Source organism: Streptomyces sp. NPDC005722, from assembly GCF_040630935.1.
GTDB lineage: Bacteria > Actinomycetota > Actinomycetes > Streptomycetales > Streptomycetaceae > Actinacidiphila.
Genome location: NZ_JBEXYN010000020.1, coordinates 57,269 through 161,836 on the forward strand (window position 1 = coordinate 57,269; position 104,568 = coordinate 161,836).

Below are 104,568 nucleotides of genomic sequence, written 5' to 3' on the forward strand. Positions count from 1 at the left end.
GGATGATCTCGTGGGCCTGCGGTCGCAGGTCCATCGGGAAGACCTTGGCGAACAGCTCGTCGTCGGTCCCCCATCCGGCGGCGATCTGCGGGGTGAGCGAGGAGGTCGCCCAGGTGTCCATGACGTCCGGGTCGCCGGTGAAGCCGCCGGGGACGCCCCGCTGCTCCTCGCGGTAGCCGTCGGGGACGTCGGTGCCGGGGTCGACGGGCAGCGCCGGCTCGCCGGGGACCAGCGGCCTGTCGTGGACGGGCTCGCCGGCGTCGTCGAGGGGGTACCAGACGGGGACGGGGACGCCGAAGTACCGCTGGCGGCTGACCAGCCAGTCGCCGTTGAGCCCTTCGACCCAGCTGTCGTAGCGGACCCGCATGTGCCCGGGGTGCCAGCGCAGTTCACGGCCGCGCGCCAGCAGCCGCTCGCGGAGGGCCTCGTCGCGTCCGCCGTTGCGCAGGTACCACTGGCGGGTGGTGACGATCTCCAGCGGCCGGTCGCCCTTCTCGTAGAACTTGACGGCGTGGACGACCGGTTCGGGCTCGCCCTCCAGTTCGCCGCGCTCGCGCAGCATCCCCACCAGCCGTTCGCGGCCGGTGTGCGCGGTGGCGCCGGCCAGGGCCGCGTACGCCTCGCGGGCCCGCGCCGTCCGCAGGGCGGCCGGCGGCACCGGCAGGAAGCGCCCGTCGCGGCCGAGGACCGCCCGGGTGGGCAGCCGCAGTTCGCGCCACCAGGTGACGTCGGTGGTGTCGCCGAACGTGCAGACCATGGCGATGCCGGTGCCCTTGTCCGGGTCGGCCAGCCGGTGCGCGTGGACGGGGACCTCGACGCCGAGGACCGGGGTCGTGACGGTGGTGCCGATCAGCTCCCGGTAGCGCTCGTCGTCGGGGTGCGCGACCAGGGCGACGCAGGCGGGGAGGAGTTCGGGCCGGGTGGTGGCGACGACGACCCGGCCGCCGTCCGGGCGGTGGAAGGCGAGCCGGTGGTAGGCGCCGGGCCGTTCGCGGTCCTCCAGCTCCGCCTGGGCGACGGCGGTGCGGAAGGTGGTGTCCCACAGGGTGGGCGCCTCGGCCGAGTAGGCCTCGCCGCGCGCCAGGTTGCGCAGGAACGCGCGCTGGGACGCGGCGCGTGAACGGGCGCCGACCGTCCGGTAGGTGAGCGTCCAGTCGACCGACAGGCCGAGCCGGCGCCACAGTTGCTCGAAGATCTGCTCGTCCTCGGCGGTGAGGAGTTCGCACAGTTCGATGAAGTTCCGCCGGGAGACGGGTCGCCGGTGGGGGCCGCCGGGCTCGGACGGGATGAATCCGGGGTCGTACGGGAGCGAGGGGTCGCAGCTGACCCCGTAGTGGTTCTGGACCCGGCGCTCGGTGGGCAGGCCGTTGTCGTCCCAGCCCATGGGGTAGAAGACGGTCTGCCCGCGCATGCGCCGGTAGCGGGCGACGGTGTCGGTGTGGGTGTAGGAGAAGACGTGGCCGATGTGGAGCGATCCGCTGGCCGTGGGCGGCGGGGTGTCGATGGAGAAGATCTCCTCGCGCGGCCGCGACCGGTCGAAGCGGTGTACGCCCGACTCGTCCCAGCGCCGCGACCATTTCGCTTCGAGCCCGTCGAGGGAGGGCTTGCCGGGGACGTCGTCATGACGAGGCGGGGGGTTCATGCCGTCCCATGGTAGGCAGCCGGGCGTCCGCCGCCGAACGATTTGTGCACGGGATCATCCGTCTCACCGATGATCCGCCAACGGACCTTTTTGCTAGGCTCGGACCATGTCCACGGCATCCGCACCCGACTTCACCGGGCTGCTGCAGTTCGCCAGCCACGCCATGACGAACCGGCTGGCGGCCGCGCTGGCCGAGGTCGGGCTCACCCCCCGCGGGTACTGCGTGCTGCTGCACGCACTCCCCGGTGAGCTGACGCAGGCTCAACTCGCCGAGATCTCCCAGCAGGACAAGACCACGATGGTGGTCACCATGGACGAGCTGGAGCGGGCCGGCCTCGCCGAGCGGCACCCCGCCCCCACGGACCGCCGGGCCCGCGTCATCACCGTCACCGGGCCGGGCCGGGAGCTCGTCGCCCGCGGCGCGGAGATCACCGCCCGCGTCCACGGCGACCTGCTGGCGGCCCTCCCCGAGGACGAACGGGCGGTCTTCGCCTCCGCGCTGCAGCGGCTGGTGGACGGTCATCTCGCCGCGGCCGCGGATTCCCCGCGTCCGGTACGGCGCGCGCGGCAGTCGCGCAAGTAGGCTCGGAACGTGAGCGACAAGGCGGCTTTCGAGCGGGGCACCGACGGTCCCAAGGTGATCGTGGCGGGACTGGACGGATCGGAGTCGTCGTGGCGCGCCGTGGCGTACGCGGCGGGGCTGGCGCGGCGCCAGAACGCGCTGCTGGCGATCGTCTACGTGCAGCCGGTCCTGGCGGCGGGGGCGGCCTTCGGCGCCCCGGTCGCGGAGGCGACCGCCGAGATCGCCGACCAGCTGAAGGCGGAGATAGAGAAGGCCGCCGCGCGCTTCCAGTCGACGTCGAGCCTGCGCTGGGAGTTCCACACCTTCATCGGCGACCCGTTCAGCGGGCTTTCGCAGGCCTCGGACGAGCTCAAGGCCGACGCGGTCGTGGTCGGCGCGTCCGAGAAGGCCGGGCACCGGATCGTGGGCTCGGTCGCGGTGCGGCTGGTCAAGGCGGGCCGCTGGCCGGTGACGGTCGTCCCGTAGGGGCCGCACGCCGCCCCGGGCGGGACGGCGGCGCAAGGGATGTCAAGCCCCGTCGGTGACGTGGATGACGACCTTGCCGCGGCGGTGCTCGTGCTCCAGCGCCTCGTAGGCGGCGCGCGTCTCGGTGAGCGGCACCACCCGGTCGACCCGTGGCGTGAGTTTGCCGCCGTCGATGAGCCGGGAGACCGCCTCCAGGCCCGCCCGGTCCGGCTCGACGACGAAGAAGACGCCGCGGGCCCCGTGCGCGCGGGCGGCCTCCGGGTCGGGCGGGGACACGATGCTCACCAGCAGGCCGCCGGGGCGCAGCACCGACCAGGAGCGGTCCTGCGTGTCGCCGCCGACGGCGTCGAAGACCACGTCCACGTCGGCCACCTCGTCCTCGAAGCGGCTGCCGGCGTAGTCGACGACCCGCCGCGCGCCCAGCCCCGCGACGAAGCCGGCGTCGCGGGCGGCGGCGGTCGCCGTGACCTGCGCGCCGAGCGCGGCGGCGATCTGGACGGCGAAGGAGCCGACGCCGCCCGCCGCCCCGTGGACGAGGACGTGCCGGCCCGGGGTGACCCCGGCGTGCCGGGCGAGCGCCTGCCAGACGGTGAGGGCGGCGAGCGGGACCGAGGCGGCCGCGTCGTGGCCGATCCGCCGGGGCTTGGGGGCGAGGATGCCCGCGGGAAGGGTGACGTACTCGGCGGCGGCTCCGTCGCGGACGAAGGGGATCAGCGCGTAGACGGCGTCCCCGACCCGCGGGGTGATCACCCCGGGCCCCACGTCGGCGACCACGCCGGAGACCTCGTGCGAGGGGATGGTGGGGGTACGGTCGCGGCCCGAGCCGTCGGAGCTGTCGGTCCAGGTCGCCTCCCAGTCGAGCTCCCCCGGGGTCACGGAGGCGGCCCGCACGGCGACGAGGGCCTCGCCCGGGTCCGGCTCCGGGCGGGGCGCGGTCTCGTAGCGGAGCTGTTCGGGGCCGCCGCGCCGGTGGGCGCGTACGGCGTGCATCGTCGTCACCATCGGCCGCTCCCGTGGTCCCTCGCGCGCCTGCCCGGCGGGGGCGGCGGACGTCCCCGCCCCTCCAGGATCCGGCCCCGCCCGGCTCTCGGCATCCCCTTCCGCGAGGGCCGGCGGGGGACGCGCCCGGGGGCGGCGTTCGGAATAGCGCAGCGCTGCCTTCGGTTACGGTCAGTGGGTCCCGACCGACGGCACCCGGAAGCAGGTAAGGGAAGCATGAGCACTGTTGAGCTCACCAAGGACAACTTCGACGAGGTCGTCGGCAACAACGACTTCGTCCTGATCGACTTCTGGGCGTCCTGGTGCGGCCCGTGCCGGATGTTCGCCCCCGTCTACGAGTCGGCCGCGGAGAAGAACACCGACCTCGTGTTCGGCAAGGTCGACACGGAGGCGCAGCCCGAGCTGGCCGCCGCGTTCCAGATCCAGTCCATCCCGACGCTGATGATCATCCGTGACAAGGTGGCCATCTTCTCCCAGCCCGGCGCGCTGCCCGCGCCCGCGTTCGAGGACCTGATCAAGCAGGCCCGCGACCTGGACATGGACGAGGTCCGCAAGTCCATCGCCGAGCAGGGTGCCGACCAGGAGGCCCCGAAGGCCTGACACCTGACGGAGTGTCAGCTATGGTGCGGCCGTATGAGGCGCACCATGGCGGAGTTCGTCGAGGGCCAGTGGGGCGATCCGCGTCCCGGGCTGCTGTACGGGGAGCACCGGCTCAGCCGCCATGACGTGGCGGCCGCCTCCGCCGCCCGCGCGGCGCTCCTGGCCGACCTGCTGCCGCACGGCGCCGAACCGCATGTGGGGGTGCTCCTGGGCAACGTCCCGGAGTTCCCGCTGTGGCTCGGCGCCGCGGCGTGCGCGGGGGCCACCGTCGTGGGGATCAACCCCACCCGGCGCGGTGCGGAACTCGCCCGCGACATCACCCACACGGAATGCGCGCTGCTGGTCACCGAGCGCGCGCACCTGCCGGCGCTGCGCGGGCTCGCCCTCCCCCTCCCCCCGGAACGCCTCCTGGTCGTCGACGACCCGGCGTACCCGGCCCTGCTGCGCCCGTACGAGGGCGCCGCTCCGCCACGCGGCGGGCGGATACGCCCCGGCACCCGGCTCATGCTCTGCTTCACCTCCGGCTCGACGGGCGCCCCGAAGGCGGTGGTCGTGTCCCAGGGCAGGCTCGCCGACGCGGGCGCCTCCCTCAGCGGCTTCCTGGACCTCGGTCCCGACGACGTCCACTACCTGTGCATGCCCCTCTTCCACGGCAACGCCGTGATGGCGGGCTGGGCGCCCGCCCTCGCGGGCGGCGGCGCGGTGGCGCTGCGCCGGACCTTCTCCGCCTCCCGCTTCCTGCCGGACGTACGCGCCTACGGGGCCACGTACTTCACCTACGTCGGGCGCGCCGTGCAGTACCTGCTCGCCACCCCCGAAACGCCAGACGACCGCCGGCACCGGCTGCGCCGGGGTTTCGGCACCGAGGCCGGGGCCGTGGACGCGGCCCGGTTCGCGGAGCGCTTCGGCGTGACCCTCACCGAGGGCTACGGCTCCTCCGAGGGCGGGGCCGCCCTGCAGCGCTCACCGGGCACGCCGCCCGGCGCGGTCGGGCGTGCCGCGCCCGGTACGGACCTGGCCGTGGTGGACCCGGCGACCGGTGCCGAGCGGCCCCGCGCCGTCCTCGACGCGGCGGGCCGGCTGCTCAACGGCGACGAGGCGATCGGCGAGCTCGTCAACCGCGGGCCCTCCCGCTTCGAGGGCTACTGGCGCAACCCCGAGGCGGTCGCCGCCCGTACCCGTGACGGCTGGTACTGGACCGGCGACCTCTTCTTCCGCGACGCCGACGGCTGGTTCCACTTCGCGGGCCGCGCCGACGACAGGCTGCGCGTGGACGGCGAGAACCTGGCCGCCGCGGTCGTCGAGAACGTCCTGGCCCGCTTCGACGCCGCCGCGGCCGTCGCCGTGTACGCCGTGCCCGACCCCGTCTCGGGCGACCAGGTCATGGCGACCCTGGCCCTCCGCGAGGGTGCCGCCTTCGACCCCGGCGCCTTCGCGGCCTTCCTGGCCGCGCAGCCGGACCTCGGCACCAAGTCGGCGCCCCGTTTCGTGCGGATCGTGCCGCGCATGCCGGTCACCGCCACCAACAAGGTGCGGCGGGCCGCGCTGCGCCGCGAGGGCTTCCGCTGCCCCGACCCCGTGTGGTGGTCCCCGCCCGGCGAGGGGCCCTGCGGTACGGCGTACCGCCGCCTCGACGCCGTCGGCCTCGCCGCCCTGCTGGAGCGCTACCGCGCCCAGGACCGGGCGGGGCTCCTGGACCGCTGAGCCCGCGGCCCGCCGTCCCGCCCGGCCCGCAGACGGTCGTTTCGTGCGGGTCGGTCCGGGCAGACGCAGCCCATGTGCCACGACCGGTTCGGGCGACCGTACCCGCTTCATAAGGGGGCGGTCGCCGGGGCGCGCGAGCTGTTCCCGGCCCTACCGGTGCGTCGGGACCCGCGCAGGGCCCGCGCGACGGAGCACCCGGCACGCGCCGGCGACCGGCGGGGCGGGACACCGGGGCGTGCAGCGCGCCGTTCTCGGGGGAGATTCCGACATGAACCCTCTGACCTGCGCAGATACATTCTGGAGATGCGGGCCGCCGGGTCGCGGTCCACTCTTGATTCGGACCGGACGGCAGAGGCCGCCCTCGACACGGGTGTCACCTGCCGTCCCTCGGCCGTTCGTCCGGGGCGCTCTTGAGCGGCCCGGACCGAAGGGATTAGGTGGTACGGACACCGTCCGGCCCCGGCCGGGCGGACACGTAGAGCCGCCTTCGACGGGAGGTCCCGGCCATGCCCGGCACCAGTCAGCGGATGGAGACATCCGAACCGATCAGCGAGACGACAGCGGAGGACCATATCCAGGGCATCTGCTTCAAGACCGGCCCGCCGCGCCGCATAGGCGTGGAACTGGAATGGTTCCTCCACGACCCGCACGACCCGGCCCGCCCGGTGGGCCCCGCCCGGCTCGCCGCCGCCGTCGCCGGACTGCACGACCTGCACCTCCGCTCCCGGCTCACGACCGAGCCCGGCGGACAGCTGGAGCTCAGCTCGCTGCCCGCCCCCTCGCTGACCGCGTGCGTCAACGCCGCGGCAGCCGAACTCCACTCCGTACGCCACCGGCTCCGCCGGGACGGCCTCGTCCTGGCCGGCCACGGCCACGACCCCTGGCGACGGCCCCGCCGGCTGCTGGACGAGCCCCGGTACGCCGCCATGGAGGCGTACTTCGACCGGTCCGGACCCGCGGGCCGGGCCATGATGTGCTCCACGGCCTCGGTCCAGGTCTGCCTGGACTCGGGCACCGAGGAGCCGGGTCCCTTCGGCCTCGGCAGACGCTGGCTGCTGGCGCACCTGCTGGGCGCGGTCCTGGTGGCGGCGTTCGCCAACTCGCCGCTCAGCACCGGCCGCCCGACCGGCTGGCGCTCCACCCGGCAGGCGGTGTGGGCGGCGCTGGACCCCGGGCGCACCCTCGCCCCGCCCGGCGGGGGCGACCCGCGTGCGGCCTGGACGGCGTACGCCCTGGACGCCCCGGTGCTGTGCATCCGCGGCGACGAGGGACCGTGGACGGTGCCGCACGGGCTCACCTTCCGCGACTGGATCCGTGACGGCTCGCACCGCCGGCCGACCCTCGCCGACCTGGACTACCACCTGTCGACACTCTTCCCGCCGGTGCGGCCGCGCGGCTACCTGGAGCTGCGCATGATCGACGCGCAGCCGGGACGGGACGGCTGGATCGTGCCGCTGGCGGTGGCCGTGGCGCTCTTCGACGACGCCGCCGCCTCCGAGGTCGCCTACCGGGCGGTGAAGCCGCTCGCCGACGCGGCGGGCCGGGACCCGGCGCCCCGCAACCCGCTGTGGCGGCGCGCCGCCCGGCACGGTCTGGCCGACCCCGAGCTCCACGCCATCGCCGTGACCTGCTTCGCCGCGGCCCGCGAGGCCCTGCCCCGGCTCGGGGCGGACCGGGCCGTGCGGCGGGCGGTGGACGACTTCACCGAGCGCTACGTCGAACGCGGCCGCTGTCCCGCCGACGACATGCTCGACGCATTCCTACGCAAGGAGAGCCGCACGTGACCGCACCCGCGCTCGACCCCGAAGCCCTGCGCCGGCGGGCGCTGGACGCCCTGACCACCGCGCGCGAGCGCACCCGGGCGCTCACCACCTGCGTGGACGACCGTGAACTCACCGCCCAGCACTCCCCGTTGATGTCCCCCCTGGTCTGGGACCTGGCCCACATCGGCAACCAGGAGGAGCAGTGGCTGCTGCGGAACGTCGGCGGCCGTGAGGCCCTGCGCCCGGACATCGACCCGATCTACGACGCCTTCGAGCACCCGCGGTCGGAACGTCCCACGCTGCCGCTGCTGCCACCCGCGGAGGCGCACGCCTACGCGGCCGAGGTGCGCGGCAGGGTGCTGGACATCCTGGAGCGGGCACCGCTGCGCGGCACCCCGCTGACCGACGCGGCCTTCGCCTTCGGCATGATCGCCCAGCACGAACAGCAGCACGACGAGACGATGCTGATCACGCATCAGCTGCGGCGCGGCCCGGTGGCCCTCACCGCTCCCCCGCCGCCGCCCGCACCCGCGGACACGGCGCTGCTGCCGGCCGAGGTCCTGGTCCCCGGCGGTCTGTTCACCATGGGCACCTCGACCGAGCCGTGGTCCCTGGACAACGAACGTCCTTCGCACGTGCGCGAGGTGGCGCCGTTCTTCATCGACACGGTGCCGGTGAGCAACGGCGCGTACCTGGCCTTCGTCGAGGACGGCGGCTACGAGGACGAGCGCTGGTGGACCCCGGCCGGCTGGGCGCTCGTCCGCGAACACGGCCTGGCTGCCCCGCTGTTCTGGCACCGGGAGGGCGGTGCGTGGCTGCGCCGCCGCTTCGGGGTGACCGAGCCGGTGCCGCGCGAGGAGCCGGTGCTGCACGTGTCCTGGTACGAGGCCGACGCGTACGCCCGCTGGGCCGGACGCCGGCTGCCCACCGAGACGGAGTGGGAGAAGGCGGCCCGGCACGACCCGGCGACGGGGCGTTCCCGCCGCTACCCGTGGGGCGACGCCGACCCCGGTCCCGAGCACGCCAACCTCGGCCAGCGGCACCTGCAGCCGGCCCCGGTGGGCAGCTACCCGGCGGGTGCCTCGGCGCTGGGCGTACGGCAACTGGTCGGCGACGTGTGGGAGTGGACGGCGAGCGACTTCCTGCCCTACCCGGGCTTCGCGCCGTTCCCGTACAAGGAGTACTCGGAGGTCTTCTTCGGCCCCGACCACAAGGTGCTGCGGGGCGGCTCCTTCGCCGTGGACGCGGTGGCCTGCCGGGGCACGTTCCGCAACTGGGACTATCCGGTCCGGCGGCAGATCTTCGCCGGCTTCCGCACCGCCCGCGACGCCCGTCCGGAGCAGGTGTGAGGGCCCCGGGCAGACGGGGGCGCGGCTGATGTGCCGGCACCTGGCGTACGTGGGTCCGCCCGTCGCGCTCCGCGAACTCGTCATCGACCCGCCGCACTCGCTGTACCGCCAGTCGTGGGCGCCGCGCCGGCAGAAGTACGGCACGGTCAACGCCGACGGCTTCGGGCTCGGCTGGTACGCGGACGGCGACCCGCTGCCCGCGCGCTACCGGCGCGCCGGGCCGGTCTGGGACGACCCGTCCTTCGCGGACGTGTGCCGGGTGACGCGCTCCGGTGCGCTGCTCGGCGCGGTCCGCGACATCACCGAGGGCTCGGTGGCCGACGAGTCCGCCGCGGCCCCCTACACGGCGGACCGCTGGCTGTTCAGCCACAACGGGGCGCTGCGCGGCTGGCCGCACTCGGTCGCCGAGGCGGCCGCCGCGCTGCCCCCGCACGAGCTGCTGACCCTGGAGGCGCGCTGCGACTCGGCCCTGGCCTGGGCGCTGACCCTGCACCGGCTGCGGGCCGGCGCCCCGGCGGACGAGGCGCTCGCCGACACCGTCGGCCGGCTGGCCGCGCTCACCCCCGACTCACGGCTCAACTTCCTGCTGACCGACGGCCGGGCGATCGCCGGCACCGCCTGGGGCGACACGCTCTGGTACCTGGACGTGCCCGGCCGCTCCCTCGTCGTGGCCTCCGAGCCGTACGACGACAGTCCGCGCTGGACCGAGGTCCCCGACCGCCACCTGCTGTACGGCGATCCCACCGAGGTCCTGCTGATCCCGCTCAAGGAGCCGCACCTGTGAGCCCGTTCACCCTCACCCGCACCCTGCCCGCCGACGCCACCGCGGCCGCGCTGCGCGCCGACGTCGCGTACGGACTGACCCGCAGCCCCAAGCAGCTCCCGCCCAAGTGGTTCTACGACGCGCGCGGCAGCGAGCTGTTCGAGGAGATCACCCGGCTGCCCGAGTACTACCCGACCCGCGCCGAGCGGGAGATCCTGCACGCGCGTGCGCCGGAGATCGCCGCGGCGACCGGTGCCCGCACCCTGGTCGAGCTGGGTTCCGGTTCCTCGGAGAAGACCCGGCTGCTGATCGGCGCGCTGGGCGGGCCGCTGACGTACGTGCCGATCGACGTCAGCGAGTCCGCGCTCACCGGCGCGGGCGAGGCCCTGCTCGCCGACCACCGGGACCTGTCCGTGCACGCGCTCGTCGCCGACTTCCAGCACGGCCTGGCCCTGCCCGGGACGCCCGGCCCCCGGCTGGTCGCCTTCCTGGGCGGCACGATCGGCAACCTGCTGCCGCAGGAGCGGGCGCACTTCCTCTCCTCGGTCCGCGCGCTGCTCTCACCGGGCGACGCACTGCTGCTCGGCACCGACCTGGTCAAGGACGAACAGACGCTGGTGGCGGCGTACGACGACGCGCAGGGCGTCACGGCCGCCTTCAACAAGAACGTCCTGTCGGTCATCGACCGCGAGCTCGGCGCGGACTTCCACCCGGACGACTTCGACCACGTCGCCGTGTGGGACCGCGAGGAGGAGTGGATCGAGATGCGCCTGCGGGCGCGCGCCGACGTGACCGTGAAGGTACCGGCGCTCGACCTGACCGTGGACTTCGCGCGCGGGGAGACGATGCGCACCGAGGTCTCCGCGAAGTTCCGCGAGGAGGGTGTGCGGGCGGAGCTGGCGGCCGCCGGTCTCGCCCTGCGCCACTGGTGGACCGACGCCGGGGACCGCTTCGCGCTGTCGCTGGCGTTCCCGGCCTGAGCCGGGCTGACAGGACGTGGTGGCCGGTCCCGGGGACGGGGCCGGCCACCGCGTCCTTGCCGCGTCCGCAGATGTTTCACGAGTAAAACACCTGCTAAGCTTTTGGGCATGTCCGCTTTCCCCCTGCCCGTCCGCGGTGTCCTCCGGCTCCGTTCCGTGAAGGACCTCTGGCACCACCGGGCGCTCGGCGTCGTCGCCGCCGTGGGCCCGGTCGAGGTGACGCTGCTGGCCCTCGGGCGGCTGGACCTGGTGCTGTACGCCGCGGGCGGCGGGCTGTGCGCCCTGTACGCGCACGGGCTGCCCTACGCGGCCCGGGCCAGGGTGCTCGCCCTGGTCGTCCTGGGCATGGCGGCCGGGACCGGGCTGGCGCTGACCACCGCCGCGCTGACGCACTCGACGCCGCTGCGGGTGGCGGTGGCCGCCCTCCTCGCCGCCGTGCACAAGGTGGTGTGCGACGCGACGCGGATCGGGCCGCCCGGGAACGTGATCTTCACCTTCGTGGCGGCGAGCGCCGCCTTCGTCCCGCAGACACTCGGGCAGGTGCCGGCCCACACCGGGCTGACGCTGCTCGGCGGGGCCGTCGCCTGGCTGGTGTGCATGGCCCCCGCGCTCGTACGGCCGTACGCCCCCGAGCGCGCCGCCGTCGCCCGGGCCCTGGAGGCCCGGGCCCGCGCCCTGGCCGACGGGGGCACCCCCGGCAGCCGGCACGAGGCCACCGTCGCCGTGCACACCGCCTGGCACACCCTGCGCGGCGCCCGGACCACCGCCCACCTGGCGGGCCTGGAGCGGCTGCTGGCGCGCGCCGAGGCCGCGGACCCGGCCGACGGGGACCGGCTCACCGCGTGGGCCCGTGCCCTGCGCCGGACCCGCGCCCTGCCCGACCCGGGCCCCGCCGCACGCACCCCCGCCCCCTCGGTCGGCACCCGGACCGGCCGCGCGGGCCGGCGGCCGCACCGGCCCGCCCTGCGGCACCTGCTCCCGGTCGGGCTGCGCGTCCTGCTGGGCAGCGCCCTGGCGGGGTGGGGATCGACGGCGCTGGGCGTGGACCGGCCCTCCTGGGCCGTGGTGACCGCCGCGGCCGTCTTCGCGGCCAACACCACCCTGTCCTGGCACCGGGCGCTGCAGCGGGTGCTCGGCAACCTCCTGGGGGTGCTGCTGTTCACGGCGCTGGTGCCGGTCACGGCCACCGGGGCCGCGGCGCTCATCGTGACCGCCCTGGCGTGCAACGTCGCGGCCGAGGCGACGATCGCGCGCAACTACTGGATCGCCAGCGCCTTCGTGACGCCGATGGCGATGGTCATGACCGAGTTCACGGGCGCGCAGCCCGCCGGCCACCTGGTGGCCGACCGCTGGCTGGACACCCTCGTCGGCGCCGCGGCCGGGCTGCTGGCCTGCTTCGCCGTACCGAACCGCCGGGTGGGCCACCGGGTGGCGGCCGCATTGCGGCGCCTGGAGCACGAGCTCACCGCGCCCGTCGCCCGCGAGGCCCGGCTGGCGGCCGCGCTCCTGGAACTGCGCGAGGCCGCCGACACCGCCTCCGGCGAGTGGTGGGGCCGGGCCCTGCCCGAACGGCGCATCGCCGGCGCGGAGGAGCGCGGGCACCTGATGCTGGCAGGTCGGTGCCACGAAGGCCGGTCCGTCACCGTGACCTGACGACGCGTACGATCATGCGGACGCCGCCGGAGCCGCCGGCGTCCGGAGGGAGGACGACTCGCGTGGAGGACGCCGTCGCGACGGTGCTGCGCCAGTGGCAGGACGTCTACCCCGACCTGGACTTCGGTCCGGTCGCCGTGATCGGCAGGCTCAACCGCTGCGCGGCGCTGCTGCAGCAGGTCACCGAGACGCCCCTGGGCCGCGAGGGCCTGACCCGTCCGGAGTACGACATCCTCCTCGCCCTGCGCCGCGTCGGCGGCGAGCTCACACCCGGCCGGCTGGCCCGGGAGACCTTCGCCTCGGGCGCCGCGGTCACCAAGCGGATCAAGCTGCTGGAGGAGCGCGGCCTGGTGGCCCGCCGCCCGGACGGCCGCGACCGCCGGGTCTCCCACCTGCGCCTGACCGACGAGGGACTGACGCTCGTCGACCGCGTGCTGCCCGAGCAGCTCGCCTACGAGACGGGGCTGCTGTCCGGTCTGCCGGAAGGCCGCCGCGAGGATCTGGCGGGTATCCTGGGTGAACTCCTGCTGCTGCTCGAAGGCCGCTTGGGAGCGCTTTCCGGGTGAAGCGGGCGGTCCGCGGGGCCACGGCACCGGCACTTCAGCGAGCGCACATCTGCGCGCTCCGTCAAGGACACGCCAAGGCAAGGCCGCGACGGGACAGATAAGGGTGTCCCCGTCCCCCTGACCAGGGAATCGCGCCATGACCGCTTCGTACGAACTCGCACCCGTCGTCGACACCCCGACCGACCGGCCCCGCTACTCGGTGAGCCTCGCCCAGGACGAGGCGGAGGTGCGGGCCGCGCAGCGTCTGCGGCACCAGGTGTTCGCCGGGGAGATGGGGGCCGTGCTGGACACCCCCGAGCCGGGCCTGGACGTCGACGCCCTCGATGCCTACTGCGACCACCTGCTGGTGAAGGAGGACGCGACCGGTGAGGTCGTCGGCACCTACCGGCTGCTGACCCCCGCCAACGCCCGCCGCGCGGGCCGCACCTACTCCGAGTCCGAGTTCGACCTGTCCCGGCTCGCGCCGATCCAGCACGACATGGTCGAGGTCGGCCGCTCGTGCGTGCACCCCGCCCACCGGGACGGGGCCGTCGTCGCGCTGATGTGGGGCGGCATCACCCGCTACATGGCGACCACCGGTCACAACTGGCTGGCCGGCTGCTGCTCGGTGGAGCTGGCCGACGGCGGCTCGCTGGCGGCCGGCGTGTGGGACCGGGTCTCGGCCAAGAACCTGGCCCCCGAGGAGTACCGGGTCTCCCCGCTCCGCCCCTGGGACCCGACGGGCATCGCCCGCCCGGCCCGCGCCACGCTGCCGGCGCTGCTCCGCGGCTACCTGCGGCTGGGTGCCTGGGTGTGCGGCGAGCCCGCCCACGACCCGGACTTCGGCGTCGCCGACCTGTTCATCCTGCTCTCCCTGGAGCGCACCGACGAGCGCTACCTGCGGCACTTCGGCGCCCTCGGCTCGCTCGGGTCGGTCTGAGATGGCCGCGGCGTGGTGGTCGCCGGTCTCGACCTGCACCCCGCAGGCGTGCGTGACCGGTGACGGCCCAAGGGTGGGCCTCCTCCGGCGGCTGGTGCGTTACCTCGCCGCGGTGACGGTGCTGCTCGTCGGCGTCGTGCTGTCGGTGCCGCTCGGCGCGCTGTGCGGTCCGGCCGGGCGCGAGGGGCTGATCCGGCGCTGGACCCGCGCCGCGGTGGCGGCCTTCGGCATCCGGGTACGGCTGCCCGATGCGGCGCCGCGGGAGCCGGGCACCGGTCTGCTGGTGGTCTCCAACCACGTGTCGTGGCTGGACATCGTGCTGATCGCCGCGGTCTTCCCGGGGCGCAACGTCGCCAAGCGGGAGATCCGCGACTGGCCGGTGATCGGGCGGCTGTGCGTGCGCGGCCGCACGATCTTCATCGACCGGGAGCGGATCCGCACCCTGCCGGACACGGTGGCGGAGGTCGCCCAGGCGCTGCGCTCGGGCGCCACGGTCGTGGCGTTCCCGGAGGGCAGCACCTGGTGCGGCGGCGAGGAAGGCCACTACCGCCGGGCGCTGTTCCAGGCCGCGCTGGACGCGGGCGCCGACGTGCAGCCGCTGCTCGTCCGCTACCGGTACACCGACGGGCGGCCCAGCACCGCGGCGGCGTTCCTCGGCGAGGACACCCTGATGGACTCGGTGCGACGGGTGGTCGCGGCCCGCGGCCTCACGGCGGAGGTGACGGCGTTCCCCCGCATCACCGCGGACTCGCTGCCCGACCGGCGTGCGCTGGCGGCCGCCGCCCGCCACTCCGCCGTCGCCCCGGCGCCGCGTCCGGTCATACCGGTCCAGGCCGGTCCCCACGGGCGCGGGACGGGCGTCCGGGTCGGCGCGCAGGCCCTCCGTCCCGGCGACCAGGTCGTGGGACTTCCCGGCTGACGTCCGGGCCGGCGTCCGGGCCCACTCCCGACGAACGCGCAGGCTGACGTCCCGTCACCGGACCGCGCCCGCCGGCTGCCGCCTCCACGGCACCGGGCGGGCGCGGTCCGGCGGTTCGGGGCCCTCTTGTGACCGCCCTTTCGGTTCATGACAATGTGCATGCCAAAACCGAAAGAACTTCGGTCTCGAGAGGACCCCCCACATGAAACGACCTCTCAGAGGATTCCTCGCGGCCGCCCTCGCGGCCCTCGCCGCGGTAGCGACCCTCGGCCTGTCCGGCGCCCCCGCCTCGGCGGCCGGCCGTGACGCCGCGGCCGCACCGCACACGGCCGCGGCCCCGGCCCCGGCCGCCGTCACCGTCGACTTCGCCGGAACGGTGTCGCTCAGCAACTGCTCCGGGTCGCTCATCCGCTTCCCGTCCTCCGCGTCCACCGACCCCGCCCTGGTGCTCTCCAACGGGCACTGCCTGACCAGCGGCTTCCTCGACGCCGGCGAAGTGCTGGTGAACCAGACGTCCACGCGCACCTTCGGCCTGCTCAACGCCTCGGGCCGCTCGGTCGCCACGCTGCGCGCCACCAAGCTGGCGTACGCGACCATGACCGACACGGACATCTCGGTGTACCAGCTGAACCGCACCTACGCGCAGATCCAGTCCTCCTACGGGATCTCCGCGCTGGAGGTCTCCGGCACCCACCCGGTGCAGGGCACGGCCATCAAGGTGGTCTCCGGGTACTGGAAGACCATCTACAGCTGCTCCATCGACGGCTTCGTCCACCTCCTCAAGGAGGGCGACTGGACCTGGAAGGACTCGGTCCGCTACACCCCCTCGTGCAACACCATCGGCGGCACCTCGGGTTCGCCCGTCATCGACACCGCCACCGGCAAGGTCGTCGCCATCAACAACACGGGCAACGAGGACGGCGGCCGCTGCACCCTCAACAACCCCTGCGAGGTGGCCGCGAACGGCACCGTCACCGTCCGCCAGGGCATCAACTACGCCGAGCAGACCTACGGCATCGGCGCCTGCGTCACCACGGGCAACCGCTTCGACCTCACCCTGCCGGGCTGCGGACTCCCCAAGCCGTGACCGCGGTTCAGCGCCGGTACATGGCGTCGATCTCGGCGGCGTAGGCCTCCTCGACCGCCCGGCGCCTGAGCTTGCGGGAGGGGGTGACCAGCCCCCGTTCCTCGGTGAAGGAGGCGGCCAGCACGCGGAACGAGCGGATCGACTCCGCCTTCGACACCCGTGTGTTGGCCGCCGACACCGCCCGCCGCACCTCCGTCTCCAGGTCCGGGTCGCGCACCAGCTCCTGCAGCCCGGCCCGCTCCTTCCCGCGCAGCCGCAGCCACTGGGCCGTCGCCTCGGCGTCCAGGGTCACCAGGGCCGTCACGTACGGCCGGTCGTTGCCGATGACCAGGCAGTGCTCGATCAGCGGGTGTTCGCGGACCCGTTCCTCCAGGACGGCCGGGGAGAGGTTCTTGCCGCTGGTGGTGACGATGATCTCCTTCTTGCGGCCGGTGATCGTCAGGTAGCCGTGCTCGTCGAGGGAGCCGAGGTCGCCGGTGTGCAGCCAGCCGTCGCGCAGGGCCTGCGCCGTGGCCTCGGGATCACCGAGGTAGCCGGAGAACACGGCCGGGCCGCGCAGCAGGATCTCGCCCTCGTCCGAGATCCTGACCGCCGTGCCCGGCACGGGGTGGCCGACCGTTCCGTAACGCACCCGGCCGGGCGGGTTGGCGGTGGCCGCCGAGGTGGACTCGGTGAGTCCGTACCCCTCGTACACCGTGACCCCCGCGCCCTCCAGGAACAGCCCGAGCCGCCGCCCCATCGTGGAACCGCCGCTCACCGCGTTGCGGACCCGGCCGCCCAGTGCCTCGCGGACCCTGGCGTACACCATCCGGTCGTAGAACCGGTGCAGCACCCGCAGCGCGGCGCTCGGGCCCGGGCCGCTGCCCAGCGCGCGGCGTTCGCGGGCCTCGGCGAAGCGCACCGCCACGTCTACGGCCTTGTCGAACACCCCGAGGTGGCCGGCCTCCTCCGCCTTGTCCCGCGCGGAGTTGAAGACCTTCTCGAAGACGTACGGCACGGCGAGCACGAAGGTCGGCCGGAACAGCGCCAGGTCGGGCAGGAGTTCGGCGGCCGTCATCTCCGGCTGGTGGCCCAGCCGCGCCCCGGCCCGTACCGTCGCCACCTGGATCATGCGGCCGAAGACGTGGGCCAGCGGCAGGAAGAGCAGCACGGACGGCTGCGCGGAGGTGCCGCTGTCGAAGACCGGCCGCCAGCCCGCGATGAGGTTGTCGGTCTGGCACATGAAGTTGCCGTGGGTCAGGACGCAGCCGCGGGGGCGCCCGGTGGTGCCCGAGGTGTAGATCACGGTGGCGACGGCGTCAGGGGTGACCGCGAGCCGGTGCCGGTGGACCACGTCCTCCGAGATCCGCTCGCCGTCCGCCACCAGCTGCTTCACCGCCCCGGAGTCCAGCTGCCACACCCGGGTCACGGCGGGCAGCCGGTCGATCACCGAGCCCAGCGTCATGGCGTGGTCCTCGTTCTCCAGCACGCAGCCGACGGCGCCGGTGTCGTGGAGGATCCAGCGCAGCTGCTCGGCGGAGGAGGTCGGGTAGACGGGCACCGGCTGGGCCCCGACGGTCCACAGCGCGAAGTCGAACAGCGTCCACTCGTAGCGGGTGCGCGACATGATCCCCACCCGGTCCCCGAACCGCACCCCGTGCGCGAGCAGGCCCTTGGCCAGGGCCAGCACCTCGTCGCGGAACTCCGCCGCGGTCACGTCGTGCCAGCGGCCGTCCTCCTTGCGGCCCAGCCGCACCTCGTCGGGGGCCTGCGCCGCGGTCTCGAACACCACGTCGGCGAGGCCACCGGCAAGGGTGGCCGGGACCAGCGCGGGAAGACTGAATTCGCGCACGCGGGCACCTCGTGGGGGTCGGAGCGGGCGGAGAAACGTAACGTAACGGATCTCTCACGCACTGTCGGCCCGGGGCCGGTCGCCGTCCGGCTTCTTCACCAAACCTCCCCCGGCGAGAGATCATGGATGCAGGAGGTGACCTCCATGACCACCAGGATCCGACTCCACGGCGGCCCCGGGGACGGTCTCACCCTCGGCATCGTCCTGGGAGCCGGGGGGCAGCCCCCCGAGGGCATCCTGTACGACCCGCTGGCCATCAGCGTGCAGGACGCCGGGGTTCACCAGGCGTGGCCCGACAGCGCCGCGTACTACAAGCGCCTCGAGCACATGGCGGACGAGCCCTGGGACTACGCGTACGAGAGCGAGGCCACCGCTCCCCTGGAGTGACCCGCCGGCCCGCCGCCGACCGCCCCGGGACCGCCCCGGGACCGTCCCGGGCCGCCGCCCGCGGCCACCGGACGGGGCACGGGCGAAAGCCGCCGTTTTGGCCGGGGCCCGCCGCCTCCGTAGAGTTCCGCAGGACACCAGTGGGAACACACGATCCAGGGAACGACGGCGGGCATGACGGCGACCGAGAACGAGCAGAGCACGGCCACGGCCCGGGACGGCGACCCCGGCATCGACCCGGTACGCCTGGAACTGTGCCTCAGCGTGCTGAGGGAACTCGACGAGCTGCCGCTGGACCACCCCGACGCGATCACCGTGCGCAGGGCGACGGCCGGCATCTACCGGACGGTGAAGCAGCGGCGCCGCCAGGAGCGGCGTTCCGCCAAGACGGCCCACGACAAGGCCGTCACCGAGGCCACGGCCACCGGTTCCGCGGAACGCATCGACGACGAGACCCAGGGGCTGCTGCCGTCCTCCTCGACCATCGGTGAGATCGCCGGCATCCTGCAGCGGCCGCGCTCCTGCTACGTGTGCAAGGGCCGCTACGTCGAGGTCGACGCCTTCTACCACCAGCTGTGCCAGGACTGCGCGGCCTCCAACCGTGCCCGGCGTGACGCGCGGGCCGACCTGAGCGGTCGGCGTGCCCTGCTCACCGGCGGCCGGGCCAAGATCGGCATGTACATCGCGCTGCGGCTGCTGCGCGACGGTGCCCACACCACCGTCACCACGCGCTTCCCCGCGGACGCGATCCGCCGCTTCAAGGCGATGCCGGACAGCGACGAGTGGATCCACCGCCTCAAGATCGTCGGGGTCGACCTCCGCGACCCGGCCCAGGTGGTGGCGCTCGCCGACTCGGTGGCCGCCGAGGGCCCGCTGGACATCCTGATCAACAACGCGGCGCAGACCGTGCGGCGCTCCCCCGCCGCGTACGCGGAGCTGGTGGCCGCCGAGTCCGCCCCGCTCCCGGCCGGTGCCCTGCCCGCCTCGGAGGTCTTCGGCGCCTTCGGCAGCGGCGCCCAGCCCGCGCTGCCCGCCCCGCGCGCGGAGCTGGCCGCCCGGGCCCGGGAGGTCACGGAGCTGGCCCTGGTGAGCGGTTCTGCCTCACTCGCCCGGATCGAGGCCGGCACCGCGATCGACGCCGGCGGGCTGATCCCCGACCTGGACGCGGAGAACAGCTGGAGCCGCGCCGTGGGCGAGGTCGACCCGGTCGAGATGCTCGAAGTGCAGCTGTGCAACGAGACCGCGCCCTTCATCCTGGTCAGCAGGCTGCGCCCGGCGATGGCCGCCGCCGCGGCCCGCCGCAAGTACGTGGTGAACGTCTCCGCGATGGAGGGCAAGTTCACCCGCGGCTACAAGGGCGCGGGCCATCCGCACACCAACATGGCCAAGGCCGCGCTCAACATGCTGACCCGCACCAGCGCCCGGGAGATGCTGGAGACCGACGGCATCCTGATGACCAGCGTCGACACCGGCTGGATCACCGACGAGCGCCCGCACCCGGACAAGGTCCGCATGGCCGAGGAGGGCTTCCACGCCCCGCTGGACCTGATCGACGGCGCCGCCCGGGTGTACGACCCGATCGTCCGCGGCGAGCAGGGCGAGGACCTGTTCGGGGTGTTCCTCAAGGACTACGCGCCGACCGAATGGTGACGGCCCCGGCACCGTCCCCCAGGGCCATGTGACGGCCCGTTGCGGGACAGGGGGGACAGGCGGGGCGGCCGGTCCGCGGCTACGATCGAAGCGTGGCCGAGCGAGGTTCCGCGCCCACCGCGCCCAAGCTCGTGCTCGAGACCGACGGGGACACCCGGATCCTGGTCCCGGGTCGGGACTACCACGTCGGTCGCGACCCCGACGGCGACGTCGTCCTCGACGACCCCCGGGTGTCGTGGCACCACGCGGTGATCAGCCCCGCGGGCGACAGCTGGATGCTGCACGACATGGACAGCACCAACGGCACCTTCGTCAACGGCCGGCCGGTGCGGCAGTGGGGGGTCGGCCCGGGCAGCGTCATCCGCTTCGGCCACGCCGAGCAGGGGCCGTGCGCCCGGCTGAGCAGCGCCGAGGCCCCCACCGGCGTCTACCGGGCGCCGCCCGCGGCCTCCCCCGCGGCGACCGGCACCTTCCGCCACCCGACCTCGGTGCGGTCGCTGCCGCACCGCACGATCCACATCGGGCGGGCCTCCGACAACGACCTGGTCGTCTCGGACCTGCTGGTCTCCCGGCACCACGCCGAGCTGCGGTCGCTGCCGGACGGCGGCTACGAGATCGTCGACCTGCACAGCCACAACGGCACCTACCTGGACGGCCAGCGCGTCGACCGGGCGACGGTGCACCAGGGCGACATCATCGACGTCGGTCACGCGGTGTTGCGGCTCGTCGGCGACGAGCTCCAGGAGTTCACCGACACCGGCGAGGTCTCGCTCAACGTCCGCGACCTGTCGGCGCGGGTGGACGACGGCGGCAAGGTGCTGCTGGACGACATCAGCTTCCCCGTCGGCGAGAAGTGCCTGCTGGCGGTGGTCGGGCCGAGCGGCTCGGGCAAGTCGACGCTGCTGAACGCGCTGACCGGGCTGCGCCCCGCCGACCAGGGCACGGTGCTCTACGACGGCCGGGACCTCTACCGGGAGTACGCGGACCTGCGCCAGCGCATCGGGCTCGTCCCGCAGGACGACATCCTGCACCAGCAGCTGCCGGTGGGCCGCGCCCTCTCCTACGCCGCGGAACTCCGCTTCCCCGGCGACACCGCCAAGGAGGAGCGGCAGGCCAGGGTGGACGAGGTGATCGCCGAACTGGGCCTGGAGGCGCGGGTGCGGCAGCCGGTGCACACGCTCTCCGGCGGGCAGCGCAAGCGGGTGAGCGTCGCCCTGGAGCTGCTGACCAAGCCCTCGCTGCTCTTCCTGGACGAGCCGACCTCGGGCCTGGACCCGGGGATGGACCGTTCGGTGATGACGATGCTGCGCGAACTCGCCGACGACGGCCGCACGGTCATCGTGGTGACGCACAGCGTGCTCAGCCTGGAGGTCTGCGACCGCCTGCTGGTGATGGCCCCCGGCGGGCGCATGGCCTACTACGGGCCGCCCTCCAAGACGCTGCCCTTCTTCGGCTTCCGGCAGTGGCCGGAGGCCTTCGAGGCGTTCGAGCACGAGGAGAACCGCGACTGGGCCGGCCAGTACGAGGCGTCCCCGCTCTACGACGAGTACATCGCGCCGGCGCTGGAGCCCGCCGGTCCCGGGGCCCCCGCGGAGCTCGAACCCCTCGAGCCGCCCAAGCCCCAGGGCTGGGGCGGCCAGTTGTGGACGCTGGTGCGCCGCTACACGGCGTCGCTGGCCGCCGACCGCACCTTCCTGGCGATCATGGTGGCGCTGCCCTTCGTCATGGGCGGGATGGCACGAGCCCTCGCCGGCGGTTCGCTGGGCCGGAACAACGCGCTCAACGTGCTGCTGATCCTGTGCGTCGGCTCGGTGCTCACGGGGGCCGCCAACGCGGTCCGCGAGCTGGTCAAGGAACGCGTGATCTACCAGCGGGAGCGGGCCGTGGGCCTGTCCCGCTCGGCGTACCTCGCGTCCAAGGTCGTGGTCCTGGGGCTGGTCACCGTCGCCCAGGCGGTGGTCCTGACGATGGTCGCCCTCGTCGGTGTCCGCCTGAGACCCCAGGGCGGGAGCGGGGTCCTGATGCCGCCGCTGCTGGAGATCACGATCGCGGTGGCGCTGCTGGCGTTCACCTCGATGATGCTCGGGCTGCTGATCTCCGCCCTGGTGCGCAAGGAGGAGGTGACCATGCCGCTGCTGGTGCTGCTCGCCATCGTGCAGGTCGTCTTCTGCGGTGCGCTGCTCCCCCTGCACGGGGTCCCGGGCCTGGAGGAGGTGGCCTGGCTGGTGCCGTCGCGCTGGGCGCTGGGGGCGATGGCCGCGACGCTGGACCTGCATGCCATCACGCCCAGCACCGTGACGTCGGACCCGCTGTTCCGGTCCGTCCCCTCGATGTGGCTCCTGGACATGGGCATGCTCGTGGTGCTGTCGGCGGCCTTCGGGTTCGTCGTCACCAGGCTGCTGCGGCGCCAGGAGCCGGCCGTCATGCGGAGGTAGGCCCCGATGTACGAGCCGGAGTTCGTCCCGACCCACGTCGCCCCGGCCGCCGGGCTCCCCACCTGGCGGGCGCCGGACGACTCCAGCCCCTCCGCCGGGCTGGACCCGCTGCTGCCGGTGCGGGTGACCGAGCACCGGGGCGACTGGGCGCGGATCGTGTGCTCCAACGGCTGGTCCGCGTGGGTGGACGGGCGGCTGCTGATCACGGTCCCGCAGGGCCCCCCGGCGGCCGGCGGCTCCCCGGCCCGCACGGCGGACGCCCGGCCCCTGCTGGGACGGCTGGTGGAGGCGCTCGGCTCGTACCGCGCCATGGTGCAGGACCTCGCGGCCGGCCGGATGGACCTGGAGTCCTTCGACCGCGGCACGAGCGGCATCCGGATCGGCGCCGTCGTCGACGGCGACGCGGTGTGGCTCTTCGACGCCGAGCACGACCGCTGGTGCTACTGCGACGGCTCCCGCATGGCCACGTACGCCTCCGCCACACCTCCGACGGCGGCCCCGGACGCCCCCGCCCCACCGGCGGAGCCGCCCCCGGGCAGCGCCTCGTCCCCGACCGAGACCCGCCCCGTCACGTGGCCGGGCGAACCGTGACGCGGGTGCGGGGCGGTCCGGGCGCCGGCGGGGCTGGGACGTCTCACCGGGCGGGACCGGCAGGGCGGCCGTACCGCCCACGAGCCGGCCGCCAGCCCGGTCCGTACAAAGCACGCGGACCCGCGCCGGGACCTCGCCCGCGATCACCGTCGCCGCCGCCGGGCGAAGCACAGCCGCCGGCCTGCTGATCCCACCCGCACGACGCCGTCGGATCGCCACCCCGCCGAACCGGCCCCGGCGACGGCGCCCGGGGCACGCCGCCGCCTCACCGGGCCGGGACGCCCCCGCGGGCGGGGCGGGCGGGGCGGGCGGGGGGCAGCAGGCGGGCGGCCATGCTGCCGAGGAGGCCGGCCGCGAAGCCCCACAGCGCGGCGATGCCGATCGCGGGGAGCAGGTTCGGGAGCAGCACGATCGAACCGCCCAGGCCGCCGGTGTCGGAGGGGTCGCCGATGCCGAACAGTGACAGTCCGTAGTGGGCGTCGATTCGGGTGAGCACGCCGATCAGCAGCATGGCCACCGCGGACGCCAGCGCCAGGTGGACGGCGTTGCGCACGTGCCCGGTGCCGGGTGGGGCGCGCCGGGCCGTGGCCCAGCCGGCGCCCAGCATGGCGACGGCGGCGGCGACCACCAGCCACCACGCGCGGCCGTCGTACTCGGACAGGGCCCCGAGGTCGAGGGTGACGTCCCCGTCCCCACCGCTCAGCACGGAAGCCAGCGCCTCCGGCACGGGCACGCCGAGTGCCCCCTGCACGTCGCCGTGCCACGAGGCGCCCATGCCGAGGCCGAAGGCGAGCCAGGCGACGTTCGGCAGGCCGAGGAAGACGACGGCGAAGCCGTCGGCGGGCTCCGCACGGGTGAAGGCGGTGACCACCGCGATCACGGCGCCTGCGACCACGTAGGCGAGCAGGACGCCCACCATGGCGCGGGCGGCCGGCCGGACGACGGTGTGCGCGGGCACCAGCCGGGAGGGCAGCGGCGCCCTCCGCGACACGGCGAACGCCAGGACGAGGACGACGGCCAGCCACAGCAGCCCGGCGACGACCGTGACCGGGACGTCGGCGCGGAAACCGACGGTGGGCGTGACGCCGAGCAGGTCGCTCAGGTCGCCCAGGAAGTCCTCGCCGGTGGAGATGGTGAACGTGTGGTGCGCGCCGAGGGCGATCAGCAGCGTGACGAGGGCCCACAGCACGCCCGTCCGGACGAAGAGCCACAGCATCCGGTGCCCGGGGACCACCGCGTGCCGCCGCAGCGGCCGTACGACCACGTAGGCGGTGACCAGGGCACCGGCGAGGGCGACGGACAGCGGGAAGACGGTGACCGCGGCGTCCGAGCGGGCGATGGTGCCGGCGCCTCCCTCGAGGCCGACGCGGCCCCCGACGGCCATGACCACGGTGGCCGCGATGACGGGCAGGAACGCGCCCTGCGGCAGTTCGGAGGCCCCGGCGAGCCACAGGCCCAGGGCCGCCACGACCACCATGACGGCGTACCCGGCAACGACGGCCGCGAGCGCGTGCAGCCAGCCGTGGGTGAACCCCGAGGTGAGGGGTGGCGCCGTGGGCGGGGCGGAGGGCGGGTGCCGGGTCACGGTGTCAGGCTAAGCAGCCCGGCGGCCGCCCGCCCGTCCGGAATGCCCCGGCTTGCGGCCCGGTCGGAGGAGGGACGGAGAATGCGGGAGTGACCTCACCCCCGCCCGGGGAGCCGCCCGGCGCCCCCACGCCCGGCCCCCGTCAGGAGCAGCCCGCGCACGCGCGCCGCAAGTGGTGGACGTCGAGTGCCGGGCTGTCGGCACTCGCGGCGCTGGGCGCGGCGGTGCTCGTCCTGGCGGTCTTCCTGGCCACCCGGGGCGACGACGACGGCACCCCGGGGGCGGGCCCGTCGCCCACCGGGCCGCGGATCGTGCTGCAGCCCGCGCGGGAGGCGGGGCCCGACGCCTTCACCGCGGGCACGGCCGAGGAGTCGCCGCCCTCTGACGCCCCGGAGCCCACCCTGACCCCCGAGCCGTCCGCCGCATACGGGGCGCCCAGCGTCTCCGGCGGTACGCGCGCCCTGTACGGCGGCACCAAGGGCGCGTCCGCGTGCGACGTCGCGCGGCAGACCCGCTACCTGACCGAGGACCCCGCCAAGGCGGACGCGTTCGCCGGGGTGGCGGGCATCGACACGGACGGCATCGGGCGGTACCTGGAGTCGCTGACCCCCGCGCTGCTGCGGGCCGACACCCGGGTCACCGCCCACGGCTTCGCGGACGGCTCCGCGACCTCCTTCGCCGCCGTGCTGGAGACCGGGACGGCGGTGCTGGTCGACGACCGCGGCCTGCCCCGGGTGCGCTGCGCGGGCGGCAATCCGCTGTCGGCCCCGAAGGCGGTCAAGGGCGCCGCCCGGACCGGGCAGCCGTGGCCCGGCTACCGGTCGTCGGAGGTGGTCGCGGTGCGCGCCGCGCCACGGGCGCACCAATCGTTCGTCCTCTACGACGCGGGCCGCGACGAACTTTTCCGCCGCCTTGTGGGCACCAGGGGCGGCGACGACACCTGGGTGCGGTGAGCCGGGCCGTCGTGGCCGGGAACGGGGCTTGAGCCTCCAGCCACTGGAAGGTCCGGACTCGGCCGCATGAGCGACGACCAGGAGCTGCTCACCGTCGGCCTCGTGGGGCCGGCGCGGGAGCGCGGCGTGGCACCCGGCGCGCCGGAGGCCGAGCCCGTGCTGACCGCGCTCCTGGGCGCGGACGCCGACCGGGCCGCGGTGCCGGCCCGGCTGGAGGCGGGCCTGGACGACCGTGCGGAGCGCTACCGGCAGTTGCCGGCGGTACTCGCCGGTGAGCCGCCGCGTCCCACGCACGTGGCCGAATTCCGCTGGCCGGCCGAGGCCCTCAGGGCACAGCCCCGGACGCCGGACGCGCCTTAGGGAAGGTCTAGGAGTGCTCCTGCAGGCGCGGGCCGTACATGTCGAGCATCCTGGCCCGGGCGGAGCCCAGCCGCTGGGCGATGGTCTGGGCGGCGGCCAGCACGATGGCCTGGCCCAGCACCGGGCTCTCCCGGCACAGGTCGCGGATCTCGGCCGCGCTGAACTCGTACGCGCCCACCGAGCCCAGCGCGTGGGCGCCGACCTGCCAGCGGTAGGGAGGGAACAGCCAGGACCAGCCGACGAGTTCACCGGGGCCGAGGGTCTCCACGGAGACCGAGCCGCGGCCGGGCACGTCCATGTCGATGGAGACGGCACCCGACTCGACCACCCAGAACCGGTCGGCGAATCTGCCCTCGTCGCAGATGCGCCAGCTCTGCGGGAAGCTGACCCTCCTGGCGTGTTCGAGGAAGGCCCGGCGGTGGGCCGGCGGGAGTGAGTCCAGCATGGTCACCGTGCTGCTCATCGGCGCATCCTCCTGCTCCCTTCCTCGCCCCCTGACCTCAGGGTACGGTCACGGACCCGGGGTCGCAGGGAGGTGACCGGCCAACCAGTCGCGGGCCAGGTGCGCCACCTCGTCGAGCGCCCCCGGCTCCTCGAACAGGTGGGTCGCGCCGGGCACCACGTGGAGCAGGTTGGGGCAGCCGAGCGCTTCCTGGGCACGCTGGTTCAGCTCCAGGACGGTGGTGTCCCGGCCGCCGACGACGAGCAGGGTGGGCGCCCTGACCTCGCCGAGCCGGGGCATGGCCAGGTCCGGGCGGCCGCCGCGGGACACCACGGAGGAGACGTACGGGGCGGCCCGGGGGTCGGCCGCCGCCCACAGCGCGGCGGCGGCGCCCGTGCTGGCCCCGAAGTAGGCGAGCGGCAGGTTCTCCCCGCGGGCCCACTCGGTGACGTCGGCCAGGCGGCCGGCGAGCAGTCCGATGTCGAAGACGTTGGCGCGGTCCGCCTCCTCGGCGGAGGTGAGGAGGTCGAACAGCAGGGTGCCGAGGCCGGCCTGGTGGAGGACGGCGGCCACGGCGCGGTTGCGCGGGCTGTGCCGGCTGCTGCCCGTGCCGTGGGCGAAGATCACCAGGGCCTGCGCGTCGGCGGGCCTGGTGAGCGTCCCCGCGAGCCGCGTCCCGGAGGCGCCGCCGACGGCGAGGCCCACCTCGGTGGTCCGCGGTCCCCGGGCGGCGGCCTGCTTGAGCAGCCCGGACACCTCGTCGTCGCCGGTCTGGGAGAAGTCGTGGTACCACTCCCCCACCGCGAAGAAGGCGTTCGGCGCCGACAGGCACACCACGTCGTCGGCGGCCCGCCGCAGCGCCGGCAGCGACTGCGGCGAGGACACGGGCACGGCGAGCACGATCCGGGCCGCGCCTTGGGCGCGGGCCACCTCGCAGGCGGCGAGGGCGGTGGCGCCGGTGGCGACGCCGTCGTCGACGAGGAGCACCGTGCGGCCGGCCAGCGGCGTACGCGGGCGCCCCTCACGGAAGCGGTGCGCCTGCCGGGCCAGCTCGGCCTCCTCGTGGTGCTCGACGGTGTCGATGTCGGCGCGGGAGACGTGGCTCATCCGGACGATGTCGTCGCTGAGCACCTTGGCGCCGCCCTCGCCGATGGCGCCGAAACCCAGCTCCCGGTGGTACGGGACGCCGAGTTTGCGGACGACGATCACGTCCAGGGGGGCGTGCAGGGCCTGCGCCACCTCATAGGCGACGACCACGCCGCCACGCGGCAGGCCGAGCACGACGGGGTTGTCGAAGTCCAGATGCCGCAGCCGCTCGGCGAGCTGCCGTCCGGCATCCGCGCGGTCTGTGAAGTGCATGGTTCCACCCCCGCGAGCGGGAGATGCGGGACTCCTTACGACCTACCCTGAATGGGGAGCAGCAAGCAACCGGCCAGGGACCGCGCGATGTCCGTGCTCGTGGGAACGTCGGGATGGCAGTACCGGGACTGGCGCGGCGTGCTGTACCCGCCCCAGGTGCCGCAGCGGCTGTGGCTGGAGGAGTACGCGCGCCGTTTCGGCACGGTCGAGAGCAACAACGCCTTCTACCGTCTGCCGTCGAGGGAGACCTTCGCCGGCTGGCGCGAGCACACGCCCGAGGGCTTCGTGATGGCGGTCAAGGCCAGCCGCTATCTGACCCATATGAAGCGGCTGCGCGATCCGGAGGAGCCGGTGCGGCGGCTGCTGACGCACGCGGAGGGGCTCGGGGACCGGCTGGGCCCGGTGCTGCTGCAGCTGCCGCCGAACCTGCGGGCCGACGCCCGGGTCCTGGAGACGTGCCTGCGCTGCTTCCCCGCAGACGTGCGGGTGGCCGTGGAACCGCGGCACGCCTCCTGGTGGACCCCCGAGATCCGCGCGCTCCTCAGGCGCCGCGGGGCGGCGCTGTGCTGGGCCGACCGGCGGGCGCGCCCCGTGACACCGTTGTGGCGCACCGCGGACTGGGGCTACGTACGCTTCCATGAGGGCATCGCCCGGCCGTGGCCCCGCTACGGGTCCCGGGCGCTGACCACCTGGGCGCACCGCATCGCGGACACCTGGCCGGAGGGCTCCGACGTGTTTGTGTACTTCAACAACGACCCCGGCGGGGCGGCCGTCCTGGACGCCGACGCCTTCCGTGACGCGGTCGGCCGGGTGCGGTCGTCGTGATCCGGCGCCGGGTCGTGGTGTCGGGCGACGTCCAGGGGGTGTACTTCCGGGACACCTGCCGCATGACCGCGGCCGGCACCGGTGTCGCCGGGTGGGTCCGCAACCGGCCGGACGGCACCGTCGAGGCGGTCTTCGAGGGGCCGCCCGGGGCGGTGGACGAGATGGTGGCGTGGTCGCACGAGGGCTCCCCGCTGTCCGTGGTGGACCGCGTGGAGATCGTCGAGGAGGAGCCCGAGGGGCTCACCGGTTTCGAGGTCCGCCCCACCCCGTGGCGCGACTGAGCACGCGACGAGGGCGTGCGGCCGCCGTCGGCGCCGTCAGCCGAGGTGCCGCAGGCCCTCGCGGTCGACCGGCGGCAGGTACTCGCGCACGAGGCTCCGCTCCCACCAGGCCCCGGTGGCGCGCAGGGTGCGCCGGTCGGTGAAGCGGTAGTGGTAGAGGCGGGCGCGGACGTACGTCGGCGGGGCGTCCGGGAAGGGGTTGCTGCGCAGCAGCCGGAGCGTGCGGGGGTCGTTCTCCAGGAGCTTGCCGACGAACGGGAGGAACCAGCTCCACGCGTACGCCGAGGAGATCCCGGCGAACCACATCATCCAGTCCAGCCGCAGGTGGTACGGGGCGAACTGGCGGGGCAGCCGGTGGCGGTCGGTGGGCTTGCCCTTGAAGCCGTACTCCTTCCACACGGCGCCGGGCCCGGGCTCGGCCGCGTCGGTGCCCTCGACGACGACCTCCAGGCGCATCCGGTTGATGCTGCCGAAGGCGCCGTAGGAGTTGACCAGGTGCAGCCGGTTGAAGGAGACGTTCATCATCTGGCCGCGGGAGAGCAGGTTGCGGGCGGGCCAGTAGCTGAGGACGGCGACCAGGGCGGTCGCGGCGATCACCAGGGCCGCGTACCAGGCGGGCGGCGCGACGGACGCCGCGGGCGGTGGCGCGGCGACCAGGGAGCCGTCGAGGGCGGCGACCGCGAGGACGATCGTCAGCCAGTTCAGCCAGGCGAAGTTGCCGGAGAGCACCAGCCACAGCTGGGTGACGATGACGACGCAGGCGGCGACGCTCGCCACCGGCTGCGGGGTGAACAGGGCGACGGGGACCACCAGCTGGGCGAAGTGGTTGGCGGCGGTCTCGGCCCGGTGCGCCCCGCGCGGCAGGTGGTGGAAGTACCAGCTGAGGGGGCCGGGCATGGGCTGCGTCTCGTGGTGGTAGTACAGGCAGGTCAGGTCGCGCCAGCAGGCGTCGCCGCGCATCTTGATCAGCCCGGCGCCGAACTCGACGCGGAAGAGCAGCCACCGCATCAGCCACAGGATCAGCACGGGCGGCCCGGTCTCGTCGTTGCCGAGGAACACCGCCAGGAAGCCCGCCTCCAGCAGCAGGGACTCCCAGCCGAAGGCGTACCAGGTCTGGCCGACGTTGACGATCGACAGGTAGAGCAGCCACAGCGCCGCCCAGACCAGCATGGCGGCCCACAGCGGCACGAGGTCGGTGACGCCCGCCACGACGGCGGCGGACAGCGCGACGCCGCCCCAGGCGACGGCGGCGAAGAGCCGGTCGGAGTAGCGCAGGTGGAACAGGCTGGGCGCGTGGCGGAACGGCACGCGCCGCAGGAAGTCCGGGACGGGCAGCAGCCCGTGCTCGCCCATGAGGGCGCGGAACTGGTTGGCGGCGGCGAGGAAGCCGACCAGGTAGAGCACGCCCAGCCCGCGCTGGACGACGACGCGGCTCAGCCAGTAGTCGGGTGCCGTGAACCACTCCATGGCCGCTTCTCTAGTGCCCCGCCGGGGTGTCCGCGACCCGGCGGGACGATGGCGGGGCGAGGTTCATCCGATGGGACGCGGCGGGCACGCGCCACGCCTGGTGCGCTGGTGGTCCGCAACGCGCGTGGTCCGCCACGCGCGTGGTGCGCTGCTCGTGGTGCGCTACTCGTGGTCGGCGACGAGGGAGAGCAGCCCGCCCTCCGGGTCGCGGATGCCCGCGACCCTGCCGTAGGCGCTGTCCAGGGGTTCGCCGGTGACCTCGCCGCCCAGGTCCTTGGCGCGCCGGACGGCCTCGTCGACGTCGGCGACGGTGAAGAAGACGTGCCACCGCGGCCGGACCTTCGGGTCGGCCGCGGCCTCGACGCCCCCGCCGCGGATGCCCGCGACGCTGTGCCCGTCGACGTACAGCACGACGCGGTCGTTCTCCCACTCCACGACGTAGCGGGGGCCGCGCCGGTCCCAGTGGAAGACCTCGCCGTAGAACAGGGCCGCGGCGAAGGCGTCCCGGGTGCGCAGCTCGATCCACGAGGGGGCGCCGTGCATCCGCAGCTTGCGGGCGGGGCCGTGCTCGCCCTCCCAGATGCCGAAGGAGGCGCCCATGGAGTCGGCGACCAGGGCCAGCCGCCCGGCGTCGAAGTCGAGCGGGCCGACGGCCACCGTGCCGCCGCGGTCGCGGATGTCGGAGGCCGTGGCGTCGGCGCTCTCCACCCCGAAGTACGTGGTCCAGGACACCGAGGTCTCCCAGTCCCGGGCGATGGCCCCGATGCCGGCGACCTCCGTGCCGTTCACCAGCGCGCGTTCGTACGGGCCCCAGCGTGAGGGCCCGGGTTCGAACTCCCAGCCGAGCAGTGGTCCGTAGAACGCCTTCGCCACGTCCAGGTCGCGTGCCATCAGGCTGACCCAGCACGGGGCGCCCGCCACACAGCAGATCTTCGCGGTGGACACGTACCGGCCTCCTTGTCCTGCCCCGTTCCCAGAATGGCGGCAGCGGGTCCTGGAGGCATCTTCGGCGGTCCGTCGTACGTACCGGTGGGCGGGCGCCACGTGCTGCGGCCCGGTGGGTCAGTGGCCGAACAGGTGCATGCCCCGGCGGCGGGCGGAGGGGGTGGGGGTCTGGGCGGCCGCCGTCTCCTCGTCGGTCCTGGCGGTGCCGGCGGCGGGGGCCGCGGTGCCGGCGGAGGTGGTGTCGGGCGCCTTCTCGGCGGCGCGGGCCCGGCGGCGCAGCCGGCGCAGCTCCGCGCGGCGGCTGCGTTCGCGTCCGGCGCCGGCCAGGGCGACGACCGAGGCCAGGCAGAACACCAGGGCGAGCGCGAGACCGGCGAGGAACGCGCCGAGGGTGTTGACGGTGGCGATGTCGGAGCCGAACATCGTCACGGTGTAGTCGGGGCCTCCCCCGAGGTTCTCCGCGATCAGCAGTCCGGTGAAGGCGGCGGTCGCGCCCATGAGCACGAATCCCAGCAGCAGCATCGTGTCCTCCTCGATGTCGGGCGTGGTACGGGGCCCTCATCCCGCGCCTACCCCGGGTACGGTCACGGATGCGTACGGCCGCGCTTGCGCAGGAAGCGCCGCAGCCGGGTGAGCGGCCAGGCGTTGACGACGTCGTCCGCGGTGAGCCAGCCCCGCTGGGCGGTGCCGACGCCGTAGCGCATGAAGTCCAGGTGGACGGTGGAGTGCGCGTCACTGTCGACGGCGAACCGCACGCCGTGCCGGCGGGCCCGCAGGATCAGTTCGTCGCCGAGGTCGAGCCGGTCGGGCTGGGCGTTGACCTCGAGCGCGGTGCCGGTGCGGGCGCAGGCGGCGAAGACCTCGTCGAGGTCGGCGTCGATGCCCGGGCGCCTGCCGAGCAGCCGGGTGGTGGGGTGGCCGATGATGTTGACGTACGGGTTCTCCGCGGCGCGCACCAGGCGCCGGGTGAGGGTGGCGCGGTCCTGGTTGAAGTGGGAGTGGATCGAGGCGACGCACAGGTCGAACCCGGCCAGGAACCCGTCCGGCCAGTCCAGACCCCCGTCGGGCCCGATGTTGAGTTCGGTGCCGTGCAGGACGCGCATGCCCCGGTGCGCGCGGTCCAGGCGGCGGACCTGCTCCCGCTGGGCGAGGACCTTCGCCTCGGTCATGCGCTGCATGTACAGGTCGGGCGCGTGGTCGGTGACCGCGTAGTAGGCGTAGCCGCGGGCGGCCGCCGCGGCCACCATCTCCTCCAGGCCGGCGAGGCCGTCCGTGAGGTCGGTGTGGGTGTGCAGGTCGCCGCGGACGTCGCCGGGGGCCAGCGGCTCGGGGAGCTCCCCCGCCAGGCCGGCCTGGATCTCGCCCCGGTCCTCGCGCAGGGTGGGCGGTATCCAGGGCAGTCCGAGCCGGGCGTAGACCTCCTCCTCGGTCCGGGAGACGACCAGCTCGCCGGTCGCGGCGTCGAAGAGCCCGTACTCGGAGAGCTTGAGGCCGTGGTGGACGGCCATCTCACGGGTGCGGATGTTGTGGGCCTTGGAGCCGGTGAAGTACTGCAGCGCCGCGCCCCAGGCGTCGGGCGGCACCACCCGCAGGTCGACCTGGAGGCCCTTGGCGGTGCGGATCGAGGTCTTCTTGGCGCCGCGCACGACGACCTCGGCGGTGGCGGGCATCCGGGTGAACGCGTCCATGAACCGCGCGGAGCGTTCGGCGGAGAGGAGGACGTCGACGTCCCCGACCGTCTCCCGCATGCGGCGCAGCGAGCCGGCGTACGTGCAGCGCTCGCAGCCGGGGAGCGCGGCGAGCTCGGCGACGACCTCCTCGGCGACCTGCGTGGCGACGTCCAGCGGGACCCGGCCGCCCGAGGACCGCAGCAGGGCGATGCCGTGCAGGATGTTCTCCTCGGTGCGGGCGCCGAATCCGGGCAGGTCGCGCAGGCGTTCGGCGTGGATGGCGTCGGCGAGTTCCTGCACCGAGGCGATGTGCAGCTCCTCGTAGAGCATCATGGCCCGCTTGGGGCCGAGGGTCGGGATCGCGGTCATCTCCCGCACGCCCGCGGGGATGCGGGCGCGCAGTTCCTCGACGGCGGGGACGGTGCCGGTGCGCAGGTACTCGGTGACCTTCTCGGCGACGGACTTCCCCACGTTGGGGATCTTCCGCAGCTCCTTGTCGCCGAGCCGGGCGACGTCCTCGTGGTGGCCGCCGATGGCGCGGGCGGCCTTCTCGTAGGCGCGCGCCTTGAACGCGTCGCCGCCGGTGATCTGGATGAGGTCGGCGTACTCGCGGAGCAGGGCTTCGACCTCGTCGTTGACCCTGGCCATGTACGGCCCCTTCCCGGGGCGCGCCGCGGCCTAACGCCCCCGGCCGTGCTTCCCCTCGCGGCCCGACGGGCGATGGGGCACCGTGGAGGGGCGGCGGAACCGCCGGTCCCACCGATCAGGGAGGCCCCATGACCGACCACACGTACCGGGTGACCGAGATCGTCGGCTCGTCCGGCGAGAGCCTGGACGCCGCCATCCGCAACGGGCTCAGCCGCGCCTCGGAGACCCTGCGCAACCTCGACTGGTTCGAGGTGACGCAGATCCGCGGCCACCTGGAGGACGGACGGGTCGGGCACTACCAGGTCGGGATGAAGGTCGGTTTCAGGATCGAGGAGAACGGCTGAGCGACTGTCGTACCCGTCGGGCAGCATGGGCCCCACCGGTGCGGGCACCGGGCGGGCCACTTCGACGGAGGCACACATGGTCGCGTTCCAGCTCACGATCGACTGCGCGGATCCGGAGGCGCAGGCGCGCTTCTGGGCGGGCGCGCTGCGCTACCGCCTCGAGGACGCGCCGGGCGGCTTCGCCACCTGGCGCGCGTACTGGCTCTCCGTCGGTGTGCCCGAGGAGGAGCTCGGCGAGGGCGACTGCTGCGACTCCATCGTGGACCCGGAGGGCGGCGGCCCCCGGATCTGGTTCCAGCACGTGCCCGAGGGCAAGGTGGTCAAGAACCGGCTCCACCTCGACGTCAAGGTGGGCGGCGAGCGGGCCGAGGTGCCCCTGGAGACCCGCAGGGAGCGGGTCGAGGCCGAGGCCGGCCGGCTGGTCGCGGCAGGCGCCGAACGGCTGCGCGTGCTCGCCCAACCGGGCGTGGACCACTACGGCGTGGTGATGCGCGACCCGGAGGGCAACGAGTTCTGCGTGGCGTAGCGGCCGGTCCGCGGTCCGCCGCACATCGCCTTGCCTGCCCCAAATGGCCCACTTAGGCTCGGAATGACGGGGTGGCACCGTGGCGCCGACCGCCGCGACCAGCACCGGATCCCGCCGGGAAGAGGGGCAGTTTCATGCCTGCGACCAAGAAGATCCTGGTCATCGTGACGAACGTCGACGAGTACGAGAAGGTCGGCATGCGGACCGGGTTGTGGCTCGGGGAACTCACGCACTTCTGGGACGTGGTGGAGCAGGACGGCTACACCATGGACATCGCCAGCCCGGCCGGCGGCAAGGTCCCCCTCGACCCGGAGAGCCTCTCCCACGAGGTGCTGGAGGAGCTCGGCACCGGCGGGCACTACGCCGACCGCGAGTACATGGACCTCCTCGAGGACACGTTGCCGATCGCGCGGGTGGACCTCGAGGACTACGACGCGATCTACCTCACCGGCGGCCACGGCGTGATGTTCGACTTCCCGCAGAGCCGGGAACTGGAGGAGCTGACGGCCCGGTTCTACGAGTCGGGCCGGATCGTCTCCTCGGTCTGCCACGGCGCGACGGGGCTGCTCAACGTGACGCTGAGCGGCGGTGAACCGCTGGTCCGCGGCAGGCGGGTGACCGGTTTCTCCTGGCCCGAGGAGGAACTCGCGCACCGGGCGGGGGCGGTGCCGTACAGCCTCCAGGACGAGTTGCGCAAGCGCGGCGCCGACTACTCCACGGCCAGGCGGCCGTTCGACACCTACGTCGTCGAGGACGGCCGGCTGATCACCGGCCAGAACCCGGGCAGCGCCCGCGCGGTGGCGGAGGCGGTCGTCCGGCAACTGGCGGACGCCTGAGGCGGGAAGTCGTCCGCGCGGTGGGCTGTCCGGACCGTCACGCGGCGCGGGTTCCGGACCCGCCGACGGCATGGCGGGGCCGGGCGGCGCCGGTCAGGGGCGGGCCGGGACGGCGATCCGCAGGAAGGGGACGAGCGCCCCGCCCGCGAGCACGGCGAGGACGGTGAACACCGTTCGTGGGCCGCCGAGTTCGGCGAGCCCTCCGGCGAGGGCCGCGCCGAGCGGCATGGCGCCCCAGCTGAAGAGCCTGCTGACCGCGCTGTAGCGGCCCATCATCCGCTCCGGGACGATGTCCTGGGCAATGGTGCGGGCGTTGACGGCCCACAGGGTGCCGCCCATGCCGCCGAGGAAAGCGCCGACGGCCACCGGCCAGAGGGCCGTGGTCAGCGCGGGCAGGGCCATCATCGCGGCGGTCCCGGCGATGTCGGCGGACATCGCGCCGCGGCGGCCCAGCAGCCGGTTGACCCGGCCGACGGTGAGCGCGCCGGTCAGCCCGCCCAAGCCGAGGGCGCTCAGCAGGAGTCCGTACCGCCCGGCGTCCAGGCCCATGGCGTGGGTCGCGTACAGGGGCATCAGCGCCAGCCAGGCGCCCCAGCAGGCGCACAGCACGGTGAGGACCAGCGAGAGGGTTCGCAGGAGGTCGTGCCGCCACAGGTGGCGCAGCCCCTCGGCGATCTGGGTGCGGACGGCGGCCGGGGCGCGGTCCGCCGCAGCGGCCGCGCCCTGCGCCCCGGCCACCCGCCCGGCGAGCAGGAACAGGGCCAGGGAGGCGAGCGCGTACGCCGCCCAGGTGGCGCCGAGCGCGAAACCGGTGCCGACGGCGATCAGCAGGCCTCCGACGAGGGGGCCGCAGAACTCGTTGCAGACGGTCTCGGCGCCGGTGATCCACGCGTTGGCGCGTTCCCGCCCGGCCGGCGGCACCACGGACGGCACGAGCGCCGCCTCCGCCGTCAGCGCCACCACCTCCGCGACGCCGAGGACGGCACCGGCGACGCAGAGCACTCCGATGCCGGGCCCGCCCCGGGCCGCCGCCACGGCGAGGGCGGCCACGGCGGCCATCCGCACGGCGCCCGCGACCCACAGCAGGCCTCGGCGGTCACGCCGGTCGACCAGGACGCCCACGGGGAGGGCGACCAGCAGCCAGGGCAGGGTGAGGGTCAGGGAGACCGCCGTGACCTGCAGCGGTGAGCCGGAGGCCCGCACCGCGAGGAGGGGCAGCGCCATCTTGGTCACGCCGTCGGCGAGGTTGGTGACGGCGGTGAAGCCGACCAGCACGGCCGTGTTGCGGGTGCCGCGGAAGTCCGTCGGTGACGGGCTCGCGGGCATGGTCGCGGTCGCGGTCGTCGTCGTGGCCGCCGGGGCGGCGCCGTCCTTCATCGGCGTGGCGTGGGCCGGCTCCCCCATGTGAACTCCCCTGCACTAACCGGCTATTAGCTTCACTGGTGATTCTAACCGGCAATCGCGATGGACGGTAGACTCCGTGACGACAGGAGGTGCCCCGTGCTCGAACCCCCGCCCGCCGCCGCCCTGGTGGAGGCCTTCGCCAACACCGTCGACCTCGACCTCGGCACGGACGACCTGGCCGCGCCGGAGCAGGTGTCCGCCTTCCTCGCCGCCCACGGCCTGCTCGACGCGGGCACGCCGGTCACGCCCGGCGAGCACGACCGCGCCCTGCGGCTGCGGGCCGGCCTCCGTGAGGCGCTGGGCGCCAACGTCGGCGACACCCCCGACCCCGGGGCGGTCGCGGCCGCGGACGAGGTACTGCGGGGGCTGCCCGTACTCGTCGCGGTCGGCGGGGACGGTCCCGTACTGTCCCCCGGGCCGGGGCTCACGCCCGCGGAAGCGGCGCTCGCCCGCATCGCCCTGGCCTGGAGCGCGCTGGTGACCACCGGCGACGCCGCGCGCCTCAAGCGCTGCGCCGAGCACAGCTGCGGCTGGGTCTTCTGGGACGTCTCCAAGAACCGCAGCCGGCGCTGGTGCTCGATGCGCGTGTGCGGCAACCGCAACAAGGCACGGGCGTACGCCGCACGGCAGCGGTAGCCGCGCCCGCGGCGGCATGATCCCGGTTGCGGGTCGTTGACGGGCGAAACAGCATGAAAGGGAGACCGATCTGGAGGTGGACCGGTGTCCTCACATGTTTCGGCGAACACCGCGGCCGAGTCCGGCGTGCTGCCGGAGCGCGGCCCCGGTCCCGGCCCGGTCACCCTGCACGTCAACGGGGAGCGGCGGGCGGTGGACATCGAGCCCCGGGTGAGCCTGCTCGACGCGCTCCGTGAGCACCTCCGTCTGACCGGCGCCAAGAAGGGCTGCGACCAGGGCACCTGCGGGGCCTGCACGGTGCTGGTGGACGGGCGCCGCGTGCTGGGCTGCCTGACGCTCGCCGTCACGTGCGAGGGCCACGAGATCACCACCGTCGAGGGCCTGGCCCGGGAGGGCCGGCTCGACCCGGTGCAGGAGGCGTTCATCGCGCACGACGCCTTCCAGTGCGGCTACTGCACACCGGGCCAGATCATGTCGGCGGTGGCCCTGCTGCGGGAGGGTCACGCCGCGGACGACGCGGAGATCAAGGAGTGGATGAGCGGCAACATCTGCCGCTGTGCCGCGTACCCCAACATCCGTGCGGCGATCCGCGCGGTCCGCGACGCGGACCCCGGTGCCGCCCCCGGAACCGGCAGCGGAGCGTGAGATCGTGCGGCCCATCACCTACACCCGCGCCACGGGCACGGCGGACGCGATCGCGGCCGTCACCGCGGACCCGCAGAGCCACTTCCTGGCCGGCGGCACCACGGAGGTCGACCTGCTGCGGCAGAACGTGCTCGCGCCGCGCCGGCTCGTCGACATCAACGACCTCCCCCTGACCGGCGTGGAGGGCATGCCCGACGGCTCGCTGCGGATCGGCGCGCTGGCCCGGATGAGCCAGGTCGCCGAAGCGGCCGTCGTACGGGAGCGCTTCCCGCTCGTCGCGCAGGCCCTGGAACTCGGGGCCTCGGCCCAGCTGCGCAACATGGCCTCCATGGGCGGCAACATGATGCAGCGGGTGCGGTGCGGCTACTTCCGCGACACCTCGTCGCCCTGCAACAAGCGTGTGCCGGGCAGTGGTTGCTCGGCGATCGAGGGGACGAGCCGCGGGCACGCCGTCCTCGGCACGAGCGCGCACTGCATCGCCACCCACCCCTCGGACGTCGCCGTGGCGCTCGCGGCGCTGGACGCGCGGATCAGGACCCAGGGGCCGGGCGGTGAACGCTCCTACTCCTTCGACGAGTTCTTCCTGCTGCCCGGTGACGCCCCGGACCGGGAGCACCCGCTGGAGCACGGCGAGCTGATCACCGTGATCGAGGTGCCCTCGGTGCCGATCGCCCGCCACTCCACGTACCTGAAGGTCCGCGACCGCGAGTCGTACGAGTTCGCCCTGGTATCGGTGGCGGCCGCGCTGGCGCTGGCGGACGGGCTGGTGCTGGACGTCCGCCTCGCGCTCGGCGGGGTGGGCACCCGGCCCTGGCGGGCGGAGCGCGCCGAGGAGTTCCTGCTCGGGGCGCCGGCGATCCCGCAGAACTTCCGCGAGGCCGCCCGGGTCGAGATGGCGGCGGCACGCCCCACGCAGATGAACGCCTTCAAGGTCGAACTCGCCTGCCGGACCGTGGTCCGCGCGCTCGAGACCCTCACCGGGAGCCCGTCGTGACCCCGGCCGTCGGACAGCCCATGGACCGGGTCGACGGACGCCCCAAGGTCACCGGCTCGGCCCGGTACTCGGCGGAGATCCCGCTGCCCGGCATGGCGTACGCCGCGCTCGTCGGGGCCCACATCGCCGGCGGGCGGATCACCTCCATCGACACCGGCGAGGCCGAGGCCGCCGAGGGGGTCCTCGCGGTCCTCACCCACGAGAACACCCCGCCCATCGCGGCGCAGCCGCCGCTGATCCCCTCCCTTGCGGGGACGGCGGCCCCCGGCCAGACCTTCTTCCCGTTGCAGGACGACGTCGTCCACTACGCGGGCCAGCACATCGCCGTCGTCGTCGCCGACACCCACGAACGGGCCCAGCACGCGGCGAGCCTGCTGCACGTGCGGTACGCGGAGGAGCCCCCGGTCACCACCCTCGACCAGGGCCGCGACCTGGCCCACGTCCCCGAGACGATCTTCGGCGGCTTCATGCCGGGGCGCATGACCCGGGGCGACCTGCGGCAGGGGCTCGACGAGGCCGACGTACGGCTGGACCTCACCTTCACGTACGCCGCGAACAACCACAACCCCATCGAGCCGCCGGCGACCACCGCCTCCTGGGAGGGCGACCGGCTCACCCTCTGGGACGCCACGCAGGGCATCACCTCCACCCAGCAGACGGTCGCCGCGCTGCTCGGCCTGCCGGTCTCCCGTGTGCGCGTCATCGGGCACTACACGGGCGGCAGTTTCGGCGGCAAGGCGATGATCTGGCACCATCCGGCGCTCGCCGCGATCGCGGCCCGGCTGGTGGGCCGCCCGGTGAAGCTGGCGCTGACCCGTGAGCAGATGTTCACCTCGATGGGGCACCGCGAGGAGCAGGAGCAGACGATCACGCTCGGCGCGACCGGGGACGGGCGGCTCACCGCGCTGCGCCACCACAAGCTCTCCCCCACCTCGCACTTCGACGAGTGGGCCGAACCCTCCCTCGGCGTCGCCTCGCAGATCTACGGATGCCCCCACTACGAGGGCGAGTACCGGGTGTTCCCCGCGAACACCATGACGCCGACCTTCATGCGCGCCCCCGGCGAGGCCTCGGGCATGTTCGCCATGGAGTGCGCGATGGACGAGCTGGCCGAGCACCTCGGGATCGACCCGCTGGAACTGCGGCTGCGCAACATCACGGCGACCGACCCCTCGACGGGTGACCCGTGGTCGAGCTGGGGGCTGGAGGAGTGCTACCGCCGCGGCGCGGAGCGCTTCGGCTGGGCCGGCCGTGACCCGCGGCCGCGCTCCCGTCGCGAGGGGCACTGGCTGATCGGCACGGGCATGGCCAGCGCCGGCTACCCCGTCGCCCAGCCCGTCACGCCGCAGCGGGCCCGCGCCCGCCTGTACGCCGACGGTACGGCGCTGGTGCAGGCGGCCACCCCCGACTTCGGCACCGGCGTGGCCACGGCCATGACGCAGGTCGCCGCCGACGCCCTCGGCCTGCCGGCGGAGCGGTGCCGCTTCGAGAACGGCGACACGGCCTTCCCGCAGATCGCCGCCGCCGTCGGCTCGTCCGGCGCCGGCATGATCAGCGCGGCCGTCCACACGGCGGCCACGGCCCTGCGCGACGCACTCGTGGCGCGGGCGGTCGCCGACGCCGAGTCACCGCTGCGCGGGGCGGCCCCAGGGGCCGTGGAGCTCCGGGACGGGCGCATGGTGCTCCGGGACGACCCGGACACCGGCGAGACCTACGCCGAGATGATGCACCGTCAGTTCCTGCCCGACGTCGAGGCACTGGGCTCCTGGACCCCCGACGCCGGCGCGAACGGCCACGCCCTGATGACCTTCGGCGCCCAGTTCGCCGAGGTCGCCGTCGACGCCGACCTCGGCCTCGTCCGGGTCCGCCGCATGGTCGGCGCCTTCGCGCCCGGGCGGGTCCTCAACCCCAAGACCGCCCGCAGCCAGCTGATGGGCGGCATGATCTGGGGCCTGGGCCAGGCCCTCCTCGAGGCCAACCACATGGAGCCGCGCACCGGCCGCTGGGCGGCCTCCAGCCTCGGCGACTACCTGGTGGCCGTCAACGCGGACGTACCGGACGTCGACGTCGAACTCGTCGAGGTCGAGGACACCGTCGTCAACCCCCTCGGCGTCAAGGGCGTCGGCGAGATCGGCCAGGTCGGCGCAGGCGCCGCCATCGCCAACGCCGTCCACCACGCCACGGGCCGCCGCGTCCGCAAGATGCCGATCACCATCGAGGACCTGCTCTAGGCCGTGTCGTCAAACGCCCCCCTGCTCAGCGACGCCTGGCACGGCACCTCGCTGCGTTGTCGAATCGTCCGAGTAGCCCACTACGAGGACGACTCTCCGCCTTGCGATGCACCGCACCAGACGCCGCTGAGCCCGCCCTTCGGGCGGCCGGCGCTCATTTGACGACACGACCTAGGCACCGCCCCCTCGGGGCCGTCTCAGGGGCCCGGGGCGCGGCGGCGGAGACGGCGGCGGCGGAGGTGGCGGGCGGTCAGGGCGGCGGCGAGGAGGGCCGTGGCGATCAGGGCGTAGAGCTGGAAGCGGGTGAACCAGGCGTAGAGGGAGCCGAGGCGGGTGCCGGCGGCGTAGGCGAGGGCCGACCAGGCGCCGACCCAGAGCACCGCCCCGAGGGTGTTGCAGAGCAGGAAGCGCCACCAGGGCATGCCCGCGGTGCCGGCGATGATGCCGTTGGTCTGGCGCAGGACGTCGACGAAGCGGGCGAGCAGGACGACGAGGTCGCCCCGGCGGGCGAAGAACTCCTCCCCGCGCAGGAAGCGTTCGGGGGTGAGCAGGACGTAGCGGCCCCAGCGGTGGACGAAGGCGCGGCCGCCGCTGCGGCCGATGAGGTAGCCCAGGCAGTCGCCCGCGACGGCCGCGGCGACGGCGACCGCGACGACGCCGGCGATGTCCATGCGCCCGGTGCCCGCGTAGGCGGCCGCGACGACCAGGACGGTCTGGCCGGGCACGGGGATGCCGCCGTTGTCGAGGAGCACGAGGACGCCGACCGCCAGGTAGCCCCAGTCGTCGAGGAGGGGGGCCAGGTGCGCGAGGGGTCCGGGGAGGGGCGGCGGGACGTCGGCCGGGGCCACGGGCTCAGCCCGCGGCCGGGTCACGCGGGCCGCCGGCGAGCGTGAGGTTGTCGCCGGTGACCGGGTCGAAGAGCTGGGCCTGCGCGGTGTCCAGCCACAGTGACAGTCGCTCGCCCTCGCGGGCCCGGGTCCTGGGGGACACCCGGGCGACGATCTCCGGGCCGCCGGCTCCGGTGTCCGCGAGGCCGGAGTCCGCGGCGAGCTCGGCCAGTTGCCCGGCGGCCGCCGCGCCGCCCTCCTGGGCCAGGTGGACGTAGACGTCGGAGCCGAGGGACTCCCGGACGTCGACGGTGACGGTGAGGACGGCGCCGCCGCGGTCGGGGCCGACGAGCGCGGCGTCCTCGAAGTGCTCGGGCCGGAAGCCCGCGACGACCTCGCGCGGTGCGTCGCGGCGTGCCAGGGCGGCGCGCAGGCGGTCGTCGAGCGGCAGGTCGCCGAGCGGGGTGCGCAGCCGGTCCTCCTCCACCGCGGCGGGCAGGAAGTTCATCGCGGGCGAGCCGATGAACCCCGCGACGAAGAGGTTGCGCGGCCGGTCGTACAGCTCCTGCGGCGAACCGGTCTGCTGGACGACGCCGCCGCGCATGACGACCACGCGGTCGCCGAGGGTCATGGCCTCGGTCTGGTCGTGCGTGACGTACACCGTGGTGGTGCCGAGGCGCCGCTGCAGCCGGGCGATCTGGGTGCGCATCTGGACCCGCAGCTTGGCGTCGAGGTTGGACAGCGGTTCGTCCATGAGGAAGGCCTTGGGTTCGCGGACGATCGCGCGGCCCATCGCGACGCGCTGGCGCTGCCCGCCGGAGAGGTTGGCCGGTTTGCGGTCGAGGTGGCCGGTGAGGTCGAGGACACGGGCCGCCTCCTCGACCTTCTCGCTGATGACGGCCTTGTCCACGCCGGCCAGCCGCAGGGCGAAGCCCATGTTCTGACGGACGGTCATGTGGGGGTAGAGGGCGTAGCTCTGGAAGACCATGGCGATGTCGCGGTCCTTGGGGGCCTTGTCGTTGACGACCCGGCCGCCGATGCGGAGGGTGCCCTCGGTGATGTCCTCCAGCCCGGCGATCATGTTGAGGGTGGTGGACTTCCCGCAGCCGGACGGCCCCACGAGGATCACGAACTCGCCGTCCGCGATGGCGAGGCTGACGTCGCGGACGGCGACCGCGCCGTCGGGGTAGCGCTTGGTGACGCCCTCGAGGGTGATCTCGGCCATGTGCGGTCCCTCAGCCCTTCACTGCGCCGGAGGTCAGTCCGGCCACGATGCGCCGCTGGAACAGCAGCACGAAGACGACGATCGGGACGGTGATCACCACGGCGGCCGCGGCGATCGAGCCGGTGGGCTGCTGGAACTGCGAGCTGCCGGTGAAGAACGCGATCGCCGCCGGGACGGTGCGCGCGGCGGTGGTGGAGGTCAGCGAGATCGCGAAGAGGAAGTCGTTCCAGCAGAAGATGAAGACCAGGATCGCCGTGGTGAACACCCCGGGCGCCGCGAGCGGTGCGATGACCAGCCGGAACGCCTGGGCGGGGGTCGCCCCGTCGACCTTGGCCGCCTTCTCCAGGTCCCAGGGGATCTCACGGAAGAACGCCGACAGCGTGTAGATCGCCAGCGGCAGCGAGAAGGTCATGTACGGGATGATCAGCCCGGGCCAGGTGTCGAACAGCCCGAGGAAGCGCTCGATGTTGAACAGCGGCGACACCAGGGAGATCGGCGGGAACATCGCGATCAGCAGCGAGGTGCCGATGAGCAGTCCCTTGCCGGGGAAGCGCAGCCGGGCCACCGCGTAGGCGGCCATCGTGCCCAGTGTGACGGCGACGACGGTGGAGATCAGCGCGATCCCGATGGAGTTGACCAGGGCGCGGGTGAACTCGGAGGTCGCGAAGATGCCGCGGTAGTTCTCCAGCGTCCAGGTGCGCGGGACGAAGCTGCCGTCGGAGAGCGTGGCGGGGTCCTTGAAGGACAGGGCGACGATCCACCACACCGGGAAGAGCGCGTAGAGCACCACGACGGTGTTGACGACGCTCCAACGGGCGATCCGCCGCCGCTGCGCCGGGCTCGTGCTCATCGTCCGGTGTCCTCCGATCCGGGGGCGGCCGTGCCGAACAGCCTGATGAAGGCGAAGGCGATGACCGCGACGCACAGGAAGATCAGCACCGAGATGGCCGAGCCGATGCCGAGGTTCAACGCGGTGAAGAGGTTGTCGTAGCCGAGGATCGACACGGAGCCGGTGCCGTTGGAGCCCTGGGTGAGCACGTAGATGTTGTCGAAGATCCGGAACGCGTCCAGGGTGCGGAACAGCAGCGCCACCAAGATGGCGGGTTTCATCAGCGGCAGCGTGACGAGCCGGAAGCGCTGCCACCGGGTGGCGCCGTCGACCATGGCGGCGCGCAGCGTCTCCTCCGGCACCAGGGCCAGTCCGGCGAGCAGCAGCAGCGCCATGAAGGGCGTGGTCTTCCAGACCTCCGCCAGGACGATGAGGCCGATGGCCTTCCACTGGTCGGTCAGCGGGGCCGCGCCCGACGCGTCGACGAGGTAGCCGATGCCGGGCGTCCAGGCGTACTGCCAGGAGAAGGCGGCGACGACGGTCACGATGCCGTAGGGCAGCAGGACCGCGGTACGCACCCCCGAACGGCCGATCACCGCCCGGTGCATGACGACGGCCAGCCCCATGCCGAGGGTCAGTTCCACCGTGACGGAGACCGCGGTGATCAGGCAGGTCACCCAGAACGCCTGCCACCAGAACCCGGAGCTCAGGACGGCGGCGTAGTTGTCCAGGCCGACGAAGCGGGCCAGCTGGGGGAAGCGCAGGTCGTAGCGGTGCAGGGAGAGGTAGACGGCGTAGAGCACGGGGTAGGCGGTCACCACGAGCATGACGAGCACGGCGGGGGCGCAGAGCAGCCAGCCCAGGCGCCGCTCCTGCCGGGCGCCCTCCGAGAGGCGCGTCACGGGACCAGCCCCTTGGACTGCAGGGCGTCCTCGATCTGCCCCCGCAGGTCCCGGACGGACTCGGCCGGCCGGATCGCGGCGGGCGGTGACAGGGCGTGGGACACCGCGATGGACACGTTCTGGTAGGCGGGGGTCTGCGGGCGCAGGGCGGCGTTCTCCAGCTCGGCGAGGATGTCCTGGGCGAAGGGGTAGCTCCGCCGGACCTGGGGGTCGTCGTAGAGGGAGCGCAGGGTCGGCGGCAGGCCGCCGCGCAGCGCGGCGTTCCGCTGGTTGTCCCGGTCGCGCAGGCACAGCGCCGCCTCGAAGGCGAGCTCGGGCCGGCGGCTGTGGGCGCCGACGGCGAGGTCGATGCCGCCGATGGTGACCCGGGCGGGGCGGCCGGCGTCGACCCGCGGGTAGCGGGCCCACCGGAAGTGCCGGAACAGCTGCGGGTTGTCGGCCTTCATCGCGGGATAAACGAAGGGGTAGTTCAGCTCGAAGGCGGCGGTTCCCGCCTCCATGGCCAGCCGGTTCTGGTCCTCCATCTGGTTGGGCAGCGAGGGGTCGGCGGCGGGCGAGACCGCGAGGTCGCGCATGATGCCCGCGGCCCGTACGGCGGGCGGCCCGAGCGAGGGGGCGCTCGCGTCCGCGTCGAGGATCGAGCCGCCGGCGCTGGAGACGAGCGTGTTGAACCAGACCGTGAGCCCCTCGTACTGGGCGCCCTGGACCTCGATCCGGTGCGGCTTCCCGGCCTTCGCCAGGTCACGGGCCGTGTCGAGCATCGCGGCCCACGTCGTGGGCGGCTCCGGCACGAGGTCCGCGCGGTACCAGAGCAGCTGGACGTTGGTGTTGTACGGGACGGCGTAGAGGCGGTCCTTCCACGTAGCCGTGCGCAGCGGGGCGTCGAGGGTGTCCCGGACGGCCTCGGCGCGCCGGGTGCCCGTCCACGGGCGGATCCAGCCGGCCTCGGCGAATTCCGGGGCCCAGGTGACGTCCAGGCCGAGGATGTCGAGCGCGGGGTCGTGTGCGGCCAGCCGGCGTACGAGCTGTTGCCGCTGGCCGTCGGCCGTCCGGGGGAGTTTGTTGTAGCGGATGACGTAGCGTCCGCCGGAGGCACGGCCGCACCGGTCGGCGGCCTCCTGCAGCGCCCCGGAGTCGTCGGGGAAGTTGTACCAGTCGAGCGTCGCCCGCCCGGGGCCCGGCGACGCGCCGCCGCCGCACGCGACCGCGGCGGCCGCGAGGACCAGCACCGCGACAAGGGCCCGGGAGCGCCGCACCGCGCACGCCATAGGCACCTCGCTCCCCTGCTCGGACACACTCCGGCCCCGGACCATGAAGCCCCCGCGCCGGCCCCCGACGGCGCCTCAGGGGCGTGTCGGGGCCGGGTATTCACGCGGTCGGCGCAACCCGCCCCGCTGACCGGTGCCGGAGTCCCGGGTCCGGGGAGACTGGCTGGGTGCCCGGCGTCCTCCCCGCCCCGCTCGCCGACCTCCTGCGGCGCAACAACGACCCGATCGTCGTGCAGACGGTGCGCTCCACCGTGGCCGCGGTCCTGTCGTACGCCGTGGCGGTCTGGCTGCTGCCCAACCCGGCGCCGCTGACGGCCCCGCTGACGGCTCTGCTCGTGGTGCAGGTGACGCTCTACACGACGGTGACCACGGGCGTCCGACGGGTGGTCAGTGTGGTGGCGGGCGTCCTCATCGCGGTGGGTTTCGCGGAGCTGATCGGGCTGACGGTGTGGAGCCTCGGGCTGATCATCCTGGCGTCGCTGGTGACCGGTCACTTCATCCGGGTGGACGAGTTCGTGGCCGAGGTGGCGATCAGCGCGATGCTCATCCTGGCCGTCCCCGCCCCCTCGGGCGAGGCGCTGGACCGGGTGCTGGAGACCCTGGTCGGGGCCGGCGTCGGGGTGCTGCTCAACGTCGTGGTGCCGCCCCCCGCCTTCGTGGAGCCGGCCGGCGACGCGGTGCGCGAGCTCGCCGAGCACATGCGGGCGCTGATGCTCCGGATGGGCCGGGAGGTACGCGCCGGCGCCACCGCCGGACAGGCCGTCTCCTGGCTGATGGACGCACGCCGGCTGGACAACGAGATCGCGCGGTTCGACGCCTCGCTGCGCAGGGCGGAGGAGGGGACCCGGCTCAACCCGCGGGTGAAGCCGGCGGAGGGCGCGATGACCCGGCTGCTGCTGCGCAGCGGGCTGGACACCCTGGAGGTGTCGACCGTCCTGCTGCGGACGCTGTGCCGCTCGCTGACGGAGCTGGACCGCGAGCGCGGCGGCAGGGAGCCGCTGTTCACCGGCGAGCTCGCCGCCGGCATCGACGAGTTGTTCGCCGACCTGGCCGACGCCGCCGACAGTTTCGGCCGGCTGATCGCGGCCCAGGTCACGGAGGGCGCCGACCATGCGGAAGCCCGGCTGGCGGACGCCCTGCGGCGCGGCCGGCAGGAACGGGACCGGATCGCGGTGCTGCTGCGGGCGGAGACGGAACGGCGCTGGGAGAGCTGGGACCTGTACGGGGCGCTGCTGGCCAACGTCGACCGGCTGCTGGACGAGCTGGACCTCGAGAAGCGCTCGCTGTGGCTGTCCGAGCAGCTGGTCGCCGCCGCGCCGCGGCCGCCGACGCTGACCCGCCGGATGCGCCGTCAGGCCCGCTCCGCCGCCGCCCGGCTGCGCCTGAGGTCCCCCGGGGGGACCGCTTCCGGACGGGACGGTCGGTGATCATGCCTCATGCTGGGGGGATGGACCTGCTGAACGTGTGTGTCGCCGGGGCGACCGGCTGGACCGGGGAGGCGGTCGCCCGCGCCGTCCTGGACTCCGCGGACCTGCGGCTGCGGACGGCGGTGGCCCGGTCCGCGGCCGGCGCGGACCTCGGGGCGGTGTGGGGCGGCCCCGAGCTCGGGGTCCCGGTCTTCAGCACGGTCGACGACGCGCTGGACGGCGTGGACGTGCTGATCGACTACACCTCGCACACCGCGGTCGGACGCCATGTGCGCACCGCCGTGGTCCGGGGGGTCGACGTGGTGGTCGGCTCGTCGGGCCTGTCCGGCGCCGACTACGAGGAGATCGCCGCGCTGGCCGAGGAGCACGGGGTCGGGGTGGTGGCCTCGGGGAACTTCTCGCTGACCGCGGCGCTGGCGCAGGCGGCCGCCAGGCTGGCGGCCCGTCACCTGCCGCACTGGGAGATCGTCGACTACGCCTCCGCGACCAAGCCCGACGCCCCCAGCGGCACCGCACGTGAGCTCGCCGAACAACTGGCCGCCGTACGCCGCCCCGAGTACGCCGTGGACCCGGAACACACGGCCGGGCACCCGGAGGCCCGCGGCGCGTCGATCGCGGGCACGCAGGTCCACTCGCTGCGGCTGCCGGGCTACACCCTCGCCGTGGAGGCGCAGTTCGGGCTGCCGGACGAGCGTCTGGTGATCCGGCACGAGGCCGGCAACTCCCCCGCCCCGTACGTCGCGGGGACCCTGCTCGCGGCTCGCGCGGCCGCGGCACGCCCCGGTCTGGTGCGCGGTCTCGACACCTTGTTGCTGGGCGGGGACTGACGTTCCGTACCTCGTGGCACTGCGTCACTTCCTTGGCCACGCTGTCGCCCGGACGCTCCGCTCGACGGGCGGCCGTTTACCGCGCGACGTACGACTGGATCGCAGGGGCGGCGGCGATCGCCGCCCGCCATGCGTCCGAAGGAAGGACACTCATGCGAACCAGTCTGATGCGCCGCACCGCTCTCGGCGTCGCGACCGGACTCCTTGCGACCGGCCTCCTGGCCGCCTCGACCGGCAGCGCCGTCGCCACGGCGGGCAGCGACGACGGCAGGAACGGCTCCCAGAGCAAGGGCAGCGACGACTACGGCGACGACGACAACGGATACGGCGACGACGGCGGGGACGACAACGGATACGGCGGGGGCAACGGGGACAACGGCTACGGCGACAACGGCCGCGGAGGCGGCGGGGGCGGCGGCGGAGGCGGCGGGGGCAATGGTGGCGGTGGTGGGGGCAACGGCGGCGGTGGCGGGGGCGGGGGCCGCAGCGACTGGAACGACGACGGCAGCGGCAACGGCGGCGGCGGCGGGAACGACAACGGCCGCGGCGGGGGCAACGGTGGCGGCGACAACGGCCGCGGCGGCGGGGGCGGGGGCGGCGACAACGGCCGCGGTGGCGGCGGAGGCGGCGGAGGCGGCGGAGGCGGTGGCGGCCGCAGCGACTGGAACGACAACGGCAGCTCCCGCGACAACGGCCGCGGCGGCGGCGGCAACGACAACGGCGATGACGACGACAACAACGGCCGAGGCGGCGGCCGCGACAACGGCAACGACAACGGCGGCAAGGGCGGCAACGGCGGCGGCAACAACGGCAACGGCGGCAAGGGGAACAACAACAACGACGACAACGGCGACAACGCGACCTACAAGGACAAGGACGACAACAACGGGAAGGGCAGCAGCAACGGGAAGGGCAACAACAAGGGGGGCAAGGGCAGCAAGGGCAAGAGCAACAAGGGCGGCAAGGGCGGCAAGGGCGGCAAGGGCGGCAAGGGCGGCAACGGCCACGACAAGGGACACGGCAAGAAGCACGGCAAGCACCACAAGAAGCAGTGCAACAAGCACGGCTACCGGTTCAACTTCAGCTACAAGTACAGCGTGAGCTACGGCTATGGCATGGGGTACGGCAGCGGTGTCCACGCCCTCGGTCTCGGCAAGGGCGACGGGAAGGGCGCGGGCTTCGTCCACGCCGACTTCGGCTACGGGTTCGGCGACAAGGCCGGCCGCGGATACGGAGGTCTGTACGACAACGGTCTGATGAACGTGCTCATCTGACGCGGGGCTGCCGCCGGGTACGACGAGGGCCGGGAGGAACGGTGTGTTCCTCCCGGCCCCGCGTACGTGCGGACCCCGGCCTCAGTCGAGGTCGGAGGCCTTGATGTAACCGCTGTCGACGAGCAGCTTCTTGTAGTTGGACTTGTCGACACCCACCGGAGGCAGCAGGTACGCCGGCACGACCTTGTTGCCGTTGTCGTTGTCCTTGTTGTTGTTCACCTCGGGCTTCTTGCCGCTGAGGATGTCCTGCGCCATCTTGACCGCGACGGCGGCGAGCTTGCGGGTGTCCTTGTAGACCGTCATCGACTGCTCGCCGGCGATGATCTCCTTGACCGAGTCGACCTCGGCGTCCTGCCCCGTGATCACCGGCATCGGCTTGGCGGTGCTGCCGTAGCCGTCCGCCTTCAGGGACTTGATGACACCGCGCGCGATGCCGTCGTTGGGGGCCAGGACGGCGTCGACGGTGGAACCGCCCTTGTAGTGGTCCCGGAGGCGGGTCGTCATCGTCTCGGTGGCGATGTCCGCCTCCCACTTGAAGATGGTGACCTGGCTCAGGCGGGTCTGGTCGCTCTTGACGACCAGCTGACCGTCCTTGATGAACTCGTCCAGCGTGTCCATCGCGCCGTTGAAGAAGCCCTGGACGTTGTTGTCGTTGGCGTCGCCGGCGAAGACCTCGAGGTTGTACGGGCCGGCGTTGCCGCCCTTCTTCAGCCCGAGCTTCTGGACGATGTAGTCGGCCTGGAGCTTCCCGACCTTGTAGTTGTCGAAGCTCGCGTAGTAGTCCACGTTGCTGGAGCCCAGCAGCAGGCGGTCGTAGGCGATGACCTTGACACCGGCACGGGCCGCCTTCTGGAGCGCGTCACCCAGCTCGAAACCGTCGACGGCGCCGATGATCAGGAGCTTGTCACCCCGGTCGATCATCTCCTCGACCTGCTCGACCTGCTTGTCGACGCTGTCCTCGGCGTACTGCTTGTCTGTCTTGTACCCCTGCTCCTTGAACAGCTTTTCCATGTTGTCGCCGTCGTTGATCCACCGCGTCTGCTTCGTGGTGGGGAGGGCGATGCCCACGGTGACCTCGCCGCCCTGGCCGCCCGAATCGTTGCCGCAGCCGGTGACCGCGGCAGTCAGGGAGAGCGTGAGGACCGCCAGGGTCACGGTGCGCAGTCTGGCAGCGCCGCCAGCGTGCATGGGACTCAGTTCCTTTCGGGCCGAACAAAGGTGTGCTCTCATCGCCCACCCCCGAGAGCGACAGTGTCCGGGCCCGTCACGGAAGTCCGTGGCAGCCCAGCGATCCGCCGGAGCCCGGTGAACTGCTGATGCGTCAGGCCCGAGGAGTGCTGTGGGAGGCCGACGGCAGCACGCCGCGCTCCCGGTCCCGACGGGGTCCGTGATCACCGAACCCCACCTGGACGGATACCTCGAATGGATCCGGACAATAGCACAGCCGATCGTACGGACGTTCAGCCGACCGGCACCGCGTTGGGGCTCGCCTGGGTGCCGCTTCCGGGGACCGGCTCGGAGGCGTCGTCGCCCAGCGCGACGATCCGGTTGTCCGCGTCCACGTGCACGACGCGCGGCCGCAGCTCACGGGCCTGCGCGTCCTCGAACTGCGCGTAGCTGATCAGGATCACGAGGTCGCCGGGGTGCACCAGGTGGGCGGCGGCGCCGTTGATGCCGATCACCCCGGAGCCGCGGCGGCCCTCGATGACGTAGGTCTCCAGCCGGGCGCCGTTGGTGATGTCGACGATGTGGACCAGTTCGCCGGGCAGTAGGTCGGCGGCGTCCATCAGGTCGGCGTCCACGGTGACGGACCCGACGTAGTGGAGGTCGGCCTCGGTCACGGTGGCACGGTGGATCTTGGACTTGAACATGGTGCGCAGCACGGCTCACACTCCCGATGCGAAGGGTCGCGTCCCGGTCGGGGTACGCGCCTGTTACGGCCATCGTAGTCGTCGCCGGGCGACGGCCCGGAGGCACCCGTTCGCGTCAGCCTCTGCCGTTTCCGCACCACCTCTAGGCAAGTGGCTCAATAGCCGGATATCTTCCCTGCCTGCCGTCTCGGTGCGGCGGGGCACCGGCTCGGGGAAGGGGGCGCCGTGCGCGAGTTCAGCCTTCCGCCCCGGGCGGAGCAGTTGCGGTCGGGGGGACTCGCCGACTCGGTGTACGAGACGGCCGACAAGCGCCCGGACACGGCCGTACTGGCCCGGCGGGACGGGCACGGGGGCGACCGCTGGCAGGAGGTCGGCGCCGCGGCCTTCCGGGACGAGGTGGCCGAACTGGCCCGCGGTCTGGTGGCGGAGGGGATCCGCTTCGGCGAGCCGGTGGCCGTGATGGCTCGCACCCGGTACGAGTGGACGCTGTTCTCCTACGCGCTGTGGTCGGTGGGCGCCCGGATCGTCCCGGTGTACCCGACCTCCTCGGCCGAGCAGGTGCGGTGGATCCTCGCCGACTCGGGGGCGGTGGCGATCGTCGTCGAGCACGAGGACCACGCCATGACGGTGGGCGCCGTGTGCGACACCCTGCCCGCGCTGCGCCGGATCTGGCAGCTCGACGCGGGGTGCGTCCCGTGGCTGGCGGCGCTCGGCCGGCAGGTGCACCCGGTGGTGGTGGAGCAGTTGCGCTGGGCGGTCGAGCCGCAGTCGGTGGCGGTGATCGCCTACACCTCGGGCACCACGGGACCGCCCAGGGGCTGCCTGATCACCCACGCCAACCTCGCCGCCGAGTGCGACACGCTGCTGGTCGGGTACGGCTCGATCTTCGCCCCGCCGGGGGTGCGGCCGTCGGTGCTGGCGTTCCTTCCCATGTCGCACATCTACGGGCTGATGGTGACCACCTGCGCGGTGCGCGGGGGCGTGCTGCTCGGCCACCAGCCCGACCTCGCGCCGGGGGAACTCCTCCCGGCCTTCCGTTCCTTCCGGCCGACGATCCTGCTCGCCGTCCCGTACGTGTACGAGAAGATCATCCAGGGCGCCCGGAACGCCGCCGCCCGGGGCGGCAAGGGCCATGTCTTCGACCGGGCCGCCGGCGTGGCGGTGCGCTGGGCGGAGGCCGTGGAGCGGCAAGCCCTGGGCTCGGGGCCGGGACCGGGGCCGTTGTTGCGGGCGGCGCACTCGGCGTTCGACCGGCTGGTCTACGCACGGATCCGGGAAGTGCTGGGCGGGCGGGTGAACTACACGGTCTCGGGCGGGTCGCCGCTCAGCAGGGAGCTGGCGCTGCTGTTCGCGGGTGCCGGGCTCACCATCTACGACGGCTACGGGCTCACCGAGACGACGGCCGCGGTGACCGCGCAGCCGCTGGGGAAGGTGCGCTTCGGCACGGTGGGCCGGCCGCTGCCGGGCAGCGCGGTGCGGATCGCGCCGGACGGCGAGGTGCTGGTCCGGGGGACGACGGTGTTCGCCGGCTACCACGCCGATCCGGTCGCGAACCGCGAGGTGTGGCGCCGCGGCGGCTGGATGGCGACCGGTGACACGGGCTCGCTCGACCCTGACGGGTACCTGACGATCACCGGCCGGAAGAAGGACATCATCATCACCAGCGGCGGCAAGAGCGTGGCGCCCCTGGTGCTGGAGGAGCGGCTGCGGTGGCATCCGCTGGTCTCGCAGTGCATCGTGATCGGCGACAACAGGCCCTTCGTCGCGGCGCTGATCACCCTGGACCGGGAGGCGGTCCAGCTGCGGACCGCCATGACCGGGCGGGACGTGGACGCCGAGGTCCGGCGCGCGGTGTCGATGGCCAACTCGGCGGTCTCCCGCGCCGAGTCGATCCGGGCCTTCCGTATCCTGCCGCACGAGTTCTCGGTGGAGAACGGGATGCTGACGCCCTCCCTGAAGCTCCGCAGGAACGCGATCGTCAGCGCGTACGCGGAGCAGATCGAGTCGATCTACGCCTCCCCGGCCTCCTGACCCGCTCCGCTCCGCCCGTCGCCGTCGAGCAGCCCGCGCAGGCGGTCCAGGAAGGTCCGCTGGGCGGAGAGGATCTTCTCGTGGGCGGCCGGGCCGAGCGGGAACCACGCGGCCCGGTCCACCTCGGGGAACTCCCTGACCCGGCCGGAACCCCGGGGCCACTCCATGGAGAAGGTCCCGGGCACCACGAGGCCGGTGTCGAGGTCGCCCTCCAGCGCCCAGACGGTCACGACCTTCCCGTTGGGCTGCCGGTTCTCGCCGAGCGGCAGCAGCTCGCCCGCGGGCACCGGCAGGCCCAGTTCCTCCAGGAACTCGCGCCGGGCGGCCGCCTCTGCGGTCTCGCCGGGCTCGTACTCGCCCTTGGGGATCGTCCACGCCCCGTCGTCCTTGGACGACCAGAACGGGCCGCCCATGTGGGCCAGCAGCACCTCGGGCGCATCGCCCGGCGTGCCGCGGAAGAGCAGGATCCCCGCGCTGCGCTTGACCGCCTTGTCCGCCATCCGACCAGTGTGGCCGGTCAGTCGCGGGCCAGCCACAGGTCGGGGCCGAAGACCTCGTAGTGCACGGCCGAGGCGGGCACACCGCGCTCGATGAGCTGGGTGCGCACGGCGCGCATGAAGGGCAGCGGGCCGCACAGGTAGGCCCGCAGGCCCTCGGGCAGTTCTACGCCGGAAAGGTCGACCCGGCCGGCACGGTCGCCGGGGCCGGCGCCGGTGCCCGGGTCCTCGTACCAGAAGTGGGCGCTGCCCGCGGGCAGCTTCTCGGCCAGGGCGCGGTGGTCGGCGGAGTGGGCGTGGTGCCCCGGCGAGCGGTCGCCGTGGACGACGGTCACGGGCGCCGCGTAGCCGTCGCCGGCGAGCCGGTGCAGCATCGCGAGCATCGGGGTGCAGCCGATGCCGGCCGAGGCGAGCAGCAGGGGTCCGCCGTCGTCGGCGAGGACGATGTCGCCGTAGGGGGCGGAGAGTTCGACGCGGGCGCCCTCGCCCACGTGGTCGTGGAGGTGGGCCGAGACCTCGCCGTCCGGGCTCCCGGCGAGACCGCGCTCGCGCTTGACGCTGATCTGGCGGGTGGTGTCGCCGGGTGCGCCGGAGAGGCTGTACTGCCGGATCTGCCGGGCGCCGTCGGGAAGTTCGACGCGCACCGAGACGTACTGGCCGGGGCCGAAGTCGGGCAGCGGCAGGCCGTCCGCGGGGCGGAGCCGGAAGGAGGCGACGTCCTCGGTCTCCCGCACCTTCTCGGCGACCTCCCAGGGGCGCCAGATGTCCCCGGTCAGGACGTCGCGCTCGGCGTACAGCCGCTGCTCGATGGCGATGAGGGCGTTGGCCATCAGCCAGTAGACCTCGTCCCAGGCGGCGGCGACCTCCTCGGTGACGGCGTCGCCCAGCACTTCGGCGATGGCGGCGAAGAGGTGCTTCTGGACGACGTGGTACTGACCGGGGCTGATGCCGAGCGAGGCGTGCTTGTTGGCGATCCGGGCGAGCATCGCGTCGGGGCGCTGCCCGGGCTGCTCGACCAGGACGGTGGCGAAGTGGGCGATGGCTCCGGCGAGGGCCTCGCGCTGGGTGCCGGCCGCCTGGTTGCCGCGGTTGAACAGGTCCCTCAGCAGCTCGGGGTGGGCGGCGAAGAGCCGGTCGTAGAAGAGCCCGCTGATCTCGGAGATCGCGCCGCCGACGGCGGGCAGGGTGGCGCGGACGGTCGCTGCGGACTTCTCGCTGAGCATGGAGGGCTCCCTAATTGGTATCTGTAATTCGCATTAAAAGGCGTGCGGAGGCCCGCCCGGGTGGGCGGTGGGTTCCCGACGGCAGGATCAGCCCCGCGGACCGGGCGGGCCGGAGCCGACCAGCCCCACCAGGACGGGTCCGGTGGGCGCGGCGGTCAGGTCGGCGACGGTCAGCGGGTCCAGGGAGGCGTAGAAGGCCTCCTGCGCCCGGCGCAGCGCGCCGCGGAGGCGGCAGGCGCCGGCGAGCGGACAGGGCGTCTCGCCCTCGCAGTCCACGACGTCGCCGACCCCTTCCAGCTCCCGCACGAGCCGGCCGACCGAGGCCGTCCGCCCCGCGGCGGTGAGCTCCAGGCCACCGCCGCGCCCGCGGCGGGTCTCGACGACCCCCAGGTGCTGCAGCCGGGCGACGACCTTGGCGAGGTGCGAGTACGGGACCCGCATCGCCTCGGCCACGTCCCGGGCGGTGGACGGCTCGTCCTTGACGGCGAGGGCCATCACCGCGCGGAGCGCGAGGTCGGTGGACTTCGTCAGGCGCATGCTTCGAGGCTAGATAATACGAATCAGGGATTCAAGTTAAGACGGGGTCCTGCGGTCCACGTCACACGTACACGTCACAGGTACTCCGTGGCGGCGTCCAGCAGCCAGTCGGCGAGGTAGCCGGCGAAGGAGGAGCGGACCAGCACCCAGAAGCCCGCCCGCTCCTCCGCCCTGGCCACCAGCACCACCTGGGTACGGGCCAGCGTGGTCTGCGCGCAACCGCCGGGGGTGAACACCCCTGGGTGCAGGTCGAGCGAGCAGCCGTGCGCCAGCAGGTCGCGGGCGCGGGGGCCGGAGACCAGCAGGGTCGTGCGCTGGGCGGAGACGTCGGTGACGGAGACGTGCGCCTCGCCCGCGGCCTTGCGCAGCCGGGCCTCCAGCTCCTCCTGGGCGCCGGGCGGCCCCACCACCAGCCACTGACCGGGACCGAGCCACAGCACCGCCAGGTCCCCGGCGCGGACGGACGTGCAGGGCTCCAGGGGCAACGGCGCGCCGAGGGCGGTCCCGGCGGCCTCGGCGGCCGGGCCCCGGGGGTCCAGGCGCAGGTCGACCTGGGCGAGGAAGGGCAGTTCGGCCAGGCGCAGTACCCCGCCGGAGCCGCGGGTCGCGGCGGCGAGGCGGCCGGCCGCGGCCGACAGCGGACTGAGGCGGGTGACGGTGTCAGCCATCGCGGCGGGCCCCCTCGGGGTCGTAGAGGACGGGGGAGACGACGGTCACGGGCACCAGACGGCCGCCGACGGGCGCGTACAGCCGCTGCCCCACCCGTTCCCGGCCGCCCCTGACCAGGGCGAGCGCGAAGGCGCGGCCGAGGGCGGCGCTGCGGTAGCTGGAGCTGACGTGGCCGAGCGCCCTGACGGGAGGCGCGGCCGGCGTGGGTCCGGCGACCAGGTGGGTGCCCTCGGGGAGCAGCAGACCCGGGTCCTCGGGCAGCAGGCCGACGAGGTGCTTGCGGTCGGGGCGGGCGGTGTCGGCGCGGGTGTGCGACCGTTTGCCGATGAAGTCGCGCTTCTTCTTCGACACGACCCAGCCCATGCCGAGGTCCTGCGGGGTGACCGTGCCGTCGGTGTCCTGGCCGACGATCGGGTAGCCCTTCTCGGCGCGCAGCACGTGCATGGTCTCGGTGCCGTACGGGGTGGCGCCGGCGGCCCGCACCGCCTCCCAGAGGGCCGCCGCCCGCCAGGGCAGGACGTTGATCTCGTACGCGAGCTCCCCGGAGAAGCTGATCCGGCACACCCGGGCCGGCAGCCCCGCCACCGTGGCGTCCCGCCAGGCCATGAAGGGGAACTCGGCCCGGCCCACGGCCAGTCCGGGGGCGAGCGCCCCCAGCACCTCGCGGGAGCGCGGGCCCACGAGGGCGACGGTGGCCCACTGCTCGGTCACCGAGGTGCAGTGGACGCGCAGTTCCGGCCACTCGGTCTGCAGCCACTCCTCCATCCAGTCCAGGACCGCCGCGGCGTTGCCCGTGGTCGTCGTGACGAGGAAGCGGTCCTCGGCGAGCCGGATGACGGTGCCGTCGTCGAAGACCATGCCGTCCTGTCGGCACATGACGCCGTAGCGGATCATGCCCGGGCGCAGGGTCGACATCAGGTTGGTGTAGAGCCGGTCCAGGAACTCCGCGGCGTCCGGGCCCTGCAGGTCGATCTTGCCGAGGGTCGAGGCGTCCATGACGGCCACGTCCTCGCGGGCGGCCCGGCACTCGCGCAGCACGGCGGCCGTCATGTCCTCGCCGGGTAGCGGGTAGTGGCGCGGGCGCTTCCACTGGCCGACGTCCTCGAAGACGGCGCCGGCGGCGACGTGGAGGCCGTGCAGCGCCGTCACCCGGACCGGGTCGTGGAGCGCGCCGCGGTCGCGGCCCGCGAGTGCGGCGAAGGACACCGGCGCGTACGGGGGGCGGTACGTCGTCGTGCCGAGCGCGGACACCTCCACGCCGAGCAGTCCCGCGACGACGCCCGAGGCCAGGACGCCGGAGGTCTTCCCCTGGTCGTTCGCGGTGCCCGCGGTGGTGTACCGCTTGGTGTGCTCCACCGAGCGCATCCCGGCCTGGGTGGCCCGCCGCAGGTCGGCCACGGTGACGTCGCGCTGCAGGTCGACGAAGCGCGGGCCGGGGGCCGTCACGGGGACGTCGAAGAGCGTGAGCGGCGCGCGCCCGGGGGCCCGGTCCGGCGGCGGGAGGACGACCCGGCCCGGTGCGAAGCCCTCGGCCGCGAGCGCCCGGCCGGCGGCCGCGACCCCCTCGGCGGGTGTGGCGGCGAACTCCACGGCCTGGTGGGTCGATCCGGGCACCGGGACGAAGGTGCCGCGGGCCTCGTCGTAGCGCACGGCGCCGCCCGCCTGGCCGAAGAGGTGGCCGACGGGGTTCCAGCCACCGGAGACCAGCAGCAGGTCGGCCTCGATCCGGCGGTCGCCGAGCAGCACGGCCGACAGCCGGTCCGTGCCCTCGGTGCCCGTGACGTACGCGCCGTCGCGCGCGTCGGCGACCGCCGCGATCTCCACGCCCGCGGCGGCCAGGTCGCGGACGACGGCCCCGGTGCCGTCGTTGGTCGTGAACACCACGGCGATGCGGCCGGGGACGACGCCGTACCGGCGGACGTAGGCGCGGGCGGCGCCGGCCAGCATGACGCCCGGGCGGTCGTTGTCGGGGAAGGCCAGGGAACGCTCGTGCGCGCCGGTGGCGAGGACGACCCGGCGGGCGCGGACGCGGTGCACGCGTTCGCGGGCGACGTGCGCGGGGGCGGCGGCGCCGAGGTGGTGGGTGCGGCGCTCCAGGGCGAGCACCTGGTTGTCGTCGTAGTGGCCGAAAACCGTCGTACGGCGCAGCACGCGGACCCCGGGTTCCGCGGCGAGGAGCGCCTCGGCCCCGGCGACCCAGTCCAGGTGGCGTCCGCTGCCCAGGAGGCTGCCGCCCGCTTCGGGCTGGTCGTCCACGACGATCACCCGGGCCCCGCTGCCGGCCGCCGTCGCGGCGGCGGCGAGCCCGGTGGGGCCGGCGCCGACGACGAGCAGGTCGCAGTGGTGGTGGACGGCGTCGTAGCGGGCCGGGTCGGGACCGTGGGCGAGCCTGCCCTGACCGGGCAGGCCTCTTGCGACGAGCCCGTCGTGGAGCTCGACGGTCGTCGCGGGCAGCATCGGTTCGGGGAAGGGCTCCTCGATCTGCACCACGGCGTTGGGCTCCTCCACCCCGGCGGAGAAGATGCCGCGCGGACGGCCCAGCCTGATGCCCGTGCCGGTGGCGATGACCCCGTTGGCGAGCAGCGCGGAGGCGAGGGTGTCCCCGCGGTAGCCGGTGTACGTGACGCCGTCGAAGGTGAACGCCAGGGGCGCGGCGCGGTCGACGCGCCCGCCTTCGGCGAGCCGGAAGGGCTGGCCGGGGTCGCGCGCGGGCCGCAGGGCGGGGGCCGGGGCGGTCCGCGCATAGGACACGGCCGGCGACGGCCGGGACCGGGAGGGGGAAGGGGCGGGCGCGCCGGTGACGAAGCGGTTGGTCGCCGTGTCGCGCACCGCGTCGAACCAGCGGCGGCAGCCCGCGGTGTGCATCCAGCGCTCGGCGAAGGGGCCCTTGGGGTTGTCGCGGAAGAAGAGGTGGCGGGCCCACTCCTCGTCCGTCAGGGCCGCCGGGTCCGGCGGGTAGGCCAGGTGCGCCTGACCGCCGTAGTGGAACTCGGCCTCGTCGCGGGGACCGCACCAGGGGCAGGGGATGAGCAGCATCGATCGGGCTCCTCAGTGGGCGACCGCGGCCGCGCCGTGCTCGTCGACGAGCGCGCCGGTGGTGAATCGTTCGAGCGAGAAGGGCTCGGCCAGGGCGTGCGGGGCGTCGTGGGCGATGGTGTGCGCGTAGACCTGTCCCACGCCCGGTGTGGCCTTGAACCCCCCGGTCCCCCAGCCGCAGTTGAGGTAGAGGCCGCGCACCGGGGTGAGTCCGACGATCGGCGACGCGTCCGGGCTGACGTCGACGATGCCGCCCCAGGTGCGCAGCAGGTGGGCGCGGGCGAAGACCGGGAAGAGTTCCAGCGCGGCGGCCATCTGCCGCTCGACGACGTGGAACGCACCCCGCTGGGTGTAGGAGTTGTAGGCGTCGATGCCCGCGCCCATGACGAGTTCGCCCTTGTGGGCCTGGCTCACGTACACGTGTACCGCGTTGGACATGACGACCGTCGGGTGCACGGGTTCCAGCAGTTCGCTCACCAGGGCCTGCAGCGGGTGGCTCTGCAGGGGGAGGTCGAATCCGGCCATCCGCGCGAGCACCGAGGAGTGTCCTGCCGCGCAGAGCGCCACCTTGCCCGCGGCGATGGGCCCGAGGTTCGTCCGTACGCCGGTGACCCGGCCGTCATGGACGTCGATGCCGGTCACCTCGCAGTTCTGGACGAGGTCGATGCCGGCCGCGTCGGCCGAGCGGGCCAGGCCCCAGGCGACGTGGTCGTGCTTGGCGATGCCCGCCCGCGGCTGGTAGGTCGCGCCCAGCACCGGGTAGCGGACGTCCGGGGAGGTGTTGACGATCGGGCAGACCTCGGCCACCTGACCGGGGTCCAGCCACTGCGCGTCGACGCCGCACAGCAGGTTGGCCTCGACCCGGCGGACGCCCTCACGCACGTCCTGGAGGCTGTGGGCGAGGTTGAGGACCCCGCGCTGGGAGAAGAGGATCGGGTAGTCCAGTTCCTCCTCCAGGCCCTCCCACAGCTTCAGGGCGTGCTCGTAGATGCCGGCGCTCTCGTCCCAGAGGTAGTTGGAGCGGATGATCGTGGTGTTGCGGGCCATGTTGCCGCCCGCGAGCCAGCCCTTCTCCAGCACGGCGACGTCGGTGATGCCGTGCTCGCGCGCCAGGTAGTGCGCGGTGGCCAGGCCGTGGCCGCCCGCCCCGACGACGACCACCTCGTAGCCGCGTCTGGGTTCGGGCGTGCGCCAGAGGAAGTCCGGGTGCTCGGGAAGCGCGGCACCCGGGGTGCGGCGGGTCATCGGGCGTCGTCTCCGTCCTGCGGCAGGTGCGGGTAGAGCGGGTGCGCGGCGGCCAGGGCCTCGGTACGGGCGCGCAGCGCGGACAGGTCGGGCCCCGGGCGCAGGGCGAGCGCCACGACGTCGGCGACCTCGGCGAAGTCGTCCTCGGTGAAGCCGCGGGTGGCCAGCGCGGGCGTGCCGATCCGCAGCCCCGAGGTGACCATCGGCGGGCGCGGGTCGAAGGGGACCGCGTTGCGGTTGACGGTGATGCCCACGGAGTGCAGCAGGTCCTCGGCCTGCCGGCCGTCGAGTGCGGAGGCCCGCAGGTCGACGAGGACGAGGTGCACGTCGGTGCCCCCGGTGAGCACGGACACGCCCGCCCGCGCGGCGTCCTCCCGCGTCAGGCGCTCGGCGAGGAGGCGGGCGCCGGCCAGGGTGCGGGCCTGGCGTTCCCTGAACTCCTCCCCCGCGGCGACCTTGAAGGAGACCGCCTTGGCGGCGATCACGTGCTCCAGCGGACCACCCTGCATGCCGGGGAAGACCGCCGAGTTCAGCTTCCTGGCGAGGTCCGCGTCATCGGTGAGGATCACTCCCCCGCGCGGGCCACCGAGCGTCTTGTGGGTGGTCGTGGTGGTGACGTGGGCGTACGGGACGGGGTTCGGGTGCAGCCCGGCGGCGACCAGGCCCGCGAAGTGCGCCATGTCGACCAGGAGCAGTGCCCCGACCTCGTCGGCGATGCGGCGGAACGCCGCGAAGTCCAGCTGCCGGGGGTACGCCGACCAGCCCGCGATGATCATCTTCGGGCGGTGCTCCTTGGCGAGCCGCTCGACCTCGTCCATGTCGACCCGGTGGTCCGTCGCCGAGACGTGGTACGGGACGACGTCGAGCATCTTGCCGGAGTAGTTGAGCCGCATCCCGTGGGTGAGGTGGCCGCCGTGCGCGAGGTCGAGCCCGAGGACGGTGTCGCCGGGCCGCAGCAGGGCGAAGAGCACCGCGGTGTTGGCCTGCGCGCCGGAGTGCGGCTGGACGTTGGCGTACGCGGCGCCGAAGAGCGCCTTGACGCGGTCGACGGCGAGCCGCTCGGTGACGTCGACGTGCTCGCAGCCGCCGTAGTAGCGGCGGCCGGGGTAGCCCTCGGCGTACTTGTTGGTGAGGACGGAGCCCTGGGCCTCCATGACGGCGGCGGGCGCGAAGTTCTCCGAGGCGATCATCTCCAGGGTGGAGCGCTGGCGGCCCAGCTCGGCGCGGAGCGCCGCGTGCACCTCGGGGTCGAGCTCGGACAGGCGGGCGGTGAGCGGGTTCATGCGCGGGGCTTCCTCTCAGCGGCGGCGTCGGAGGTCTCGCGTGGTGCCGTCCGCGGGGCGTCAGCCGCGGAGGCGGGTCATGGCGGGGTCGAACAGCGGCTCCGCGGCGACCCGCGCCGCCACGCGCCGGTCGAAGTACGCGATGTCGAGGGCGCGCCCGGGGACGGAGAGCTCCGCCGGCAGCCACGCGTAGGCGATGCCCTTGCCGATGGTGTAGCCGTAGGCGGCGCTGGTGACGTAGCCGACGGGCCGGTCGCCGTCGTACACCGGCTCCTTGCCCATCACCGTCGCGTGCGGGTCGTCGACGGTCAGGCAGGTGAGCTTGCGCCGCACCTGCTCCCGGCGCCGGGCGAGCGCGGCCTTGCCGGTGAAGTCGTCCTTGTCCTCCTTGACGGCGAAGGCGAGGCCGGCCTCGTAGGGGTCGTGCTCGAAGGTCATGTCGGTGCCGAAGGAGCGGTAGCCCTTCTCCAGGCGCAGGCTGTTGAAGGCCCCGCGCCCGGCGGGGACGCCGCCCAGCGGCCGGGCCGCGGACAGCAGGGTGTCCCAGAGCTTCAGGCCCAGGTCCGCCGTGGTGTACAGCTCCCAGCCGAGTTCGCCGACGTAGGACAGCCGCATCGCCGTGACGGGCACGGACCCGACGTGCGCCCGCTTGGCGCGGAAGTACTTCAGGCCCTCGTTGGAGAAGTCGGCGTCGGCGAGCGGCTGCAGGACCTCGCGGGCGAGCGGTCCCCACAGGCCGATGCAGCAGGTGCCCGCGGTGATGTCGCGGACCGCGGCGGTGCCGTCGCCGGGCAGCCGCCGGGTGAACCAGTCGAGGTCGAGGCCGCCGTTGACGCCGACCTGGAAGAGGTCGGGGCCGAGGCGGGCCACCGTGATGTCGCTGCGGATGCCGCCGTCGTGGTCCAGCAGCAGGGTGTACGTCACCGACCCCACCGACTTGTCGACGTTGCCGGTGGTGAGACGCTGCAGGAAGGCGGCGGCGCCGCGGCCGGTGACCTCCAGGCGCTTGAGCGCCGTCATGTCGTACAGGGCGACGGCCTCCCGGGTGGCCTGGGCCTCCGCGCCCACGACCGGCGACCAGTGGCGGGCCGCCCAGTCGTCCGGGGTGGGGAGGGAACGGCCCTCCACGAGCGCGGCGTTGGCCTCGTACCACTGCGGACGCTCCCAGCCGTTCGCCTCCAGGAAGAACGCCCCCAGTTCCCGCTGGCGGGGGTGGAAGGGGCTGGTGCGGATCGGGCGGGGGGCGCCGGTGGGCTGCAGCGGGTGGACGATGTCGTAGACCTCGGCGAAGTTGCGGCAGCCGCGGGCGAGCACGTAGTCCGGGGCGAGTTGGTGCGGCTCGAAGCGGTTGACGTCGCATTCGTGGAGGTCGAAGGACGAGCAGTGGCCGTCCACCAGCCATTCGGCCATCGCCCGGCCGACGCCGGCCGAGTGGGTGACCCAGACGGCCTCGGCGACCCAGAACCCCTTCACCCCCGGTGACTCGCCGAGCAGCGGCATGCCGTCGGTGGTGAAGGAGAACAGGCCGTTGATGCCCTCCTCGACCTTGGCCTCGCGGGTGGCGGGGAGCAGGGACCGGGTCTCGGTCCAGGCGTCGGCGAAGTCGTCCTCGGTGAAGGCCAGGACGGACGGCATCCCGTCCGTCTCGCCGTACGCGGCGATCTCGTCGGCGGCGACCGGCATGGGGCGGTGGCCGTAGGAGCCGATGCCGATCCGGTCGTGCCGGTCGCGGTAGTAGAGGTCGGCGTCCTGGTGGCGCAGGATCGGGCGGACGGCCTCGGCGCCCTGGCCGGCCAGGGCGGGCACGGGACCGGTCCAGGCGAACTGGTGGGCGAGCGGGGTGAGCGGCAGCTCCATGCCCGCCATCCGGGCGATCCGCGGACCCCAGATGCCGGCGCAGCAGACGACGACGTCGGCCGCGAGTTCGCCGCCGCGGTCGGTGACGACCCCGGTGACGCGGCCCTGGTCCTGCGTGACGGCGAGGACTTCGTGGCGTTCCAGGAAGCGGACGCCGCGGGCGGCGGCGCGCCGGGTCTGCGCCTCGACGGCGAGGACGGCCTTGGCCAGGCCGTCGGTGGGGACGAACAGCCCGCCGAGGACGCGCCGGCGGTCCAGCAGGGGGTGGAGCGCGACGCACTCCTCGGGTCCGACGACCCGGCCCTCGACGCCCCACGACGTCAGCCAGCCGTGCCTGCGGTGCAGTTCGGCGAGGCGCTCGGGGGTGGTGGCCACCTCCAGGCCGCCGACCTGGAGGAAGCAGGGCCGTCCGTCGACGTCGAGGGAGCGGAGCTTCTCGACGGTGTAGCGAGCGAGTTCGGTCATCGTCTTGGAGGGGTTGGCCTGGAAGACCAGACCCGGCGCGTGGGACGAGGAGCCGCCGGTTGCGGGGAGCGGTCCCTGGTCGACGACCGTGACGTCGGTCCAGCCGGCCGAGGACAGTTCGTCGGCCAGCGCCGCCCCCACGACGCCCGCTCCGATGATGACCACGCGGGGTCCCGTCATCGCCACACCTCCCAGTTGCTGTCAGCGCAACATGATTCAGGTTGCGCAACTCAATGTGCCGGGCGCCGGAGAGGGTGTCAAGAGGCCCGCCAGGGGCGGGAGAAGGGCGCGCGGAGGCCGTCGCGCAGGCCCCGGGAGGGCAGGGCTGAGGCCGGGGAACGACGGTGCCCGGCGGGCTGGCGGAGCAGCCCGCCGGGCACGGGGTCGGTGCACGAGGAGGGGGTGGGGCGCGGCGCTACTTGATCCAGGCGTCGACCTTGCCGGGGTTCGCCTTCACCCACTTCTCGGCGGCGGCCTCGGGCGTCATCTTGTCCACGGCGATGTACTTGGCGACGAGGTTCTGGTCCTCGTTGGTCCAGTTGAAGTTCTTCACCAGGTCGTAGGCCGGGCTGCCGGAGGCCGCGAACTTCTTGCTGACGATCTTGTCCAGGTCGTAGACCGGGTAGTCGCAGGCCACCTTCTCCGCGTCGGCGTCGCAGCCGGCCTCGTACGGCGGCAGCTCGACCTTGGCGAGCGGGACCTCCGACAGGAACCACTGCGGCTCGTAGAAGTAGCCGAGCAGCCACTGCTTCTTGGCCTCGGCCTGCCGGAAGGCCTGGATCAGCGCGGTCTCGCTGCCCGCGTAGACGACCTTGAAGTCCAGCTTGAGGTTCTTCACCAGGGCCGCGTCATTGGTGACGTACGACGGGTCACCGTCCAGGAGCTGACCCTTGCCGCCGGACTCCGAGGTGCGGAACTCGTCGGCGTACTTGTCGAGGTTCTCCCAGTTCGTGATGTCCGGGTGCTCCTTCGCCAGCCACGGCGGCACGTACCAGCCGATCACGCCCTTGTTGCCGGTCGAGCCGGCCTCGACGGCGGTCTTCTGCTGCTCGACGTACTTCTTCTTCAGGTCGTCGTGGCCCCAGTTCTCCAGGATCGCGTCGACCTCGCCGGTGCCGAAGCCCTGCCAGGCGATCTCCTCCTTGAGGTCCTTCTTCTTGACCGTGCAGCCCAGTTCCTCCTCGGCGACGTACGCCACGACGGCCGCGTCCGCCTCGTAGCCGACCCACGGGTTGACCGCCAGGTTGAAGGTGCCGCACGCGCCGGAGGAGCCGCCGGAACCGGCCTCCGACCCGCCGACCTTGGCTCCGCCGCAGCCGGCCAGGACGAGGCCGAGCGCCAGGGCCGCGGCCGTGGCCGCCCCGGCACGCCCGCGCGTGGACCGGCCGGCGACCGTCAGGTGTGTTGTCATGTGTCTTCCGCCTCCTGCCTAGCGCCCGCCGGGCACCCTGCTGGTGCGCCCGGCCGCGGCCTGGGTGATCCGGTCGAACATCACGCCGAGCAAGACGATGGCGAGACCCGCCGCCAGCCCCTTGCCGTAGAGCTCGCCCTGCGAGAAGCCGGCCACCACGTCGTAGCCGAGGGCGCCCGCGCCGACCAGGCCGCCCACCACGACCATCGACAGGACGTAGATCAGGCCCTGGTTGGTCGCGAGCACCAGGGCGGCGCGCGACATCGGCAGCTGGACCTTGGTGACGAGCTGCCAGGTGCCGGACCCGGCGGCCGTCGCGGCCTCCACGGTCGTCTCCGGCACGCCGCGCACGCCGTCCGCGACGATCTTCGTCGTCACGGGCGCGGCGTAGACGACGGCCGCGACGATCGCGGTGAAGCGGCTCGCGCCGAACAGCGCGAGGAAGGGCACGAGGTAGACGAAGGGCGGCATGACCTGTGCCGCGTCCAGGCCGGGCCGGACGATCCGGTCGGCGAGCGCGCTGCGGCCCATCCACACGCCCACCGTGACGCCGAGCAGCATCACCAGCAGCGTCGCCACGACGGTCGAGGCCAGCGTGGTCATCGCGTCCTGCCACAGTCCGGTGCCCACCAGCAGCCCCACGCACACCGCGGCGCCGGCGCCGGCGCCGAGGCCGCCGAGTACGGTGCCCAGCGCCACGAGCACCAGGCCGGTGAGCCACCAGGGGGAGTCGGTGAGCAGGGTCTGGAAGGGGTTGAGCAGGGCCGTGGTGAGCACGTCGCGGATGCCGCCCGTGATCCCGGACAGATGGTCCTGCGCCCAGGTGGTCACGGTGTCGGCGGCGCTCGCCAGGGCGCGGCCCGTCCCGCCCTCGCCGGGGAACTCCGCGGCCCAGACGTAGGTGTGGGACAGCCAGGCCGCGACGGCCGCGGCGACCGCGCCCGCGCCGACCAGCGGCCCTCGCCACCGGCGCGGCGTCCCGCCGGAGCGCTGGGCCCGTTCCGTCCCGGCGGCGGCCGCGGTGGTGACCCGGTCCAGGACGATGGCCATGACGACGATGGCGAGCCCGGCGTTGAAGGCGGTGCCGACGTCGAGCGACTGCAGGGCCTGGACGACGGTCTTGCCGAGCCCGGGCGCGTCGATGAGGGCCGCGATGGTCACCATGGACAGGGCGGCCATGATGGTCTGGTTGACGCCCATCACCACCGTGCGCCGGGACATCGGCAGCAGCACCTTGCTGAGCGTCTGCGCCCTGGTGGACCCCAGCGACTGGGCCGCCTCCACGGTGGTCGCCGGGACCGAGCGGATCGCGTGCGCGGTGATGCGGACGGCGGGCGGAGCCGCGTAGACGAGCGTGGCGATGGTGGCGGAGGCGGGCCCGATGAGGAAGAAGAGGGTGAGCGGGGCCAGGTAGACGAAGGTCGGCATGGTCTGCATGAAGTCGAGCACGGGTGTCACGACGCGGTTGACACGCGACGACATCCCGGCCCACACCCCCAGCGGGATGCCGAACAGCAGCGCCACCAGCACCGCCGACAGCGTGAGCGCCAGGGTGTCCATGCTCTCCTGCCACAGGCCCTGCAGCCCGAGGAAGGTGAAGCCCGCCACGGCCAGCAGCGCCACCCGCCAGTTGCCCAGCGCCCAGGAGACGTAGCCGGCGATCGCGACGACGCCGAGCCAGCCGATCTGCGGCACCGGACGGCCGTCCGGCGGCTGCGAGACCAGCGTCTGGACGAAGGTCACCAGGGTGTCGATGACCAGCCGGATCTCGTTGAAGAAGTAGAGGAACAGCGGGTTGCTGTTGCGGTCCGCGCCGATGGTGTCGTTGACGTCGTTGAACCAGCGGTGCAGCGAGGTCAGGTCGGCGGCCGCGAGGGCCAGCGTGTGCCGGCCGCGCAGCAGCGCGAAGAGCACCAGCCAGAGCACGACGATGCCCGCCACCACGGCCGGCCGGCGCAGCCGGACGGGTGCGGGCCGCTCCCGCGTCCCGGAGGCGACGACGGCCATCACGCGCCGCCTTCCGCGCCCGCGACGACGGCGAGGATCTCCTCGTCGCCGACGACGCCCAGCAGCCGTCCGTCCTCGACGACCCTGACCGGTCTCTCGGCGGCGAGCACGGCCCGCGTCGCCTCGCGCACGACGACGCCGGGGCCGAGCTCGGGGCCGTCGAGGGAGTCGTCGGGCCGGGGGTCGCGCATGATCCAGCGGAGCGTCAGGACGTCGGCCCGCGGCACGTCCTTGACGAACTCGCGCACGTAGTCGTCGGCGGGGGCGCCGACCAGTTCGTCGCCCGTGCCGCACTGCACCGTCCGGCCGTCGCGCATGATGAGGATGCGGTCGCCGAGCTTGAGGGCCTCGGACAGGTCGTGGGTGATGAAGACCATCGTCTTGCCGACCTCGCGGTGGAGGCGGATGACCTCGTTCTGCATGTCGCGGCGGATCAGCGGGTCGAGCGCGGAGAACGGCTCGTCGAAGAAGAGGATGCCGGGGTCGCCGGCCAGTGCCCGGGCCAGGCCGACGCGCTGCTGCATGCCGCCGGAGAGCTGGTCGGGGTAGGAGTTCTCGTAGCCCGCCAGGCCCACCAGTTCGACGACCTCCAGGGCCCGCTTCGTGCGCTCGGCCCTGCCCGTGCCGCGGATCTCCAGTCCGTACGCGACGTTGTCGACGACGCGGCGGTGCGGCAGCAGGCCGAAGTGCTGGAAGACCATGGAGAACCGGTTGCGCCGCAGTTCGCGCAGCCGTCCGGCGTCGGCGGCGCGGATGTCCTCGCCCTCCAGCACGATGTCGCCCGCGGTGGGTTCGACGAGCCGGGTCAGGCAGCGCACCAGCGTCGACTTGCCGGAGCCGGACAGGCCCATCACGACGAAGACCTCGCCGGGCGCGACGTCGAAGCCGACCTCGCGCACGGCCGCGGTGCAGCCGGTGCGTTCCATCAGTTCGCGGCGGCCGAGCCCGCACAGTTCCGGCGACCCCGGGACCCTGTCGGCCTTGGGCCCGAACACCTTCCACAGCCCGCGCACGGAGATGACCGCGTCCCGGTCCTGGCCCTGGTCCTCGTCGTGGGACGGGCCGCGCCGCTGCGGCACGTCGGTCGGTGCTGGGGTCACGGTGGGCCTCTCTTCGGCGGTCAGCCGCGGAACCAGTGCTGCGGCCTGGGTCGGATGTTCTGCCAGATGTGCTTGGGCTCGCGGTACTCGTCCAGGCCGGTCGGTCCCAGTTCCCTGCCCACGCCCGAGTGCCCGAAGCCACCCCATTCCGCCTGGGGCACGTAGGGGTGGTAGTCGTTGATCCACACGGTGCCGTGGCGCAGCCGGCGGGCGACCCGCTGCGCGCGGCCGGCGTCCCGCGTCCAGACGGCGCCGGCGAGGCCGTACTCGGTGTCGTTGGCGATGCGTACGGCGTCGTCCTCGTCCGTGAAGCGCTCGACGGTCAGCACGGGCCCGAAGGACTCCTCGTGGACGACGCGCATGCCCTGGTCGCAGTCGTCGAGCACGGTCGGCGGGTAGTAGAAGCCGTCCCGGAGCGCCGGGTCCGCCGGTCGGGTGCCGCCGCAGCGCAGCACGGCGCCCTCGGCGATCCCGGCGGCGACGTACGCCTCGACCTTGTCGCGGTGCGCGGCGGAGATCAGCGGGCCGGTCTCGGCCGCGGGGTCGAAGGGGCCGCCCAGCCGGATGGCCGAGGCGCGCCGTACGACCTCGTCGACGAAGGCGTCGTGCACGGTGTCCTGCACGATCAGCCGCGCTCCGGCGGAGCAGACCTGGCCGGAGTGCAGGAAGACGGCCGTGAGCGCGAAGTCCACGGCCGTCTCGAAGTCGGCGTCGGCGAACACCACGTTGGGGTTCTTGCCGCCGAGTTCCAGGGCGACCCTCTTGACCGTGGCGGCGGCCGCGGCCATCACGCGTCTGCCGGTCCCCAGGCCGCCGGTGAAGGAGACCATGTCGACGCCGGGGTGTTCGGCGAGCGGGGCGCCGGCCCCGGGCCCCGCGCCGAGGACGAGGTTGCCGGCGCCCGCCGGGAGTCCGGCCTCCTCCAGGGCCCGCATCAGCAGCACGGAGGTGGAGGGGGTCAGCTCGCTGGGCTTGAGGACGAAGGTGTTGCCGGCGACCAGGGCAGGCGCGACCTTCCAGGAGGCCTGCAGCAGCGGGTAGTTCCAGGGGGTGATCAGGGCGCAGACGCCGACCGGCTCGTACTCCACGCGGCTGACGGCGTCGTCGCGGCCGGTGTCCACCACCCGTCCGGCGGAGGTCCCCGCGATGCCGCCGTAGTGGCGCAGGCAGGCGACGACGTCGGCGACGTCGTACTCGCTCTCCACGAGCCGCTTGCCGGTGTCCAGGGATTCGGCGCGGGCGACGCTCTTGGCGTCCCGTTCCAGGATGTCCGCGGTGCGCAGCAGGAGGGCGCCGCGCTCGCGTTCCGGGGTGCGCGGCCAGGGCCCGTGGTCGAAGGCGGCGCGGGCGGCGGCGACCGCGGCGTCCGCGTCGGCGCGGGTCGCCTCGGAGACCGTGGCGACGAGGGCTCCGTCGGCGGGGCAGCGGATCTCCCGGCGGCCTCCGGCCGCCGCTTCGCGCCACTCTCCGTCCAGGTACAGGTCTGCCACGCGCGGAGTCCTCGCTTCGTTGCACATAGCGCATCGAATTGCTTGTGGTGGAACACCCTGTCCGACCGGCCACCGGCCGTCAAGGGGTCTCACGGCGTGTACGGCACAACCTGACCACGTGAACGGGGCGGCCGGTGGGATCAGTTGGCGGGCACGTCGCGGTGCCGGTAGTACCGCGTCCTCGAGGGCGGCAGCGGTTCACGGCCGAGGATCAGATCGGCCGCCTTCTCGGCGATCATCATCACGGGCGCGTAGATGTTGCCGTTGGTCACGTAGGGCATCACGGAGGCGTCGACCACCCGGAGCCCCTCCGTACCGTGCACGCGCATGCTCGCCGGGTCGACCACGGCCATCTCGTCGGTGCCCATCCGGCAGGTGCAGGACGGGTGGAGGGCGGTCTCGCCCTCCTTGGCGACCCACGCCAGGATCTCCTCGTCGGTCTCGACGCCGGGGCCGGGCGAGACCTCGCCGCCGTTGAAGGGGGCGAGCGCGGGCTGCCCGAGGATGTCCCGGGCGACGCGCACGGCCTCCACCCACTCGCGGCGGTCCTGCTCGGTGGAGAGGTAGTTGAAGCGCAGCGCGGGCTTCTCGCGCGGGTCCGTGCTCCTGATCCGCACCGAGCCGCGGGCGTCGGAGTACATCGGCCCCACGTGCACCTGGTAGCCGTGGCCGCCGGCCGGGGCGGAGCCGTCGTAGCGCACGGCGATGGGCAGGAAGTGGAACATCAGGTTGGGGTAGTCCACGTCCTCGTTGCTGCGCGCGAAGCCCCCGGCCTCGAAGTGGTTGGTGGCGGCGGGGCCCCTGCGGAAGAGCCACTGCAGCCCGATGAAGGGGTACCGCCACTTGGCCAGGTACGGCTGCATGGAGACCGGCCGGGTGCAGGAGTACTGGACGTATACCTCCAGGTGGTCCTGGAGGTTCTCGCCGACGCCGGGCAGGTCGTGGACGACGTCGATGCCGAGCGCCGACAGCCGCGCGGCGTCGCCCACCCCGGACAGCTGTAGCAGCTGGGGCGAGTTGACCGCGCCGCCGCACAGCACGACCTCGCGGGCGCGCACCTGCTCGCGGACGCCCTTGCGCCGCTCGTACTCCACGCCGACGGCGCGCTTGCCCTCGAACAGGACCCGGGTGACCAGGGTCCGGGTCCGTACCGTCAGGTTGGGGCGGCGGCGCACCGGGTCCAGGTAGGCCCGGGCGGCCGAGAGCCGGCGGCCGCGGTGGACGTTGCGGTCGAAGGGCGCGAAGCCCTCCTGGCGGTAGCCGTTGACGTCGTCGGTGAGCCGGTGGCCCGCCTGCTGGACGGCCTCCAGGAAGGCGGGGAAGAGCGGGCTGGAGGCGGGCCCGCGCTCCAGGACGAGCGGGCCGTCGTGGCCGCGGAACGCGTCGTCGGCTTCGGCGGCGAGGCAGTTCTCCATGCGCCGGAAGTACGGCAGGCAGTGGGCGTGGTCCCAGTGCTCCATGCCGGGGTCCTTCGCCCAGCGCTCGTAGTCCATGGGGTTGCCGCGCTGGAAGATCATGCCGTTGATGCTGCTGGAGCCGCCGAGGACCTTGCCGCGGGCGTGGTAGATCCGCCGCCCGCCCATGTGGGGTTCGGGCTCCGACTCGTAGCCCCAGTCGTAGAAGCGGCTGCCGATGGGGAAGGTGAGCGCGGCCGGCATGTGGATGAAGACGTCCCAGGGGTAGTCCGGGCGGCCGGCCTCCAGGACCAGCACGCGGTTGGCGGGGTCGGCGGAGAGCCGGTTCGCGAGGGCGCAGCCGGCGGAGCCCCCGCCGACGATGACGAAGTCGTACTGATCGGGAGCCATGTCAGCCTCGCCTCATTCGTCTCACTCGTCTCACTCGTCTCACTCGTCCCGACTGCCCGGCGTGCCTCGGTCGCGCGGTCGACAGGTCGACTGGCGCAGCATGCTAGTACGGTGCCGCTATGCGCACCAGGTTGCGAACGACGCAACTTGCCCCGCCCGATGGCGGATTGGGGTCGCCCCCGGGCTCCCGTCCGGGGGATCGGCGCGTCGTTGTTTACCGCGCGTATAGTTTCGCTGTGAGCAACTTCAGTGCAGATACCGAAACAAGCGGCGCTCAGCCGGGCGGCGTCCAGTCCGTCGACCGGGCGATCAGCGTGCTGGAGATCCTGGCGCGGCGCGGCGAGGCCGGCGTGAGCGAGGTCGCCGCCGAGATCGAGGTCCACAAGTCGACGGCGTTCCGGCTGCTCGGCGCGCTGGAGGCACGCGGCCTGGTGGAGCAGGCGGGCGAACGCGGCAAGTACCGGCTCGGCTTCGGCATCGTACGGCTGGCCGGCGCGGTGACCGGCCGCATCGACATCACGCAGCAGGGCCGGCCGGTGTGCGAGCGGCTCGCCGAGGAGATCGGCGAGACCGTCAACATCGCCGTGATGGAGAAGCACTTCGCGATCAACCTGTACCAGGTGCGGGGACCGGCGGCGGTCACCGCGCACAACTGGGTCGGTCAGCTGACCCCGTTGCACGCGACGTCCAGCGGCAAGGTCCTGCTCGCCCACCTCCCGGCGGGGCGGCGCGCGGAACTCCTCGCGGACGCGGGCCTGGAGAAGCTGACCCCGCACACCCTCACCTCGCGGACGAAGCTGGAGAAGGACCTCGCCGGGGCCCGGGAGCGCGGGTACGCCTGCACGCTGGAGGAGCTGGAGATCGGCCTGCACGCGATGGCCGCCCCCGTCCGCTCGCGCGACGGCGAGGTCATCGCCGCCGTCAGCGCCTCCGGCCCCTCGTACCGCTTCACCCAGGAGCGCATGCGCGAACTCGCGCCGCTGCTGGTCGCCGGGGCGGCCGAGATCAGCCACCGCATGGGCTACCTGGGCTGAGCCGTGCCGAGGCGTTCGTGCACCCAGTCGTGGAAGCCGGCGATGTGGTGCTCGCTCGGGACCAGGACCCCGCCCTTGGCGTAGAGCCGGGAGGACATCGCGGGCTGGCAGCGCTCGCAGGCCTCGAAGTCCTGGCGGTTGACCCGGTCGAAGAGCTCGACCGAGCGGCTGAGGTCCCTGCCCTCGGCGACGACCTCCTCCAGGTAGAGCCAGTCGCACTCGACGACCGTGCGGTCCACCGCGAGCGGGTACATGCGGTGCAGGATCACGTGGTCCGGCACCAGGTTGACGAAGACCTGGGGTTTGACGGTGATCGCGTAGTAGCGGCGGTCCTGGTCGGCGGAGACCCCGGGTATGCGCGCCAGGCCGGGCGAGCCGTCCACCGTGAAGCCCTGGACGTCCGCAGCGAACTCGGCGCCGTGGCCGACGTAGTACTGCGCGGCGTAGCCGTCGGCGAACTCCGGCAGCACCTCGGTCAGTTCGGGGTGGATCGTGGCGCAGTGGTAGCACTCCATGAAGTTCTCGACGATGAGCTTCCAGTTGGCCCGGACGTCGTAGACGATCCGCCGGCCGACCCTCAGGTCCTCGATGCCGTAGCGCTCCAGGGACGCCACGTCCCCGAGCCTGGTCACGACCTCGGCGACCACCTGCTCCTCGAAGGAGGGCGGGTCCTCGGCCAGGCAGACCCACACGTAGCCCAGCCATTCGCGGACGTGCACGGGAACGAGCCCGAACTCGGTGCGACCCACGTCCGGCATCTTGGTGAGGTTGGGGGCCGCCACGAGCCGGCCGTCCAGGTCGTACGTCCAGGCGTGGTAAGGGCATTGGAACGCCCGTCTGACCTCGCCGCCCTCGTCGGTGAGCAGCCGGGCGCCGCGGTGCCGGCACACGTTGTGGAAGGCCCGCACCGCGTGGTCGCGGGAGCGGGTGACCAGGATGCTCTCGCGGCCGACGTCCACCGTCCTGAAGGCGCCCGGCCTGCCGAGTTCGGAGGAGCGCGCCACGCAGAACCACATCGCCTCGAAGATGCGCTCCTGCTCCTGGGCGAAGATCCCCGGGTCCGTGTAGTAGGAACCGGGGAGGGTGGCGATCAGGCTGTCCGGCAGGCCGGTCGGGGTCACGGGCACTCCTTGCAGGACGTTGTGTAATGAGCAACGGAGTGTGCACTGCGCAACTGCAGCATGTGGCGCCGGTCCGGCGCTGTCAAGACGTGAGGGCGGCCAGCCGCTTGCGCCAACGGGTGAACGACCGGGGCCGGTTCATCCCCAGCACGGCCACCGGCACGCCGGCCCTGCGGTAGACGGCGAGCACGTCGCGCCCTTCGGGCGCGCCCTCCTCGACCGTCACCGAGTCGGCCCCCGCGGCGCGGCCCGTGAACTGGATGCGCACGCCGTACTGGTCGGACCAGAAGTACGGCGGCCGGGGCGCCCGTTGGCCACCCGCGCCACCCGCGCCACCCTGGAGCAGCGCGGCGACGGCGGTGGCCGGGCGCTCCAGCGCCGCCGTCCAGTGCTCCACGCGGTGGTGCGCCCCGGCGGCCGGGTCGTACCAGGCGGCGCAGTCGCCGACGGCGACGACGCCCGGCAGACTCGTCCTGCCGTCCGCTCCGCAGAGGACTCCGTCGCCGAGCCGGATCCCGGACCCGGCGAGCCAGTCCACGCACGGGCGGGCCCCGATCCCGGCGACCACGGTGTCCGCCGGCAGCCTGCGGCCGTCCGCCAGGACGACGGCCGCCACCCGCCCTCCGCCGTCCGTCTCGGTCCCGCGCACTCCTGTGCCGCACAACAGCCGTACGCCGTGGTCCGCGTGGAGGCCGGACACGACGCCGCCCATCGTCTCGCCGAGCGGCCCCGACAGCGGGGTGGGCACGGCCTCGACGACGGTGACGTCGAGCCCGAGGGCGTAAGCGGTCGAGGCGACCTCGGCCCCGATGAAGCCCCCGCCGATGACGACGAGCCGCCCGCCGCGTGCCAGGTCGGCCCGCAGCGCCCGGGCGTCGTCGAGGGTGCGCAGCGTGTGCACCCCGGATCCGGCGGCCGCGCCGGGCAGCGTACGGGCCGCCGCCCCGGTGGCGATGACGACGCCGTCTGCGGTGACGGAGCGGCCGTCCGCGAGCCGGACGCCGCGGGCGCCGGGGTCGAGCGTCACGGCCCGGGCGCCCAGCAGCCATTCGGCGCCGAGGTCCTCGCCGTCCGCCTCCAGGACCAGGGCCGGCTCCTCGGCCCGTCCCGCGAGGAACTCCTTCGACAGTGGGGGGCGGTCGTACGGCCGGTGCGGCTCCTCGCCCACGACCACCAGCCGCCCGTCGAACCCCCGGGCACGCAGCGCCCGCGCGGCCGACAGCCCCGCCAGAGAGGCGCCGACCACGAGGACCGTCCTCACCCGGCTCCCCCGGCGGGCCGGCCGGCCGCGCACGACGGCGGCCCCGGGACGGCCGGCGACAGCCGTACGTGGATCGTGCCGTCCTCGACCACGACCTCGTGGGTCCGCACGGGCCGCCGGGCCGGGGGCGCGTCCACCGCACCGGTCCGCAGGTCGAACTTCGAGGCGTGCAGCGGGCATTCGACCTCGCAGCCCTCCAGCCAGCCGTCGGCGAGCGACGCGTCCTGGTGGGTGCAGGTGTCGTCGACGGCGTAGAGCTCGCCCTCCTCGGTGTGGAACACCGCGACGGGCGGGTCGGTTTCGAGCCGGAAGGCCTCGCCACGCGGGAGGTCCGCGAGCCGGCACACGGGAATCATCATGACACCTCGGTGCGTATGGCGGAACGGATTGCGATTGACGCAACATCAGTGTGGAGCTGCCCCCCACCCCTGTCAAGGCATCGCCCGGACACCCGAACGCCGCACCTGACGGGGGATCATCCGCCGCTCGCGGGGTACCGGCGGCGGGACCGTCGCGATTCGGTCACAGGGGTTGTCCGGGTTCCACCGAATGACATAATCCGTTCCTCTTCTGCATGACAACGGCCGGAATCCGGCCCGGAGGAAGTGACCCACGGCATGAACGTGACCGTTTCGGCCCAGCAGCCGCCCCGTGTGCTGGTCGTGGAGGACGAGGCGAGCATCGCCTCGATGCTCGCGATGGCGCTGCAGTTCCTGGGCTTCGACGTCGTCACGGCCGGCACCGGCGAGGAGGCGGTGAGCGCGGCCGCCGAGCGCGCGGCCGACGTGATCCTGCTCGACGTGGGGCTTCCCGACCTCGACGGCTTCGAGGTGTGCCGCAGGCTCCGCGCCGCCCGGGTCGACGCGCCCGTCCTCTTCCTCACGGCCCGGGACGCGGTCGAGGACAAGATCAGGGGCCTGGCCCTGGGCGGCGACGACTACGTCACCAAGCCCTTCGACATCAACGAGGTCGCGGCCCGGGTGAACGCCCTGCTGCGCCGGGGCCGGGCCCCCGAGCCCGCCGGGCGCCGGCTGCGCGCGGGCTGGGTCGAGCTCGACGCGGACACCCACGAGGTGTGGCGGCACGGCCGGCCGGTCCAGGTCTCGGCCACCGAGTTCGCACTGCTCCGCTTCCTGCTGGAGAACCCGGACCGGGTGGTCTCCAAGGGACAGATCCTCGACGCCGTGTGGAGCTGCGGCTTCCAGGGCGAGTCCGGGATCGTGGAGACCTACATCTACTACCTCCGCCGCAAGCTCGGCGACACCGACCAGTCGCTGATCCGTACCGTGCGCGGGGCGGGCTACCTGGTGAGGGCCGCCCAGGCGGGCGATACGGCTTCGCGCTGACGGTGCCCGCGCGCGGCGCTATGTTGGCTTTCGGAGGAAGAGCCGACGAGAAGAGGGCATGATCCCGAACGAAGCCGCCGCCCAGGAGCCTGAAGCGCCGCTCGAGCAGCCGGGAGCGGAGCGGCTCGGGCTGCTGCGGTCCTCGGGCGACGACCAGGGCGAGCGCGAGGCGCTGCGGCTGGGGCTGCAGCAGGCCGTGGCGGCGCTGAACGGCCTGGGCGGACTGGTCCACCTGCGCGGGCAGGAGGCCCGGGGCGGAGTGCCGCTCCGGCTGGCCGCCAGCAGTGGCCTGCCCCGGAACCTCACCCGGGGCTGGCTCTTCCTCCCCCCGCAGGACGGCACCGCGCCCGGCCGTGCGACCAACGACGGCGAACCGGTGTGGCTGCCCACCACGGGGACGACCCCCGGCCCGCTGCCCGGCGGATCCGGGCTCGCCGCCGTCCCCCTCCCCGGCCCGGAGGGCCCGCTCGGCGCGCTCTCCGTGGTGACCGCGGACGCCACGCCCCCGGCCCCCGGCGAATGGGAGCTGCTGCGGGCGATCGCGGCGTGGGTGTCGGAGCGGCTGGGCCGGACGGCGGCCGTCGAGTCGCGCGAACGCTGGCGCCTGGCGGAGGGCGGCCCGGGGCCCGGGCCCGGGCCCCGGGAGACCCCTTCCGACGTGGGCATCGGCACCTGGGAGTGGAACGTCCGCACCGGAGAGGCCTACCTCGACGAGACCGCGCGCTCCGTCTTCGGGATGTCCCCGCAGATGTACGACGGGCGCCTGGAGACCTGGGTGGAGCTGGTCCACCCCGAGGACCTGCCCTGGGTGATCGCCGACGCCGAGGAGGCCGCCCGGGCCGCCGGAGGGTTCGCCTGGGAGTACCGGGTCCGCCGGCCGGACGGGAGCTTCCGCTGGGTGCAGGCCCGCGGCCGCAGCGTGCTCGGTGAGGACGGCAAGGCCGTACGCCTGGCCGGCGTGCTCTGGGACAGCACCGAGACCCGGGTCGCGACGGACGCCGTCGGCCGGGCCCTGCGCCACATGAGCGACGGCTTCCTCGCGGTCGACGACGACGGCCGCATAGCCTTCGCCAACCCGCAGGCCGAACGCCTGCTCGGGGCCCGGATGCCCCTGGTCGGGGAGGTGCTGTGGGACCTGCCCGGGGTGCGCGACTCCGAGCTCGAGGCCCAGTGCCACCGGGCCGCGGAGGGCGACACCGTCAGCGCGGACATCGCGTGGGACGGCGGCAGGCGCCGCTACCACCTGCGGGTCCTGCCCGTGCCCGACGGCCTGACCCTCTACCTCACCGACGTCACCGAGCGCCGGCTCGCGGAGGAGGCCCGCGCCGACGCCGCCCGCACCGCCGCCGACCGCGCCGCGCACATCGGCCGGCTCACCACCGCGCTCGCCGAGGCCGTCACCGTCAGGGAGGTCGTCGCCGCCGTCGCCGACCGCGTGCTGCCGCTGTTCGACGCCACCGGGCTGATCATCAAGACCCTGGAGGGCGACCTGCTGCGGGTGGTCGGCTTCGTCGGCTACCCCCCGGGCCTGATGGAACGCCTCAGCCGGACCCGGCTCATCGAGGGCAGCCCCAGCACCGACGCCATCCGCGACCGCGTGCCCCGCTACATCACCTCCGCGAAGGAGTTCCGTGAGGCGTACCCGCACCGGATCGCCTTCCAGGAGTGGTCCCAGAAGCACGCCTGGGCCTTCCTCCCGCTGATCGTCTCCGGGAAGGCGGTCGGCTCCTGCGTCGTCTCCTTCTCCGAGCCGCGCCCGTTCAGCGAGGAGGAGCGCACCCTGCTGACCGCGCTCAGCGGACTGGTCGCCCAGGCCCTGGAGCGGGCCCGGCTCTACGACGCCGAGCACGGGCGGGCGCAGGAACTGCAGCGCGGGCTGCTGCCGCGCCTCCTGCCCGAACTGCCGGCGGTCAGCGCGGCGGCGCGCTACCTGCCCGCCGTCGAGGGGACGACGGTCGGCGGGGACTGGTACGACGTCATCCCGCTCTCCGCGGACCGGGTCGCGCTGGTCATCGGCGACGTGATGGGGCACGGGATCTCCGAGGCCGTGACGATGGGGCGGCTGCGCACCGCGGTGCACACGCTCGCCGGTCTCGAACTGCCCCCCGACGAACTGCTCGCCCACCTCAACGACCTGGTCAGCGACCTCGGGGACGACTTCTACGCGACCTGCCTGTACGCCGTGTACGACCCCGCCAACCGCACCTGCACCTTCTCCCGGGCCGGGCACCCGCCGCCCGCTCTGGTGCTGCCCGACGGCACCGTCCACTTCGCCGGGCACTCGCCGGACGCCCCGCTGGGCGCGGCCACGCCGCCGTTCGCGACGGTGGAGCTGGAGATCCCCGAGGGCAGTCTGCTGGTGCTCTACACCGACGGCCTGGTCGAGTCCTCCCGCCGGGACATCGACACCGGCATGGCCGGGCTGGCGAAGGCCCTCACCGGCGCGCAGGCCGCCGCGCACACGCGGCCGGCGGAGGGCCGCAGGGGCGAGGCGGAGCGGCTCGGGAGGCTCTGCGACGAGGTGGCCGCGGCCCTCGACCCCCACCAGCAGCACGCCGGGGACGACGCGGCCCTGCTCATCGCCCGCACGCACGCCCTGGCGCCGGGCGACGTCGCCACCTGGTCCCTGCCCGAGGACCCGCTCTCCGCGGGCGAGGCACGCGAGCACGTCCGCCGCCGGCTGGACGCCTGGGGCCTGGACGAACTGGTCACGACGACCGAGCTGATCGCCAGCGAGCTGGTCGGCAACGTGGTGCGGCACGCCAAGGGCCCCATCGGCCTGCGGCTGATCCGCAGCCGCACCCTGGTCTGCGAGGTGTCGGACGGCAGTCTGAGCACCCCCCGGATCCGGCACGCCGGCGACACCGACGAGGGCGGCCGAGGACTGCAGCTGGTGGCCGCGCTCTGCCAGCGCTGGGGCACCCGCTACGTCCCGGGCGGCAAGTGCATCTGGACCGAGCAGGCGATCCCGGACCAGCCGTGACGTCCGTCGATACCCTGCGCCAACTCTGATCGGGCTTTGATGTGACTCTGATACTCCGGTGCTTGGCTTGCGCGCATGACCACCCACGCACCGGTGTCCACGGGCCTGGATTCCTGTCTTGACCTGGGATTCACCGACTCCGGCGGAGGCGAGCCCTCGCTGCGGCGGGAGCTGTTCGCCGCCCTGATAGAAGTCGTCTCCGGCTCGGGGCAGTGGAGCGAGCAGACCGCCGCGCGGATCCGCGGCGAGGGGGTCGCCTGGGCCGCGCGGGGCCGGCCGGTCAGCGCGCTGCGGGTCGCCGTCCGAGAGACGACGGAGTACATCCTGGTATCCAGCGGGCAGGGGGCGGCCGGCGCCGCCGACCGCTCCCGCGACGAATTCGCGCGGCGCCTCTCGGACGCCGGGCGCCGCGTGAGCCGGGAGCTGGACCGGGGCTTCTTCGCCCGGCCCGGACGGGAGGCCCCCGCCTCGGCCCCGGAACCACCGCGCCCCGGCCCCTCCCACGCCCCGCCCGCCTACGCCGTGATGGCGCTGCGCGCGCCCGGCCGCGCCCTCGCCGACGTCGAGACGGTGGCCCGCGGCCACGGCGGCCCCGAGACCGCCGTGCTCCCCTCGGGGCGCGGGCCGTACGTGCTCACCCCGTCGCCCCGCCCCGAGGAGTCCCTCGACCTTGCGGCCCGCATCCACCGGGACCTCGGCGGGACGGCCCTGCTCGCCGTGGACTGGAAGCCGTACAACGAGGTGACGGCCGGTCAGTTGCTGGTGGACGACATCTGCGCGGTGGTGGACGCGCTGGGCTTCGGGCCCGGCGTCTACCGGCTGGACGACGTCCTGGTCGAGTACGCGGCCGCGCAGACGCCCGACATCGCGCAACGGCTGGTCGGCATGGTGCAGCCGGTGCTGGACGACCGTGTGCTGCGGGAGACACTGCGCGCGGTGATCTCCGCCGACGGCGACCCCGACCTGGCCTGCGAGCTGCTCACGCTGCGCCGCAAGTTCTTCGACCGTCGCCTGCGCCGGGTCGAGGAGCTGACCGGCCGCCGCGTCGACGGCCCCCGTGACCTGCAGGTCCTCCGCACGGCCGTCGCCGTCGCCGCGATCATGCGCCAATGAGCTCCGCGACGCGGCCGGGCCCGCCGACCACCCCGTAGGGGGGCGGGGTGCTCTCGCGACGCTGTGCCTGACACGTCAACCGCGCTGACCGACGACTCCGTGACGGGGCACCGACCCGCCCTGCGTCACCGCCTCCCCTGCGTCACCGCCTCCGCGATCGCGTGCCGGGCGCCGTGAGTGCCGGGGATCCGCACCCGTACCCGTGGCACGCCGCGCCGCGTCGGCGATCCGCCCGGCGTACCGGCCCCGGCAACGCCCTCATGCCCCCGTGAGCGCCGGCAGGCGTACGCGGAACCACGCGCCGGACTCCGAGGGCTCCACGCGTACCGACCCGGCGTGCGCCGCGGCGATGGCGGCGACGATGCTCAGGCCCAGGCCGCTGCCGGGGGCGGGGCGGTCGTCCGCGGGGGCGGGGCGGGCGGGGCCGCCCCCGGCGCGGAAGAAGCGCTCGAAGACCCGCTCGCGCAGGTCCGCGGGTATCCCGGGACCGCCGTCGACGACGTCGACGATCTGCTCGTCGCCCTCGCGCCCGACCCGCACTTCGGCGGGGACGTCGTGCGCGGTGTGCGCGGCGACGTTGGCCAGCAGGTTGGTGACGACCTGGCGGAGCCGGTCGGGGTCGCCGGTCACCATGTGGGACCCGGGTTCCACGACGAGGGTCACCGGGCGGGCGGGGTCGACGACGCGGGCGTCGGCCACCGCGTCGGCGCACAGTTCGGCCAGGTCGACGGGGCGGCATTCGAGCGGACGGCCCTGGTCGAGGCGGGCGAGCAGCAGCAACTCGTCCACGAGGGCGGACATCCTGCGGGTCTCGTTCTGCACCCGGCGCATGGCGTCGTCGAGGCGGGCCGGGTCGTCGAGGGCGCCGAAGCGCACCAGCTGCGCGTAACCGCCGATCGCGGTGAGCGGGGTGCGCAGTTCGTGGCTGGCGGCGCCGACGAAGTCGCGCAGTTGCTCCTCGGCCTTGCGGCGGCGGTTGAACTCCTCGTCGACGCGTCCGAGCATCGCGTTGACGGCGTCGGCCAGCGCCTCCACCTCCGCGGTCGACACCGGGGCGGAGACCCGCTGCGAGGGTGCGCCCTCGGCGGCGAAGCGGCGGGCGGTGGCGGTGATCTCCTTGAGCGGCGAGATGGTGCGGCGGCTGAAGTAGAGGGCGCCGAGCACGACGCCGGCGATCAGCGGCACACCGGAGAACGCCTCGATGACCACGAGGTTGTGCACGGTGGCGGCGTCGTCCGCGGTGGACTCCGCGATCACCAGGTAGCCCCCGTCGGGCAGCTTCTCCACGACCGCCCGCATCGGGGCCGGGCCGACCGCGCCCGCCCGGCCGGCGGTCGCCATGCGCTCCAGGTCGGCGCTGGAGAGCCGGATCACGGCCCGTTCCACCATCGCGCCGGACTCGCGCTGCACGACCCTCCCGATGGCGTCGGTGAGCAGCACCACGGCGGTCGCCCCGGCCGGCTTGAGGTCCGAACTGGTCTCCAGCTCGTCGAGGCGGTCCTGGCGTATGGAGGCGAGCTGCTGGTCGAGCCGGTTCCGCAGGCCCTCGGCGAGGGCACGCGCGGCGTAGACGTCCGCGGCCGCGACACCGATCGTGGTGATCGCGAGGAAGCCGAGCGCGAGGCGCCAGTACAGCGAGCGGGGCCACCAGCGCAGCCGGCGCCGTCTGCCGGGTGTCTCCACGTGCCCACCCCTCATTCGGTTCCGGCCGCCGTCCGAGCCGATACTAGGACAGCCCCCGGGCACGTCCGTTCGACCCGATCGAGCCGAGGAGACCGCACCATGCGCATCGCCGTCCTGGACGACTATCAGAAGGCGGCGCACCGGTTCGCCGACTGGGACGCGCTGGGCGCGGAGGTGGTCTTCCGCCACGACCACCTCGCCGGCACGGCCGAGCTGGCCGAGGCGCTGGAGGGCTTCGACGTGGTGGTCGCCATGCGCGAGCGCACCCCGTTCACCGAGGAGCGCTTCGCGGCGCTGCCGGCGCTGCGGCTGCTGGTGACGACGGGGATGGCGAACGCGTCCGTCGACCTGGACGCGGCCCGCCGGCACGGTGTGACGGTGTGCGGCACGGAGAGCGTCCCGCACGCCACGGCCGAGCTGACCTGGGGGCTCGTCCTGTCGCTGGTCCGGCACATCCCCGAGGAGGCGGCCGGGATGCGGCGCGGGGAGTGGCAGCACACGATCGGCGGCGACCTGCACGGCCGGACGCTCGGCGTCGTGGGCCTGGGCCGGCTGGGCGCGCGGGTCGCCGCGATCGGCACCGCCTTCGGGATGCGCGTCCTGGCCTGGAGCACCAACCTCGACCCGGAGCACGCCGCCGCGTGCGGCGCTCAGGCGGTCGGCAAGCGGGAGCTCTTCTCACGGTCCGACGTCGTCACCGTGCACTACAAGCTCGGTCCGCGCAGCACCGGTCTGGTCGGCGCGGAGGAACTCGGCTGGATGAAGCCCACGGCGCTGCTGGTCAACACCTCGCGCGGGCCGCTCGTGGACACCGGGGCCCTCGTCGCGGCACTGCGCGAGGGGCGGATCGCCGGTGCGGCGCTGGACGTGTACGACACCGAGCCGCTGCCCGCCGGGGACGTCCTGCGGACCCTGCCCGGCACGCTGCTCACCCCGCACCTGGGCTACGTCACGGAGGCGACGTACGAGGTGTTCTACCGGCAGGCGGTGGAGGACGTCGCGGCCTTCCGCGACGGCGCGCCGCTGCGGGTGCTCACGGCCTGAGCGGGGGCACCTCTCCGGCCGAGCCGTCCGGCCCGGCTCCCGCGGGGACCCGGGCCGGACGGCTCGGATCCCAGCGGGTCCGGCGGTACGCGGGCTCAGTGCCCGCGGGCGATCCACTCGTCCAGGTGCGGTGCCTCGGCACCGATGGTGGTGCTGTCGCCGTGGCCGGTGCGGACGACCGTGTCCGGCGGGAGGCTCAGCAGCCGCTCGCGGATGGAGTCGACGATGGTCGGGAAGTCCGAGAAGGACCGCCCCGTGGCCCCCGGGCCGCCCTGGAAGAGGGTGTCGCCGGTGAAGACGGTGCCGAGGGAAGGCGCGTACAGGCAGACGGCGCCCGGCGCGTGGCCGGGGGTGTGCAGCACCGTGAGCTCGGTGCCCGCCACCGTGATGACCTGGCCGTCGGTCAGTTCACCGTCCGGGGAGCGGTCGGGGTGGGTGTGCTTCCACAGCGGCAGGTCGTCGCCGTGCAGCAGGATCGGCGCGCCGGTGCGCGCCGCGAGCGCGGGCGCGGCGTCGATGTGGTCGTTGTGGGCGTGGGTGCTGACGATCGCGACCAGGCGGCGGCCGCCGAGCGCCGCCGCGATGGCGTCGGCGTCGTGGGCGGCGTCGACGACGATCGCCTCGGTGTCGTCGCCGACGATCCAGACGTTGTTGTCGACGTCCCAGGTGCCGCCGTCCAGCGAGAAGGTCCCCGAGGTGACGAGGTGGTCGATGCGGGCGGCCATCAGAGGACCACCACCGAGCGCAGCACGTCGCCGTGGTGCATCCGCTCGAACGCCTTCTCCACCTCGTCCAGGGCGATGGTCTCGGTGACGAAGGTGTCCAGGTCCAGCCGGCCCTGCAGGTGGAGGTCGATGAGCATGGGGAAGTCGCGGGAGGGCAGGCAGTCGCCGTACCAGGAGGACTTCAGCGCGCCGCCGCGGCCGAAGACGTCCAGCAGCGGCAGTTCCAGCTTCATCTCGGGGGTGGGGACGCCGACCAGGACGACGGTACCGGCCAGGTCGCGGGCGTAGAAGGCCTGCTTGTAGGTCTCGGGGCGGCCGACCGCCTCGATGACGACGTCGGCGCCGAAGCCGCCGGTCAGCTCGCGGACCGCCTCGACGGGGTCGGTGTCCTTGGAGTTGACGGTGTGCGTGGCGCCCAGCTTCTTCGCCGTCTCCAGCTTCCGCGCGTCGATGTCCACCGCGATGATCTTCGCTGCGCCGGCCAGCCGGGCGCCCGCGATCGCCGCGTCGCCGACGCCGCCGCAGCCGATCACGGCGACGGAGTCGCCGCGGCCGACGTTGCCGGTGTTGATGGCCGCGCCGATGCCCGCCATGACGCCGCAGCCCAGCAGTCCGGCGACGGCCGGGGAGACGGACGGGTCGACCTTGGTGCACTGCCCGGCGTGGACGAGGGTCTTCTCGGCGAAGGCCCCGATGCCGAGGGCCGGGGAGAGCTCGGTGCCGTCGAGCAGCGTCATCTTCTGCTTGGCGTTGTGGGTGTTGAAGCAGTACCAGGGGCGACCGCGCAGACAGGCACGGCACTGGCCGCACACGGCACGCCAGTTGAGGACGACGAAGTCACCGGGGGCGACGTCGGTGACGCCCTCGCCGACCGACTCCACGATGCCGGCGGCCTCGTGGCCGAGGAGGAACGGGAAGTCGTCGTTGATGCCGCCCTCGCGGTAGTGCAGGTCGGTGTGGCAGACCCCACAGGCCTGGATCCGGACCAGCGCCTCCCCCGGTCCCGGGTCGGGCACGACGATCGTTTCCAGGCTGACGGGGGAACCCTTCTCCCGGGCGACGACGGCACGGACCTGGTGGGCCATGGGGTACTCCTCGGCTGGTACGGATCCCTGAGGCGGGCGTTTCCCATTACGGCACATTCCGCACGTGCCGCAACGCAAGCATCGACGACGGCCGACAGGACGGTCAAGGACCGCGCAGCCGGGCCGGCCGGTGCGCTCCATTCTTACCAAGGATCATGCCCGGCGGCCCCGTTCGCCGGGTACGGCGTCCGGTGTCGTCCCCCACCGGGCACGGAACGCGCACGAGGCGCGGACAGCGACGATCCCGCCACCGGGGGTGCGGCGCCGCGGACGCCCGCGGGTGACTCCGCGGGGGCCGCACGCACATGGGAGCGGCACCCGGGCCCGCGGCGCGCGAGGCCGTGGCCGCGCCCCGGACGCCCCGTCACTGCGCGTTGAGCAGCATCCGCGGGTTGCGGTCGCCCGCCGCGCGGGACGCGGGCAGGACGGAGACGGCCACCGCTGCGGCGACGCACAGGCCGACGATCAGGAGGAGCGCGGCCGCGGGCGGGGCCTGGGCGATGCCCGCGCCGACGCCGCTGGAGCCGCCCTGCAGGTCGATCAGCCAGTCGGAGGCGAACACCCCCGCGGTGACGCCGGCCACCGCGGCGGCCAGCACGACCAGGCCGACCCCGGTGACGACGGTCGCCACGCTCTGCTGCGGCGTCAGGCCCACCGCGCGGTAGGCGCGCATGTCGCGGGCGTGGTCGCGGATGCCGCTGCCGACCGCCGTGGACAGTTCGGCCAGCGCGATCAGCGCGAGCACGGTGACCAGTCCGATGATCACGCCGCGCACCGGGGAGAGTTCGGCGCCGGGGCCGGCGACCTCGCGCACCTCCAGGGCGCCGTGCGAGGCCTCGGTGAGGGCGCCGCGCACCGCCGCCCGGTCGGCGCCGGGACGCAGGCCCAGGCTGTAGTACGAGGGCCCGACGGAGGCGTCCTGGGCCTGCAGGACGTCGAGGGGGGCCGAGATGACGCGTCCGCCGTGCCCGGTCTCGATGCTGCGGCCGACGATGTGCAGGATGTGCGGGGTGTCGCCGACGGTGACCCGGACCCACTGGCCGACCTCGATGTGGAGCGCGTCGATCAGGCCCTGTCCGGCGAGCGCCTCGTCGGGTCCGGCGGGACGCCGGCCCTCTGCGACGGCGAAGGGGTAGGGGTCGTCGGTGGTGCCGATCCCCCGCAGGGTGACGGACTGCGATTGCCCGGGGGCGAGCGCGGGGAGTTCGACGCCCGGGTGGACCGCGGTGATCTCCGGCCGTCCCGCGAGCAGTCGCCGGACCGCTTCGTCGGTGAGGCCGTTGGGGCGGGCGGTGAGCGCGCCGGCCTGGCCGAGTTGTTCCGGGTGGTGCTCGAAGCGGTCGAGGGTGGCCCAGGTGCCCAGCGCCACGGTGATCATCAGGATCGGCAGGGCGAGCCGGGCCACGGCCGCCGCGGAGCGCGCGGGCCGGTGCAGCACCTCGCGGCAGCCGAGGACCAGGGCGGGCGGGGCCCCCAGGCGCAGTGCCGCCCGGGCGGCGCCGGACATCCTGCGGCGTCCCGGAACGGCCCCCCGCGCGGCGGGGATCGGCGGCACGCGGCCGGCCCGCCAGGCGGCGAGCACCGTGGCGAGGGCGATGACCAGCACGGTCGCCGCGGCCGTGCCGGGGAGGGCCCAGGTGTGCTGCGGCAGTCCCTGCCACAGCCCCATGGCGTCCCCCATGGGCCCGGGGATGCCCGGCGCGAGCGTCTCCGCGGCGACCGCGCCGAGCAGCACGCCCGCGGTGGCCAGCACCGCGTGCTGCACGAGGAACATCCGGACCACCTGGGCCGGGGTGAAGCCGACCGCCTTCAGGACGGAGATGTCCCGGACGTACGCCAGGACGCGGGTGGCGATGCCCCCGGTCACCGCGATCGCGGCGGCCAGCAGCGCGGCCAGCCCGAACAGGCCGAGCAGCAGCCCGAGGAGGTGGTTGTCGCCCTCGGCGTCGGTGCGGGCCTCCCGCCAGGTGGCGACGCTGGTGACCCGGTCCGAGCCGACGGCGGTGACGGCGCGCGCGACGACGAAGGCGGTGTCCGCCGGGTCCCTCAGCCGTAGCCCCACGGTCTGCCCCGGCCGTGCCGGGCCGGTGGCGAGGCCGTTCACCAGCGAGGGGGACGCCCAGGCGACACCGGGGTTGTCCCCCGGGGAGTAGAGGGGTTCCGCCGTCCCGGCGACGCCGACCACGCGGACGGTGCTGCGCCGTCCGTCGCGGGTGACGCTGATCTCGTCCCCCGGCTCGGCCCACAGCGCGGACGCCACCGACCGCTCCAGCACGATGCCGTCGTTCGCACCGCCGCCCAGCCAGTTGCCGCGGTCCATCAGGGGTCGCCCCACCGACGGCGGGCTCGTGCCCGCGGCCCGCAGGTCGAGGGCGGCCTTCTCGCGGCCGTGCTGCGCGGTGACGGTCAGGGTGCGGAAGGGACCGGAGACCGCGGTGACCCCGTCGATCCGGGACAGCGTCCGGGTGTCGGCGCCGCCGTCCGTGCGCAGCCACACGTGGGCGCCCTCCGTGGCAGTGAACATCCGCTGCCAGGGATTGGCCGCGTACACCAGCAGGGCGACGGAGAGCAGCAGCGCCGCGGTGATGCCCGCGGTGGCCAGGACGATGGACAGGGCCTGGCCGCGGTGCGTGCGCAGGTCGGCGAGGGCCCAGCGGACGGTGGCGCGCACGGCGGTCAGCCCTGCAGCTTCACGACGTCGGCGGCGGCGCGCGAGGGACGCGAGGCGTACGGCGGGGCGTCGAGGGTGATGTCGTCGACGACCTCGCCGTCGAAGAGGCTGATCACCCGGTCCGCGGCGCTGGCCACCTTCGCGTCGTGCGTGACGAGCAGGATGGTCTGGCCGCGTTCGTGGCAGCGGATCAGCAGCCGCAGCACCTCCCGGGTGCCCTTGCTGTCGAGACTGCCGGTGGGCTCGTCGGCCAGCAGCAGGGCCGGGCGGTTGACCAGGGCACGGGCGAGGGCGACCCGCTGCTGCTCGCCGCCGGACAGGTCGGCGGGGGTGCTGTCCTCCTTGCCCGTCAGGCCGAGTTCGGCCAGCAGCTCCTGGCGTGCGGCGCGCACCTGCCGGGGGGAGCGGCCGGCGAGCAGGGCCGGCAGTTCGATGTTGTCCGCGACGGTGAGAGTGGAGACGAGGTTGAAGAACTGGAAGACGATGCCGACGCCGCGCCGCCGCAGCACCGCCCAGCGCGCCTCGCTGAGCTGGTCGACACGCTGCCCGTCCAGCCATATCCGCCCCTGGTCGGGGCGTTCGAGGCCGCCGAGCAGGTGCAGCAGGGTGGACTTGCCGGCGCCGGAGGGGCCGGTGACGGCGACGAACTCGCCCGGCCGCACCTCCAGGTCGACCCCGCGCACGGCCCGGACCTCGCCACCGTCCACGCGGTGCGTCTTGACCAGGCCCTCGACCCGGAGCATGTACGGCGCCGCGGGGGGCGGCTCGGCCCTTCTCATTCCAGCTCCTCCTGGCAGCGCTCCAGCCAGTCGAGGTCCGCCTGCAGGTGCAGCGTGGCGCCCTCGATCAGCAGCTGCGCGATGGTGTCGTCCCGGTCCTCCCCCGCGGCGAGCCGGGACATAGCGCGCATGAGGTTGAGGTAGTGGCGGCGCTGCTTGTTGATCAGGGAGACCTGGTCGGCCATGCCGGTGGCCGGGGCGAGGGCGAGCTTCATGAAGAACTCGTCGCGCACCCGCGGCTCGCTGGACGGCTCCTCGAACCAGGCGGCGACCGCCTCCCGCCCGGCGTCGGTGAGTTCGTAGATCCGTTTGTTGGGCCGGCCGGACTGGGTGACGTCCTCGCCCCGGATCAGCCCCGACTTCTCCAGGCGCGCCAGCGTCACGTAGATCTGGCCGATGTTCGGCTGAGGATAGGCAGCACCGAAGAGCTTCTCAAGTGCCGTCTTGAGTTCGTAACCGTGGGCGGGCCCCTTGGCGAGGAGTGCCATGAGAGGAAGGCGCACGCTCGTCCCGTCTCCTCCCCGACTACCTGCCTGTTAGGGACCGCTCACCAGCGCGATCATCGGTGAGCAGGCCGTCTTGCCGCAATGGCTAGTATCGCGCATGTCCAACAGGTATACATGTCCCTTCGGACGACGACGCCGTCGCCGGAAGCGGGACCCTGGAGGAGCGTATGCGCTGGGCGCGGGCCGCGGGCCGGACCCTGCTCACCGCTGCCCTGCTGCTGACCGGTTACGCCTCCGAGGGCGCCCGCGCCGCCGACGGCCCGCCCGGCACGACCGGCCGGGGCCCGGTGACCCTCGCCACCGGGCGCGACCTGACCGGCTACCTCCAGCACGTGCTGGACGGCTGGAACCGCGCCCACCCCCTGGAGAGGGCGACGCTCGTCGAACTGCCCGAGGCGGCGGACGAGGTGCGCGCGCAGATGGCCGACAGCCTGCGCTCCGGCAGCGACCGCTTCGACGTGCTCAACATCGACGTGGCCTGGACCTCCGAGTTCGCCGGCGCGGGCTGGATCGCGCCGGTCGACCCGCGCGGACTGCCGATGGAGCGGCTGCTGGACTCGGTGAAGGAGACCGCCACGTTCCGCGGGCGGCTGTACGCCGTCCCCTACGTCACCAACGCGGGGCTGCTCTACTACCGCAAGGACATCCTCGACCGGGAGCACCTGGATCCGCCGCGCACCTGGGCGGAGTTGGAGCGGCAGGCGCGAACGCTCGCCCCGAAGTACCGGATCGGCGGCTACGCGGGGCAGTTGCTGCCGTACGAGGGGCTGACGGTCAACGTCACCGAGGCCGTGCAGTCGGCGGGGGGCGGGATCCTCGGCGGGGAGGGCAGCCGGGTCACCGTGGACTCCGACGCGGCGCGCGAGGGACTGGGCTTCCTGGTGCGCGGTGTGCGCGAGGGCTGGATCCCGCGCGAGGCGCTGCACTTCAAGGAGGAGGAGTCCCGGCGGGCGTTCCAGGACGGCCGGCTGCTCTTCCTGCGCAACTGGCCGTACGTGTACGACCTCGCCTCGGCGCCGGGCTCGCGGATCGCGGGACGCTTCGGCGCCGTGCCGCTGCCCGGGCCCGACGGGCCGGGCACGGGCGTGCTCGGCGGGTCCAACCTCGCGGTCAACGCCCACTCGCGGCATCCCGGGACGGCCGCCGACCTCATGGCCTACATGACGGGTGAGTCGGTGCAGCGGCAGGTGCTCACGGAGGGCTCGCTGCCGCCGGTGTGGGCCGACCTGTACCGGGACCCGGGGCTGGTGCGCCGCTACCCGTACCTGCCGGTGCTGGAGCAGAGCCTGCGGGCGGCCAAGCCGCGTCCCAAGAGCGCCCGTTACGAGCAGGTGAGCCTGGCGGTGGCGGCGGTGAGCAGGGACGCGCTGGCGCTGCACACCACGCCGGAGCAGGCCGTCGCGCGCCTGGACCGCGAGCTGCGGGAGATCGTGCGGGACCGCTGATCCCGCGGTTCTTCCCCCACGGGTGTCGCACCCACTCTCTCTCATACATGCATGTTAGGTAGCGCTGACGCTCTCGCGCGCCCACACTCGCTGCCAGATAGCCCCACAAACCACCCCAGTAAGCGCCGACTGTCGGCAGCTCCGTTGACATCTTCCTGACGCCATTACTTAACATGCATGCATAACGAGCCACCCCGCGCGGCGTGCAGTGTCGTGTCCGTCCGCGCGCCCGCAGTCAGGATTGGTGACGGGTGTTCACAGCCCCTCTGGAGGACGGTTCCTCCACCGCCGCCGCCCCCTCCCCCGCACTCACCGCCGTACGCCCCTGGTGGCGCGACGCGGTGGTCTACCAGGTGTACGTGCGCAGCTTCCTGGACAGCACCGGCGACGGCGTCGGCGACCTGGCCGGCGTCCGGGCGGGGCTGCCCTACCTGCGCAGGCTGGGCGTCGACGGGATCTGGCTGAGCCCCTTCTACCCCTCGCCGCAGCACGACCACGGCTACGACGTCTCCGACTACACGGCCGTCGACCCGCTCTACGGCGACCTCGCCGAGTTCGACCGCCTCGTCGCCGACGCGCACCGGCTGGGCCTGCGCACCGTCCTCGACGTCGTCCCCAACCACTGCTCCGCCGCCCACCCGTGGTTCCGCGAGGCGCTGGCGGAGGGCCCCGGCGGCCCCGCCCGGTCGCTGTTCCACTTCGCCGAGGGACGCGGCGAGCACGGCGAACTGCCGCCCAACAACTGGCGGGCGATGTTCGGCGGCCCCGCCTGGTCCCGGGTGACCGAACCGGACGGCAGCCCCGGCCAGTGGTACCTCCACCTGTTCACCCCGGAGCAGCCCGACCTCAACTGGCGTGACCCGCGGGTGGGCGAGCACTTCGAGCACGTGCTGCGCTTCTGGCTGGACCGGGGCGTGGACGGCTTCCGCATCGACGTGGCGGCCGGCCTGTTCAAGCACCCGGCCCTCCCCGACTCCCCGGACCCCGAGGCGGACGAGCGGACCCGCGACTCCGTCAACCCGCTGGCCTGGAACCGTCCCGAGGTGCACGGGGTGTGGCGGCGGTGGCGCGCCATCTGCGAGGAGTACACCGCCCGCGACGGGCGCGAGCGCCTGCTGGTCGGCGAGGTCTCCGTGCCCACCCCGGCCGAACAGGCCCGCTACGTCCGGCCCGACGAGCTCCACCAAGCCTTCTTCTTCCACCTGCTGAGCGCGCCCTGGAACGCGGGGGCGTTCCGTACGGCCGTCGCCGAGGCGCTGCGCGACATCGCCGGCACCGGGTCCACCGTCACCTGGGTGCTCAACAACCACGACCAGGTCAGGACCGTCACGCGCTACGCGGGCGGCCCCTCCGGGCACTTCGGTGCCGCCAGGGCACGTGCCGCCGCACTGCTGATGCTGGCGCTGCCCGGGGCCGCGTACGTCTACCAGGGCGAGGAACTGGGGCTGCCCGAGGTCGTCGACCTGCCGGACGAGGTGCTGACCGACCCGATCTTCCGCCGTACCGGCAGCCGGCGCTTCGTCCGCGACGGCTGCCGGGTGCCGCTGCCCTGGTCGGGGCACGTCTCGCCGTTCGGCTTCACCGCCGAGGGCAGTACGGCCCGGCCGTGGCTGCCGCAGCCCGACTGGTTCGCCGAGCACAGCGCCGACCGTGCGCTGCTGGACACCGGTTCCTTCTGGCACCTGTACCGGGAGGCCCTGGGCCTGCGGGCCCGGCTGCCCCAGCTCGGCGAGGGGACGCTGCGCTGGCTGGAGACGCCGCCCGGGGTGCTCGCCTTCGTCCGCGGCGAGGGCCTGGTCTGCGCCGTCAACTTCGGCGACGAGCCGGTCCCCGCCCCGGTGCCCGGGCAGCCGCTGCTGTCCAGCACCCCCTGCCCGGCCGGCGTCCTGCCGGGCAACGCCGCCGCCTGGTGGGTCCACGACCCGGCGCACAGCTGACCGTTCCGCACCCCCCACCGCACCACGGCACCACACCAACGCACCCCACCTAAGAAGGGACACCACTCGATGAAGCGCACCCTCGTCGCGGCCACCGCGATATGCGGTCTGGCCCTCGCGACCACCGCCTGCGGCGGTGAGACCAAGTCCGCCTCCGGCTCCGGGCCGGCGGCCGGCAGCCAGAAGCTCAAGGGCCAGACGGTGACCGTCGCGGCCGTCTGGACCGGCGTCGAGCAGCAGAACTTCCAGAAGGTCCTGGACGGCTTCACCGCGAAGACCGGGGCGAAGGTGGCGTACGTCTCCACCGGCGACAACTTCGCGACCGTCCTGGGCAGCAAGATCGAGGGCGGTGACTCCCCGGACGTGGCGATGGTGCCGCAGCCCGGCGTCCTCAAGGAGTTCGCGGGCAAGGGCTGGCTCCAGCCGCTGTCGCCGGAGGTGAAGGGCGCCGCGGAGAAGAACTACGCCAAGATCTGGCAGACCTTCGGCACGGTCGACGGCACCTACTACGGCCTGTACTTCAAGACCTCCGACAAGTCGACGGTCTGGTACAGCCCGGCGGCGCTGGACACGGCCGGCGTGCAGCCGCCGAAGACCTTCGCGGAGATGCTGGACGCCGCCCGCGCGGTCTCCGACTCGGGCCTGCCCGCCTTCGCCGTCGGCGGCTCCGACGGCTGGACGCTCACCGACTGGTTCGAGAACGTCTACCTCTCCCAGGCGGGCCCGGAGAACTACGACAAGCTGACCCGGCACGAGATCCCGTGGAGCGACCCGACGGTCGTCAAGGCGCTCACCACCCTGGGCCAGTTGTTCGGCGAGGACGACCTGCTCGCCGGCGGCCGCAAGGGCGCCCTGGCCACCAGCTTCCCCGACTCCGTCGCGCACGTCTTCGGCAAGAGCCCCAAGGCCGGCCTGGTCTACGAGGGCGACTTCGTCGGCGGTGTGATCTCCGGTGACCTGGGCGGCAAGGTCGGCGAGGACGCCAAGTTCTTCCCCTTCCCCTCGGTCGACGGCGGCCCGGCCCCGGTGGTCGGCGGCGGCGAGGCCGCCGTGGCGCTGAAGTCCGGCAAGAACGCCGAGGCCGGCATGGAGCTGATCTCCTACCTGGCCACCCCCGAGGCGGCGGGGATCTGGGCGAAGGCGGGCGGCTTCCTCTCCCCCAACACCGAACTGGACCCGGCCTCCTACGCGGACGACACCCTGCGCACGGCCGCCAAGTCGCTGGTCGACGCCGGTGACACGGTGCGCTTCGACATGTCGGACCAGACCCCGCCCGCCTTCGGCGGCACGCCCGGCAAGGGCGAGTGGAAGATCCTCCAGGACTTCCTGCGCGACCCGTCGGACCCGAAGGCCACCGCGGCGGCGCTCGAGGCCGCGGCCGCCAAGGCCTACAAGGGCTGAGGCCGGGTCATGTCCGCCTCCACCCGCAAGGTGCCGTCCGCTCCGGCGGGCGGCACCGCCCCGGCCGCCGTCCGGCGGCGTTCGCGCCGGGCCCGGCTCACGGCGATCGTCTTCGCGCTGCCGGCGCTCGCCCTGCTCGGCGCCCTCGTCGGCTACCCCATCCTCTTCTCGGTCGGCCGCAGCCTGTTCGACGCGAGCGGCGACCGCTTCGTGGGGCTGGCCAACTACCAGGAGATGTTCAGCGACCCGGCGAGCCTCAAGGCCGTCCGCAACACCGCGATCTGGGTCGTGGCGGCGCCGGGGCTGCTCACCGGCGTCGGCCTGGTGCTGGCCGTGCTCACCGAGAAGATCCGCTGGGCCACCGCCTTCAAGCTGCTGATCTTCATGCCGATGGCGGTCTCCTTCCTCGCCGCGGGCATCACCTTCCGCCTGGTGTACGACCAGGACCCGCAGCGCGGCGTGATGAACGCGGCCGCCGTCGCCGTCCACGACACCTTCAACGACTCCTCGGCCTACCCCGGCGCCCGCCCCCGCGGCACGGAGGTGCTCGAGGAGTCCGGTGACGGCGGCTACCAGGCGGTCGCGCGGGTGGAGCCGGGCAGGGACGTCACCCTGGGCCTGGTCGGCCTGCCGCCCGCGTCGCTCCCGGCGCAGGCCCGGCCGGCGGCGCCCGCGGAGGCCTCGGACGACGCCGTCACCGGCGTGGTCTACCTGGACTTCGTGCCGGGCGGCGGCGGCACGCCCGGCGCCGTGGACCCGCAGGAGCGCGGTCTGCCGCACATGGCCGTCGAACTCACCAGGAACGGCACGGTGGTCGCCACCGCCACCACCGGGGACGACGGTTCCTTCCGCTTCCCGGACGCGAAGGACGGCCCTTACGGCGTCCGGCTGCCCGGGAAGAACTTCGCGGAGCCGTACGCGGGCATCGACTGGCTCGGGCCGACGCTGGTCACGCCGGCCATCATCGGCGCCTACCTGTGGATCTGGACCGGCTTCTCCATGGTGCTGATCGGCGCGGGGCTCGCCTCCCTGCCGCGCGAGACGCTGGAGGCCGCCCGGATGGACGGCGCCAGCGAGTGGCAGATCTTCCGCAGGATCACCGTGCCGCTGCTGGCGCCGGTGCTGGGCGTGGTCTTCGTGACGCTGGTGATCAACGTGATGAAGGTCTTCGACCTCGTCTACATCATCGCGCCGGGCCCGGTGCTGGAGGACGCCAACGTCCTGGCGCTGCAGATGTGGCTGGTCTCCTTCGGCGGCGGCAACAACCAGGGCCTGGGCAGCGCGATCGGCGTCGTCCTGCTGCTGCTCGTGCTGCCCGCGATGGCCCTCAACATCCGACGCTTCCGCAGGAGCAACCGATGACCGTGCAGACCGCCGCTCCGCGCCCCGCTCCGCCGACCCCGCCCGGCGGGCCCTCCGGCCGGGCACCCGGGCGTCCCTCCGTGGCGGCCCGGCTGGGTTCGGTGCTGCGCGGCGGGCTCGTCCAAGTGCTGCTGACGGTCGTCGCGCTGGTCTGGCTCACCCCGACGGTGGGGCTGTTCGTCTCCTCGCTGCGCAGCTCCGACGAGAACGCCGGCTCGGGCTGGTGGAGCACTCTGCTCCATCCCGGGTCGCTGGGCTTCGACAACTACTCCGCGATCCTCGGGGACAGCGGGATCACCCAGGCGTTCTGGAACACCGTGCTGATCTCGGTGCCCGCCACGGCCGCCGTCGTGGTCCTGGCCGCGCTGGCCGGGTACGCCTTCGCCTGGCTGGAGTTCCCGGGGCGCGACTGGGTCTTCCTGGTGGTCGTCGGCATGCTCGTGGTGCCGGTGCAGATCGGGCTGCTGCCGGTGGCCAGGCTGTTCCGGGAGGTAGGGCTGTTCGGCACGACGGCGGGCGTGGTCCTCTTCCACGTGGCGTACGGGCTGCCGTTCGCGATCTTCCTGCTGCGCAACTACTTCGCCGAGATCCCGAGGGAGATGCTGGAGGCGGCCCGCATGGACGGCGGGTCGGAGTGGACGATCTTCCGGAAGCTGGTGCTGCCGGTGGGCCGTCCGGCGATCGCGAGCCTGGCCATCTTCCAGTTCCTGTGGGTCTGGAACGACATGCTGGTCGCGCTGATCTTCGCCGACGCCGGATCGCAGCCGCTCACGGTCGCCCTGCAGTCCCAGATGCGGCAGTTCGGCGCCAACATCGACGTACTGGCGCCCGGCGCCTTCCTGTCGCTGATCGTGCCGCTGGTCGTCTTCTTCGCCTTCCAGCGGCACTTCGCGGAGGGGGTCATGGCGGGGTCGGTGAAGTAGCGGGGCGGTGAAGCAGCGGGGTCGGTGAAGCAGCGGGGGCGTCTCACCGGCGGGTGCGGTGATACATCGGAGGTCTTTCTTGTCCTCCGCCCCGATCCCCCTTAGGGTCGGGGCGGAGGACAGGACTCCTCCGACGTATCACCGCACCCGCGGCCGTCCCTCCGATCCCCGAGGAACCGTCAGCCATGCCCCTGCAGCCGTGGTTCGCCGACGCCAAGCTCGGCATCTTCGTCCACTACGGGATCTACGCGGTCGACGGCGTGCCCGAGTCCTGGGCCTTCTACGACGGCGACGTCCCCCACGAGCGGTACATGCGCCAGCTCGACGGCTTCACCGCCGCGCACTACGACCCGGACGCCTGGGCCCGGCTCTTCGCCCGCGCGGGCGCCCGTTACGCGGTGCTGACCGCCCGGCACCACGACGGCGTCGCCCTGTGGGACACCGCGCAGGGCGACCTGTCGGTCGTCCGGCGCACCCCCGCCGGGCGCGACCTGATCGACCCGTACGCGCGGGCGCTGCGCGAGCAGGGCCTCAAGGTCGGTCTCTACTACTCCCATTCGGACTGGAACCACCCGGACTACCCCAGCGTCGTCCACCCCGCCCCGGAGCTGGAGGACGTGCTGACGAGCCGCTTCGTCACCCCGGCCGACGGCAAGGAGGACCCGGCCGCTTGGAAGCGGTACCTCGCCTACCGCGACGCGCAGGTCGGGGAGCTGGTCGACCGCTTCCGCCCCGACCTGCTGTGGTTCGACGGCGAGTGGGAGCGCAGCGAGGAGCAGTGGGGCCTGGACGCCCTGGCCGCGCGGATCCTCGCCGGGAACCCGGAGACGGTCCTCAACGCGCGCATGCTCAGCCACGGCGACTACGCCACGCCCGAGCAGGGCATCCCCGTCGAACCGCCGCCCGGGCCGTGGGAGCTGTGCCTGACCGTCAACGACTCGTGGGGCTTCCAGCACGGCGACCACCGCCACAAGTCGGTGGGCCAGCTGGTCCGCTACTTCACCGAGACGATCAGCGCCGGCGGCAACCTGCTGCTGGACGTCGGGCCCCGCGAGGACGGCACCATCACCCCGGAGCAGACCGAGCGCCTGGAAGGGCTCGGCGACTGGATCCGCGCCCACGCCGACGCCGTGTACGGCACCCGCGCCGGCCTGCCGGCCGGGCACCACTACGGCCCCAGCACCCTGTCCGCCGACCGCCGCACCCTGTACCTGGTGTGCTTCGACGCCCCACGCGAGACCATCGCGGTACGCGGCCTGCGCAACCGCGTGCGGCGCGTCTCCGTCGTCGGCAGCGGCGCCGCGCTCGGCCACCACGTGACCGGCGGGCTCCACGAGGTCCCCGGAGTGACCTGGATCGACGCCCCCTCCCCCGGCGCCCTGGACCCGTACGCCACCGTCCTCGCCCTCGAACTCGACGGCGAACTCGACCTCTACCGCGGCACGGGCCGCGCGTAGCCCTTCCCGTGACGCTGTCGTACCCTCGCGCGGTGCCCGCCCGTCCCGTCTTCCGCAAGCGGCCGAACCCCGCTTCCTGCCAGGCGAGCCCGCCCGGAGTCGGGACGGGGATGGCCGTAGGGTCCTCTCAGGCCGAGTGTGCGAGTTCGTCGGGGTGGACGGCGTGGGCGAGCGGCTCGCCGCGGGCGAGGCGTTCGATCTCCCCGATCGCGGCGTCGGCGAGCCGGGCCAGCTCGTTGCCGAGCGATCCGGCGACGTGCGGGGTGAGCAGGACGTTCGGCAGGTCGTAGAGCGGCGAGCCGGCGGGCAGCGGCTCGGGGTCGGTGACGTCGAGGACGGCGTGCAGCCGGCCGGAGACCAGCTCGGCGGTGAGCGCGGCGGTGTCGACCAGCGAGCCGCGCGCGGTGTTGACCAGCGTCGCCCCGTCCCGCAGCAGCGCCAGGCGTGCGGCGTCGAAGAGGTGCCGGGTATCGGGCAGTTCGGGGGCGTGGAGGGTGACCACGTCGCTGCGCCGGCACAGGTGGTCCAGCTCCACCGGTTCCGCACCGAGCGCGACCGCCTCCGCGGGAGCGAGGTGGGGGTCGTGGAGGAGCAGGCGCAGGTCGAAGGGGCGCAGCAGCTCGACGACCCGCCGTCCGATGCGGGAGGCGCCGACGACCCCCACGGTGCGGCGGTAGTTCCCGATGCCGCCGGGCGTCTCGGAGAGCGCCGGTTTCCGGCGGGCCTCCCGGTAGGCCCGCGCGGACTCCAGCACGCGCTTGCCGGAGAACAGCACGGCGGCGACGGTGTACTCGGCCACCGGCAGGGCGTTGGCGGCGGCCGCGCTGGAGACCTGCACGCCGCGCTGCCACACGGCGCCGGTGACGTGCTGCTTGACCGACCCCGCGGCGTGGACGACCGCGCGCAGCGCCGGCATCCGCTCCAACGCCGCCTCGTCCAGCGCCGGGCAGCCCCACCCCGTCAGCAGCACCTCGGCGCCGGCGAGCGCCTCCGCCACGGCGGGGTCTGCGAAGTCCTCGACGAGCACGGTGGGGTCGAAGCGGGCGACGCGGGCCAGCCGCCCGAGCGCCACGTCGGTGAGGACGGCCTCACGGGTGGCGGCCCGCATGGCCAGGACGGTACGGGGACGGTGCTGCTCAGGGGTCACGTGGCGGCTCCCAATGGGGACCTGCGGCCGGACGGGTGGATCGGTGGGCGCCATCCTTCGCACAGGACGGGGCGCCGTCAAGGGCGGAGGTTTCCCGCGACGCGTCCGCCGCCCACCCGCCGCGTCTGCCGTACCCACCGCGCCCGCCGCGCGGCGCCGGCTCAGACGCGGTCGTCCGCCCGCCGGGCACCACTCGGCGGCCTGAGGCGGAACCCGGCGAGGAGCCGCTCGCGGTGCCTGTCGCTTCCTCGACCCCGGAGCCTGCACCAGCCGCGTAGCGGCCTGCCCCGTGGCGTCGGGCCGGTGGGTGCCGCGCCGGTTGCTCGGCTGTCGCGCCGTCTCGCGCCCTTCGGGCGCAAAGATGCGGGCTGCGGAGGGGAGGGTGGGGGCTGCCTTGTCGGCAGTCTGCGGCCCGGCGGTCGGCTGGGTTCAAGCGCCGGAGCGGGGCCGGTTGTTCGTCCGCGTGCGGTCTCGTTGCCGTCCGCGGGTGCAGATGGCCGGTGACCACGCCCACCGTCCGTGGGTGGCGCGCCCGCCGTAACCGGCGTCTGCGGGTGCTTCCCCGATTTCCGGCGCGCTCGACGGACGTGGGTACCGGGCCGGGAGCCGAGCCGGCCCGGTACCCCCATCATGGGTCAGCGGCCAGCGGTCAGCACGGTCTCGTAGCCCGGGAGGACGACGTCGCGGATGATCGCGTTCCGCTCGTCGAAGGGGAGGAACGCGCTCTTGAGCGCGTTGACGGTGACCTCGCGCAGGTCCTCCGCCGTCCAGCCCGCCTCGCTGACCAGCAGTTCCATCTCCCGGGTCATGGTGGTCGCCGAGACCAGGCGGTTGTCGGTGTTGACCGTGACGCGGAAGCCGAGGTCGCGCAGCAGGGTGATGGGGTGCCCGGCGATGGAGGTGGCGGCGCCGGTCTGGAGGTTGGAGGTCGGGCAGACCTCCAGCGCGATGCGGCGGTCGCGTATCCAGCCCGCGAGGCGGCCGAGCTTGCCGTCCACGACGTCGTCGGCGAGGCGGACGCCGTGGCCGATCCGCAGCGCGCCGCAGACCTGCACGGCCTGGTGGATGCTGGGCAGGCCGTGGGCCTCGCCCGCGTGGATGGTGAAGGGCACGTTCTCGCGGCGCAGGTACTCGAAGGCGGCGAGGTGGTCGGCGGGCGGGAACCCGTCCTCGGCCCCGGCGATGTCGAAGCCGACAACACCGGCGTCGCGGTAGGCCACGGCGAGGCCGGCCACCTCGCGGCTGCGGTCGGTCATGCGCATCGCGCACAGCAGGGTCCCCACGCGGACCGGCGTGCCCGCGGCGGCGGCCTTCGCCATGCCGGCGGCCAGGCCCTCCTGGACGGTCTCGACGACCTCGGCGAGGGTGAGGCCGCGGTGCACCAGCAGCTCGGGGGCGTAGCGCACCTCGCCGTAGACGACGCCGTCGGCGGCGAGGTCGAGCACGTACTCCTCGGCGACGCGCAGCAGGCCCTCGCGGGTGCCCATCACGGCGATGGTGTGCTCGAAGGTGGCGATGTAGCGGACGAGGTCGCCGGAGTTCGCCGCGTCGTAGTACCAGGCGGCCAGCTCGCCGGGGTCGGTGGCGGGCAGCGCGTGGCCGGTCTCCGCGGCCAGCTCGACCAGGGTGGCCGGGCGCAGGCCGCCGTCCAGGTGGTCGTGGAGGACGGCCTTGGGGAGCCGGCGTATCAGGTCGGTGTCGAGGGCGGTCACGCGGTGTGCTCCTGGTCGGTGGGGGCGGTGGCGGCGGGCTGGAGGAGGTCCCAGCGGTTCCCGTACGGGTCCTGGAAGACGGCGACCGAGCCGTACGCCTCGTGACGGGGCTCCTCCAGGAAGGTCACGCCCGCGGCGAGCATCCGCGCGTGGTCGCCCGCGAAGTCCTCGGTGTGCAGGAAGAAGCCGACCCGTCCGCCGGTCTGGTCGCCGACCCGAGAGAGCTCCGCGTCGTTCTTTGCGCGGGCGAGCAGCAGCCCGCTGCCGGAGGCGCCGCCGGGCGGGCGCACGACGACCCACCGGCTCCCGCCGGGGCGCGGCTCGTCCTCGACGAGCTCGAATCCGAGGGCACCGGTGTAGAAGGCGATGGCCTCGTCGTAGTCGCGGACGACGAGGGTGACCAGGGCGATACGGGACATGCGCGAACGTTATACGTAACACCACGGACCGGGCAAGGCGCCCCCTGCGGGCGGCACGGAGCCGCCCGCAGGGGGCGGGCCGGCACGGCGCGCAGGTCGCGGCGCCGCAGCGCCCGGGCCCGGGTGTGGCGACCTCGGTGGTCGGGCGGCAGGCCGGCACACGCGGCCCGGCCCGGGAGGGGTCCCCCGGGCCGGGGTCGGGGTCGCGGGGGTCAGTCGGTGCGCGGCCGGCGCAGGAGGCCCACGGCGGCGTCGAGGACGAGGAACCCCAGCAGCGTCACGCCGAGGACGGGCAGTGCCCAGCCGAGGGCGGCGACGACGGGGACGCCGAGGACCAGCGCGGGCACGGGCAGGCGGCGCCAGGTGCCGCGTGCGGGGGCCCGGCCGAACGGGGCGGCGCGGTCGGCACGGACCGGCCGGCGCTGCCACCACATGCGGTAGCCCCAGCAGATGACGAGGACCAGGCCGAGCGCCACCACCGCCAGCACGATCTGGTTGACCAGGCCGAAGAGCAGGCCCATGTGGCCCTGGACGCCGAGCTTGCTGAGCTTGGCCGGGGCGGGGTGGTCGGCCCAGCGGCTCTCGGAGGTGACCTCGCCCCGGGCGGCGTCGACGGCGACCCGGTCGTAGTGCACCGGCCACCGGTCGTCGTCCTGGGCGACGGTCCAGGCGGTCGACGCGTCGGCGGGCGGGGTCAGTTCGACCCTGCCGCCCAGGCCCGCGTCCCGGGCCACGGCCAGGACCGTGTCGAAGGCGGCCGGGTCGGCGGCCGCCGTGGAGCGGCCGCCGCCGTGCCCGGCGTGTCCCTCCTGCGCCGGGCCGGAGCCGGTTCCCGCGCCGGGCAGGGAGGTGTCGAGCGCGGGCGCGTGCCCCTTGACCGCGTCCAGGAACCGTCCGAAGCGGTCACCGGCGTAGTGGGACCAGGTCAGACCGGTGGCGCTGAGGAAGAGCAGGCCGAGCGCCAGCCACACGCCGGTGGCGGCGTGCCGGGTACGGGTGCGGCGCACTCCCCGGGCCGACCGGTCGGGCAGGAGCACACCGCGGGCCGTGGGGGCGCGCAGGCCGCGGGCGCGTCCGAGCCACAGCACGAGCCCGCCCGCGACGATCACCCACAGCCAACTGGCGGCGACCTCGGAGTACAGCCGGCCGGTCTCCCCGAGGTGGAGGTTGCGGTGCAGGTCGTCCAGCCAGGTCGACAGCGGCGTCGAGCCGAACCACGTGGTCAGCTCCCCGCGCACCTCGGCCGTGGCGGGGTCGACGAACACCGTGCGCTGCTTGTCGCCCAGTTCGGGGACGGAGAGCACGACGCGCGTGGTGTCCTCGGGGCCGGACGGGGTGATCACCGAGGCGAGCGTCCCCTCCGGGTGGGCGGCCCTGGCGGCCGTGATCTGTTCGGCCAGCGGACGCGGTGGGCCGTCGGGCCGCTCGGTGTACAGCAGGTCGCCGTAGGCGAGCCGGTCGAACTGCGGGGTGAAGGTGTAGGCGAGGCCCGTGAGGGCGGCGACGAGGAGGAAGGGGGCGACGAACACCCCGGCGTAGAAGTGCAGTCGGACGAGCAGTGCGCGTGCCTCGCGCCAGGAGCGCCGCGGTTGCGCGGTGGTGCCGGACAGGTCCGCGGCCGGCGCGGCGCCTTCCCCGGCAGGGGCCGCGGCGTCCCCGCCGTGTCCGTCGGTCGGCGTCTGTTCCTGTGTGGAAGACATGGGTGCATCCCCGATCGGCGCCCGGCGCGTACGGCGCGGGCGCGGGTGAAGTCGGCAGGTCGGTCCGCCGTGACGGCGGGACGGCGTGGCCGCGCGGCGGACGGTGCCGTGCGCGGACAGGCCGGACTGCGCCCGTCACCGCCGGTGGGCGGGACGGACGGTCAGCAGCTGATCGCCGGCTTCGGTGGGCCCCTGCGTGCCACCGTGTGCCGCAGGGGTGTCCGGCGCGGTGGGCGCGCCGGACGGGGTGAGGCCGCGGGGCGGGCCGGGGCGGCGTGGTCGTGGGCGAGGACGGTGCGTACCGCCCGGCGCAGCGGGGCGAGCAGGACCGCGGCCAGGGCGCGGCCGGCCCGGAAGACCGCGGCCTCGCCCCGCCACAGCCACAGCCCGCACAGCGCGGCGGCGAGCGCGTGGGCCGCGGCCATGCCCGTGGTCCAGCCGCCGGCCGGGGAGGCGGACATGGGCATCGCGCCCATCGCCGCGGCCGTGTGACGGTACGCCGGGCCCGCGTCGGCGGGGGCGGCGGCGAAGGCCTGGGCGAGGCCGAACCAGGCGTGCAGCGCGAACTGCGCCCCCACCGTGGCTCCCGTGACCGTCAGGGCGCCGCGCTCCCGGCGTCCGGCGAGCCACCAGGCCCCGGCGGTCGTGGCGGCGAACGCGTACCCGACCGCCCAGCCCGGCACCGCCCGGGACATCAGGGCGTGGCCGAGCCCGGTCACCGTCACGCACACGGCCGCGAACACCGCGGCGCGTGCGAGGCGGAAGGCGGGCCCGGAGCTCATGGGCAGCCATGGTGCCAGGCGGGTCGCCGCCCGCGCCACGAGTCCCGAACTCCCTCTCCCGTACGGCCTCGTGGTTCCCGTAAATTGCTGTCATGGGGGCAGCGGGCGCAGGGGACGGGCCGGTGCGGGGCGGCCGGCGGGGGAAAACGCGCGGCTCCGGCGGGCGTTCCGGTGCGGGCAGCCGGTACGGCTCGGGTGCGGGCACCCGCCAGGGCTCGGCCGCGGACGCCCGCGGGGGTACCGCCCACCCTCTGGTGCTGCTGGTGGCCGGTGTGCTGTTCCTCGCCGCGGGTGTCTGGCTCCTGACCTCGGCCGCCAGGGACACCCTGTCGGTACGCTACGGCGTGCACACGGTGGGCACCGTCCGCGAGGCGCACGGCGGCCCGGGCGACAGCCGGCTGTGGGTGACGTTCACCGTGGCGGGCGCCGAGGTGACCCATCCGCTGCCACGGGGCACCAACCGCCGTCAGGTCAACCACGGGGACCGGCTGCCCATCGTCTACCGGGCCGACCGTCCCGAGCGGGTCGTGGCGCGTCGTGACGTCGGGCACGGGCCGCTGGTGTTCTGGTCCGCGTTCAGCGCGGTGGGAGTCGTCCTGGTCGGCTGGTCCGGCCTGGCGCTGCACCGGGCCGCGGGGCGGCGGGCGCGCGGCGTCCCGGGCCCGCCCCCCGCGGCGTGACGTCCCCGCCGTCCGCGGGTCAGTCGGTGGTGAGGATGTGGCCGTCGCGGAGTTCGAGGACGCGGTCGGCGAGGGCGAGGAGCTGGGGGTCGTGGGTGGCGACGAGGGC

Annotated in this window: 89 protein-coding genes and 1 pseudogene (1 of these 90 running past the window's edge); 44 read left to right on the forward strand and 46 right to left on the reverse strand. The window is 73.9% G+C overall.

The window, feature by feature from the left end; translation table 11 throughout:
• On the reverse strand, positions 1–1,642 hold the 5' portion of the coding sequence (gene valS / locus ABZ479_RS22705; protein WP_500463287.1) for a valine--tRNA ligase. 920 nt of this gene lie to the left of the window's left edge; only the first 1,642 of its 2,562 coding nucleotides appear in the window; the start codon lies at positions 1,640–1,642; its stop codon lies off the left edge, out of view.
• Positions 1,643–1,748: 106 nt separating this feature from the next.
• Between valS and ABZ479_RS22710 the strand changes: the two genes are divergently transcribed.
• Positions 1,749–2,225 (forward strand): MarR family winged helix-turn-helix transcriptional regulator, encoded by a 477-nt coding sequence (locus tag ABZ479_RS22710; RefSeq protein ID WP_499603197.1) that lies wholly within the window; start codon positions 1,749–1,751, stop codon positions 2,223–2,225.
• A gap of 9 nt (positions 2,226–2,234) precedes the next feature.
• On the forward strand, positions 2,235–2,690 hold the full coding sequence (locus ABZ479_RS22715) for a universal stress protein (protein WP_500463288.1): 456 nt from the start codon (positions 2,235–2,237) through the stop codon (positions 2,688–2,690).
• A 42-nt stretch (positions 2,691–2,732) separates the two neighbouring features.
• Here ABZ479_RS22715 and ABZ479_RS22720 read toward each other — a convergent pair whose 3' ends face one another.
• Positions 2,733–3,692 carry an NADP-dependent oxidoreductase gene (locus ABZ479_RS22720; RefSeq protein ID WP_500463289.1) on the reverse strand — a complete coding sequence of 320 codons (960 nt, stop codon included), beginning with the start codon at positions 3,690–3,692 and terminating at the stop codon, positions 2,733–2,735.
• A 213-nt stretch (positions 3,693–3,905) separates the two neighbouring features.
• On the opposite strand from ABZ479_RS22720, the gene trxA reads away from it, so the two are divergent.
• From trxA to ABZ479_RS22775, 11 genes are all read left to right on the forward strand, one after another.
• The gene (gene trxA, locus ABZ479_RS22725; RefSeq protein WP_499515391.1) at positions 3,906–4,289 is read left to right on the forward strand and encodes a thioredoxin; all 384 of its coding nucleotides are present in this window, start codon (positions 3,906–3,908) and stop codon (positions 4,287–4,289) included.
• 33 nt (positions 4,290–4,322) lie between these two features.
• Positions 4,323–5,993: an AMP-binding protein gene (locus tag ABZ479_RS22730; RefSeq protein ID WP_500463290.1), complete on the forward strand. Its 1,671-nt coding sequence runs from the start codon at positions 4,323–4,325 to the stop codon at positions 5,991–5,993.
• Positions 5,994–6,520: 527 nt separating this feature from the next.
• Positions 6,521–7,777, forward strand: a complete 1,257-nt coding sequence (gene egtA, locus ABZ479_RS22735; protein ID WP_500463291.1) for an ergothioneine biosynthesis glutamate--cysteine ligase EgtA — start codon at positions 6,521–6,523, stop codon at positions 7,775–7,777.
• Positions 7,774–9,105: an ergothioneine biosynthesis protein EgtB gene (gene egtB, locus ABZ479_RS22740; RefSeq protein ID WP_500463292.1), complete on the forward strand. Its 1,332-nt coding sequence runs from the start codon at positions 7,774–7,776 to the stop codon at positions 9,103–9,105. The genes egtA and egtB overlap by 4 nt, the downstream gene beginning before the upstream one ends.
• Before the next feature lie 28 nt (positions 9,106–9,133).
• Positions 9,134–9,889 (forward strand): ergothioneine biosynthesis protein EgtC, encoded by a 756-nt coding sequence (egtC, locus tag ABZ479_RS22745; RefSeq protein ID WP_500463293.1) that lies wholly within the window; start codon positions 9,134–9,136, stop codon positions 9,887–9,889.
• A complete protein-coding gene (gene egtD / locus ABZ479_RS22750; protein WP_499603204.1) occupies positions 9,886–10,848 on the forward strand; it encodes an L-histidine N(alpha)-methyltransferase in 963 nt (320 codons plus the stop codon). The genes egtC and egtD overlap by 4 nt, the downstream gene beginning before the upstream one ends.
• Positions 10,849–10,956: 108 nt before the next feature.
• Positions 10,957–12,501 carry an FUSC family protein gene (locus ABZ479_RS22755; protein ID WP_500463294.1) on the forward strand — a complete coding sequence of 515 codons (1,545 nt, stop codon included), beginning with the start codon at positions 10,957–10,959 and terminating at the stop codon, positions 12,499–12,501.
• Between the two features lie 14 nt (positions 12,502–12,515).
• Complete coding sequence (locus ABZ479_RS22760) at positions 12,516–13,067, forward strand: MarR family winged helix-turn-helix transcriptional regulator (RefSeq protein WP_500463295.1); 552 nt, start codon at positions 12,516–12,518, stop codon at positions 13,065–13,067.
• Between the two features lie 136 nt (positions 13,068–13,203).
• Complete coding sequence (locus ABZ479_RS22765; RefSeq protein ID WP_499603207.1) at positions 13,204–13,986, forward strand: GNAT family N-acetyltransferase; 783 nt, start codon at positions 13,204–13,206, stop codon at positions 13,984–13,986.
• 73 nt (positions 13,987–14,059) lie between these two features.
• Positions 14,060–14,905 (forward strand): lysophospholipid acyltransferase family protein, encoded by an 846-nt coding sequence (locus tag ABZ479_RS22770; RefSeq protein WP_500463296.1) that lies wholly within the window; start codon positions 14,060–14,062, stop codon positions 14,903–14,905.
• A gap of 202 nt (positions 14,906–15,107) precedes the next feature.
• Positions 15,108–15,992 (forward strand): S1 family peptidase, encoded by an 885-nt coding sequence (locus tag ABZ479_RS22775; RefSeq protein WP_500463297.1) that lies wholly within the window; start codon positions 15,108–15,110, stop codon positions 15,990–15,992.
• 7 nt (positions 15,993–15,999) lie between these two features.
• Here ABZ479_RS22775 and ABZ479_RS22780 read toward each other — a convergent pair whose 3' ends face one another.
• Complete coding sequence (locus tag ABZ479_RS22780; RefSeq protein WP_500463298.1) at positions 16,000–17,823, reverse strand: AMP-dependent synthetase/ligase; 1,824 nt, start codon at positions 17,821–17,823, stop codon at positions 16,000–16,002.
• Positions 17,824–17,967: 144 nt separating this feature from the next.
• Between ABZ479_RS22780 and ABZ479_RS22785 the strand changes: the two genes are divergently transcribed.
• From ABZ479_RS22785 to ABZ479_RS22800, 4 genes are all read left to right on the forward strand, one after another.
• Complete coding sequence (locus ABZ479_RS22785; RefSeq protein ID WP_499603211.1) at positions 17,968–18,210, forward strand: hypothetical protein; 243 nt, start codon at positions 17,968–17,970, stop codon at positions 18,208–18,210.
• Between the two features lie 174 nt (positions 18,211–18,384).
• The gene (locus ABZ479_RS22790) at positions 18,385–19,860 is read left to right on the forward strand and encodes an SDR family NAD(P)-dependent oxidoreductase (RefSeq protein WP_500463299.1); all 1,476 of its coding nucleotides are present in this window, start codon (positions 18,385–18,387) and stop codon (positions 19,858–19,860) included.
• A gap of 92 nt (positions 19,861–19,952) precedes the next feature.
• Entirely contained in the window at positions 19,953–22,295 is a 2,343-nt protein-coding gene (locus tag ABZ479_RS22795) for an FHA domain-containing protein (RefSeq protein ID WP_500463300.1), read from the forward strand.
• 6 nt (positions 22,296–22,301) lie between these two features.
• A complete protein-coding gene (locus ABZ479_RS22800; protein WP_500463301.1) occupies positions 22,302–22,886 on the forward strand; it encodes a hypothetical protein in 585 nt (194 codons plus the stop codon).
• Between the two features lie 265 nt (positions 22,887–23,151).
• Here ABZ479_RS22800 and ABZ479_RS22805 read toward each other — a convergent pair whose 3' ends face one another.
• On the reverse strand, positions 23,152–24,471 hold the full coding sequence (locus tag ABZ479_RS22805; protein WP_500463302.1) for a streptophobe family protein: 1,320 nt from the start codon (positions 24,469–24,471) through the stop codon (positions 23,152–23,154).
• A gap of 89 nt (positions 24,472–24,560) precedes the next feature.
• Here ABZ479_RS22805 and ABZ479_RS22810 point away from each other — a divergent pair, with 89 nt between their 5' ends.
• Positions 24,561–25,424, forward strand: coding sequence for a DUF6777 domain-containing protein (locus ABZ479_RS22810; protein ID WP_500463303.1), 864 nt, complete (start codon positions 24,561–24,563; stop codon positions 25,422–25,424).
• A 66-nt stretch (positions 25,425–25,490) separates the two neighbouring features.
• Positions 25,491–25,784: a hypothetical protein gene (locus tag ABZ479_RS22815; protein ID WP_500463304.1), complete on the forward strand. Its 294-nt coding sequence runs from the start codon at positions 25,491–25,493 to the stop codon at positions 25,782–25,784.
• 7 nt (positions 25,785–25,791) lie between these two features.
• Here ABZ479_RS22815 and ABZ479_RS22820 read toward each other — a convergent pair whose 3' ends face one another.
• The gene (locus ABZ479_RS22820) at positions 25,792–26,247 is read right to left on the reverse strand and encodes a Crp/Fnr family transcriptional regulator (protein WP_500463305.1); all 456 of its coding nucleotides are present in this window, start codon (positions 26,245–26,247) and stop codon (positions 25,792–25,794) included.
• A gap of 48 nt (positions 26,248–26,295) precedes the next feature.
• Entirely contained in the window at positions 26,296–27,585 is a 1,290-nt protein-coding gene (locus tag ABZ479_RS22825) for a phosphoribosyltransferase family protein (protein WP_500463306.1), read from the reverse strand.
• Positions 27,586–27,672: 87 nt separating this feature from the next.
• On the opposite strand from ABZ479_RS22825, the gene ABZ479_RS22830 reads away from it, so the two are divergent.
• Together ABZ479_RS22830 and ABZ479_RS22835 are read left to right on the forward strand one after the other, a co-directional pair.
• Entirely contained in the window at positions 27,673–28,410 is a 738-nt protein-coding gene (locus ABZ479_RS22830) for a DUF72 domain-containing protein (protein ID WP_499603219.1), read from the forward strand.
• Positions 28,407–28,691, forward strand: coding sequence for an acylphosphatase (locus ABZ479_RS22835; protein ID WP_500463307.1), 285 nt, complete (start codon positions 28,407–28,409; stop codon positions 28,689–28,691). Before ABZ479_RS22830 ends, ABZ479_RS22835 begins: the two co-directional genes overlap by 4 nt.
• A 36-nt stretch (positions 28,692–28,727) precedes the next feature.
• Here the strand turns inward: ABZ479_RS22835 and ABZ479_RS22840 are convergent, their stop codons facing one another.
• From ABZ479_RS22840 to polX, 4 genes are all read right to left on the reverse strand, one after another.
• Positions 28,728–30,158, reverse strand: a complete 1,431-nt coding sequence (locus ABZ479_RS22840) for a lipase maturation factor family protein (RefSeq protein WP_500463308.1) — start codon at positions 30,156–30,158, stop codon at positions 28,728–28,730.
• 162 nt (positions 30,159–30,320) lie between these two features.
• Entirely contained in the window at positions 30,321–31,103 is a 783-nt protein-coding gene (locus ABZ479_RS22845; RefSeq protein WP_499515369.1) for a VOC family protein, read from the reverse strand.
• Positions 31,104–31,220: 117 nt separating this feature from the next.
• Entirely contained in the window at positions 31,221–31,625 is a 405-nt protein-coding gene (locus ABZ479_RS22850; protein WP_500463309.1) for a hypothetical protein, read from the reverse strand.
• Between the two features lie 62 nt (positions 31,626–31,687).
• Positions 31,688–33,421, reverse strand: coding sequence for a DNA polymerase/3'-5' exonuclease PolX (gene polX / locus ABZ479_RS22855; RefSeq protein ID WP_500463310.1), 1,734 nt, complete (start codon positions 33,419–33,421; stop codon positions 31,688–31,690).
• Positions 33,422–33,549: 128 nt separating this feature from the next.
• Between polX and ABZ479_RS22860 the strand changes: the two genes are divergently transcribed.
• The 3 genes from ABZ479_RS22860 (at position 33,550) to ABZ479_RS22870 (ending at position 35,127) form a co-directional block, all read left to right on the forward strand.
• Positions 33,550–33,765 (forward strand): dodecin, encoded by a 216-nt coding sequence (locus ABZ479_RS22860; RefSeq protein ID WP_500463311.1) that lies wholly within the window; start codon positions 33,550–33,552, stop codon positions 33,763–33,765.
• Positions 33,766–33,841: 76 nt separating this feature from the next.
• Complete coding sequence (locus ABZ479_RS22865; protein ID WP_500463312.1) at positions 33,842–34,291, forward strand: VOC family protein; 450 nt, start codon at positions 33,842–33,844, stop codon at positions 34,289–34,291.
• 134 nt (positions 34,292–34,425) lie between these two features.
• Positions 34,426–35,127, forward strand: coding sequence for a type 1 glutamine amidotransferase domain-containing protein (locus tag ABZ479_RS22870; protein WP_500463313.1), 702 nt, complete (start codon positions 34,426–34,428; stop codon positions 35,125–35,127).
• A 93-nt stretch (positions 35,128–35,220) separates the two neighbouring features.
• Here ABZ479_RS22870 and ABZ479_RS22875 read toward each other — a convergent pair whose 3' ends face one another.
• Complete coding sequence (locus ABZ479_RS22875) at positions 35,221–36,453, reverse strand: MFS transporter (RefSeq protein ID WP_500463359.1); 1,233 nt, start codon at positions 36,451–36,453, stop codon at positions 35,221–35,223.
• A 174-nt stretch (positions 36,454–36,627) separates the two neighbouring features.
• Between ABZ479_RS22875 and ABZ479_RS22880 the strand changes: the two genes are divergently transcribed.
• From ABZ479_RS22880 to ABZ479_RS22895, 4 genes are all read left to right on the forward strand, one after another.
• Positions 36,628–37,167: a CGNR zinc finger domain-containing protein gene (locus ABZ479_RS22880; protein ID WP_500463314.1), complete on the forward strand. Its 540-nt coding sequence runs from the start codon at positions 36,628–36,630 to the stop codon at positions 37,165–37,167.
• 84 nt (positions 37,168–37,251) lie between these two features.
• Complete coding sequence (locus ABZ479_RS22885) at positions 37,252–37,812, forward strand: (2Fe-2S)-binding protein (RefSeq protein ID WP_500463315.1); 561 nt, start codon at positions 37,252–37,254, stop codon at positions 37,810–37,812.
• A 4-nt stretch (positions 37,813–37,816) separates the two neighbouring features.
• A complete protein-coding gene (locus tag ABZ479_RS22890) occupies positions 37,817–38,806 on the forward strand; it encodes an FAD binding domain-containing protein (RefSeq protein ID WP_500463316.1) in 990 nt (329 codons plus the stop codon).
• Positions 38,803–41,037: a xanthine dehydrogenase family protein molybdopterin-binding subunit gene (locus tag ABZ479_RS22895; protein ID WP_500463317.1), complete on the forward strand. Its 2,235-nt coding sequence runs from the start codon at positions 38,803–38,805 to the stop codon at positions 41,035–41,037. The genes ABZ479_RS22890 and ABZ479_RS22895 overlap by 4 nt, the downstream gene beginning before the upstream one ends.
• A gap of 197 nt (positions 41,038–41,234) precedes the next feature.
• Here ABZ479_RS22895 and ABZ479_RS22900 read toward each other — a convergent pair whose 3' ends face one another.
• From ABZ479_RS22900 to ABZ479_RS22920, 5 genes are read right to left on the reverse strand one after another with little or no spacing between them, the layout of a single operon-like run.
• Entirely contained in the window at positions 41,235–41,885 is a 651-nt protein-coding gene (locus ABZ479_RS22900) for a DedA family protein (RefSeq protein WP_500463318.1), read from the reverse strand.
• A gap of 4 nt (positions 41,886–41,889) precedes the next feature.
• Positions 41,890–43,089, reverse strand: a complete 1,200-nt coding sequence (locus ABZ479_RS22905; RefSeq protein WP_499603232.1) for an ABC transporter ATP-binding protein — start codon at positions 43,087–43,089, stop codon at positions 41,890–41,892.
• A 10-nt stretch (positions 43,090–43,099) separates the two neighbouring features.
• A complete protein-coding gene (locus ABZ479_RS22910; protein ID WP_500463319.1) occupies positions 43,100–43,939 on the reverse strand; it encodes a carbohydrate ABC transporter permease in 840 nt (279 codons plus the stop codon).
• Positions 43,936–44,820: a carbohydrate ABC transporter permease gene (locus ABZ479_RS22915; protein WP_500463320.1), complete on the reverse strand. Its 885-nt coding sequence runs from the start codon at positions 44,818–44,820 to the stop codon at positions 43,936–43,938. The genes ABZ479_RS22910 and ABZ479_RS22915 overlap by 4 nt, the downstream gene beginning before the upstream one ends.
• Positions 44,817–46,088: an ABC transporter substrate-binding protein gene (locus tag ABZ479_RS22920; RefSeq protein WP_500463321.1), complete on the reverse strand. Its 1,272-nt coding sequence runs from the start codon at positions 46,086–46,088 to the stop codon at positions 44,817–44,819. Before ABZ479_RS22920 ends, ABZ479_RS22915 begins: the two co-directional genes overlap by 4 nt.
• 167 nt (positions 46,089–46,255) lie before the next feature.
• Here ABZ479_RS22920 and ABZ479_RS22925 point away from each other — a divergent pair, with 167 nt between their 5' ends.
• From ABZ479_RS22925 to ABZ479_RS22935, 3 genes are all read left to right on the forward strand, one after another.
• Positions 46,256–47,515 carry an FUSC family protein gene (locus ABZ479_RS22925; RefSeq protein ID WP_500463322.1) on the forward strand — a complete coding sequence of 420 codons (1,260 nt, stop codon included), beginning with the start codon at positions 46,256–46,258 and terminating at the stop codon, positions 47,513–47,515.
• A gap of 20 nt (positions 47,516–47,535) precedes the next feature.
• Positions 47,536–48,342, forward strand: coding sequence for a 4-hydroxy-tetrahydrodipicolinate reductase (gene dapB, locus ABZ479_RS22930; protein WP_499603237.1), 807 nt, complete (start codon positions 47,536–47,538; stop codon positions 48,340–48,342).
• Positions 48,343–48,494: 152 nt separating this feature from the next.
• Positions 48,495–49,616, forward strand: a complete 1,122-nt coding sequence (locus tag ABZ479_RS22935) for a hypothetical protein (protein ID WP_500463323.1) — start codon at positions 48,495–48,497, stop codon at positions 49,614–49,616.
• Between the two features lie 81 nt (positions 49,617–49,697).
• On the opposite strand, the gene chvE is transcribed toward ABZ479_RS22935, so the two are convergent.
• Both chvE and panD read right to left on the reverse strand, forming a co-directional pair.
• Positions 49,698–50,804, reverse strand: coding sequence for a multiple monosaccharide ABC transporter substrate-binding protein (gene chvE, locus ABZ479_RS22940; protein ID WP_500463324.1), 1,107 nt, complete (start codon positions 50,802–50,804; stop codon positions 49,698–49,700).
• Positions 50,805–51,076: 272 nt separating this feature from the next.
• Complete coding sequence (panD, locus tag ABZ479_RS22945) at positions 51,077–51,499, reverse strand: aspartate 1-decarboxylase (RefSeq protein ID WP_499603240.1); 423 nt, start codon at positions 51,497–51,499, stop codon at positions 51,077–51,079.
• A 213-nt stretch (positions 51,500–51,712) separates the two neighbouring features.
• Between panD and ABZ479_RS22950 the strand changes: the two genes are divergently transcribed.
• Complete coding sequence (locus ABZ479_RS22950; RefSeq protein WP_500463325.1) at positions 51,713–53,518, forward strand: AMP-dependent synthetase/ligase; 1,806 nt, start codon at positions 51,713–51,715, stop codon at positions 53,516–53,518.
• Here the strand turns inward: ABZ479_RS22950 and ABZ479_RS22955 are convergent.
• From ABZ479_RS22955 to betA, 13 genes are all read right to left on the reverse strand, one after another.
• Positions 53,497–54,018 (reverse strand): NUDIX hydrolase, encoded by a 522-nt coding sequence (locus ABZ479_RS22955; protein ID WP_500463326.1) that lies wholly within the window; start codon positions 54,016–54,018, stop codon positions 53,497–53,499. The genes ABZ479_RS22950 and ABZ479_RS22955 overlap by 22 nt on opposite strands.
• 17 nt (positions 54,019–54,035) lie before the next feature.
• Positions 54,036–55,238 carry a globin domain-containing protein gene (locus ABZ479_RS22960; RefSeq protein ID WP_500463327.1) on the reverse strand — a complete coding sequence of 401 codons (1,203 nt, stop codon included), beginning with the start codon at positions 55,236–55,238 and terminating at the stop codon, positions 54,036–54,038.
• Between the two features lie 87 nt (positions 55,239–55,325).
• Complete coding sequence (locus tag ABZ479_RS22965) at positions 55,326–55,775, reverse strand: RrF2 family transcriptional regulator (RefSeq protein ID WP_500463328.1); 450 nt, start codon at positions 55,773–55,775, stop codon at positions 55,326–55,328.
• Positions 55,776–55,849: 74 nt separating this feature from the next.
• A complete protein-coding gene (locus tag ABZ479_RS22970) occupies positions 55,850–56,443 on the reverse strand; it encodes a sarcosine oxidase subunit gamma (RefSeq protein WP_500463329.1) in 594 nt (197 codons plus the stop codon).
• Positions 56,436–59,480 (reverse strand): sarcosine oxidase subunit delta, encoded by a 3,045-nt coding sequence (locus ABZ479_RS22975; RefSeq protein ID WP_500463330.1) that lies wholly within the window; start codon positions 59,478–59,480, stop codon positions 56,436–56,438. The genes ABZ479_RS22970 and ABZ479_RS22975 overlap by 8 nt, the downstream gene beginning before the upstream one ends.
• A gap of 12 nt (positions 59,481–59,492) precedes the next feature.
• The gene (locus ABZ479_RS22980) at positions 59,493–60,725 is read right to left on the reverse strand and encodes a sarcosine oxidase subunit beta family protein (protein WP_500463331.1); all 1,233 of its coding nucleotides are present in this window, start codon (positions 60,723–60,725) and stop codon (positions 59,493–59,495) included.
• The gene (gene glyA / locus ABZ479_RS22985; RefSeq protein WP_500463332.1) at positions 60,722–62,008 is read right to left on the reverse strand and encodes a serine hydroxymethyltransferase; all 1,287 of its coding nucleotides are present in this window, start codon (positions 62,006–62,008) and stop codon (positions 60,722–60,724) included. Before glyA ends, ABZ479_RS22980 begins: the two co-directional genes overlap by 4 nt.
• Before the next feature lie 60 nt (positions 62,009–62,068).
• Positions 62,069–64,510, reverse strand: coding sequence for a GcvT family protein (locus tag ABZ479_RS22990; RefSeq protein ID WP_500463333.1), 2,442 nt, complete (start codon positions 64,508–64,510; stop codon positions 62,069–62,071).
• Between the two features lie 235 nt (positions 64,511–64,745).
• On the reverse strand, positions 64,746–65,741 hold the full coding sequence (locus ABZ479_RS22995) for an ABC transporter substrate-binding protein (RefSeq protein ID WP_500463334.1): 996 nt from the start codon (positions 65,739–65,741) through the stop codon (positions 64,746–64,748).
• 18 nt (positions 65,742–65,759) lie between these two features.
• Complete coding sequence (locus ABZ479_RS23000; protein WP_500463335.1) at positions 65,760–67,748, reverse strand: ABC transporter permease; 1,989 nt, start codon at positions 67,746–67,748, stop codon at positions 65,760–65,762.
• Positions 67,748–68,848, reverse strand: coding sequence for a quaternary amine ABC transporter ATP-binding protein (locus ABZ479_RS23005; RefSeq protein WP_500463336.1), 1,101 nt, complete (start codon positions 68,846–68,848; stop codon positions 67,748–67,750). The genes ABZ479_RS23000 and ABZ479_RS23005 overlap by 1 nt, the downstream gene beginning before the upstream one ends.
• A gap of 20 nt (positions 68,849–68,868) precedes the next feature.
• Positions 68,869–70,338 carry an aldehyde dehydrogenase family protein gene (locus ABZ479_RS23010; protein ID WP_500463337.1) on the reverse strand — a complete coding sequence of 490 codons (1,470 nt, stop codon included), beginning with the start codon at positions 70,336–70,338 and terminating at the stop codon, positions 68,869–68,871.
• A 140-nt stretch (positions 70,339–70,478) separates the two neighbouring features.
• Entirely contained in the window at positions 70,479–72,143 is a 1,665-nt protein-coding gene (gene betA, locus ABZ479_RS23015; RefSeq protein ID WP_500463338.1) for a choline dehydrogenase, read from the reverse strand.
• Between the two features lie 236 nt (positions 72,144–72,379).
• On the opposite strand from betA, the gene ABZ479_RS23020 reads away from it, so the two are divergent.
• Positions 72,380–73,177 (forward strand): IclR family transcriptional regulator, encoded by a 798-nt coding sequence (locus tag ABZ479_RS23020; RefSeq protein ID WP_500463339.1) that lies wholly within the window; start codon positions 72,380–72,382, stop codon positions 73,175–73,177.
• On the opposite strand, the gene ABZ479_RS23025 is transcribed toward ABZ479_RS23020, so the two are convergent.
• The 3 genes from ABZ479_RS23025 to ABZ479_RS23035 form a co-directional block, all read right to left on the reverse strand.
• The gene (locus ABZ479_RS23025; protein WP_500463340.1) at positions 73,165–74,298 is read right to left on the reverse strand and encodes an aromatic ring-hydroxylating oxygenase subunit alpha; all 1,134 of its coding nucleotides are present in this window, start codon (positions 74,296–74,298) and stop codon (positions 73,165–73,167) included. The genes ABZ479_RS23020 and ABZ479_RS23025 overlap by 13 nt on opposite strands.
• A gap of 82 nt (positions 74,299–74,380) precedes the next feature.
• Complete coding sequence (locus tag ABZ479_RS23030; protein ID WP_500463341.1) at positions 74,381–75,559, reverse strand: NAD(P)/FAD-dependent oxidoreductase; 1,179 nt, start codon at positions 75,557–75,559, stop codon at positions 74,381–74,383.
• Complete coding sequence (locus ABZ479_RS23035; protein WP_499603258.1) at positions 75,556–75,918, reverse strand: bifunctional 3-phenylpropionate/cinnamic acid dioxygenase ferredoxin subunit; 363 nt, start codon at positions 75,916–75,918, stop codon at positions 75,556–75,558. Before ABZ479_RS23035 ends, ABZ479_RS23030 begins: the two co-directional genes overlap by 4 nt.
• A 258-nt stretch (positions 75,919–76,176) precedes the next feature.
• Here ABZ479_RS23035 and ABZ479_RS23040 point away from each other — a divergent pair, with 258 nt between their 5' ends.
• The 3 genes from ABZ479_RS23040 (at position 76,177) to ABZ479_RS23050 (ending at position 81,001) form a co-directional block, all read left to right on the forward strand.
• Positions 76,177–76,905 (forward strand): response regulator transcription factor, encoded by a 729-nt coding sequence (locus tag ABZ479_RS23040; protein ID WP_500463342.1) that lies wholly within the window; start codon positions 76,177–76,179, stop codon positions 76,903–76,905.
• 58 nt (positions 76,906–76,963) lie between these two features.
• The gene (locus tag ABZ479_RS23045) at positions 76,964–79,888 is read left to right on the forward strand and encodes a SpoIIE family protein phosphatase (RefSeq protein ID WP_500463343.1); all 2,925 of its coding nucleotides are present in this window, start codon (positions 76,964–76,966) and stop codon (positions 79,886–79,888) included.
• A gap of 75 nt (positions 79,889–79,963) precedes the next feature.
• Positions 79,964–81,001, forward strand: coding sequence for a helix-turn-helix domain-containing protein (locus ABZ479_RS23050; protein ID WP_500463344.1), 1,038 nt, complete (start codon positions 79,964–79,966; stop codon positions 80,999–81,001).
• 258 nt (positions 81,002–81,259) lie between these two features.
• On the opposite strand, the gene ABZ479_RS23055 is transcribed toward ABZ479_RS23050, so the two are convergent.
• On the reverse strand, positions 81,260–82,684 hold the full coding sequence (locus ABZ479_RS23055; RefSeq protein ID WP_500463345.1) for a sensor histidine kinase: 1,425 nt from the start codon (positions 82,682–82,684) through the stop codon (positions 81,260–81,262).
• A 99-nt stretch (positions 82,685–82,783) separates the two neighbouring features.
• Here ABZ479_RS23055 and ABZ479_RS23060 point away from each other — a divergent pair, with 99 nt between their 5' ends.
• Positions 82,784–83,728, forward strand: a complete 945-nt coding sequence (locus ABZ479_RS23060; RefSeq protein ID WP_500463346.1) for a D-2-hydroxyacid dehydrogenase family protein — start codon at positions 82,784–82,786, stop codon at positions 83,726–83,728.
• Between the two features lie 95 nt (positions 83,729–83,823).
• On the opposite strand, the gene ABZ479_RS23065 is transcribed toward ABZ479_RS23060, so the two are convergent.
• The 5 genes from ABZ479_RS23065 to ABZ479_RS23085 all read right to left on the reverse strand — a co-directional run bounded on the left by ABZ479_RS23065 (position 83,824) and on the right by ABZ479_RS23085 (position 89,491).
• Positions 83,824–84,453, reverse strand: a complete 630-nt coding sequence (locus tag ABZ479_RS23065; protein ID WP_499603264.1) for an MBL fold metallo-hydrolase — start codon at positions 84,451–84,453, stop codon at positions 83,824–83,826.
• A complete protein-coding gene (locus tag ABZ479_RS23070) occupies positions 84,453–85,538 on the reverse strand; it encodes an S-(hydroxymethyl)mycothiol dehydrogenase (RefSeq protein WP_499603265.1) in 1,086 nt (361 codons plus the stop codon). Before ABZ479_RS23070 ends, ABZ479_RS23065 begins: the two co-directional genes overlap by 1 nt.
• A 364-nt stretch (positions 85,539–85,902) precedes the next feature.
• Positions 85,903–88,209, reverse strand: coding sequence for an ABC transporter permease (locus ABZ479_RS23075; protein ID WP_500463347.1), 2,307 nt, complete (start codon positions 88,207–88,209; stop codon positions 85,903–85,905).
• 5 nt (positions 88,210–88,214) lie between these two features.
• A complete protein-coding gene (locus tag ABZ479_RS23080; RefSeq protein ID WP_500463348.1) occupies positions 88,215–88,988 on the reverse strand; it encodes an ABC transporter ATP-binding protein in 774 nt (257 codons plus the stop codon).
• Complete coding sequence (locus tag ABZ479_RS23085; RefSeq protein ID WP_392616999.1) at positions 88,985–89,491, reverse strand: PadR family transcriptional regulator; 507 nt, start codon at positions 89,489–89,491, stop codon at positions 88,985–88,987. Before ABZ479_RS23085 ends, ABZ479_RS23080 begins: the two co-directional genes overlap by 4 nt.
• A 170-nt stretch (positions 89,492–89,661) precedes the next feature.
• On the opposite strand from ABZ479_RS23085, the gene ABZ479_RS23090 reads away from it, so the two are divergent.
• From ABZ479_RS23090 to ABZ479_RS23115, 6 genes are all read left to right on the forward strand, one after another.
• A complete protein-coding gene (locus ABZ479_RS23090; RefSeq protein WP_500463349.1) occupies positions 89,662–90,939 on the forward strand; it encodes an ABC transporter substrate-binding protein in 1,278 nt (425 codons plus the stop codon).
• Positions 90,940–91,190: 251 nt separating this feature from the next.
• Positions 91,191–92,876 carry a glycoside hydrolase family 13 protein gene (locus ABZ479_RS23095; protein WP_500463350.1) on the forward strand — a complete coding sequence of 562 codons (1,686 nt, stop codon included), beginning with the start codon at positions 91,191–91,193 and terminating at the stop codon, positions 92,874–92,876.
• Between the two features lie 69 nt (positions 92,877–92,945).
• Entirely contained in the window at positions 92,946–94,277 is a 1,332-nt protein-coding gene (locus ABZ479_RS23100; RefSeq protein WP_500463351.1) for an ABC transporter substrate-binding protein, read from the forward strand.
• Between the two features lie 9 nt (positions 94,278–94,286).
• Positions 94,287–95,639, forward strand: a complete 1,353-nt coding sequence (locus ABZ479_RS23105) for an ABC transporter permease subunit (protein WP_500463352.1) — start codon at positions 94,287–94,289, stop codon at positions 95,637–95,639.
• Positions 95,636–96,562 carry a carbohydrate ABC transporter permease gene (locus ABZ479_RS23110; protein ID WP_500463353.1) on the forward strand — a complete coding sequence of 309 codons (927 nt, stop codon included), beginning with the start codon at positions 95,636–95,638 and terminating at the stop codon, positions 96,560–96,562. The genes ABZ479_RS23105 and ABZ479_RS23110 overlap by 4 nt, the downstream gene beginning before the upstream one ends.
• A 185-nt stretch (positions 96,563–96,747) precedes the next feature.
• Positions 96,748–98,019, forward strand: a complete 1,272-nt coding sequence (locus ABZ479_RS23115; protein WP_500463354.1) for an alpha-L-fucosidase — start codon at positions 96,748–96,750, stop codon at positions 98,017–98,019.
• 127 nt (positions 98,020–98,146) lie between these two features.
• Here ABZ479_RS23115 and ABZ479_RS23120 read toward each other — a convergent pair whose 3' ends face one another.
• From ABZ479_RS23120 to ABZ479_RS23140, 5 genes are all read right to left on the reverse strand, one after another.
• Positions 98,147–99,127, reverse strand: a complete 981-nt coding sequence (locus tag ABZ479_RS23120) for a hydroxyacid dehydrogenase (protein ID WP_500463360.1) — start codon at positions 99,125–99,127, stop codon at positions 98,147–98,149.
• Between the two features lie 674 nt (positions 99,128–99,801).
• Positions 99,802–100,878 carry an adenosine deaminase gene (locus ABZ479_RS23125; RefSeq protein ID WP_500463355.1) on the reverse strand — a complete coding sequence of 359 codons (1,077 nt, stop codon included), beginning with the start codon at positions 100,876–100,878 and terminating at the stop codon, positions 99,802–99,804.
• Complete coding sequence (locus ABZ479_RS23130; protein WP_499603277.1) at positions 100,875–101,297, reverse strand: VOC family protein; 423 nt, start codon at positions 101,295–101,297, stop codon at positions 100,875–100,877. The genes ABZ479_RS23125 and ABZ479_RS23130 overlap by 4 nt, the downstream gene beginning before the upstream one ends.
• A 212-nt stretch (positions 101,298–101,509) precedes the next feature.
• Positions 101,510–102,997: a PepSY-associated TM helix domain-containing protein gene (locus tag ABZ479_RS23135; protein ID WP_500463356.1), complete on the reverse strand. Its 1,488-nt coding sequence runs from the start codon at positions 102,995–102,997 to the stop codon at positions 101,510–101,512.
• 161 nt (positions 102,998–103,158) lie between these two features.
• The gene (locus ABZ479_RS23140) at positions 103,159–103,779 is read right to left on the reverse strand and encodes a hypothetical protein (protein WP_500463357.1); all 621 of its coding nucleotides are present in this window, start codon (positions 103,777–103,779) and stop codon (positions 103,159–103,161) included.
• A 92-nt stretch (positions 103,780–103,871) separates the two neighbouring features.
• On the opposite strand from ABZ479_RS23140, the gene ABZ479_RS23145 reads away from it, so the two are divergent.
• Positions 103,872–104,459: a hypothetical protein gene (locus tag ABZ479_RS23145; protein ID WP_500463358.1), complete on the forward strand. Its 588-nt coding sequence runs from the start codon at positions 103,872–103,874 to the stop codon at positions 104,457–104,459.
• A gap of 19 nt (positions 104,460–104,478) precedes the next feature.
• Here the strand turns inward: ABZ479_RS23145 and ABZ479_RS23150 are convergent.
• Positions 104,479–104,568 (reverse strand): annotated as a pseudogene (locus ABZ479_RS23150) (ABC transporter ATP-binding protein); the annotation flags it as partial.

Coding starts and splice junctions, on each gene's coding strand:
- ABZ479_RS22710 (WP_499603197.1), top strand. CDS start 1,749: ATGTCCACGGCATCCGCACCCGACTTCACCGGGCTGCTGCAGTTCGCC.
- ABZ479_RS22720 (WP_500463289.1), bottom strand. CDS start 3,692: ATGGTGACGACGATGCACGCCGTACGCGCCCACCGGCGCGGCGGCCCC.
- trxA (WP_499515391.1), top strand. CDS start 3,906: ATGAGCACTGTTGAGCTCACCAAGGACAACTTCGACGAGGTCGTCGGC.
- ABZ479_RS22730 (WP_500463290.1), top strand. CDS start 4,323: ATGAGGCGCACCATGGCGGAGTTCGTCGAGGGCCAGTGGGGCGATCCG.
- egtA (WP_500463291.1), top strand. CDS start 6,521: ATGGAGACATCCGAACCGATCAGCGAGACGACAGCGGAGGACCATATC.
- egtC (WP_500463293.1), top strand. CDS start 9,134: ATGTGCCGGCACCTGGCGTACGTGGGTCCGCCCGTCGCGCTCCGCGAA.
- ABZ479_RS22755 (WP_500463294.1), top strand. CDS start 10,957: ATGTCCGCTTTCCCCCTGCCCGTCCGCGGTGTCCTCCGGCTCCGTTCC.
- ABZ479_RS22760 (WP_500463295.1), top strand. CDS start 12,516: ATGCGGACGCCGCCGGAGCCGCCGGCGTCCGGAGGGAGGACGACTCGC.
- ABZ479_RS22765 (WP_499603207.1), top strand. CDS start 13,204: ATGACCGCTTCGTACGAACTCGCACCCGTCGTCGACACCCCGACCGAC.
- ABZ479_RS22775 (WP_500463297.1), top strand. CDS start 15,108: ATGAAACGACCTCTCAGAGGATTCCTCGCGGCCGCCCTCGCGGCCCTC.
- ABZ479_RS22785 (WP_499603211.1), top strand. CDS start 17,968: ATGACCACCAGGATCCGACTCCACGGCGGCCCCGGGGACGGTCTCACC.
- ABZ479_RS22790 (WP_500463299.1), top strand. CDS start 18,385: ATGACGGCGACCGAGAACGAGCAGAGCACGGCCACGGCCCGGGACGGC.
- ABZ479_RS22800 (WP_500463301.1), top strand. CDS start 22,302: ATGTACGAGCCGGAGTTCGTCCCGACCCACGTCGCCCCGGCCGCCGGG.
- ABZ479_RS22815 (WP_500463304.1), top strand. CDS start 25,491: ATGAGCGACGACCAGGAGCTGCTCACCGTCGGCCTCGTGGGGCCGGCG.
- ABZ479_RS22820 (WP_500463305.1), bottom strand. CDS start 26,247: ATGAGCAGCACGGTGACCATGCTGGACTCACTCCCGCCGGCCCACCGC.
- ABZ479_RS22825 (WP_500463306.1), bottom strand. CDS start 27,585: ATGCACTTCACAGACCGCGCGGATGCCGGACGGCAGCTCGCCGAGCGG.
- ABZ479_RS22830 (WP_499603219.1), top strand. CDS start 27,673: ATGTCCGTGCTCGTGGGAACGTCGGGATGGCAGTACCGGGACTGGCGC.
- ABZ479_RS22840 (WP_500463308.1), bottom strand. CDS start 30,158: ATGGAGTGGTTCACGGCACCCGACTACTGGCTGAGCCGCGTCGTCGTC.
- ABZ479_RS22850 (WP_500463309.1), bottom strand. CDS start 31,625: ATGCTGCTGCTGGGATTCGTGCTCATGGGCGCGACCGCCGCCTTCACC.
- polX (WP_500463310.1), bottom strand. CDS start 33,421: ATGGCCAGGGTCAACGACGAGGTCGAAGCCCTGCTCCGCGAGTACGCC.
- ABZ479_RS22860 (WP_500463311.1), top strand. CDS start 33,550: ATGACCGACCACACGTACCGGGTGACCGAGATCGTCGGCTCGTCCGGC.
- ABZ479_RS22865 (WP_500463312.1), top strand. CDS start 33,842: ATGGTCGCGTTCCAGCTCACGATCGACTGCGCGGATCCGGAGGCGCAG.
- ABZ479_RS22870 (WP_500463313.1), top strand. CDS start 34,426: ATGCCTGCGACCAAGAAGATCCTGGTCATCGTGACGAACGTCGACGAG.
- ABZ479_RS22875 (WP_500463359.1), bottom strand. CDS start 36,453: ATGCCCGCGAGCCCGTCACCGACGGACTTCCGCGGCACCCGCAACACG.
- ABZ479_RS22905 (WP_499603232.1), bottom strand. CDS start 43,089: ATGGCCGAGATCACCCTCGAGGGCGTCACCAAGCGCTACCCCGACGGC.
- ABZ479_RS22910 (WP_500463319.1), bottom strand. CDS start 43,939: ATGAGCACGAGCCCGGCGCAGCGGCGGCGGATCGCCCGTTGGAGCGTC.
- ABZ479_RS22920 (WP_500463321.1), bottom strand. CDS start 46,088: ATGGCGTGCGCGGTGCGGCGCTCCCGGGCCCTTGTCGCGGTGCTGGTC.
- dapB (WP_499603237.1), top strand. CDS start 47,536: ATGGACCTGCTGAACGTGTGTGTCGCCGGGGCGACCGGCTGGACCGGG.
- ABZ479_RS22935 (WP_500463323.1), top strand. CDS start 48,495: ATGCGAACCAGTCTGATGCGCCGCACCGCTCTCGGCGTCGCGACCGGA.
- chvE (WP_500463324.1), bottom strand. CDS start 50,804: ATGCACGCTGGCGGCGCTGCCAGACTGCGCACCGTGACCCTGGCGGTC.
- ABZ479_RS22955 (WP_500463326.1), bottom strand. CDS start 54,018: ATGGCGGACAAGGCGGTCAAGCGCAGCGCGGGGATCCTGCTCTTCCGC.
- ABZ479_RS22960 (WP_500463327.1), bottom strand. CDS start 55,238: ATGCTCAGCGAGAAGTCCGCAGCGACCGTCCGCGCCACCCTGCCCGCC.
- ABZ479_RS22965 (WP_500463328.1), bottom strand. CDS start 55,775: ATGCGCCTGACGAAGTCCACCGACCTCGCGCTCCGCGCGGTGATGGCC.
- ABZ479_RS22970 (WP_500463329.1), bottom strand. CDS start 56,443: ATGGCTGACACCGTCACCCGCCTCAGTCCGCTGTCGGCCGCGGCCGGC.
- ABZ479_RS22975 (WP_500463330.1), bottom strand. CDS start 59,480: ATGCTGCTCATCCCCTGCCCCTGGTGCGGTCCCCGCGACGAGGCCGAG.
- ABZ479_RS22980 (WP_500463331.1), bottom strand. CDS start 60,725: ATGACCCGCCGCACCCCGGGTGCCGCGCTTCCCGAGCACCCGGACTTC.
- glyA (WP_500463332.1), bottom strand. CDS start 62,008: ATGAACCCGCTCACCGCCCGCCTGTCCGAGCTCGACCCCGAGGTGCAC.
- ABZ479_RS22990 (WP_500463333.1), bottom strand. CDS start 64,510: ATGACGGGACCCCGCGTGGTCATCATCGGAGCGGGCGTCGTGGGGGCG.
- ABZ479_RS22995 (WP_500463334.1), bottom strand. CDS start 65,741: ATGACAACACACCTGACGGTCGCCGGCCGGTCCACGCGCGGGCGTGCC.
- ABZ479_RS23000 (WP_500463335.1), bottom strand. CDS start 67,748: ATGGCCGTCGTCGCCTCCGGGACGCGGGAGCGGCCCGCACCCGTCCGG.
- betA (WP_500463338.1), bottom strand. CDS start 72,143: ATGGCTCCCGATCAGTACGACTTCGTCATCGTCGGCGGGGGCTCCGCC.
- ABZ479_RS23035 (WP_499603258.1), bottom strand. CDS start 75,918: ATGATGATTCCCGTGTGCCGGCTCGCGGACCTCCCGCGTGGCGAGGCC.
- ABZ479_RS23040 (WP_500463342.1), top strand. CDS start 76,177: ATGAACGTGACCGTTTCGGCCCAGCAGCCGCCCCGTGTGCTGGTCGTG.
- ABZ479_RS23045 (WP_500463343.1), top strand. CDS start 76,964: ATGATCCCGAACGAAGCCGCCGCCCAGGAGCCTGAAGCGCCGCTCGAG.
- ABZ479_RS23050 (WP_500463344.1), top strand. CDS start 79,964: ATGACCACCCACGCACCGGTGTCCACGGGCCTGGATTCCTGTCTTGAC.
- ABZ479_RS23060 (WP_500463346.1), top strand. CDS start 82,784: ATGCGCATCGCCGTCCTGGACGACTATCAGAAGGCGGCGCACCGGTTC.
- ABZ479_RS23065 (WP_499603264.1), bottom strand. CDS start 84,453: ATGGCCGCCCGCATCGACCACCTCGTCACCTCGGGGACCTTCTCGCTG.
- ABZ479_RS23070 (WP_499603265.1), bottom strand. CDS start 85,538: ATGGCCCACCAGGTCCGTGCCGTCGTCGCCCGGGAGAAGGGTTCCCCC.
- ABZ479_RS23080 (WP_500463348.1), bottom strand. CDS start 88,988: ATGAGAAGGGCCGAGCCGCCCCCCGCGGCGCCGTACATGCTCCGGGTC.
- ABZ479_RS23090 (WP_500463349.1), top strand. CDS start 89,662: ATGCGCTGGGCGCGGGCCGCGGGCCGGACCCTGCTCACCGCTGCCCTG.
- ABZ479_RS23100 (WP_500463351.1), top strand. CDS start 92,946: ATGAAGCGCACCCTCGTCGCGGCCACCGCGATATGCGGTCTGGCCCTC.
- ABZ479_RS23105 (WP_500463352.1), top strand. CDS start 94,287: ATGTCCGCCTCCACCCGCAAGGTGCCGTCCGCTCCGGCGGGCGGCACC.
- ABZ479_RS23110 (WP_500463353.1), top strand. CDS start 95,636: ATGACCGTGCAGACCGCCGCTCCGCGCCCCGCTCCGCCGACCCCGCCC.
- ABZ479_RS23115 (WP_500463354.1), top strand. CDS start 96,748: ATGCCCCTGCAGCCGTGGTTCGCCGACGCCAAGCTCGGCATCTTCGTC.
- ABZ479_RS23120 (WP_500463360.1), bottom strand. CDS start 99,127: ATGCGGGCCGCCACCCGTGAGGCCGTCCTCACCGACGTGGCGCTCGGG.
- ABZ479_RS23130 (WP_499603277.1), bottom strand. CDS start 101,297: ATGTCCCGTATCGCCCTGGTCACCCTCGTCGTCCGCGACTACGACGAG.
- ABZ479_RS23135 (WP_500463356.1), bottom strand. CDS start 102,997: ATGTCTTCCACACAGGAACAGACGCCGACCGACGGACACGGCGGGGAC.
- ABZ479_RS23140 (WP_500463357.1), bottom strand. CDS start 103,779: ATGAGCTCCGGGCCCGCCTTCCGCCTCGCACGCGCCGCGGTGTTCGCG.
- ABZ479_RS23145 (WP_500463358.1), top strand. CDS start 103,872: ATGGGGGCAGCGGGCGCAGGGGACGGGCCGGTGCGGGGCGGCCGGCGG.